103 protein-coding genes, 1 tRNA gene and 1 pseudogene (1 of these 105 running past the window's edge) are annotated in these 115,343 nt (G+C 63.0%); 57 read left to right on the forward strand and 48 right to left on the reverse strand.

The window, feature by feature from the left end:
- Positions 1–192: CoA-transferase (locus HQ354_RS14575; protein ID WP_308115203.1), on the reverse strand; the 192-nt coding region annotated here is incomplete at its 3' end.
- Positions 189–935 carry a CoA transferase subunit A gene (locus HQ354_RS14580; RefSeq protein WP_222635100.1) on the reverse strand — a complete coding sequence of 249 codons (747 nt, stop codon included), beginning with the start codon at positions 933–935 and terminating at the stop codon, positions 189–191. The genes HQ354_RS14580 and HQ354_RS14575, both read right to left, overlap by 4 nt.
- A 74-nt stretch (positions 936–1,009) precedes the next feature.
- Here HQ354_RS14580 and pcaD point away from each other — a divergent pair, with 74 nt between their 5' ends.
- Genes pcaD through HQ354_RS14595 form a run of 3 tightly spaced genes read left to right on the forward strand, consistent with a single transcriptional unit; the run spans position 1,010 to position 3,802 of the window.
- Positions 1,010–1,780, forward strand: coding sequence for a 3-oxoadipate enol-lactonase (pcaD, locus tag HQ354_RS14585; RefSeq protein WP_222635099.1), 771 nt, complete (start codon positions 1,010–1,012; stop codon positions 1,778–1,780).
- Entirely contained in the window at positions 1,777–2,598 is an 822-nt protein-coding gene (locus HQ354_RS14590; RefSeq protein ID WP_222635098.1) for an IclR family transcriptional regulator C-terminal domain-containing protein, read from the forward strand. Before pcaD ends, HQ354_RS14590 begins: the two co-directional genes overlap by 4 nt.
- Positions 2,591–3,802 carry an acetyl-CoA C-acetyltransferase gene (locus HQ354_RS14595; protein WP_222635097.1) on the forward strand — a complete coding sequence of 404 codons (1,212 nt, stop codon included), beginning with the start codon at positions 2,591–2,593 and terminating at the stop codon, positions 3,800–3,802. The genes HQ354_RS14590 and HQ354_RS14595 overlap by 8 nt, the downstream gene beginning before the upstream one ends.
- A 29-nt stretch (positions 3,803–3,831) precedes the next feature.
- Here the strand turns inward: HQ354_RS14595 and HQ354_RS14600 are convergent, their stop codons facing one another.
- The 5 genes from HQ354_RS14600 to benA form a co-directional block, all read right to left on the reverse strand.
- Complete coding sequence (locus HQ354_RS14600) at positions 3,832–5,115, reverse strand: benzoate/H(+) symporter BenE family transporter (RefSeq protein WP_222635096.1); 1,284 nt, start codon at positions 5,113–5,115, stop codon at positions 3,832–3,834.
- A 31-nt stretch (positions 5,116–5,146) separates the two neighbouring features.
- On the reverse strand, positions 5,147–7,867 hold the full coding sequence (locus HQ354_RS14605) for a LuxR family transcriptional regulator (protein WP_222635095.1): 2,721 nt from the start codon (positions 7,865–7,867) through the stop codon (positions 5,147–5,149).
- 62 nt (positions 7,868–7,929) lie between these two features.
- The gene (benC, locus tag HQ354_RS14610; protein WP_222635094.1) at positions 7,930–10,638 is read right to left on the reverse strand and encodes a benzoate 1,2-dioxygenase electron transfer component BenC; all 2,709 of its coding nucleotides are present in this window, start codon (positions 10,636–10,638) and stop codon (positions 7,930–7,932) included.
- A 45-nt stretch (positions 10,639–10,683) separates the two neighbouring features.
- The gene (gene benB / locus HQ354_RS14615; RefSeq protein WP_222635093.1) at positions 10,684–11,217 is read right to left on the reverse strand and encodes a benzoate 1,2-dioxygenase small subunit; all 534 of its coding nucleotides are present in this window, start codon (positions 11,215–11,217) and stop codon (positions 10,684–10,686) included.
- 1 nt (position 11,218) lies between these two features.
- Entirely contained in the window at positions 11,219–12,607 is a 1,389-nt protein-coding gene (benA, locus tag HQ354_RS14620; RefSeq protein WP_222635092.1) for a benzoate 1,2-dioxygenase large subunit, read from the reverse strand.
- A 229-nt stretch (positions 12,608–12,836) separates the two neighbouring features.
- Between benA and HQ354_RS14625 the strand changes: the two genes are divergently transcribed.
- The 7 genes and pseudogenes from HQ354_RS14625 to HQ354_RS25915 all read left to right on the forward strand — a co-directional run.
- Positions 12,837–13,763, forward strand: coding sequence for a LysR family transcriptional regulator (locus HQ354_RS14625; protein ID WP_222635091.1), 927 nt, complete (start codon positions 12,837–12,839; stop codon positions 13,761–13,763).
- Positions 13,760–14,863: a mandelate racemase/muconate lactonizing enzyme family protein gene (locus HQ354_RS14630; protein ID WP_222635090.1), complete on the forward strand. Its 1,104-nt coding sequence runs from the start codon at positions 13,760–13,762 to the stop codon at positions 14,861–14,863. Before HQ354_RS14625 ends, HQ354_RS14630 begins: the two co-directional genes overlap by 4 nt.
- A 51-nt stretch (positions 14,864–14,914) precedes the next feature.
- Complete coding sequence (gene catA / locus HQ354_RS14635; RefSeq protein ID WP_222635089.1) at positions 14,915–15,763, forward strand: catechol 1,2-dioxygenase; 849 nt, start codon at positions 14,915–14,917, stop codon at positions 15,761–15,763.
- An 11-nt stretch (positions 15,764–15,774) separates the two neighbouring features.
- The gene (gene catC, locus HQ354_RS14640; protein WP_222635088.1) at positions 15,775–16,059 is read left to right on the forward strand and encodes a muconolactone Delta-isomerase; all 285 of its coding nucleotides are present in this window, start codon (positions 15,775–15,777) and stop codon (positions 16,057–16,059) included.
- Positions 16,060–16,078: 19 nt separating this feature from the next.
- Positions 16,079–17,047: a helix-turn-helix domain-containing protein gene (locus HQ354_RS14645; RefSeq protein WP_222635087.1), complete on the forward strand. Its 969-nt coding sequence runs from the start codon at positions 16,079–16,081 to the stop codon at positions 17,045–17,047.
- Positions 17,048–17,175: 128 nt separating this feature from the next.
- Positions 17,176–18,639 (forward strand): benzaldehyde dehydrogenase, encoded by a 1,464-nt coding sequence (locus tag HQ354_RS14650; RefSeq protein ID WP_222635086.1) that lies wholly within the window; start codon positions 17,176–17,178, stop codon positions 18,637–18,639.
- Between the two features lie 316 nt (positions 18,640–18,955).
- Positions 18,956–19,573: pseudogene (locus HQ354_RS25915) on the forward strand (MFS transporter); the annotation flags it as partial.
- Here HQ354_RS25915 and HQ354_RS14660 read toward each other — a convergent pair.
- Both HQ354_RS14660 and HQ354_RS14665 read right to left on the reverse strand, forming a co-directional pair.
- Complete coding sequence (locus HQ354_RS14660; RefSeq protein WP_222635085.1) at positions 19,476–20,810, reverse strand: MFS transporter; 1,335 nt, start codon at positions 20,808–20,810, stop codon at positions 19,476–19,478. The pseudogene HQ354_RS25915 and the gene HQ354_RS14660 sit on opposite strands and share 98 nt — an antisense overlap.
- Positions 20,811–21,172: 362 nt before the next feature.
- On the reverse strand, positions 21,173–21,820 hold the full coding sequence (locus tag HQ354_RS14665; RefSeq protein WP_261768796.1) for a nitrilase-related carbon-nitrogen hydrolase: 648 nt from the start codon (positions 21,818–21,820) through the stop codon (positions 21,173–21,175).
- Between the two features lie 271 nt (positions 21,821–22,091).
- Between HQ354_RS14665 and HQ354_RS26025 the strand changes: the two genes are divergently transcribed.
- Positions 22,092–22,382, forward strand: a complete 291-nt coding sequence (locus HQ354_RS26025; RefSeq protein ID WP_374107374.1) for a helix-turn-helix transcriptional regulator — start codon at positions 22,092–22,094, stop codon at positions 22,380–22,382.
- On the opposite strand, the gene HQ354_RS14675 is transcribed toward HQ354_RS26025, so the two are convergent.
- A complete protein-coding gene (locus HQ354_RS14675) occupies positions 22,348–23,250 on the reverse strand; it encodes a LysR family transcriptional regulator (protein WP_222635083.1) in 903 nt (300 codons plus the stop codon). The two genes, HQ354_RS26025 and HQ354_RS14675, sit on opposite strands and share 35 nt — an antisense overlap.
- A gap of 139 nt (positions 23,251–23,389) precedes the next feature.
- Here HQ354_RS14675 and mdlC point away from each other — a divergent pair, with 139 nt between their 5' ends.
- From mdlC to HQ354_RS14690, 3 genes are read left to right on the forward strand one after another with little or no spacing between them, the layout of a single operon-like run.
- On the forward strand, positions 23,390–24,970 hold the full coding sequence (gene mdlC / locus HQ354_RS14680) for a benzoylformate decarboxylase (RefSeq protein ID WP_222635082.1): 1,581 nt from the start codon (positions 23,390–23,392) through the stop codon (positions 24,968–24,970).
- Complete coding sequence (locus tag HQ354_RS14685) at positions 24,967–26,355, forward strand: FAD-binding oxidoreductase (protein ID WP_222635081.1); 1,389 nt, start codon at positions 24,967–24,969, stop codon at positions 26,353–26,355. Before mdlC ends, HQ354_RS14685 begins: the two co-directional genes overlap by 4 nt.
- Positions 26,355–27,587, forward strand: coding sequence for an alpha-hydroxy acid oxidase (locus tag HQ354_RS14690; protein ID WP_222635080.1), 1,233 nt, complete (start codon positions 26,355–26,357; stop codon positions 27,585–27,587). The genes HQ354_RS14685 and HQ354_RS14690 overlap by 1 nt, the downstream gene beginning before the upstream one ends.
- 465 nt (positions 27,588–28,052) lie before the next feature.
- Here the strand turns inward: HQ354_RS14690 and HQ354_RS14695 are convergent, their stop codons facing one another.
- Together HQ354_RS14695 and HQ354_RS14700 are read right to left on the reverse strand one after the other, a co-directional pair.
- Complete coding sequence (locus HQ354_RS14695; RefSeq protein WP_222635079.1) at positions 28,053–28,787, reverse strand: SDR family NAD(P)-dependent oxidoreductase; 735 nt, start codon at positions 28,785–28,787, stop codon at positions 28,053–28,055.
- Positions 28,788–28,896: 109 nt separating this feature from the next.
- Positions 28,897–29,766, reverse strand: coding sequence for a helix-turn-helix domain-containing protein (locus HQ354_RS14700; RefSeq protein WP_222635078.1), 870 nt, complete (start codon positions 29,764–29,766; stop codon positions 28,897–28,899).
- A gap of 389 nt (positions 29,767–30,155) precedes the next feature.
- Here HQ354_RS14700 and HQ354_RS14705 point away from each other — a divergent pair, with 389 nt between their 5' ends.
- Together HQ354_RS14705 and HQ354_RS14710 are read left to right on the forward strand one after the other, a co-directional pair.
- A complete protein-coding gene (locus HQ354_RS14705) occupies positions 30,156–30,668 on the forward strand; it encodes a 2,4'-dihydroxyacetophenone dioxygenase family protein (protein ID WP_222635077.1) in 513 nt (170 codons plus the stop codon).
- 100 nt (positions 30,669–30,768) lie between these two features.
- Entirely contained in the window at positions 30,769–31,809 is a 1,041-nt protein-coding gene (locus HQ354_RS14710; protein WP_222635076.1) for a 2,3-butanediol dehydrogenase, read from the forward strand.
- Between the two features lie 566 nt (positions 31,810–32,375).
- Here the strand turns inward: HQ354_RS14710 and paaI are convergent.
- The 4 genes from paaI to HQ354_RS14730 form a co-directional block, all read right to left on the reverse strand.
- Complete coding sequence (gene paaI / locus HQ354_RS14715) at positions 32,376–32,762, reverse strand: hydroxyphenylacetyl-CoA thioesterase PaaI (protein ID WP_222635111.1); 387 nt, start codon at positions 32,760–32,762, stop codon at positions 32,376–32,378.
- Between the two features lie 23 nt (positions 32,763–32,785).
- Positions 32,786–33,097 (reverse strand): EthD family reductase, encoded by a 312-nt coding sequence (locus tag HQ354_RS14720; protein WP_222635075.1) that lies wholly within the window; start codon positions 33,095–33,097, stop codon positions 32,786–32,788.
- Positions 33,094–35,121 carry a phenylacetic acid degradation bifunctional protein PaaZ gene (paaZ, locus tag HQ354_RS14725; RefSeq protein ID WP_222635074.1) on the reverse strand — a complete coding sequence of 676 codons (2,028 nt, stop codon included), beginning with the start codon at positions 35,119–35,121 and terminating at the stop codon, positions 33,094–33,096. Before paaZ ends, HQ354_RS14720 begins: the two co-directional genes overlap by 4 nt.
- An 87-nt stretch (positions 35,122–35,208) precedes the next feature.
- Positions 35,209–35,820 carry a TetR/AcrR family transcriptional regulator gene (locus HQ354_RS14730; RefSeq protein ID WP_222635073.1) on the reverse strand — a complete coding sequence of 204 codons (612 nt, stop codon included), beginning with the start codon at positions 35,818–35,820 and terminating at the stop codon, positions 35,209–35,211.
- Between the two features lie 114 nt (positions 35,821–35,934).
- On the opposite strand from HQ354_RS14730, the gene HQ354_RS14735 reads away from it, so the two are divergent.
- The 13 genes from HQ354_RS14735 to HQ354_RS14795 all read left to right on the forward strand — a co-directional run bounded on the left by HQ354_RS14735 (position 35,935) and on the right by HQ354_RS14795 (position 48,159).
- A complete protein-coding gene (locus HQ354_RS14735; protein WP_222635072.1) occupies positions 35,935–37,155 on the forward strand; it encodes a thiolase family protein in 1,221 nt (406 codons plus the stop codon).
- Positions 37,152–37,874: an enoyl-CoA hydratase/isomerase family protein gene (locus HQ354_RS14740; RefSeq protein WP_222635071.1), complete on the forward strand. Its 723-nt coding sequence runs from the start codon at positions 37,152–37,154 to the stop codon at positions 37,872–37,874. Before HQ354_RS14735 ends, HQ354_RS14740 begins: the two co-directional genes overlap by 4 nt.
- Positions 37,871–38,722, forward strand: coding sequence for a 3-hydroxyacyl-CoA dehydrogenase family protein (locus tag HQ354_RS14745; RefSeq protein ID WP_222635070.1), 852 nt, complete (start codon positions 37,871–37,873; stop codon positions 38,720–38,722). The genes HQ354_RS14740 and HQ354_RS14745 overlap by 4 nt, the downstream gene beginning before the upstream one ends.
- Positions 38,719–39,498, forward strand: a complete 780-nt coding sequence (locus HQ354_RS14750) for an enoyl-CoA hydratase-related protein (protein WP_222635069.1) — start codon at positions 38,719–38,721, stop codon at positions 39,496–39,498. The genes HQ354_RS14745 and HQ354_RS14750 overlap by 4 nt, the downstream gene beginning before the upstream one ends.
- 135 nt (positions 39,499–39,633) lie before the next feature.
- Positions 39,634–40,578: a 1,2-phenylacetyl-CoA epoxidase subunit PaaA gene (gene paaA, locus HQ354_RS14755; RefSeq protein WP_222635068.1), complete on the forward strand. Its 945-nt coding sequence runs from the start codon at positions 39,634–39,636 to the stop codon at positions 40,576–40,578.
- The gene (gene paaB / locus HQ354_RS14760) at positions 40,575–40,937 is read left to right on the forward strand and encodes a 1,2-phenylacetyl-CoA epoxidase subunit PaaB (RefSeq protein ID WP_261768797.1); all 363 of its coding nucleotides are present in this window, start codon (positions 40,575–40,577) and stop codon (positions 40,935–40,937) included. Before paaA ends, paaB begins: the two co-directional genes overlap by 4 nt.
- Positions 40,938–40,967: 30 nt before the next feature.
- On the forward strand, positions 40,968–41,885 hold the full coding sequence (gene paaC, locus HQ354_RS14765) for a 1,2-phenylacetyl-CoA epoxidase subunit PaaC (protein ID WP_222635067.1): 918 nt from the start codon (positions 40,968–40,970) through the stop codon (positions 41,883–41,885).
- Positions 41,882–42,388, forward strand: coding sequence for a 1,2-phenylacetyl-CoA epoxidase subunit PaaD (paaD, locus tag HQ354_RS14770; RefSeq protein ID WP_222635066.1), 507 nt, complete (start codon positions 41,882–41,884; stop codon positions 42,386–42,388). Before paaC ends, paaD begins: the two co-directional genes overlap by 4 nt.
- The gene (paaE, locus tag HQ354_RS14775; RefSeq protein WP_222635065.1) at positions 42,388–43,482 is read left to right on the forward strand and encodes a 1,2-phenylacetyl-CoA epoxidase subunit PaaE; all 1,095 of its coding nucleotides are present in this window, start codon (positions 42,388–42,390) and stop codon (positions 43,480–43,482) included. The genes paaD and paaE overlap by 1 nt, the downstream gene beginning before the upstream one ends.
- Positions 43,483–43,497: 15 nt before the next feature.
- On the forward strand, positions 43,498–44,805 hold the full coding sequence (paaK, locus tag HQ354_RS14780; RefSeq protein WP_222635064.1) for a phenylacetate--CoA ligase PaaK: 1,308 nt from the start codon (positions 43,498–43,500) through the stop codon (positions 44,803–44,805).
- A 1-nt stretch (position 44,806) separates the two neighbouring features.
- Entirely contained in the window at positions 44,807–45,712 is a 906-nt protein-coding gene (locus tag HQ354_RS14785; protein ID WP_222635063.1) for a helix-turn-helix domain-containing protein, read from the forward strand.
- A gap of 336 nt (positions 45,713–46,048) precedes the next feature.
- Positions 46,049–47,620, forward strand: coding sequence for an amidohydrolase (locus HQ354_RS14790; RefSeq protein ID WP_222635062.1), 1,572 nt, complete (start codon positions 46,049–46,051; stop codon positions 47,618–47,620).
- A 125-nt stretch (positions 47,621–47,745) separates the two neighbouring features.
- Positions 47,746–48,159: a nuclear transport factor 2 family protein gene (locus HQ354_RS14795; protein WP_222635061.1), complete on the forward strand. Its 414-nt coding sequence runs from the start codon at positions 47,746–47,748 to the stop codon at positions 48,157–48,159.
- Positions 48,160–48,481: 322 nt separating this feature from the next.
- On the opposite strand, the gene HQ354_RS14800 is transcribed toward HQ354_RS14795, so the two are convergent.
- The 12 genes from HQ354_RS14800 to HQ354_RS14855 all read right to left on the reverse strand — a co-directional run bounded on the left by HQ354_RS14800 (position 48,482) and on the right by HQ354_RS14855 (position 64,041).
- Positions 48,482–48,973: a hypothetical protein gene (locus tag HQ354_RS14800; protein WP_222635060.1), complete on the reverse strand. Its 492-nt coding sequence runs from the start codon at positions 48,971–48,973 to the stop codon at positions 48,482–48,484.
- Between the two features lie 68 nt (positions 48,974–49,041).
- Positions 49,042–50,997: a primary-amine oxidase gene (locus HQ354_RS14805; RefSeq protein ID WP_222635059.1), complete on the reverse strand. Its 1,956-nt coding sequence runs from the start codon at positions 50,995–50,997 to the stop codon at positions 49,042–49,044.
- Positions 50,998–51,115: 118 nt separating this feature from the next.
- Positions 51,116–51,703, reverse strand: coding sequence for a TetR/AcrR family transcriptional regulator (locus tag HQ354_RS14810; RefSeq protein ID WP_222635058.1), 588 nt, complete (start codon positions 51,701–51,703; stop codon positions 51,116–51,118).
- Positions 51,704–51,745: 42 nt separating this feature from the next.
- A complete protein-coding gene (locus HQ354_RS14815) occupies positions 51,746–52,852 on the reverse strand; it encodes a class II histone deacetylase (RefSeq protein ID WP_222635057.1) in 1,107 nt (368 codons plus the stop codon).
- Between the two features lie 146 nt (positions 52,853–52,998).
- On the reverse strand, positions 52,999–54,471 hold the full coding sequence (gene styD, locus HQ354_RS14820) for a phenylacetaldehyde dehydrogenase StyD (protein WP_222635056.1): 1,473 nt from the start codon (positions 54,469–54,471) through the stop codon (positions 52,999–53,001).
- Between the two features lie 15 nt (positions 54,472–54,486).
- Positions 54,487–55,599 carry an NDMA-dependent alcohol dehydrogenase gene (locus tag HQ354_RS14825; RefSeq protein ID WP_222635055.1) on the reverse strand — a complete coding sequence of 371 codons (1,113 nt, stop codon included), beginning with the start codon at positions 55,597–55,599 and terminating at the stop codon, positions 54,487–54,489.
- A gap of 878 nt (positions 55,600–56,477) precedes the next feature.
- Positions 56,478–58,220 (reverse strand): gamma-glutamyltransferase family protein, encoded by a 1,743-nt coding sequence (locus HQ354_RS14830; RefSeq protein WP_222635054.1) that lies wholly within the window; start codon positions 58,218–58,220, stop codon positions 56,478–56,480.
- Positions 58,217–59,014 carry an ABC transporter ATP-binding protein gene (locus HQ354_RS14835; protein WP_222635053.1) on the reverse strand — a complete coding sequence of 266 codons (798 nt, stop codon included), beginning with the start codon at positions 59,012–59,014 and terminating at the stop codon, positions 58,217–58,219. Before HQ354_RS14835 ends, HQ354_RS14830 begins: the two co-directional genes overlap by 4 nt.
- A 17-nt stretch (positions 59,015–59,031) precedes the next feature.
- On the reverse strand, positions 59,032–59,886 hold the full coding sequence (locus tag HQ354_RS14840) for an ABC transporter permease (protein WP_222635052.1): 855 nt from the start codon (positions 59,884–59,886) through the stop codon (positions 59,032–59,034).
- Between the two features lie 22 nt (positions 59,887–59,908).
- Positions 59,909–60,934: an ABC transporter substrate-binding protein gene (locus HQ354_RS14845; RefSeq protein ID WP_308115298.1), complete on the reverse strand. Its 1,026-nt coding sequence runs from the start codon at positions 60,932–60,934 to the stop codon at positions 59,909–59,911.
- Positions 60,935–61,048: 114 nt separating this feature from the next.
- A complete protein-coding gene (locus tag HQ354_RS14850; RefSeq protein ID WP_222635050.1) occupies positions 61,049–62,674 on the reverse strand; it encodes an amidohydrolase in 1,626 nt (541 codons plus the stop codon).
- 641 nt (positions 62,675–63,315) lie between these two features.
- Positions 63,316–64,041 (reverse strand): YoaK family protein, encoded by a 726-nt coding sequence (locus HQ354_RS14855; protein ID WP_308115300.1) that lies wholly within the window; start codon positions 64,039–64,041, stop codon positions 63,316–63,318.
- A 470-nt stretch (positions 64,042–64,511) separates the two neighbouring features.
- Between HQ354_RS14855 and HQ354_RS14860 the strand changes: the two genes are divergently transcribed.
- A complete protein-coding gene (locus HQ354_RS14860; RefSeq protein WP_222635049.1) occupies positions 64,512–65,234 on the forward strand; it encodes a FadR/GntR family transcriptional regulator in 723 nt (240 codons plus the stop codon).
- A 968-nt stretch (positions 65,235–66,202) separates the two neighbouring features.
- Here the strand turns inward: HQ354_RS14860 and HQ354_RS25595 are convergent.
- Positions 66,203–66,526 (reverse strand): hypothetical protein, encoded by a 324-nt coding sequence (locus tag HQ354_RS25595; RefSeq protein WP_261768799.1) that lies wholly within the window; start codon positions 66,524–66,526, stop codon positions 66,203–66,205.
- Between the two features lie 546 nt (positions 66,527–67,072).
- Between HQ354_RS25595 and HQ354_RS14870 the strand changes: the two genes are divergently transcribed.
- From HQ354_RS14870 to HQ354_RS14880, 3 genes are read left to right on the forward strand one after another with little or no spacing between them, the layout of a single operon-like run.
- On the forward strand, positions 67,073–67,444 hold the full coding sequence (locus HQ354_RS14870) for a hypothetical protein (protein WP_261768816.1): 372 nt from the start codon (positions 67,073–67,075) through the stop codon (positions 67,442–67,444).
- On the forward strand, positions 67,441–68,616 hold the full coding sequence (locus HQ354_RS14875; protein ID WP_222635047.1) for an MAB_1171c family putative transporter: 1,176 nt from the start codon (positions 67,441–67,443) through the stop codon (positions 68,614–68,616). Before HQ354_RS14870 ends, HQ354_RS14875 begins: the two co-directional genes overlap by 4 nt.
- A 16-nt stretch (positions 68,617–68,632) precedes the next feature.
- Positions 68,633–70,030, forward strand: coding sequence for a cytochrome P450 (locus HQ354_RS14880; RefSeq protein WP_222635046.1), 1,398 nt, complete (start codon positions 68,633–68,635; stop codon positions 70,028–70,030).
- A 2-nt stretch (positions 70,031–70,032) separates the two neighbouring features.
- Here HQ354_RS14880 and HQ354_RS14885 read toward each other — a convergent pair whose 3' ends face one another.
- On the reverse strand, positions 70,033–70,437 hold the full coding sequence (locus tag HQ354_RS14885; protein ID WP_222635045.1) for a hypothetical protein: 405 nt from the start codon (positions 70,435–70,437) through the stop codon (positions 70,033–70,035).
- A complete protein-coding gene (locus HQ354_RS14890; protein ID WP_222635044.1) occupies positions 70,434–71,123 on the reverse strand; it encodes a helix-turn-helix domain-containing protein in 690 nt (229 codons plus the stop codon). Before HQ354_RS14890 ends, HQ354_RS14885 begins: the two co-directional genes overlap by 4 nt.
- Before the next feature lie 543 nt (positions 71,124–71,666).
- On the opposite strand from HQ354_RS14890, the gene HQ354_RS14895 reads away from it, so the two are divergent.
- The 15 genes from HQ354_RS14895 (at position 71,667) to HQ354_RS14965 (ending at position 89,399) form a co-directional block, all read left to right on the forward strand.
- Positions 71,667–72,947, forward strand: coding sequence for a hypothetical protein (locus tag HQ354_RS14895; RefSeq protein ID WP_261768800.1), 1,281 nt, complete (start codon positions 71,667–71,669; stop codon positions 72,945–72,947).
- A gap of 47 nt (positions 72,948–72,994) precedes the next feature.
- The gene (locus HQ354_RS14900; protein WP_261768801.1) at positions 72,995–73,609 is read left to right on the forward strand and encodes a hypothetical protein; all 615 of its coding nucleotides are present in this window, start codon (positions 72,995–72,997) and stop codon (positions 73,607–73,609) included.
- Between the two features lie 25 nt (positions 73,610–73,634).
- Entirely contained in the window at positions 73,635–74,309 is a 675-nt protein-coding gene (locus HQ354_RS14905) for a hypothetical protein (protein ID WP_222635043.1), read from the forward strand.
- A 4-nt stretch (positions 74,310–74,313) separates the two neighbouring features.
- Positions 74,314–75,612, forward strand: a complete 1,299-nt coding sequence (locus HQ354_RS14910; protein ID WP_222635042.1) for a ParA family protein — start codon at positions 74,314–74,316, stop codon at positions 75,610–75,612.
- Positions 75,613–75,655: 43 nt separating this feature from the next.
- Positions 75,656–77,710, forward strand: coding sequence for a cutinase family protein (locus HQ354_RS14915; RefSeq protein ID WP_222635041.1), 2,055 nt, complete (start codon positions 75,656–75,658; stop codon positions 77,708–77,710).
- Between the two features lie 137 nt (positions 77,711–77,847).
- The gene (locus HQ354_RS14920; protein WP_261768802.1) at positions 77,848–79,536 is read left to right on the forward strand and encodes a peptidoglycan DD-metalloendopeptidase family protein; all 1,689 of its coding nucleotides are present in this window, start codon (positions 77,848–77,850) and stop codon (positions 79,534–79,536) included.
- Positions 79,533–80,126, forward strand: a complete 594-nt coding sequence (locus HQ354_RS14925) for a hypothetical protein (protein ID WP_261768803.1) — start codon at positions 79,533–79,535, stop codon at positions 80,124–80,126. Before HQ354_RS14920 ends, HQ354_RS14925 begins: the two co-directional genes overlap by 4 nt.
- Positions 80,127–80,170: 44 nt before the next feature.
- Positions 80,171–80,578: a hypothetical protein gene (locus HQ354_RS14930; RefSeq protein ID WP_222635040.1), complete on the forward strand. Its 408-nt coding sequence runs from the start codon at positions 80,171–80,173 to the stop codon at positions 80,576–80,578.
- 67 nt (positions 80,579–80,645) lie between these two features.
- Entirely contained in the window at positions 80,646–81,383 is a 738-nt protein-coding gene (locus HQ354_RS14935; RefSeq protein WP_222635039.1) for a hypothetical protein, read from the forward strand.
- An 8-nt stretch (positions 81,384–81,391) separates the two neighbouring features.
- Positions 81,392–83,569 carry a hypothetical protein gene (locus tag HQ354_RS14940; RefSeq protein WP_222635038.1) on the forward strand — a complete coding sequence of 726 codons (2,178 nt, stop codon included), beginning with the start codon at positions 81,392–81,394 and terminating at the stop codon, positions 83,567–83,569.
- Between the two features lie 6 nt (positions 83,570–83,575).
- A complete protein-coding gene (locus HQ354_RS14945; RefSeq protein ID WP_222635037.1) occupies positions 83,576–85,159 on the forward strand; it encodes an SCO6880 family protein in 1,584 nt (527 codons plus the stop codon).
- A 16-nt stretch (positions 85,160–85,175) separates the two neighbouring features.
- A complete protein-coding gene (locus tag HQ354_RS14950; RefSeq protein ID WP_261768804.1) occupies positions 85,176–86,666 on the forward strand; it encodes an ATP-binding protein in 1,491 nt (496 codons plus the stop codon).
- Positions 86,663–86,935: a hypothetical protein gene (locus HQ354_RS14955; protein ID WP_222635036.1), complete on the forward strand. Its 273-nt coding sequence runs from the start codon at positions 86,663–86,665 to the stop codon at positions 86,933–86,935. Before HQ354_RS14950 ends, HQ354_RS14955 begins: the two co-directional genes overlap by 4 nt.
- Entirely contained in the window at positions 86,932–88,776 is a 1,845-nt protein-coding gene (locus HQ354_RS14960; protein WP_222635035.1) for a type IV secretory system conjugative DNA transfer family protein, read from the forward strand. Before HQ354_RS14955 ends, HQ354_RS14960 begins: the two co-directional genes overlap by 4 nt.
- Positions 88,773–89,399 (forward strand): hypothetical protein, encoded by a 627-nt coding sequence (locus tag HQ354_RS14965; protein WP_222635034.1) that lies wholly within the window; start codon positions 88,773–88,775, stop codon positions 89,397–89,399. The genes HQ354_RS14960 and HQ354_RS14965 overlap by 4 nt, the downstream gene beginning before the upstream one ends.
- A gap of 443 nt (positions 89,400–89,842) precedes the next feature.
- Here HQ354_RS14965 and HQ354_RS14970 read toward each other — a convergent pair whose 3' ends face one another.
- Both HQ354_RS14970 and mobF read right to left on the reverse strand, forming a co-directional pair.
- Positions 89,843–90,766: a hypothetical protein gene (locus HQ354_RS14970; RefSeq protein WP_222635033.1), complete on the reverse strand. Its 924-nt coding sequence runs from the start codon at positions 90,764–90,766 to the stop codon at positions 89,843–89,845.
- A 134-nt stretch (positions 90,767–90,900) separates the two neighbouring features.
- Positions 90,901–94,929 (reverse strand): MobF family relaxase, encoded by a 4,029-nt coding sequence (mobF, locus tag HQ354_RS14975; protein ID WP_222635032.1) that lies wholly within the window; start codon positions 94,927–94,929, stop codon positions 90,901–90,903.
- Between the two features lie 242 nt (positions 94,930–95,171).
- Here mobF and HQ354_RS14980 point away from each other — a divergent pair, with 242 nt between their 5' ends.
- Positions 95,172–95,675 (forward strand): hypothetical protein, encoded by a 504-nt coding sequence (locus HQ354_RS14980; protein WP_222635031.1) that lies wholly within the window; start codon positions 95,172–95,174, stop codon positions 95,673–95,675.
- A 189-nt stretch (positions 95,676–95,864) separates the two neighbouring features.
- On the forward strand, positions 95,865–96,068 hold the full coding sequence (locus tag HQ354_RS14985; RefSeq protein WP_222635030.1) for a hypothetical protein: 204 nt from the start codon (positions 95,865–95,867) through the stop codon (positions 96,066–96,068).
- Between the two features lie 539 nt (positions 96,069–96,607).
- Here HQ354_RS14985 and HQ354_RS14990 read toward each other — a convergent pair.
- Positions 96,608–96,865 (reverse strand): urea amidohydrolase, encoded by a 258-nt coding sequence (locus tag HQ354_RS14990; protein WP_222635029.1) that lies wholly within the window; start codon positions 96,863–96,865, stop codon positions 96,608–96,610.
- Positions 96,862–97,401 carry a DnaB-like helicase N-terminal domain-containing protein gene (locus HQ354_RS14995; RefSeq protein ID WP_222635104.1) on the reverse strand — a complete coding sequence of 180 codons (540 nt, stop codon included), beginning with the start codon at positions 97,399–97,401 and terminating at the stop codon, positions 96,862–96,864. Before HQ354_RS14995 ends, HQ354_RS14990 begins: the two co-directional genes overlap by 4 nt.
- A 363-nt stretch (positions 97,402–97,764) precedes the next feature.
- On the opposite strand from HQ354_RS14995, the gene HQ354_RS15000 reads away from it, so the two are divergent.
- Positions 97,765–97,932 (forward strand): hypothetical protein, encoded by a 168-nt coding sequence (locus HQ354_RS15000; protein WP_222635028.1) that lies wholly within the window; start codon positions 97,765–97,767, stop codon positions 97,930–97,932.
- 126 nt (positions 97,933–98,058) lie between these two features.
- On the opposite strand, the gene HQ354_RS15005 is transcribed toward HQ354_RS15000, so the two are convergent.
- Together HQ354_RS15005 and HQ354_RS15010 are read right to left on the reverse strand one after the other, a co-directional pair.
- A complete protein-coding gene (locus HQ354_RS15005; RefSeq protein ID WP_222635027.1) occupies positions 98,059–99,063 on the reverse strand; it encodes a DUF4192 family protein in 1,005 nt (334 codons plus the stop codon).
- Positions 99,064–99,107: 44 nt separating this feature from the next.
- Positions 99,108–99,308: a hypothetical protein gene (locus HQ354_RS15010; protein WP_222635026.1), complete on the reverse strand. Its 201-nt coding sequence runs from the start codon at positions 99,306–99,308 to the stop codon at positions 99,108–99,110.
- A 1,319-nt stretch (positions 99,309–100,627) separates the two neighbouring features.
- Between HQ354_RS15010 and HQ354_RS15015 the strand changes: the two genes are divergently transcribed.
- On the forward strand, positions 100,628–101,011 hold the full coding sequence (locus HQ354_RS15015) for an Lsr2 family protein (RefSeq protein ID WP_222635025.1): 384 nt from the start codon (positions 100,628–100,630) through the stop codon (positions 101,009–101,011).
- 435 nt (positions 101,012–101,446) lie between these two features.
- Here the strand turns inward: HQ354_RS15015 and HQ354_RS15020 are convergent, their stop codons facing one another.
- Positions 101,447–103,456 (reverse strand): TerD family protein, encoded by a 2,010-nt coding sequence (locus HQ354_RS15020; RefSeq protein WP_222635024.1) that lies wholly within the window; start codon positions 103,454–103,456, stop codon positions 101,447–101,449.
- Positions 103,457–103,630: 174 nt separating this feature from the next.
- On the opposite strand from HQ354_RS15020, the gene HQ354_RS15025 reads away from it, so the two are divergent.
- Positions 103,631–104,359: a potassium channel family protein gene (locus HQ354_RS15025; protein WP_222635023.1), complete on the forward strand. Its 729-nt coding sequence runs from the start codon at positions 103,631–103,633 to the stop codon at positions 104,357–104,359.
- A 9-nt stretch (positions 104,360–104,368) separates the two neighbouring features.
- Here the strand turns inward: HQ354_RS15025 and HQ354_RS15030 are convergent, their stop codons facing one another.
- The 4 genes from HQ354_RS15030 to HQ354_RS15045 form a co-directional block, all read right to left on the reverse strand.
- Complete coding sequence (locus tag HQ354_RS15030) at positions 104,369–105,073, reverse strand: DUF2637 domain-containing protein (protein WP_374107384.1); 705 nt, start codon at positions 105,071–105,073, stop codon at positions 104,369–104,371.
- 95 nt (positions 105,074–105,168) lie between these two features.
- Positions 105,169–105,510: a hypothetical protein gene (locus HQ354_RS15035; protein ID WP_222635021.1), complete on the reverse strand. Its 342-nt coding sequence runs from the start codon at positions 105,508–105,510 to the stop codon at positions 105,169–105,171.
- Entirely contained in the window at positions 105,510–106,298 is a 789-nt protein-coding gene (locus HQ354_RS15040) for a ParA family protein (RefSeq protein WP_222635020.1), read from the reverse strand. The genes HQ354_RS15035 and HQ354_RS15040 overlap by 1 nt, the downstream gene beginning before the upstream one ends.
- 1,152 nt (positions 106,299–107,450) lie before the next feature.
- Positions 107,451–107,648 carry an excisionase family DNA-binding protein gene (locus tag HQ354_RS15045; protein WP_222635019.1) on the reverse strand — a complete coding sequence of 66 codons (198 nt, stop codon included), beginning with the start codon at positions 107,646–107,648 and terminating at the stop codon, positions 107,451–107,453.
- Positions 107,649–107,789: 141 nt separating this feature from the next.
- On the opposite strand from HQ354_RS15045, the gene HQ354_RS15050 reads away from it, so the two are divergent.
- Both HQ354_RS15050 and HQ354_RS15055 read left to right on the forward strand, forming a co-directional pair.
- On the forward strand, positions 107,790–108,425 hold the full coding sequence (locus tag HQ354_RS15050) for a helix-turn-helix domain-containing protein (RefSeq protein WP_222635018.1): 636 nt from the start codon (positions 107,790–107,792) through the stop codon (positions 108,423–108,425).
- A 220-nt stretch (positions 108,426–108,645) separates the two neighbouring features.
- Positions 108,646–109,617: a tyrosine-type recombinase/integrase gene (locus HQ354_RS15055; RefSeq protein WP_222635017.1), complete on the forward strand. Its 972-nt coding sequence runs from the start codon at positions 108,646–108,648 to the stop codon at positions 109,615–109,617.
- 82 nt (positions 109,618–109,699) lie between these two features.
- On the opposite strand, the gene HQ354_RS15060 is transcribed toward HQ354_RS15055, so the two are convergent.
- Both HQ354_RS15060 and HQ354_RS15065 read right to left on the reverse strand, forming a co-directional pair.
- Positions 109,700–109,773: transfer RNA gene (locus HQ354_RS15060), tRNA-Lys, on the reverse strand.
- A gap of 92 nt (positions 109,774–109,865) precedes the next feature.
- Positions 109,866–110,087: a DUF3618 domain-containing protein gene (locus HQ354_RS15065; RefSeq protein WP_068421038.1), complete on the reverse strand. Its 222-nt coding sequence runs from the start codon at positions 110,085–110,087 to the stop codon at positions 109,866–109,868.
- A 77-nt stretch (positions 110,088–110,164) separates the two neighbouring features.
- On the opposite strand from HQ354_RS15065, the gene bcp reads away from it, so the two are divergent.
- Positions 110,165–110,638: a thioredoxin-dependent thiol peroxidase gene (bcp, locus tag HQ354_RS15070; RefSeq protein ID WP_068421031.1), complete on the forward strand. Its 474-nt coding sequence runs from the start codon at positions 110,165–110,167 to the stop codon at positions 110,636–110,638.
- Here the strand turns inward: bcp and HQ354_RS15075 are convergent.
- Both HQ354_RS15075 and HQ354_RS15080 read right to left on the reverse strand, forming a co-directional pair.
- Entirely contained in the window at positions 110,627–111,973 is a 1,347-nt protein-coding gene (locus tag HQ354_RS15075) for a dipeptidase (protein WP_222635016.1), read from the reverse strand. The genes bcp and HQ354_RS15075 overlap by 12 nt on opposite strands.
- 60 nt (positions 111,974–112,033) lie before the next feature.
- The gene (locus HQ354_RS15080; RefSeq protein WP_308115199.1) at positions 112,034–113,356 is read right to left on the reverse strand and encodes a hypothetical protein; all 1,323 of its coding nucleotides are present in this window, start codon (positions 113,354–113,356) and stop codon (positions 112,034–112,036) included.
- Positions 113,357–113,706: 350 nt separating this feature from the next.
- On the opposite strand from HQ354_RS15080, the gene HQ354_RS15085 reads away from it, so the two are divergent.
- On the forward strand, positions 113,707–114,336 hold the full coding sequence (locus tag HQ354_RS15085) for a TetR/AcrR family transcriptional regulator (RefSeq protein WP_084423531.1): 630 nt from the start codon (positions 113,707–113,709) through the stop codon (positions 114,334–114,336).
- A gap of 126 nt (positions 114,337–114,462) precedes the next feature.
- Here HQ354_RS15085 and HQ354_RS15090 read toward each other — a convergent pair whose 3' ends face one another.
- Positions 114,463–114,855: a holo-ACP synthase gene (locus HQ354_RS15090; RefSeq protein ID WP_068421023.1), complete on the reverse strand. Its 393-nt coding sequence runs from the start codon at positions 114,853–114,855 to the stop codon at positions 114,463–114,465.
- Positions 114,856–115,343, reverse strand: partial view of a type I polyketide synthase gene (locus HQ354_RS15095; protein ID WP_222635015.1) — the 3' portion only. It continues 8,794 nt past the right edge of the window; 488 of the gene's 9,282 nt are visible here — the last part of the coding sequence; its start codon lies beyond the right edge, outside the window; it ends in the stop codon at positions 114,856–114,858.

Consider the following 115,343-nt stretch of genomic DNA (forward strand, 5'->3'; position numbering starts at 1 on the left):
CTCGGTCGGGTACGGCCCCACACCGAGAACGCCGTTCTCCGAATGCAATACGACGGTGATGTCGGTCGGTAGATAGTTCGGCACGAGCGTCGGCATCCCGATGCCGAGGTTCACGTATTCACCGTCGAGCAATTCCTGCGCGACCCGGGCCGCCATCTGTTCACGGGTCAATTTGATGATCGTCTCGCTCATGCCCGCACCGTCCGCTGCTCGATTCCTACTGTCACCTTGCCGACGTGCACCACACGCTGCACATGGATGCCCGGGGTGTGAATATCGTCCGGGCCGATCTCACCGGGCTCGACGAGTTCCTCGACCTGCGCAATCGTGATGCGTCCCGACGCAGCTGCGGGCGGGTTGAAGTTCCGGGCGCTGGCATGAAACACCAGGTTGCCGTGCCGGTCACCTTTCCAGGCGTGGACGAGGGCGTAGTCGGCGACGATGCCGCGTTCCATCACGTAGGTGACGCCGTCGAATTCGCGGGTCTCTTTCGGAGGGCTCGCCACCGCGATGCCGCCGCTGCCGTCGTAGCGGAGCGGCAGACCGCCGTCGGCAACCTGTGTTCCGACGCCCGCCGGGGTGAAGAACGCCGGGATCCCCGCCCCGCCCGCCCGCAGTCGCTCGGTGAGTGTGCCCTGCGGCGTCAGCTCGACCTCGAGTTCACCGGCGAGATACTGGCGCGCGAACTCTTTGTTCGACCCGACGTAGGAGGAAATCGTGCGACGGATACGACGCTTCTCCAGCAGCACACCGAGCCCGAAACTATCTGTGCCGCAATTGTTGCTGACGATCTCCAGATCCGATGCGCCGTGATCGAGCACGGCACCGATCAGGATCTCGGGAACACCGACCAGCCCGAAACCACCCACGGCGATCGAGGCTCCATCCGGCAGATCCGCCACCGCGTCGGCGGCGCTCGCTACGACTTTGTCCATGGCTCGACCATACCTGACAACGTACGCTTTGTGAACACCTCGCCACTATGCGAACACTGGGCTATATTAGAATGATGACCGTCGAACTTTCGTACGACCTCGTTGCGGCTACCAGCCCGACGACCCAGACAGTGGTGTTCATCGGCTCCCTCGGGTCGACCCGGTCCATGTGGGACGCTCAAGTCGAAGCGCTGTCCGACCACCTCGATGTGATTGCGGTGGACCTACGAGGCCACGGAACCTCACCCGTTTCGATCGGCCCCTACACCGTCGCTGAACTTGCCGACGACGTCCTGGCTCTGCTCGACTCACTCGGCCGCGAACACGTTCACCTCGTGGGGTTGTCCCTCGGTGGCGCAATCGCTCAATGGATTTCGGTACACCGTCCCGAACGGGTCGCATCGCTCACACTTCTGTGCACGTCGGCGCGTTTCGGTGACCCGCAGGGTTGGATCGACCGCGCCGCGACCGTCCGTGACCACGGCACGCGGTCGATCGCCGACGCGGTGCTCGAACGCTGGTTCACAGTCGACTTCGGCGAAAGTGTCGATGCGTACCGGAACATGATCGCCTCCACCTCGGACGAGGGCTATGCAGCCTGCTGTGAAGCGCTGGCAGGGTGGGACAACCGCGCCGATCTGGGGAACATCTCGTCGCCGACGCTCGTCATCGCAGGCAAGGAAGATCCGGCGACCACGCCTGCCGATATGGCCGTCATCGCCGACGGTATTCCCAGGGCGGAGTTTCACGTCCTGTCCCCTGCCGCACACCTTGCGAATGTCGAACAGTACGAACAGGTTTCACGGCTACTGAAGGACCACATCGGAAGAGCCGAGAACGCATGATCGATCGTGAACCGGCGGGCCCGTCTTCGGACTACGTACAGTCGCTCGGTCGCGGATTGGCCGTGATCAAAGCGTTCGACGGCGTCAACCCCCGACGTACGTTGACCGACGTCGCCAAGACCACCGATCTGACCCGGGCGACCGCGCGACGCTTCCTGCTGACGCTCGTCGAACTCGGCTACGTGCGCACCGACGGCTCGCTGTTCTGGCTCACCCCGAGAGTGCTCGAACTCGGCTACAGCTACCTGTCCTCGCTCACGTTGCCCGACGTCGCCGGCCCCCACCTCGAAGCACTCTCCCAGCGGGTGCACGAATCGTCGTCGGTGTCCATCCTCGACGGCGACGACGTCGTCTACGTCGCCCGCGTCCAGGTCTCACGAATCATGACCGTCGCGATCACCATCGGCACCCGCTTCCCCGCCTACGCCACCTCGATGGGCCGAGTCCTGTTGGCAGGACTCTCATCCGACGAACTCGACGCCTACCTGTCACGACTGGACCCGACGCCGCTGACCGGTAAGACCATCACCGACATCGCATCCCTCCGCGCCGAACTCGAATCCGTTCGCGCACAGGGCTATTGCCTGGTCGACCAAGAACTCGAAGCAGGCCTACGCTCGATCGCCGCACCGATCCACGACACCACCGGCACCGTCGTCGCCGCCGCGAACGTCTCCACCCCTGCCGCCCGGCACTCCGCCGACGCCGCCCGTGAACACCTCCTCCCCGCCCTCCTGGCCGCCGCCCACGCAATCGACACCGACCTACGCCGCCTGGACACGAACTCCACCGACAAACAAGGACATCGACATGCCTGACGCCGTCATCTGCGAACCCCTCCGCACCCCAGTCGGCCGCTTCGGCGGCATGTTCTCCGGCATCGCACCCGAAACTCTCGCCGCCACCGTCATCACCGAACTGGTTGCGCGCACCGGTATATCCGGATCCGACATCGACGACGTCATCCTCGGCCAAGCATCACCGAACGGGGAAGCACCCGCACTCGGCCGCGTCGCCGCCCTCGACGCAGGCCTCGGCATCGACGTCCCAGGACAACAGATCGACCGCCGCTGCGGATCCGGCCTCCAAGCCGTCCTACAGGCCTGCATGCACGTACAGACCGGCGCCAGCGACCTCGTCCTCGCCGGCGGCGCGGAAAGCATGAGCCAGGCCGAGTTCTACACCACCGGCATGCGCTGGGGCGTCAAAGCCGACGCCGTCGCACTCTCCGACCGTCTCGCCCGCGCCCGCGTCACCGCAGGCGGCAAGAACTTCCCCGTGCCCGGCGGGATGATCGAAACCGCCGAAAACCTACGGGCGGAATTCTCCATCAGCCGCGAAGACCAGGACGCCCTCGCCGCCGCCTCCCACCACAAAGCCGTCGCCGCCCAGAAAAACGGTGTCTTCGCCGAAGAAATCGTCGGAATCTCTGTCCCGCAGCGTAAATCGGATCCGATCGTGGTCGACACCGACGAGCACCCCCGCGCCGACACCTCCATCGAATCGCTGGCCAAGCTGCGCGCCATCCGTTCGAAGATCGACCCCGACTCCACCGTCACCGCCGGCAACGCCAGCGGCCAGAACGACGGCGCCGCCCTCGCCATCGTCACCACCCCCGAAAAGGCCGCCCAACTCGGCCTGCGACCCATCGCGAAACTCGTCTCCTGGGCCGTCGCGGGAGTGCCGCCGCGGACCATGGGCATCGGCCCCGTCCCAGCCACCGAGAAAGCCCTCGGCCGAGCAGGACTGACCCTGGACGACATGGGCGTCATCGAACTCAACGAAGCCTTCGCCGCCCAGACTCTGGCCGTCCTGCGCACCTGGAACATCGAACCCGACGACCCACGACTGAACCCCCACGGCTCCGGCATCTCCCTCGGCCACCCCGTCGGCGCCACCGGCGGACGCATCCTCGCCACCCTCCTACGCGAAATGCGGCGCCGCGACACCCGCTACGGCCTCGAAACCATGTGCATCGGCGGCGGACAAGGCCTCGCAGCAATATTCGAAAACGTACGCTGACGTCAACCGAACCGGACCGCGGGGGCGTGTCACGCTCGAGCGGGCTCACGGTCGAGTAACCATGCTGCCAGGATTCCGGCGCCCAGACCCCAGACCGGCGCGCTCAAACCCGCAATCTGGATTCCGGACACAGTGACAACGAACGTCACCAACGGGCCGAATGGGGGTCTGGCCTTACCTGCGTCCTCCCTCGAAGGCGAGAAGGCCGCTGCGAATGCACCCCTCAAGGCGTCGAGCATCGCGACGCCGGCCAATGCGGCGACGAACGTGTGCGGCACCACCGACAGTCCCCACACCAAGGCGGGCGCGAACACACCCACGACGACTGCGACGACGCCGCACACGATCCCCGCCACATATTGCCGACGTCGTTCTCCGTCGGCGACCAGCAGTGCGTTCGATGGCCCCGCGAGACACGAGGACACCGCACCCACGAACGCGGCGAGCACCGACCAGAAACCACTGAACAACGTGATCATCGTCAGGGGTGGTCGATGGCCGGACGCTGTCAATACTGCCGTTCCCTGCGCGTTCTGCACCGCGATCACGGTGATCGCCAGCGGCAGCACGAGTTGTAGGCACGTTTCCGCGTTCCAGGTGGGGGATACCAGCGACGGCAGTCCCACGGGTGAGAAGCCATCCGAACCCGCAGGTGTCGACGGGCTCCACCCCGTCACCAGAGGCGCTACCAGACCCACGCACAGCGCCGCGAAGATGGGAGGGAACTGTCGACCGCCTACTCGGAATCGAGTCGCCGCCAGCCACGCGATCACCATCGAACCAGCAACTACCGCGTCCGACGACACCGAACGCACCAGTTCTGTACCGAACGACAGAAAGGCCCCGGCAACCAATGCCATGACGAGACGGTGAGGTACCGCGCTCATCACCGTCTTTACGGCACCGGTCGCGCCCAGAACTGCGATGAGTACACCGGTGACGATGTAGGCCCCGACGACGTCCGACCATCTGGACGTCGGCAGTGCCTGACCGACGATGACCGTCCCCGGGATCGTCCAGAAGAACGCCAACGGCATACGGTAAACCCAACTGGCAACACACGTCAGCAACCCGTTGAGGACGAACACTCCGAAGATCCACGACGCAATCTGCGGTCCGGTCAGCGAACCAGCCGTGCCCGCAGCCATGATGACCGCGACCGGTCCCGTCGCCGAGAACAACACGGCGGTGACCCCAGAACCAAGGTAGGCGGCACCGAAGTCCTTGGCCAGCTCGGCCCAGCGGGCTGGCCGCCGGGCTGGGATTTCGATCCCACCCCGCAGAGTGCGTGTCTGATCGTCCAGAGAAGTCATGCTGTTCCTCGGGTGTTCACGTTATCGATTCTCACTGGGCTGCATCTCCTGAGCCGCTCGCGCGGGCCGCCAATTCCGCTCTGGACCGAATTCCCAGTTTCGAGTAGACCCGCGTCAGGTGGAATTGCACGGTCTTGACGGATAAGAACAACTCGGCTGCTACCTCTCGGTTCGTCATACCGGTGGCGACCAACCCGGCCACTGCTTCTTCCTGCGGGGTCAGCGTGTCATGTGAGCGGTCCTTCAGCACCGCGTTCATGCCGCCGGCCTTCAGCTCACGATCACATCTGGCGACGTAGGTCGCCGCACCGAGAGCCGAGTAATCCTCCCGCGCAGCAGTTATCACGACGTCGGCCTCACGGCGTTTGCCTGCCCGGCGCAGCGTCAATCCGTACACGTAATTGACTCGCGCGCGGTCGTAGATCAGCGGGAGCGATGCGAGCGACGCCAGCGCCTCCTCGAAACAGATTCGCGCAGAATTCAATTCGTTCCGCGCTCCGTGCCAGCGTCCGCGTGCGCACGAGAGTCTGGCCAGAGCCGACTTGTGGCCGCGACTGACGGCTCGCTCCTCATGGTGGGACAGGAACACATCGGCCTCCGACAATCGGCCTTCGATAACCAATGCGTTGGCATAGACATCCTGCCACGGCCAGAACCCCGGCTCGGATACGTCACCCTGTGCCCAGGCTTCTGTGAGGGGCCCCAGTGCACGCAGAACACCGGCGTAATCAGCCCTGGCCTCGGCGATCGCCGCTCGTCCCAGAGCTGCCGGCACCCGCATGATTTCGTACTCGCGCGCGCCGGCGTCTCCGGCTCTCGCCGATTCGGACGCGGCATTCCAATCGCCGCGAAGAGCATGAATCTGCGTGCTGGTCCACCGCAGCAGCGGAGTCATCAACGCTGCACCGGATCGCGAGGCAAGATCGACACCGCTGTCGACGATTCTCAGCGCGGCCCCCCAGTCGCCTGTGACGAAGTAGGTTCGAGCCAGCCAGGAATGAGCCCACAGCGAAATACGAGTCGAGCCACCCAGAAAGTCCGTCGGCGTTGCCGACTCCAGTTCCACTCGGGCGATGTCGATCTGGTCGGTGGCTAAATGCAGCCAACCGGAACCGATTTGGACCCGCTGCCCGACGGCCCCGGTGTGCGCATACGACCAGAGGTTTTTGTAGCTCCTCAGGGCCTCCACGACGTGACCCGTGCCGCCCAGTCCGAGACCGCGAATGGATTGAGCCTCGATCGCGGTCGGACTCGAGGTGCCGACGAGTTCGATGGCACGATCGGCCCACTTCACGAGTTCGGTTCCATTGCAGCGGGCGAGATTGTGCAGAACCTGTCGATGACAGACGACTGCAGCAACGTCGGGTTCGTGGCGGACACGGACCATTTCCCACGCTCGATCCAGTCGTGCGCCGGCCTCCTGTGGACGGCCGCGCATGATGGCGAGGTAGCCCAGAACCGCACTGCGCATGGCAGTTTCGCGGAAACTCTCGATCTCGGCGACGTACCCCGACGCCGTCGGCACGTCGCCCGCCCCGATGAGAGCATCCACCGCCAGCACCAGGCGGTCGTCTCGCTTGTGTGTGTCGCCACTGGACCGACTGGCCAGCGAGTACAGATTCGCGGCCGCCGCCCACTCCCCCTTACCCGCGCGCTCGACAGCCAGTGCCTCCAGCTTGTCCGACAACGCCGAGTCCGGCCCAGGCGTCACCTCGACGAGATGCGCCAACACACTGGCGGGGTCCTCGACCATGCCGGCAGCTGTTCGGTGCAAGTCGGCTTGTTCGACACGCCCGAGGGCAGCGAGGATACCGGCTCTGATCATGGCATCCGGGCAGGCCAGTACTGTCGAAGTCGACAGTCTTTCGACCCTGATCAGGCCAGCCCTCTCGGCCGCATCGACCGCGGCCCACGGCTCGACCTCGATGCGTGCAACCTGCAGCGCGACGTGCACGGAAGCCGGGGCGCCGAGGACTGCGACGGCGCTGCACAGTCGCCGGGTGTCGTCGTCGAACTCGGCGAGACTTTCGCGTACAGCCGAGGAGAGAAACGATGGCGCCGGCAGATCGAACCGCGTGCGGTTCCACGCGTCTCCGTCGAGTTCGTCCAGCAACGCTGCGATGTGACGTGGCCGGCCGCCGGTATGACGCGTCAACTGCGTCGCGGCGGACTGAGTCAGAACGATTCCTCGCAGTGCCGCCATGTCGGCGACATCGACGGGTCCGAGTGGCCGAACCGGTAGCGTCACGTCCGCTGCCCTGTCCAGAATGTTGTTCGCCGACACTCGATTTGCCGTGCCGAGAGTGCGGCAGCAAATGACGGCGACAGCTCGGTCCCGGTGGAACCTGACCACCGACGCGAGCAATTCGAGGGAGTCGACATCGGCGTGCTCCGCGTCGTCCACCGCTACGACGACTGCGGACGGCTCGTGCGAAGTGGGGACCCCCGTCGATGACAACACTGCATCCAACCGAGCTTCGAACGTTTCGCACTCCGCAAGGGCCGCGTTCACCCCAGGAAACAACTGCCGAAGCACACCGCCTGCGATGGAGGATTCCCATGGAACTGCATGCAGTTGCCTGACGTCCACGTTCGCGCTCTGCCGAAAACGTTCGAGAACGGTGTCGAGGAGAGCCGTCTTGCCCGACCCCGAACGCCCCTCCAGAACGATGAACGTGGACCGCGAGCCGACTGCACGGACCAACTCCGCGACAATCGGCTCCCGGCCTGTCAGTTCAACGTGTTCACTCACCCGTTCACCGTAGTCAACGACCCGGTCAGGAGATGGTGCGAAGCATCGAGCGATCACAGCGCTCAGCCGAGATCGCCCCCGGCAACCGGAAGCACCGTGCCGGTGATGTACGACGCTTCGTCCGAAGCCAGGAAGCAGATTGCCGCTGCTTGCTCGTCGAGGGTGCCGTACCGCCCGAGAAGTGAGGATCCGACGGTCTGGTCCACGAGCTCCTGGTACCAGGACCTCTCCTGATCGCTCGACAGCCCCGGCCCACGGGCGATACGGCGTGGCGGCGCATCGGTACCGCCGGGAGCAGTTGCTGCGACACGAATGCCGTACGGCGCCACCTCTTGCGCCAAGTTAGCGGTGATCGCGTTGACACCTCCCTTGGCCGCACCGTAGGGAACGCGGTTGATCCCCCGGGTCGCCACGGACGAGACGTTGACGATCGTGCCCTGCCGCCGCTCGATCATGTGCGGCACCACGGCGCGGCAGGACCACAGCGTCGGGAAGAGAGAGCGAGAGATCTCCTTCTCGATCTGGTCCGGCGGGTATTCGGCCAGCGGCTTCGCCCAGATCGTTCCTCCCACCACGTGGATGGAGACGTCGACCCGTCCATGCCGCGCGATAGCAGCCTCGACTACGGACGACGCACCTTCCCACGTCTCGAGGTCCGCCAGAACGGCAGTGACATGAGCCTCGTCGTGGTGCAATTCTTCGGCCAACGACTCGACGAGCTCTGAACGATCGGCGAGCACGAGATCGCCGCCCTCCGCCGAGATACGTCGAGCGACCCATTCACCGATGCCCTGCGCTGCACCCGTGACGAGAACGACCTTGCCGGCGAAGCGTCCCGGATGCACGAAAGCTGGCTTCTTGCTCTTCTCGATGTCCTGCATCGCTCGGCGCATCGTGACCTTCGACCTCTCTGCGTGCTCCGCGATGAGCGTCCGCGCGCGGTCTCGATCCTGCGCATCGAAGGCGTCGACGATATCGACGTGGTCCTGCGCACACGACGGCTCACACCACGTCGCGTTACGCAGCGTCTCGGCCATTGCGGCCTTCACGCCGAGCGCCTGATACGCCTGCAACAAGTGTTCGTTGCCGGTCTGCGTGAACAGGTAGTCGTGGAACGCGGCATTGGTCTCGGTGTACGCAGCCGCATCGACGAACTGGTCTCCGTCGACGTAACGCGTCGTCGTCTCGGCTAGGAGCCTGTAGCCGGCCAATTGCTGCGACGACAGGCGACCGATCACCAGCTCCAGTGCACCCAGTTCCAGAGCACGACGAGCTTCGAACACCGCGTCCGACTCGTGCACCGAGGGATGCTCTTCACCGATTTCGTACGAATCCGACGCAGCCATGTCCTCGCGAGTGACGTGCGGTTCGATATCGCGCTCCGGCCAGATGGTCTGACCGGCGACCGATCGTGCATCGCCGGCCCGAAGGATGGCGTCGTCGTCGTCAAGCGGCGAGAGGGGACCGGTCGAGCCGGGCTTGCCGACGCGCTGGCCGGCGATCGCCCGCAACGTCACCAGCTCCTCGTCCGGGCTCACCGGTGCGACCACGTCCGGTGCCCGGTACTCCCGGGCTTCGAATACCGTTTGGCCGCACACCGTCCGGCGCGTCGCGTCACCCTCGATATTCTCGTCGGCCGAGCTCTCGGACGCCGGGCGTTCGCTACGGTCGGTCTTCTTTTCGGTCGGAGCAGGCACTGCAGCGTCCGGCTCCTCCGCGACGACTTCCGTCTCGGGAGCCGAGCTCGGCTCACCTTCCGTGGGCTTCGACGACGGCGCGAACTTCTCGTAGTAGAAGCCGGTAGGTTCGACGCCCTCGTTCGTGAAGTAGGAACGAACTGCCTCGACCATCGGGGGCGGACCACACAAGTACACCGCGACGTCACCGTCGTACAGGTGCTTCGGCTCGATCAAGCCGGTGACGTAGCCCTTGTGCTCAGCAGTACTGTTCGGATCCGCCACGCAGTAGTCCCACGTGAGGTTCTCGAGACTCTTCGCCAGTTGTTCGAGTTCATCGAGCAGAACGACGTCGTCGTCCGTACTCGCCCCGTAGACCAAATGCACCGGACGAGAGGAATTCTCGTCGTTCAGTTTCCGCAGAATGGACAGGATCGGAGCGAGCCCGGTGCCGCCTGCGAGCAGAAGGGCCGGCCGATCGGCCTCGCGCAGAAAGAAACTTCCGTGCGGCCCGGTGAAGGAGATGTCGTTCCCTACCTCCGCGCGCTCGTCGAGGAACGTCGACATCAAACCACCCGGCGTGAGCTTGACCAGGAATTCCAGTTCCTCGGCCCCCGGAGTGTTGCTGAAGGAGTACGAGCGGGTCTCCTCACCGCCGGGCACCGAGATGTTGACGTACTGGCCAGGCAGAAACGCCAGATCCACACTTTCGGGAGATCGGACCACCAAGCGGACAGTTGTCGGCGAAAGCCGGTCCACCGCAGTGATCGTCGTCAGATACGTCGATGCCTGCGTCTTCGCCACCGCCGACGTACTGGCGATCTGGAGAACAAGATCGGACTTCGGAGTCATACTGCACGGCAGGCAGTAACCCTGCTCGGACTCGCTGTCGGACAACGCATCCTCGAGATACACACCGCCGTTGTAGTCACCCGATTCGCACAACGCCTTGCACGTTCCGCACGCTCCGTCACGGCAGTCGAGCGGAATGTTGATGCGGGATCGGTACGCGGCATCGGCGACGGTCTGTCCATCCGCGCAGGTGATGAAGCGGGTCACCCCGTCCTCGAAGGACAGGGCTACGCGGTGACTCATGAGGTTCCTCTCTCGGCGGCCGAAAGGTCGTGCGGCTGAACTGGTTCAGAAGTGATAGATGTCGACGACGTGATGGATGTAGTCGTTCTTCAGCACCACCGTCTTGCGACGGATGAGCGGCGACTCGCCGGAGAAGTCGATCGTGTAGAAGGAGGTGCCGTAGTACGGGTCGACTGTCTTGTACCGGAAGTACATGGTGTGCCAGTTGAATCGCACATCGACGATGTCGCCTCGACGTTCGATGACCTCCACGTTGCTGATGTTGTGAGAAGTTCGAGGCTCGGGAATCGATGTCGCACTGGACCGTTCGGTCCGGATACGGAACACCCGATCTTCGAGCCCGCCCTTGTTCTCGTAGTAGATCAGCGAGATGTCGGTCTGGGGGTCTTCGGTCAACTGCTCGTTGTCGTCCCAGCACGGCATCCAGTACTCGACGTCGTCGGCGTAGCAGGTGAGCCATTTTTCGAACTCACGGTCATCGAGGTAGCGGGCCTCGCGGTAAAGGAATTGCTCGATGGCGTTCTGGGTGATCAGCGTCGAAGCGCTCGTGTTCGTGTTCTGTGGTGCAGCGGTGGTCATGTCACGCCTTCTTCGTCGTCGCGGAATCGGTTCCGTCACCGGCACGCTCACGCTCGATGGCGTCGAGCATTGTCTGACGCCAGTAGCCGTGCTGAACCGGGTAGAGGCCTTCGTCCTCGTTTCTGACACCCGCTGAGATGACACCCGGCATTTCCAAAGCTTCGGCGACGGGGTCCGGGCCGGTGAGCCAGTGCTCGGCTCCGCGGCTCATGTCGTTCCACGGAGCATTGGTGGCCTGGAAAGTCAGCTGGCAGGAGCGGAACTCCTCAAGATCGTCCGGTGTGGCCATACCCGACGCGTTGAAGAAGTCCTCGTACTGACGGATACGGTGCGACCGAGCCTTGGCGCTTTCACCCTTGGGGGCGATGCAGTAGATGGTGACTTCGGTCTTGTCCGGAGAAATCGGCCTGAAGTGCCGAATCTGCGTGCTGAACTGATCCATGATGTAGACGTTCGGGTACACGCAGAGATTGCGGGAACCCTTCACCATGAACTCGCCCTTCGCATCGCCGAACTTCTCCTTCAGTTCGTCCATGCGGTCCCAGAGCGGACGGTCCTCGGGGTTCGCGGCCCACGTCCACAAGCACAGGTGGCCGTTCGGGTACGACCAGTAGCCGCCTCCCGACTTGCCCCAACCGCCGGCATCGAGTGCCTTGGTCGAGTTCTTGGATTGTCCGTTGTTGCGACGCGACGTGGTCGCGGCGTAGTTCCAGTGAGTGGCCGTGACGTGGTAGCCGTCGGCGCCGTTCTCCGCCTGCACCTTCCAGTTGCCGTCGTAGGTGTACGTCGACGATCCTCGGAGCACCTCGAGCCCGTCGGGAGATTGATCGACAAGCATGTCGATCACCTTCGTCGTGTCACCGAGATGTTCGGCAAGCGTCGAGACGTCGTCGTTCAGCGAGCCGAAGAGGAAACCTCGGTAGCTTTCGAACCTGGGCACCTTCGTCAAATTGTGGGATCCGTCGACGTCGAAGCTGGCAGGATAGCCTGCTCCTTCGGGATCCTTGACCTTGAGCAGCGTGCCGTCGTTGCGGAACGTCCACCCGTGAAACGGGCAGGTGAGAGTGGTCCGATTATCGGTCTTGCGGCGGCAGAGCATTGCACCGCGGTGAGCGCAAGCGTTGATGAGGCAGTGCAACTCGCCGTTTTTGTCACGCGTGATCACAACAGGCTGCCGGCCCATGTAAACCGTGAAGTAGTCGCCGTTGTTCGGAAGCTGGCTCTCGTGGGCGAGGTAGATCCAATTGCCCTCGAAAATGTGCTTCATCTCCAGCTCGAAGACTTCTTCGTCGGTGAAGATGCTGCGGTTGGCGCGATAGACACCGGCGTCGGGATCGTCCACGACTGCGTTGGCGACTGTTCTGAGCGCCTGGTCCAGAGTCTCGGTCATTGGTCCTCCCAGGAATGTGATCGAAGCTTGTCTACGACGATGACAGGACGTGTTCGCGGTCACACCAGGCAAATGCCTAGACACCACCCGGGCATCCATTCATAAGTGCCGACGATGAATCCAATGCTGGTCCGTCTTTGTCGGTAATGAATGCGGGGATTTAGTGTGGGACCCATCACCACGAGCACTGAGTGAACCACGGGACTATGCGGAGGAGGTGACCCGTCACATGGAACTACGTCACCTGCATCATTTCGTCGCAGTGGCCGAGACCAAGCACTTCGGTCAGGCTGCCAAGCGTTTGTATCTTGCCCAGCCTGCGCTGTCGCAGTCGGTCAGACAACTGGAAACAGAGTTGGGGGTGACCCTGCTCGCCCGCACTACGCGAACGGTGAGTCTGACTCCCGCCGGCGAATTCTTCTATCGCGAGGCGACCAGAATTCTGGAGAGCCTCGCGGAATCCGTACGCGGCGTCAAACGCATCACCGATGGTCGCCTCGGGCTGGTTCGCATCGGTTTCACAGGGACCGCTGCCTTCGACCAACTCCCTGCGATATCGCGCGCCCTCAAACAACGATTGCCCGGCGTAGCACTCGAGGTACACGGCGATCTGCTGACGCCCGCCCAGGTCGAAGGACTTCGGTCCGAACATCTCGACTTGGCCGTTCTCAGACCACCAGTTGCCGGCGACGATCTGGTGGTTCGTACCATCGCCAGCGAATCCTTGCTTCTCGCCCTGCCTGCCGATCATCGACTGGCAGACCAACCCGCACTCGAAGTACTCGATGTCACCTACGAAGACTTCGTCATGTATTCCGACAGCCACTCGGCTGTGAACGAAGCAGTCGTACGAAGTTGCCGGACAGCAGGTTTCACTCCCCGTCGAGAGCACGAGGCCCCGGACACGTCGGTGCTCTTGGCTCTCGTGGCAGCCGGATTGGGAATCGCCCTGGTTCCGGAATCCGTCCGTGCGCTCAAGCTCGACGGCGTCGTCTTCCGCGACATCGCGGGGGTCGCAACCATCGACCTCGCGCTCGCGTGGCGCCAGGACAATTCGACACCTCTCGTCGAGTCGTTGGTCCGCGCGCTCGAAGAAGCAGGCATTCTTCCTTCGATGGACACTTCGCCCCCGCAGAACCTGAAAGACATATCATGAAAATTGTTGCTGTAGAAGCAATTCCATATTCCATTCCGTACGTGAAACCACTGAAATTCGCCAGTGGCGAAGTGCATGCTGCGGAGCACGTTCTCGTCAGAGTTCACACCGACGACGGCGTCGTCGGAGTTGCGGACGCACCGCCACGACCGTTCACCTACGGGGAGACGCAACGCGGCGTGGTGGCTGTCATCGAAACGATCTTCGCCCCACAGGTGATCGGCTCGGCGCTCACCGATCGCGAGATCGTGCACACGCGGCTGAACCGCACCGTGGGCAATCCAGTGGCGAAAGCTGCTGTCGACATGGCCATCTGGGACGCACTCGGACGCACATTGGACATCTCCGTCACCGACCTGCTCGGTGGCTACACCGATCGCATGCGTGTCAGCCACATGCTGGGCTTCGACACCCCTCAGGCGATGGTGGACGAAGCGACCAGGATGCGCGAGACGTACGGCATCGAGGTGTTCAAGATCAAGGTCGGACGACGACCGGTTTCGCTGGACACCGTAGTGGTCCGAGCGCTTCGCGAAGGGCTCGGCGACGACGTCGAGTTGTACGTCGACGGCAACCGCGGATGGAGTGCGTCCGAATCCGCGCGCGCCATGGCCGAGATGTCCGATCTCGGCCTGACATTGGCCGAGGAACTGTGCCCCGCAGACGATGTGCTGGGACGTCGATGGCTCGTCGGGCAACTGAATGTTCCTTTCGTTGCGGACGAATCCGCCGTGACGCAGGCGGACGTGACACGCGAGATTCTGGCGGGGTCCGCGAACGCCGTCAGCATCAAGACCGCGAGAACCGGATTCACCGGTTCACTTCGGACGCATCACCTGTGCGAGGGACTCGGCCTCGAAGTCGTCATGGGGAACCAGATCGATGGCCAGCTCGGTTCGACGTGCACCATCGCGTTCGGGGCGGCGTTCGAGCTCACCTCGAGGCGAGCCGGCGAGTTGTCGAACTTCCTGGACATGAGCGACGACCTCCTGACCGACCCACTCGATATCCGTGACGGCGCACTCTCCGTTCGACCGGGTGCAGGACTCGGCGTCGAGATCGACGCCGACAAGCTCGCCCGATACAGACAAGACACCTGACCCAAGACCAACGAACACAGCCCGCTTCACCCCGATATGCAAGGAGTAACCATGAGCGTCGATCACGCATCCGAGGTCGCCACCGCGGCGGCATCCGGAGCGAACGCAACCCAGCGATTCACCTCCGACAAGGCCATCGCCGCGTCCACCCCACCGGAGCGCGTCAGCCTCCTGGCCCGCGAGGTGCTTTCCGCGGTACACAAGACGATTCGCGACCACCAGGTCACCTACGACGAATACAACGCTCTCAAGGCGTGGCTCATCAGCGTCGGGCAGGACGGCGAATGGCCGCTGTTCCTCGACGTGTGGGTCGAGCACGTCGTCGAAGAAGTCGCCAGCGACACCCGCGAGGGCAGCAAGGGCACCATCGAGGGTCCGTACTACGTTCCCGACGCACCCGAACTCGGTTCAGAGGCAACGCTTCCCACCCGCGAACATGAGAACGGAACCCCGCTTCTGTTCCAGGGGCAGGTTCGCGACGTGGCCGGCAACGCGCTTCCCGGCGCACTCATCGAGATCTGGCACGCCGACGCCGACGGCTTCTACTCCCAATTCGCCCCCGGCATCCCCGAGTGGAACCTCCGTGGCAGCATCACCGCGGACGACGAGGGCCGCTTCAAGATCCACACCCTCAAGCCCGCTCCCTACCAGATCCCTACCGACGGCGCATGCGGCAAGCTCATCTCCGCCGCAGGCTGGCACCCCTGGCGTCCCGCACACCTGCACTTGAAGGTCGGCGTAGCCGGCCACCAGCAGATCACCACGCAGCTTTACTTCCCCGGTGATGCCCACAACGACGACGACGTCGCCGACGCCGTGAAGCCCGAACTCATTCTCGACCCGCAGGACGTCCCGGGTGGCCAGGAAGTGACGTACGACTTCGTTCTCGACAAGGCCTGAGAGGCTCATCCATGCTCTTCGCAGTGAAGATGGACGTTGCCATCCCCACCGATCTGGACCCCTCGGTTCGCTCCGACACCCTGGCTCGGGAGAAGGCGTACTCGCAGGACCTCCAACGAAGCGGGGAATGGGTGAGCATCTGGCGACTCGTCGGCCAGTACTCGAATCTCAGTATCTTCGACGTCCGGGACAACGACCGCCTGCACGAGATTCTCTGGAACCTGCCGTTGTTCCCGTACATGACCATCGATGTGACACCCTTGTCGGTGCACCCTTCAGACATCAACGCACCCTGACCGTCGTAGGAGGCCCTGCGTGTCCGCCGCCTTGTTCTCACCCCGTTCCTCCGATTCCGTGGGCGAGGAGTGGCGCACCGAACTTGGCTCGACCTTCGCGGGATTGCACCCCGAGAGGATCGATTCGTCGCTCGACCCGATGACGGGTCACATCGACAGCTCGGACATGGGCGATCTGCGGATCTTCCGGGTGACCGGAACTCCGCAGATCGTCCGCCGCAGCAAGCACAACGTTCGCACGTCCCCCACCGAGGCACTCAAGTTGTGTCGGCAGGTGCGGGGACGTGCGATCGTGCATCAGGATGACCGGGAACTCGTCATCGAGCCCGGTCAATTGGGCATCTACGACACCGGCCGCGCGTACGACCTTCGCTTGGAGGGCGACTGGGAATGCTCGGTGATGGTGTTTCCGCCTTCTGCACTACAACTTCCGCACCGTTGGTTGAACGGTGTCATGAACCGAGTTCACGATGCCTCGACCGGAGCGGGATCCGTCCTCTCGTACTTCATGACCTCCGCACTGGACCAGCCGAACGCCCAATCTCGGCGTGGCAGTGCTGAATTACGTTTTGCAGAGGCAGGCCTGCATCTACTGTCGAGTGCCGTCGCCCCGGTCGAGCCCGCCGATTCACAGTCCGATGCCGTCGCGCAACGTCTGTCGATCCTCGACCACATTCGACGAAATCTGAGCGACCCGCACTTGACACATGCCAATGTGGCGTCGGCACACGGCATTTCGCCACGGACACTCGATCGACTGTTCGAGTCCGAATCTCGTAGCGTCACGACTGCCATTCGCGAGCTGCGGTTGGACGCGGCACGCCGGGACCTACTGGACCCGAGGTCGATGCATACCAACGTCGGAGCGGTGGCGGCCCGCTGGTGTCTGAACGACGCCGCGCACTTCAGCAGACTGTACAAGCAGCGTTTCGGAGTGAGTCCATCCGCCGATCGTGAAGCCGCCGGTCGAATGTCTGGCGGAATCTGACACGAACCCGGGCGTGATTAGTCAACTGCAGCGGCGAAACCTCTCACATACTCGATGACAACGGATGTGCCCCCCATCACAAGCTGCGGGCACCCGGGCACGAATCACGACGAAAGGTATCGATCACCATGAGTACAACTCTTCTGGGCAGCGACTGGCACGGTCGCATCTACAGCGACGGTTGGCGCACCGGTGGCGGAGGAACTACAACCACCGTTGAGCCCGCCACGGGCGCAACACTCGGAGAAATCGGTCTTGCCAACGCACAGGACGTCGACGAGGCAGTGTCGCGCGCACGTGAGGCGCAGCCCGCATGGGCCGCCCTTCCGGGACCGCAGCGCGCAGCCAAGATCCGCGACATCGCCAAGCTGTTGGAGCAGCACCGAGGCGAGTTCGAAGAGTGGCTGATCCGTGAAGGCGGCGGCGTGCCGGGGAAGGCTGCGTTCGAGGTCGACCTCGTTCTCGGTGAGCTGTGGGAAGCTGCTGCGCTGCCCACTCAGCCGTACGGCCACCTTCTTCCCACCAGCGAGGCGGGACGCGAGAGCATCGGCCGACGGGTTCCCTTGGGCGTCGTCGGCGTCATCAGCCCGTGGAACTTCCCGCAAATCCTGTCCATCCGCGCGGTGGCTCCCGCTCTGGCGCTCGGAAACGCCGTCATCCTCAAGCCGGACGTACAGACGTCCGTCGCCGGCGGCGTCCTGTTCGCGCGCCTGTTCGAAGAGGCGGGACTTCCCGACGGCCTGTTCCACGTCCTCCCCGGTGATGCCGAGCCCGGCGCCGCCGTTGCTGAGCACCCCGGTATCGGCATGGTCTCGTTCACCGGCTCGACGGCGGTCGGACGCAAGGTCGGCGAGGCTGCGGGCCGCACACTCAAGCGCGTCTCGCTCGAATTGGGCGGCAACAACGCTCTCATCGTTCTCGACGACGCCGATCTCGAGACCGCCAGTTCCGCGGGTGCGTGGGGAGCGTTCCTGCACCAGGGCCAGGTGTGCATGACTGCCGGCCGACACATCGTGCTCGAGTCGGTGGCAGATCAGTACCTCGACCTGCTGGCGAATCGTGCCAAGAACCTTCCCGTCGGCGACCCCTTCACCGAGCAGGTCGCACTGGGTCCGCTCATCAACGAAAGCCAGTTGAAGAACGTCGACCGGATCGTGTCCGAGACCGTCGCAGCGGGCGCCGAGGTCCGGGCTGGCGGTAACCACCGCGGCTTGTTCTTCGAGCCCACCGTTCTCGGCGGCGTCACCACCTCGATGGCCGCGTTCCGTGAGGAGATCTTCGGCCCGGTTGCACCGGTGGTCGTCGTACGCGACGAGGAAGAGGCTGTCGCGGTCGCCAACGACACCGAATACGGCCTCGTCGCCGCCATCCAGACCGGATCCGTCGATCGTGGACGTCACATCGCGGACCGACTGCGCACCGGCATCGTGCACATCAACGACCAGACGCTCAACAACGACGCCTACGCACCGTTCGGCGGAACCGGCGCCTCGGGCAACGGATCTCGATTCGGCACTCAGAGCAGCTGGGACGAGTTCACCGAATGGCAGTGGGTCACCTCGCGTGAGCAGGCTCACCCGTTCCCGTTCTGATTCACTCCGTAACCCGAACCATCGAAACCCAGGCCACCCGACTAGGTGGTCTGGGTTTTTTGTTGTGCCGGGACAGAGATGCGTCGGACCTCGGTGCGTCATCAGGACCGGACGCTCGAGAATTTGTCACCGGGTCAAGACCTCGTGCGGGCTTGTTCGGGCTCGGAGCCCTCCCCCTCGTGCTCCTTCTACCGCTTGCGTTGGTTCGGATGCCGGGGTCACCTCGACTGGCTGGTCGCCACCGGCTGACTGGAGGAGGCCGAGGAAGTGCGCCGCAAGACCGAAATCTCCTATCCGGCTCCGGAACCCACCCAGTGCCATTGTCGGCGGGCTCATCGCGTCACGGGTCGCCGATCGTCGACACCCAAAGAAGATCATCGCGGCGACGTTCGGTCTGGCGACACTGTCTCTGACAGTTCTGACGGCCCAGTTTCCGTTTGCCATGCTGCTGCTCGCTGTGGCCGGCGCGGGAGTGGGCGCCGCCATCGGAACGCAGGTGTTGATCTGCGGATTCGTGTCCAACTACGACCCGACGAAGGCTCGCGCTGTCGGTGTTGCGTGGTGCGCCGGCTTCGGCCGACTCGGAGGAATCTTCGGCACGTTGATCGGTGGATTCCTAGAAGACGCCGGAGTTTCGCCTGCCGTCGCGTTCTACATCTCCACGGGTGTCGCTCTCGTGGGCGCCGTCGTGACGTTCGCAGTTTCCGATCGACGACAGCCGAACTCACGAACAGGTAACGAGAACCGTTCTCCAACGACAGCATTTCACACACGCATCAGCCGAGACGGACTAAGGTCCGGCTCGGCTGATGTGCGGTTCGAGGCCTGCGTGAGGATCAGTCGTGAACGAACGACCTGTCGGGCGCAGAGGGGACGCTCGGGCGAGCGGCGGACTTCTTACGCGGAACCAAGAGTGCCGCAACCGATCCGATGACAGCAATGGCTGCGAAAACGTAGAAGTTGACCTCCACTCCCGCGCCACCCGCCACGATCAGACCGACGAGGCTGGGTCCGGCGATACCGCCGACTCGGCCGATCGACGCCACCCACGCGGTTCCCGCCGCACGACTCGATGCCGGGTAGTGCGCGGCGGCGAACCCGTAGACCAGCACCTGGGCGCCGATGGTTCCTGCGCCGGCGACGAACGTCAGCACGTACAGCAACACCGACGGGACGTCGAGACTGATCAAGACGATCGAGATGGCTGCCGCGCCGAAGGCGCAGGCGGTGACGATCTGTGGTCCGATTCGGTCCGACGCCCGAGAGGCGATGAGCGGCACCACGATTGCGCCGGCATTGAGGACGAGCAGGAAGGTCAACGCCGAGTCGATTCCGAAACCGGACGACTGCATGAGTTTCGGCAACCACGTGTTCAGAGCGTAAGTGAGCAGCAGACCACACGCGCTCAGCAAACCGAGCAACAAGGAGGCAACCCAGGCGTTCCGCGTGAACAACGCCTTGGGGCCGACCTTTTCGCCGAGCGCGGGCGGCTCGGGTCGATCGATCCCCGCCTCTTCGGCGATTCGATTGGCTTCCTCGACGCGCCCCTTGGCCAGTAGCCATGCCGGCGACTCGGGGAGATAACGGATCATGAACGGCACGAAGAAGAACAGGGGAACGAGACCGATCCAGAACATCGCTCGCGCACCGAAGGGGTCGAGCAGCACCAGCGACACCAACGACGCCAACACGCCACCCGCGGGGAAGCCCGCCCAGACACCTGCGCTGTACCGGTGTTCTTTGCCCTTGGGGGCGAACTCGACGGCCAGTGCAGCCGCAAGCGGAATCACGGCGCCCACACCGACGCCGACCATGAAGCGACCGAATCCGAAAACCGTCATGTTCGGAGCAAGAGCGCAGACGCCCATCCAGCCGGAAAACCAACCGGTGGACACGATCGTCAACCACCGGCGACCGATGAGATCCGCCAGCGCACCGGTGATGAGCGAACCGACGAGCATTCCGATCAGACCGTAACTTCCGATCACGCCGGCGTGCGCAGCGTCGAGGTTCCACTGTGGATCGTCGAACATGGCAGGCAGAGCCGCACCGTAGGCGACCATGTCGTATCCCTCGAAAACTACTGTGAGCAAGCACAATACGAGAACGCCGCGGGCGGAAAGACCCGGCCCTCTCGTCTTGGTGACGGCACCGTCGATCGGTGAGTTCATGATGGTCCCATTCTCGATGTATGCGTCCGGGACGACTCGGACGCGTGGGCTGTAGGGCGGCCGATTGCCTTCGACGCACCGCCTCGACGAGCGCTGCTACATACATCGCGGTGCATCGGAGCACAACTCTCCATCATTGTGCGCACCGTCACACGGGGGGAATGCCCAGTATCGACCCCGGGCGTCGTCGATAAGGGGCACTTATCAATCCGACGTGTACGGCGTCGATGCTGGGCCGGCCACCGGGGATCAGACGGTGTCGTCCTCCGAGCTGTCGGTTCGGATGACCGACGCATCCGGTGCGATCGCGGTTGCGTCGTCACCGATGCGTGTGACCCACGGATTGGGTGCCGAGTTGAACATCAGACGGAATACGTCGGGACGGGAGTAGTGCCCGACTGGGCGTACGCGTTCTTGGCGATGTCCAGCATATCGAAATCGAGGTCTGCGTACATGATTCCTTCCTCGGTCTCGTCGAGGGGCTGCGCCAGCGTGCTGCCTTCGGGTCCGTAGATCTGCGTGAACCCTCCGCCCTTCTGCAGCAGTTGCCGCTTGTGCTCGGTGTCGCAGAACAGTTCGAGGCCTGCCTGCCCAACCAACGCGCACGGTGCGAGTACGAAGGTCTGCCCCTCCACTGCGTAGATCAGCGACGCTGCGTTGTTGACCTCGGCACTCAGGGCCTGCGCGGCACCTCGGTAGATGGAGAAGCTCGGCCAGCTCGCGACGTGAATCTGTTCGCTCATGCTGTACATCGCGTACTTGGTGAGAGGTTGTATGTGTTCGGCACAGTTGAGGGCCCCGAGGTTGCCCAGCGACGTCTTGTGCACCCGCACATCGCTCCCGTCGCCCTCGCCGAAAATGCTCCGCTCCACGTGCGTCGGCTTCAATTTGCGTCGCACGGCGATCACGTCACCGCCGTCGTCGATGATCGCCTGCGACATGAACAGGCTGCCGTTCGCCTTCTCGCTGAATTTGCACGAGACCGTGCTGCAGTTCCCACGATCGCTCATCGGCCACGGTGAAGCAGATTCGAAGCGTTTGTGTGCGCGTCTGATCCCGGATTCGACACAGTTGCGTGTCATCACCGCGATGACGAACGAACTGACCCGTGGAGCAACCGGGGACGTTTCTCCTGCGATCCAATGGTCGCTGATGGAATTGATCCGTGAGGTGTTCAGTCACGACCGCATGCCGACCGCCCCGGGACGTGACACTCGATTCGCATCGTTCGCGAAATTCGTTGCGGACAATCTGGTCGACCACCGGTTGACCCCGGAGTTCATGGCCACGACGTTCGGCGTTTCGTTGCGGTACGTGTACTCGGTATTCGCCGAGAACGGTGCCTCACCGGCGACGTACATACGGAACGCACGACTCGAGTTGGCTCGCACGAGGCTGTCGCAACCGTCCTCGGGGCAGGACACGATCGCATCGATCGCTCACCGTTGCGGCTTCCAGGACTCTGCGACGTTCACCCGCGCGTATCGCCGTCGATTCGATTGCAGCCCACGTCAAGACGTGATGAGGCTGGCTGGAGTCAGTTCGCGGGTTGTCCGAGAGAATTGCAGATGACTTCTCGGAACCACTCGGCGGACGGCGACGGGAGCAACCGGCGATGGGTGTAGAGAGAGATTTCGACGGACCGCACGTCGAACGGCAACGGGAACACCCGCACGTTTGCCAATCGGCAGAACCACCCCGAAACCGATTGCGGAACGACGGCGACGAGGTCGCTCCGTTCCACGATGCGCGGTAGAGCGGAGAAGTGAGGCACCTGCAGGGCGATGTCGCGAGGCAGGCCGAAATCCGCCAGCGCGCGATCGACCTCCACGTGACCGCTACTGTCCGTTACAGCGACATGTCGCGCAGCGGAGAACTCGACCATGCTCGGCGGATCACCGAAGCCCTCATGCTCGGCCGCGCACAAACCGACGTACTCGTCCCGCAGCAACACGTCGCGGCGCAGATCCGGAGCAGTTACACGCGGAGTGAAAATCGCAGCGTCGGCATGATTTTGACGCAGATCGGACTCGACCGTCGCGAAGTCCAAGGGGGCGACTTCCAGTCGCACGGCGGGTGCCACGTGGCGTAGGCGTTCGACGATCGCGGGGAGAAACGCGACTTCACCGAGATCCGTTGCGAGTAGACGAAATGCTCGCGTCGAGGTCGCAGGATCGAACGTCGATACAGCTCGTGACGCCGAGTCGATCACCTCGAGTGCCTGCTGAAAGTCCGGATAGAGTCGCGTCGCGACCTGTGTCGGCTCCAGCCCGGAAGGCGATCGCTCGAACAAGTCGTCTGCGAAGTGTTTTCGCAGACGTTTCAAACCGTGGCTGACCGATGGCTGGGTCACAGACAGTACTCCTGCGGCCGCAGTGACGCTCCTGGTCTGATACAGCAGCACGAACGTGCGTATGAGATTCAAGTCGATATCGGCCATACCGAATCATAGACTGTGTCTATGTGGACATAGCGATCATTCATTGGATTTACGTTGGGCGTCTCGTTAGCGTTGCGCAAACGGCATCGAGGATCACACTCGACCCCTCGACCACCCATCCGGCGACCTGAGGAGCATGATGGCTACCGTCAGCGAACTGACGTACGACCTACTTCGCGCACGCGGATTGACCACCATTTTCGGCAATCCGGGCTCGAACGAACTTCCGTTCCTGTCGGGAATGCCATCCGACTTCCGCTATGTGCTCGGCCTTCACGAAGGCGTCGTGATGGGTATGGCCGACGGCTTCGCCCTCGCCTCGGGTGGAGCCGCTCTCATCAACCTGCACGCCGCTTCAGGGTCCGGAAATGCCATGGGCGCGTTGACCAACGCGATCTATTCACACAGTCCGCTCGTCGTGACGGCCGGGCAACAAGTTCGGTCGACGATCGGACAGGAAGTGATGTTGGCGAATGTCGATGCCGGCACGCTTCCGAAGCCGTTGGTCAAATGGAGCGCCGAACCGTCGTGCCCGGAAGATGTGCCTCGTGTGATGAGCCAGGCCATACACACTGCACTCCTGCCCGCCAGAGGCCCGGTGTACGTCTCGGTCCCCTACGACGACTGGGCGCACGAGGCTCCCGAAAGTGCAGCTCACGTCGTTTCGCGCTCCGCCGAGGCAGCGAACGAAATCGGCGCGGAACAGCTCGTCCGGCTGGCCGCGCGAATCGATGCATCGAGAAACCCGGTGTTGGTGCTGGGTCCTGCGGTGGACGCAGAGCAAGCGAACACAGATACCGTGGCATTGGCCGAGAAGCTCGGCGCGCCGGTGTGGATCGCACCGTCGCCGTCCCGGTGCCCGTTCCCCACGAGACACCCTGCGTTCCGTGGTGTCCTGCCAGCGGGAATCGGTGAACTGTCGCGCACTGTGGCAGAACACGACTTGATCGTAGTCATCGGCGCTCCGGTATTCCGCTACCACCAGTACATTCCGGGCAACTATCTACCCGAGGGCGCCGAGCTGATTCATATCACCGACGACCCGGGCGAAGCCGCTCGCGCACCGATGGGAGACGCGTTCGTTGCTCCGATCCTGTCCACGGTGAAGCACCTCGCCGACCGAGTTGCGCAACGCGACCGACAATTCGAAGCGGTCACCCCCTTCCCTACACCCTCCACCGGCGTCGGCGCGATGAGTCCCGATGAGCTGTTCGCTACCATCCGCGAATCCGCGCCGAAAGATACTGTGTACGTGAACGAATCGACGTCCACCTCGGCTGCCTTCTGGTCGCAGATGGACTTGACCGAGCAGGGCAGCTACTACTTCCCAGCCTCCGGTGGACTGGGATTCGGACTGCCGGCGGCGGTCGGAGTGGCTCTTGCTCACGAGCGCCCGGTCGTTGCCCTGGTCGGTGACGGCTCCGCGAACTACGGCATTACGGCGCTCTGGAGCGCCGCGCAGTACGAGATCCCCGTCGTGTTCGTCATACTCAAGAACGGAACGTACGGCGCGCTGCGAGGTTTCGGCGCTCTCCTCCGAACCGGCGAAACCCCAGGGTTGGACGTGCCGGGGATCGATTTCGTGAAAATTGCAGAGGGATACGGCCTTCCGGCGATATCGGTCAACTCTCGCGAGCAGTTCACTGCCGCTTTCGAATCCGCTCTCTCCGATCGTGCTCCTGTCCTCATCGAGGTCACGACCTCGTTCGAGCAACCATGACCTACGTGAAAGCGGCGACCTCGGCAGACCTGGATCGACTCCGGTCAGCTCTCCCCGACGGCGTGGTGGTCACCGACCCGAGCACGATCGACGGCTACCGTGCCGACAGTGCCGATCTGATTCGGCCGGGCACGCCGTTGGCCCTGGTTCGTCCACGAACCGTCGAGGAAGTGTCTGTGGTGCTGCGGTGGGCGACGGCGCATGCGACGCCCGTCGTACCTCGAGGCGCGGGGACCGGATTGTCCGGTGGCGCCGCTGCGCTCGACGGGGCGTTGATCGTCAGCCTCGAGAAGATGACCGCCATTCGCGAGATCGACCCACTCGATCAGACGGTGGTCGTCGAGGCCGGTGTGGTGAACGCCGATGTCGGTCGGGCGGCGGCGCCCCATGGCCTGTTCTACCCACCCGACCCCGGAAGTTTCGAAGTGTCGACGATCGGTGGAAACCTCGCGACGAACGCGGGCGGAATGCGGTGCGTCAAGTATGGCGTGACTCGCAACTCGGTTCTCGGTCTCGAGGTAGTTCTGCCGGACGGCCGAATTCTGCACACCGGAAGTAGAACGGTCAAGAACGTCGCCGGTCTCGATCTGACGCACCTCTTCATCGGGTCCGAGGGCGGGCTGGGCATCATCACAGCGGCCACGCTGCGATTGCGGCCCCTGCCCGTCTCGACCGCGACGTTCGTCGCTTCGTTCGCAGACCTCGGCATCGGAGGGGAGGCGATGAACGCGGTCTTCGCAAGCGGCGCGGCGCCCAGCATGTTCGAAATCATGGACAACGCAACGATCAACGCGGTCGAGGACTATCGGCGCATGGATCTGGACCGTTCCGCCGAGTTGCTCGTGGTCGGACAGACCGACGGGGTGGACGCACTCGCGGCAGGAGAGGCGATCGTCGCCTCTCTGTCCGCGGCGGGGGCCGACGTCGCGGTCGCAACCGACGATCCGATCGAGTCGGAGATGCTCGTACAAGCTCGTCGGCTCGCCGGCTGGGCCACCATGGAACAGGGGCCCTCCATCATCGAGGACGTCGGCGTACCGCGGGCCCGACTGGCCCCATTGCTGGGCCGCATCCGAACGATCGCACAGGATACCGGAATTCGCATTGCGACTGTCGGGCACGCCGGTGATGGAAACGTGCATCCCATCCTCATGCTCACGGACCTCTCCGACGACGACGAGCGCGGACGTGCGGAAGATGCCGTCGAACGCATTTGTGCGGCGGCACTCGATCTCGGCGGGACGATCACCGGCGAGCACGGGGTCGGAGAACTCAAACTGCCCTGGCTGGAACGACAGGTCGGAAGCACCTCTCTCGATATTCAACACAAGATCAAGGAGGCCATCGATCCTATGTCGATCATGAACCCGGGACGGGGAATCTGATGGAGCGACCGTACAAGATCAAGCGTCGGGTGCCGGTCGTCTCGGAGGTGCGCGAACTGGTCAAGCTGCGCCGTCCGCACCTGCACGTGAATCAGGCGAGGCTCGACCGCGCACTGACGATCTGGGACATTCGGGAGATCGCTCGAAAACGAACCCCGGCAGTCGCTTTCGACTACACCGACGGCGCGGCCGAACAGGAAATCGGTATCAGGCGCGCGCGTTCCATGTACGAGAACGTCGAATTCGTTCCGCATGTGCTGCGCGACGTGTCCACCGTGGATCTGCGAACCGACGTCGGCGGATTCACGGCCGACCTCCCCTTCGGCATCGCACCCACCGGGCTGACGCGGCTGATGCATCATGTCGGCGAGTACGCGGGCGTCACCGTCGCGTCGCGAAGTGGCATTCCGTTCACACTATCCACCATGGGAACCGTGTCGATGGAAGAAGTTCGGGACACTGCCCCGAACGCGGAGCGTTGGTTCCAGCTGTACCTGTGGAAGGAACGCGACAAGTCCGCAGCGCTCATCGAACGCGCATGGAACGCGGGTTACCGCACCCTGGTGTTGACGGTGGACACCGCAGTCGGCGGCGCCCGTCTGCGCGATGTGCGCAACGGGATGACGTTACCGCCCGCGTTCGGCCTGAAGTCCGTCGTGAACGTCGCGAGCAGGCCTGCATGGTTGTACAACCTCCTCACGACCGATCCCCTGTCGTTCGCCTCCCTGAGCAAGTATCCAGGTGCGGTGTCCGAGCTGATCAACGACATGTTCGATCCCACAGTGTCTTTCAAGGATCTGGAATGGCTGCGCGCAGACTGGAAGGGACGCTTGGTCGTGAAAGGCATCCAATCCGTCGACGATGCAGTGCGCGCCGTGGAACTCGGCGCTGACGCAGTGCAGCTGTCGAGCCACGGTGGACGCCAGCTGGACCGGGGACCTGCACCTCTGCAGCTCGTCCCGTCTGTGAAGAAGGCCTTGGCGGGCTCGAACGCCGAGGTGTACGTAGACAGCGGCATCGTGTCCGGGAGCGACATCGTCGCCGCGCACGCTGCCGGTGCCGACTTCGCGTTCATCGGTCGCGCCTACCTCTACGGACTGATGGCGGGAGGCGAAGCCGGCGTTCAGCGCGTCGTGGACATCCTGCGTTCGGACATCACGAGAACCCTTCAACTGCTGGGGGTTCCGACGATAAGCGACCTGAGTTCGGACTACGTCCGCCTGCCCGGCTGACACCGAATCCGAGGTTTCGACACCGTCCATTTTCTCGCGTCGGCTAGACCGTTGTCCGGGCGCCATGACCCGCATGTGCGGGTCATGGCTCGCGAGGACGGCGAGTTCGCGATGGAGGGTTAGTCCGATTCGGTCGCAGAACTGCTGGGTTTTGGCTGCAGCATCAGGGCATTCGAGAATGATGCTGCCGGCGATGCCGGCGTCGAGTAGGTCACGTGAGCGCACCCCTTGTTTCGCGGCCACATCGGGAGCGCGTTCCATCGTGTACGGACGATGGCGCTCGCTCCTTCGGGGGGCAGGGGTGAGAGCCAGGCATGCTGCACAATCGGCAACACCGGAACTGCACCGCACTGCACGCCACATGAGAGAGCGATGGGTGCACTCCTTCCAGACCTCTCGACGTCGGTCACTGCAGAAGTGCATTGCCATTCTGCATAGGAACTCGCAGATACGCGACGTTCGGCGTCAAATGCCGGCCACCAAGTAACCGCCGTCGACCGGCAATACAACCCCAGTAATGAAAGACGCCGCGTCTGAGGCCAGAAATGCGGTTACCTCTGCTATTTCTCGTGGATTTCCGTACCTACCCATTGGAGTTCGAGAAAGAATGCGCTCATTCAGAGCTTCGTCCTCTTTTAGAGGCGTCAATAACGGTGTGTCGATCCACCCCGGCGCTATAGCATTGACGCGAATCTGGTCAGGAGCGTAAGCCTCGGCAAGGGAACGCGTCAGCTGTACGATGCCACCCTTCGCAGCGGAGTATGCTGCTCGAGTTCCGCCGCCGAAGAACGAAAACATCGAAGCAACCGTAATGATGGATCCGTTACTTCTCGCCAACAGCTCGTGTCCGAGCTGAATAGTCCTGTAGACGCTCGAAAGTTGGATTGAGAGAACTCGGTTGAACGACTCCCATTCGAGTTCACGACTACCGAGGGTTATTCCCGCCGCGGGCATCAAGATGTCAAGCGAATCGATTTCCGAATACAGCGACTGCAGCTGATTGTCGTCAGTGACATCCACCTCACGAGTGACCATGTCGAGATGATCCGGCACCTGCACTTCGTCAGAACCTAGCCCGACAGCGTAAACCTTTGCCCCCAACTCCGCCAAGTAGCGCGCTGTTTCAGCACCCAGTCCAGACGTTCCGCCAGTCACAACCGCCGTCTTACCTGCAAAGAGATTTGAGGAAAATGTCGACATACTATGGGGTCCTTTCCTGCAATCGGTCTATTCCTTTCGAACGTGAAGTATGCGGCACAACATCGCAACATGACTGAAACCCCGGCACGTTGTTCAATCTTCGAACGCGCTATCCGTCGATCTTGTACTGCCGAATCCTCTGATATAAGGTCCCACGCGAAATCCCGAGGACTTCTGCAGCCTTCGATTTGTTTCCTTGACACTCCCGGAGCACCGACCGGACGAGGTCCGCTTCGACGCGCCGGAGTCGGCCGCTGCCGTTTTCGCAGACTTCTCCGGGAGTAGCTGGGTCTTCGACAGCTCGGCTCAGGTCGACTGACGGATGGAGTACCAGGACGACACCGTCTGACAGTGAACGGGCGGCCACCGGATACAGATCCACCGTCAAGCCACCTTCCAAAGTTATTCGACGTGTCTGTGGTCCGGCATCCAGGACTGCAGACCACAAACGGACTCGATCCAATTGCAGGACCGCGCTCCTGTCGTCGGTCAACATCATCGTTCTGTTCAACGCGATAACAGGCTGCCTCGTGGCTCGCCGCACCCTGAGGCAAGCATCTACCAGACGGTGCTCCCGGGGACTGGCATTTTCGCGCAGAGCAGTCCCGATACCGTCCGTCAGCGACCTCAGGGCAACCGCCAGAAAATGGTTCGAATCCTCGACACGACAGGCCAAGTTCACCAGCCCCATGAATTCACCCGTGATGGGGTGCGTTACGGGTGCGGCAAAGCACGCCCACATATGCCAAGCCTGCTTGTAGTGTTCGTCGCCGATCACATGGACCGGTCGACGATCGGCGATTGCCAAACCGATACCGTTCGTGCCAGCAACGGGCTCAGCAAGCTGCGAACCCAACTCGAATTCGGAACGGTCGAGAAGCGCAGTGACAGCCGATTCGGATTCCCACCGCCAGATGATTGCGCCACACGGATCGGCTAGCGCCAAGGACGTCGACGTTCCTTCCAGCAAATCGGTCATCGACGAAAGCACCGGAACCCCGGCAGCAGCAAAACTCGACTCGAAGTCGGCGTCGGCATGTAAAACGTCGAGTCGCTCCGACTGGACACCACTGAGCTCGGATCGCCTCCACGATTCGAGTATGTCGGCGCGTACGGACGGACCTTCTGAGCCCGCGTGGCTGTATGGCAAATCGCCTCCTCGCCCAAGTTCTTCCTGAATGCTATCGGTAGAACGCACGGCTCAGTGATCGCGCCCCATTGTGTTCAAACGTTGAACACATCTCGCACGAATTGAGTGGGCGCACAGAGATGTGCGTCACCATGATTTGGGTCGACGAGGGAGATAGCCCTCACCGTCGACACAAGCCCCGTCAGCCCAGAACCGCACCCCCAACGTTAGGAACGTCCATGACATCAATTTCTACAAGCACGAGCAACCTCAGCGACCTCGATCGCGCTGAACTCGACGTGGTGGAACGCTACGCCGCGGAAGATCGGTATCTCTCAGGCGACGAGGTTCCCTGGTTCCCGTGGGTTGGTGCCCTCGAGCTCAAGATGATGCGTGCCGACAACCGGAGCGGAACTTTCGTCGTCGGCCTGCGGTCATCCGAAGATGCCCAACTCGGAAAACACCGACACCGCGGCGCCGTGACAGCAGTGACGACCAAAGGCAAGTGGCACTACTTCGAATACGACTGGTTTGCAGAGCCCGGGGACTACGTACGCGAGAATCCGGGAACCATCCACACTCTGCATCTCTACCCGAACACCGAGATTTATTTCACAATCGAAGGATCGATTGAATTTTTGAACGATGACGACACACTGAACAACACAATGGACATCTGGAGCTTTGTGCACCTTTACGAACAGTATTGCCTCAACAATGACATAGCTTTGAACACCCGAATCTTCTATTAAGCCGATGCGGGCCCGACGCCCGCAATTCCAATCCAAGGTAGCTCTGATGCCCACTGGTGAGCATCAGAGCTACCCTGGCCGAATCAGAACAGGAACTGACATGCGTGGCGCAGTGTACTACGCCCCCGGGGACATAAGGATCGAATCGATCGCCGATGTGGAACCGTCCCACGGGCAGGTCAAACTAAGGGTGGCGCACAATGGGGTGTGTGGATCGGACTTGCACGAGTATTTTTCCGGTCAGACGTTCATTCCCTCGGAACCGCATCCACTGACCGGCCAGATGGCCCCGATCGTACTTGGTCACGAGTTCTCAGGAACCGTCGTGGCGGTGGGCGACGGGGTGGACATCAACATTGGAGCAAGGGTCGCAGTTCGTCCTACCCTTACGTGTGGGCAGTGCCCAGCCTGCACGGCTGGAGTATCGAACGTTTGCCGCAAACTAGCGTTTCATGGCCTCAGTGCCGCGACGGGCGGACTCTCCGAGTACAGCGTCGTAGATGCAAACGCGATACATGTGCTACCCGAGACGGTTTCCCTGGAGATGGGCGCCTTGGTCGAGCCAATGGCTGTGTCGTACCACGCGGTTACGCGCAGCGGTGTGAAGCCAGGCGACGTTGCCGTGATATCCGGGTTGGGCCCGATCGGCATCGGATTGTGGTTCGCGCTGCGTGACCGGGGAATACACGATGTAATCGTCAGCGACCCCTCTGATGTACGTCGACGAGCACTGAAGAAGCTGGGTGCCGAACATGTGGTCAATCCGCGCCATGACAATATCGGCGACATCGCACGAGACCTCAGCTCAGGAACAGGTGCGTCGGCCGTATTCGACGCCGCCGGAGTCGGCGCCGCAATCACCTCAGGCGTCGCGGCGCTGAGGCCACACGGCAAAGTCGTCGTTGTCGGGATCCATGAACAGCCGATGTCGCTGAACCCAACCAGCTTGTTGTTGAGCGAAACCGAAATCATCGGATCCATCGTCTATTCGGACGACGACTACTCGAAAGTGATTGCTGCCATGGCGGCAGGGAGCTACACGGCTGACGGTTGGGTAGAACATGCTCCACTGGACAGCCTCGTCGATATCTATCACGAACTAAGGCAGGGAAATAAACTCAAAGTACTTATCGACGTATAGAAAGGCCGTTTTCGCTGCGGCTACCAGCAGAAATACAATATGCTGGTAGCCGCATCCATGCTTATCCAATCAGTCCCCTCACTGCTGGCCAAGACAATTGAACGAATGGTTGCTGCTTCGCGTACGGCCGTTTCTTATATTCGAGTGTTCTAAGTGGCCCTCAACTTGGAAAGACCTCGCCCCGAGAGCAGTTTCCAGATTTACGCCGCGACCAATCGTTCCGATGAGTACAGCTGCTCGAGAAGAATGAGTTCAACCCGAGAAGCTTCGACTGGCCATGCCGAGCGAGGCGCGGCGAGAGACCGAATGTCTGCCGCTCGCAGTCGAGGAGGCCATCGAAGGTGGCACAGACAATCTGGCTAAGCCGTACACACTCCCATTCGCACTTCCTGACGGAATACCGACTCGTGCCCCAGCGGGTTCGAGCGGTCTCGCATGCCGGCGGATTCTGGGACTCGACGCCGGAAGCCGTCACGAACACATTCGTCCCTACGACGCGAAGAGTCCAACTTCACCAACGCCGTTCTAGTGATTCCGACGGCTACGAGCCCAGGTGCGGAGCGAAACTATCCTTCACCGTTTTGCCATCCGGGGATCCGGCGGCTGTCGCCGCGAAACTCCGCGACGACACGGTCACCGCTCGAGACCGTGACGTCGTAGATTCCATTACGCCCGAATGCCGCTCGCTCGACGGCGTGGGCGACGAGTACATCGCCCGACCGAGTGGGGCGTAAATAGCGAATGTCGCAGCGGGCCGCAACAGCCGCGTCGTCACGACTGTTGCAGGCCATCGCGAATGTCGTATCGGCCAAGAGGAACACGTAACCGCCGTGTGTGATCCCGTGCCCGTTCACCATGTCCTCGGTGACCGCCATGGCCATCTTGGCGGTACCGGGACCCAGCTTGAGCAGTTCGATACCCAATTTGCGTGACGCGGCATCCGCCGCGAACATCTCGAGCGCGATACGGTGCGACGTCACTGCACTTCGACCTCTTCTTGGACGAACATCGTGACTCCGCCGGTGGCGAAATTGCGCACGTCCTTGCCTGCCGCTCGCATTTCGGGCGAGGCGAGCCCGGAATCGAGCGAATCCCGGTCGGCGAAATACAGATTCGCCACGGCGTAATACGGCGGCTCGGAACCGTCCAGCGAACTTACTTTGCCCCACGTGAAGCGAGTCAGTCCGGGGACTTCCTTGGCCAGCGGGATATGGACTCTCGTGTAGTAGTCATCGAAAGCCATTGCTTCGACGGGTTTTCCGTAACACACCGCGACTCGGAAGCTCATGAGTGCACCTCGGGCTTGGAGACGAGAGTGAGAACGTCGTAGGTGGCAACGGGGTCTCCGTCCTGGTTGGCGACGACTGCATCCCAACGGACCTCGCCGTAATCCGCGCTCTGGCGGGGTGTGATGAGCTTGGCGGTCAGCGTGACGGTCAACGAGTCCTCTGCCTTGACGGGAGTCAGAAATCGCAGGTTGTCGACGCCGAAGTTCGCGAGGACCGGGCCCGGAGCTGGGTCGACGAACAAGCCGGCAGCGAGGGAAACGACCAGATAACCGTGCGCGACGATGCCGCCGAACAATGGATTGGCTGCTGCCGCTTCGGGATCGGTGTGCGCGTAGAACGTGTCACCGGTGAATTCGGCAAAGTGGTCGATGTCGGCGTGCGTCACCTTGCGCGGACCACCGACAATGGTGTCGCCAAGTTCCAACTGCCCGAGGTCCTTACGGAACGGATGCACCTCGCCGACGTTTCGTGCAGATCCGGCCACCCACTTGTTGCCGACCGCCGTGAGGATGTCTGGCGTGCCTTGGATTGCCGTGCGCTGCATGTGATGTAGTACGCCTCGCATACCGCCGAGTTCTTCACCTCCGCCTGCACGTCCAGGGCCGCCGTGCACGAGAACCGGGAGCGGCGAACCATGCCCCGTCGACTCCTTGGCATTCTCGCTGTTGAGCACCAGGATTCGGCCATGGAAGGGCGCCGACCCGAGGACGATGTCGCGGGCGATGCCCGCATCCTTGGTGACGAGCGACGCGACCAACGAGCCTTTGCCGCGTGCAACGAGATCGAGGAGGTCTTCGGTGTCCTCATAGCCGATAACCGTCGAGACCGGTCCGAACGCCTCGATCTCGTGCGGTTCGGGCGCCGTCTTGTCCCCCGCCTTCAGCAGGATCGGACCCAGGAAGGCACCTACGCGAGAATCGACGCTCTCCGGGTCGCCGTAGACCACCTTGGCCGACTTGGTCAGGCCCCGGATCGATTTCAATACCTCGTCGCGCTGGTCGACACTGGCGAGCGCACCCATAGTGACGCCTTCGTCGCGCGGGTCACCGACGACGACTCTGTCGAGCCGCGTCTTCAACGCTTCGATGACGGGCTCGACCTGATTCTGCGGTACCAGAACTCGACGGATCGCGGTGCACTTCTGTCCTGCCTTCACCGTCATCTCGGCGAAGACACCCTTGACGAACAGATCGAACTCGGGGTCGTCCTGCGTCACATCGGCGGCGAGGATCGACGCATTCAGCGAGTCTGCCTCCGCGGTGAAGTGCACGCCCTCGCCGACGACGTTCGGGTGTGCCCGCAGCGCTGCCGCAGTATCGGCCGATCCGGTGAACGCCACCGAGTCCTGGCCACCGAGGTGGTCGATGATTCCGCGCGCACTACCGCACAGCAGCTGCACCGATCCTTCGGGGAGAATCCCGCTTTCGATGATGCGGCGGAACACCAACTCGGTGAGATAGGCCGTTTGACTCGCGGGTTTCACGATCGTGGGAACGCCGGCGATAAAGGCGGGTGCGAGCTTCTCGAGGAACCCCCACACAGGGAAATTGAACGCATTGATCTGCACTGCGACGCCGCGCCGGGAGGTGTAGATGTGCTGGCCGAGGAACGTGCCCTTCTTTCCCAACTGCTCGACCGCGCCGTCGAGAAAGACGGTGTCGTTGGGAAGTTCCCGCCGAGCCTTGCTTGCATAGCTGAGCATCGTGCCTATGCCGCCGTCGATGTCGACGCCCGAGTCGCGCTTCGTCGCGCCGGTCAGCGTCGACATCTCGTAGAACTCGTCTTTGCCTGCCATCAGCGTCAACCCGAGCTGCTTGAGTAGCGCGGCCCGTTCGTGGAACGTCAGCGCGCGCAGAGCAGTCCCTCCGACCGTGCGCGCGTAGTCGATCATGCCGGCGACATCGAGGCCGGTCGACGAAATTCGCGCCACTTCGATGCCGTCGATCGCGCTGAGCAACGGAGTTCCATCGTCGCTCGCGGCGAACCATCGTCCTTGGGCGTAGCTTTCCAACAATGTGCTCACAGCATCTCCGTATCACCGTACGTTCGGTCGGTAAATACCTTCGCGCTCGGCTGGACGGATGTCAAGGCTGGGCCGTTCGAGTGCTGCTCAGGCCTGCCGCAGGCCGTCGAACGTCAAGGCGACGACGGCGTCGGCGAGATCCCCGACGGATCCGCCTGTGCGCGGCCGATACCACTCGATGAGCGAGTTGACGGTTCCGAACAGCAGACGGGCAACCAGGGCAGGGTCGATGTCGGCGCGTAGATCGCCCTCCTTCGCGGCGGCGACGACCAGGCCCGAGACGAAGGAATCGAACTCGCGGCGCCGAGTCAGCGCCCGTCGTTCGACATCAGTGTTTCCTCGCACGCGCAGAAGCAACGTGACATAGGGCAACTCGGCGACGAGGATCTCGACGCTCCGTCTCACCAGGTATTCGAGACGATCGATATATCGACCTTGCGCGGCCTTGTCCTCGGTCGTCACAGCGAACAGCGCATTGAGCGCTCGCGCCAAAGCCAGTTCCAACAGCTCCGACTTACCCGATACGTGGTGATAGATCGAGGACTTCGTGATGCCGAGCCTCTTTGCCAGTACCTCCATCGACGTGCCGTCGTAACCCTTGTCGTTGAAGACCTTCACGGCCACGGCCAGAAGGGAATCGAGGTCGTACCCGGGCCGCCCAGGCAGTCCGGTTCTACGTGGGGCACGTGCGGTTGTCATGCGTTCCATCCTCCCAGGCGCGGACACAGAAGGCGGCTTCGAGGCAATCAACCCTTGCGCGACGACCGAATGTTCGGTTATTAATGAAGAATAACCCGGCAAAGGAGCAGAGCAGTGGGCGAAGTTTTTCTGGTTGCAGGCGCACGAACCCCGCAGGGGCGTTACGGCGGCGCACTTGCGACGGTCAGGCCAGACGACCTCGCCGGCATAGTGGTCGCCGAGGCGGTTCGCCGGGCCGGCGTTCCTGCCGACAAGATCGACGAGGTGATCCTCGGTGCCGCGAATCAGGCCGGGGAGGACAACCGAGACGTAGCGCGCATGGCAGTTCTGCTCGCGGGCCTGCCCGATTCGGTCCCCGGTTACACGGTCAATCGGCTGTGCGCGAGCGGACTGACCGCGGTCGCGAACGCTGCCTCGACAATTCGCAGCGGAGAAGCCGACATCATCGTCGCCGGCGGCGTGGAATCGATGACACGCGCCCCCTGGGTACTGGCCAAGCCTGGTACCGCGTGGGCCAAACCCGGTGAGATCTTCGATACTGCGCTGGGGTGGCGTTTCACCAACCCGACGTTCGCCGCGTACGACGCCGCGGTAGCCACAGGCTCCGGGCCCGACGTCCGAAAGATCACCCTGTCGATGGGCGAAACCGCAGAAGAGGTTGCCCTCAGCGAAGGCATCACCCGCGACGAGAGCGACGCCTTCGCGCTACGTAGCCAGGAACGCGCGATCGCAGCACAGGACGCCGGTCGGTTCGTCGACGAAATCGTGCCCGTCGCAACGAAAAACGGCGAAGTCGCCGAGGACGAGACCCCTCGTCGCGGGACCACCTTGGAGAAGCTGGGCAAGCTGAAGACCGTCTTCAAGAAGGACGGCATAGTCACCGCGGGGACGTCGTCACCGTTCACCGATGGCGCCGCCGCCTTGGTCGTCGCCAGCGAGGAAGCCGTGAACAAGTACGGACTCGAGGTCCGGGGCCGTATCGTGACCAGCGCGAGTGCAGGCATCGCCCCCAACGTCATGGGCCTCGGGCCCGTTCCGTCGACGCAGAAGGCGCTTGCTCGCGCCGGCTGGAGCGTCGACGATCTCGACGCCATCGAACTGAACGAAGCTTTCGCCGCCCAGTCCCTCGGCGTCATCCGGCAGCTGAAGCTGGATGATGCGAAGGTCAACGCCGACGGCGGGGCCATCGCCCTCGGCCACCCGCTGGGAGCGTCCGGCGCTCGAATTCTGTTGACGCTCCTGGGCCGCATGGAACGCGAGAAGGCATCGAGAGGGCTTGCCACACTGTGTGTCGGCGTCGGACAGGGCGTGTCGATGCTGATCGAGGCACCGTGACCACGCTCGTCATCGAAGAACTCGTCGACCGCGTTGTGGTAACCCTCGCGCGGGAGAAACAGCGCAACGCAATCGATGCGGCGATGATCTCGGAACTCCACGAGGTATGCGCGCTCGTCGAACAAGACCCTCGCGTGTTGATTCTGACTGGCCAGGGAGACCACTTCGCGGGGGGCGCCGACATCAACCAGCTTCGCGAACGAACGCGGGACGACGCACTGCGTGGCATCAACCGGAATCTTTTCGACCGCATCGCGGCACTTCCGTTGCCGACCATTGCGGCGATCCGTGGTTACGCCCTGGGCGGCGGCGCCGAATTGTCTTACGCCTGCGACATTCGAATCGCATCCGACACTGCAGTATTCGGCAACCCAGAACCCGGACTGGGGATCATGGCAGCAGCGGGCGCGAGCTACCGGCTTCCCGAGCTGGTGGGTGTGTCCGTCGCCAAGCAGGTTCTCCTGGCAGGCCGTCTGCTCGATGCCGACGCCGCCCTTAGCGCCGGCCTGGTCATGGACATCACCGACGACCCTCTCTCCGCGGCGCATGCATTGGCCGATCGGATAGTCCGGCAAGCTCCCTTGGCGTTGAGGTTGACCAAGAAGATTCTCGATGCGCCCGGTTCGCATCCCTGGGCCGACGATATCGCCCAAGCCGTGCTGTTCGAGACCGAAGACAAACAACGCCGCATGACGGCATTCTTGGAGAAGCGAAAATGACAGTTCCCCAGTCCGTAGGCGTCGTCGGCGGCGGCCGCATGGGTGCAGGTATTGCGCAGGTGTTCGCAGCACTAGGATCCAGCGTCACCATCGCAGAGTCCGCGGATCAGGACGCCGCGCTGAACCGCGTATTCTCCGGTCTCGAGCGCGCCCACGAACGCGGAAAGCTTTCCACCGATCCGGGCGAGATCCTCGCCCGCGTGTCCACGGTCGCGGGACCCGCCGACCTTCCTCCCGCTCTCGACCTCGTCGTCGAAGCCGTCCCGGAAATCCCCTCGCTCAAGGTCGACGTGCTCGCGCTGATCGACAAGACGGTCTCCGGCGACACCGTGATCGCATCGAACACCAGCTCCATCTCGATCGCTGAACTCGGCGCAGCCCTGGCTGATCCGAGCCGGTTCATCGGCATGCACTTCTTCAACCCCGTCCCGGCCTCGACGCTGGTGGAAATCGTGCGCGCTCCGGCGACATCGACAGTCGTCGTCGAACAGGTTCGCGGTTGGGTGTCGCTGCTCGGCAAGACCGAGGTACTCGTCAACGACTCCCCCGGCTTCGCAACGAGCCGCCTTGGCGTCTGCCTGGGCCTCGAGGCGATTCGCATGCTCGAAGAAGGTGTCGCCGATGCCGACTCCATCGACCGTGCGATGGAACTCGGCTACAAGCATCCGATGGGACCGCTGCGGTCGACGGACCTCGTCGGCCTCGACGTCCGGCTCGCCATCGCCGAGCACCTCGCATCGACGCTCGGCGACCGCTTCGCACCGCCGCAGCTGCTTCGCGACAAGGTCGCCCGCGGGGAACTCGGACGAAAATCAGGTAGGGGATTTCACGACTGGGAGGTCAGATGACGGTACGACTGGACGTATCCGACGGACTCGCAACGATTGCCCTTGCACGGCCCGACGCACACAACGCGCTCGACGTTGCAACAAAACGCTCCTTCCAGGAGGCAGTAGACCGGACGGCAGCGAACACCGATGTTCGGGCGGTACTCATCACCGCCGAGGGCAAGAACTTTTGCGTCGGCCAGGATCTCGGCGAGCACGTGAGCGCGCTCGAAGCCGACCCATCGACCGCGATGGACACCGTCGGCATCCATTACAACCCCCTGATCCGCGCCCTGACGAGTCTTGTCGTGCCGGTGGTCGTCGCAGTGCCGGGTGCGTGCGTCGGTGCAGGGCTCGGCATTGCGCTGGCCGGCGATATTCGGGTGGCCGGCACCAGGAGCTCCTTCGCGACGGCCTTCACCGGCATCGGGCTGGCCAGCGACTCGGGTCTGAGCTATTCGTTGGTGGAAGCCCTCGGAAGCTCTCGGGCAGGCGCGCTCATGCTGCTCGGCGACAAGATCACCGCAGAACAGGCACACATGTGGGGCCTGGTACACCGGGTCGTGCCCGATGACGAAGTTCGCGACACTGCCCTTGCGCTCGCCCGACAGCTCGCCGATGGACCGACCGAGGCGTTTCGTGAGGTCAAAAAGCTCGTCCGGGCGTCGGCGCTCGGTCTGGACGACGCTTTGGATCGCGAACTGGGCGCCCAGAAGCATCTCGGTCGGACATCCGATCACAAAGCTGCGGTCGATGCGTTCCTGGCGAAGCGGAAGCCGGTTTTCACCGGCCGCTGATCGGAAGCAGGCGAGTTACACAGAACGGGCCACACGGGCCGTTTCAGCCCTGGTGACACTAGCCCCACTTGTGCATCACATCACTTCGGTGCATACTGATTTTCGACCGATCATTCGGTAATGAAAGTAGGACTCATGACCACGTCAAACGCCCTGAATGTCGACGCACTTCAGGAAGACTTCGACGCCACCATCGACCACGAACAGCGTGTAGAGCCTCGCGATTGGATGCCGGATGGCTATCGCAAGACGCTGATCCGCCAGATCGCCCAGCATGCACACTCCGAGATCATCGGGATGCAGCCGGAGGGCAATTGGCTCACCCGCGCGCCGTCGCTGCGTCGCAAGGCGATCCTGATGGCCAAGGTGCAGGACGAGGCAGGTCACGGCCTGTACCTCTACTCGGCGGCCGAGACGCTCGGAGCCGATCGCGCCGACCTGACGGTCAAGCTCATCGAAGGCAAGCAGAAGTACTCGTCGATCTTCAACTATCCGACGTTGACCTACGCCGACGTCGGCACCATCGGGTGGCTCGTCGACGGTGCGGCGATCTGTAACCAGGTTCCGTTGTGCCGCAGTAGTTTCGGCCCGTACGCCCGCGCGATGATCCGCGTCTGCAAAGAAGAGTCCTTCCATCAGCGTCAGGGTTACGAGTTGCTCTCGACGATGATGCGCGGCACCGACGAGCAACGCGCCATGGTCCAGGAATCAGTAAATCGATGGTGGTGGCCGGCGTTGATGATGTTCGGCCCGCCAGATGACGAAAGTCCCAACACCGAGCAGTCCATGAAGTGGGGCATAAAGCGCCATACAAACGACGAACTACGCCAACGATTCGTCGACATGTCGATCCCCCAGGCCGAGGCGCTCGGAGTGACGTTCCCCGATCCCGACCTGAAGTGGAACGAGGAACGGAAGTCGCACGACTTCGGTGAACCTGACTGGAGTGAATTCATGCAGGTGATCAAGGGCAATGGCGCCTCCAACATCGAGCGGATAGCCAATCGCCGCGCGGCGCATGAGAACGGCGCATGGGTTCGCGACGCAGCGACGGCCTTCGCAGCAAGGAACGCATCATGACCGAACTGACCGCAGAAGGCGGCCACGGAGCAGTCCCCACCGAAGACGTCCCCGTCGAGCCAAAACGTGAATCGGTCAAAGCGGATTGGCCACTGTACGAGGTCTTTCTGCGCGGCAAGCGCGGTCTGAATCACGTGCACGTCGGGTCGCTCCACGCAGCCGACGACCATATGGCGTTGCGCCATGCTCGCGATGTCTACACCCGCCGCAACGAAGGCGTCAGCATCTGGGTGGTTCCGTCCAACTCGATCGTCGCATCGTCACCGTCGGAGAAGGACCCGTTCTTCTCTCCCAGTGGCGACAAGGTTTACCGGCACCCGACGTTCTACGAGATCCCCGACAACGTCCCCCACATGTAGGAACCCGACTTCTTGAGGACTGAGACCACCATGACCGATCACGACAACGCCTACGAAGGCTTGGTCGACGAAGATTCGCACGGGCAGTGGGCTTTCGGGACGAGCTTCGACGATCCGCTCGCCGGCGTCGACACCACTGTCCCCGACGACGTCGATCTCGAGGCGCTTGCCGCGTACTGCTTGATGCTCGGCGACGATGCGTTGATCAGCGCCCAGCGTCTCGCGCAGTGGAGCACTCGCGCACCGGAACTCGAAGAAGAAGTAGCGCTGGCGAACGTCGGCCTCGACCTACTCGGCCAGGCGCGATTACTTCTGGCGCGGGCGGCAGCGGCGAACCCTTCGGTGGTGCCGTTCATTTCGGACACCTCCCCCGTCCCCTCGGAAGATGCACTGGCATTCTTCCGCGACGAGGCAACATTCCGGAACGTCCGGCTGACCGAGCTGGACAACGGCGATTTCGCGAAATCCCAGGTTCGACTTCTGGTCTTCTCGACGTGGCGGCTGGCGATCTTCGCACGCCTGCGCACATCGCGCGATCCAGTTCTTGCAGCTGTCGCGGAAAAGGGAATCAAAGAGCTGACCTACCACCGCGACTACGCGGCACGCTGGGTCGTCACCCTGGGCTGCGGGACCGACGAGTCGATCAGGCGTGTGCGTGACGCCATCGCACACGTGTGGCCCTACGTCTCCGAACTCTTCATACCCACCGACGAGGAGATCGTGCTCGCACGCGTCGGCGTCGCCGTCGACCCGCGGGATGTGCGCGAGGAGTTCGATTCCGTTCTGACGCAGGTACTTCACGCTGCAGAACTGCACGCACCGGAAGGCAAGGCCGTCGGCACCATCGGTGGCCGCGGCGGCCGGCGCGGAATCCACACCGAATCGTTCGGTCCGCTGATCGCAGAAATGCAGGTCGTCGCTCGCGCCCATCCGGAGGGAGTCTGGTGACCACCTTCGCACGAACCGCACGCGAAATCGCCGCGTCCGTCATGGACCCCGAAATGCCACTGCTCACGCTCGACGACCTCGGGGTACTGCGTGAGGTAGAGGTGCGCGAGAATGGCAGCGTCCGCGTCACCATCACCCCAACTTATTCCGGTTGCCCAGCCATGGCGACCATGCGCGACGACATCACCCACAAACTGACCGACCACGGCTTCGAGAACGTCGAGATAATCACCAGCCTCACTCCGGCCTGGAGTTCGGACTGGATCTCCGACGAAGGTCGCCGCAAACTTCGTGAGACCGGCTACTCTGTGCCGGGCCCTGCCCCTGCGCGGGCGTCGGGCCCCGTTCCGCTCACCCTGACCGTCAAGCCGCGTCAACTCGCGTGCCCACAGTGCGGATCGATGAACACCCGACTGACCTCCGAGTTCGGCGCGACCCTCTGCAAAGCCCAGTACCGATGCGACGACTGCCTCGAACCCTTCGACCACGTGAAGGAAATCTGATGACCGTCACCGCCGAGCCGGTAACACCGAATGCACGGAACAAGCCCTTCCACAGCCTGACGGTCGCTGACGTCGAATCGCTCTGCGACGACGCCGTCGCAGTCACCTTCGACGTTCCCGAACACCTCAGCGACGAGTTCGACTTCCGCCCCGGCCAATCTCTGATGCTCAGCCGGACCGTCGACGGCGTCGAGCATCGCCGCTCTTACTCCATCTGTGCGCCAGCAGGCGCACGTCCACGAGTCGGAGTCCGCGAAGTCACCGACGGACTCTTTTCATCCTGGCTCGTGCACCAGGTCAAAGCCGGCGACAAGATCGACGTCCAGGGACCCACCGGTAACTTTCACGCCGACCCTGCAGCAGGGGGACGCCACGTCCTCATCGCGGCCGGATCGGGCATCACACCGATGCTGTCCATCGCCGCGTCGGTTCTCGGGAACCCCGACGCGGAGGTCGTTCTGCTGTACGGGAACAGGCGAACCAGATCGGTGATGTTCGCCGAAGAGATCGCCGACCTCAAGGACCAGTACGGCAGCCGATTCGACGTCATTCACGTGCTCTCTCGCGAACCCCGCGAAGTACAACTGTTCAGCGGCAGACTCGATGCCGAACGACTCCGGGACATTTTGGACACTGTCGTCCCAACGCCGGACATCGACCACTTCTGGCTGTGCGGCCCGTTCGGCATGGTCACCGACGCCCAGCAGGTGCTCGGCGACCTCGGTATCGACAAAGCGCGCATACATGCCGAGCTGTTCTACGTCGACGATGTTCCCCCGCCCCAGGAGAAGCACCGCGAACCAGGAGTTACCGGGCCCAGCAGCGAAGTCACCATCGTCCTCGACGGCCGCAGCGTCACCGGAACACTCCCCCGGGACGAATCGATACTCGATTCCGGAGAGCAACTGCGTTCCGACCTTCCGTTTGCCTGCAAGGGCGGCGTGTGCGGTACATGCCGCGCGAAGGTGACGTGCGGCGATGTGGACATGCGCCGCAACTACGCGCTAGAGGAGAACGAGGTCGCCGCCGGTTTCGTTCTCACCTGCCAGACATTCCCCCTCAGCGACACCGTGACCGTCGACTTCGACGCCTGACACCCGGAGACCATAATGACCAGTGTGCTGTCCGCTCCCATCGACACACCCGACATCGAATTCGCGTCACGGGACAGAATCTCGACGCTGCAACTCGAACGCCTGCAGTGGTCACTGAAACACGCGTACGACAACGTGCCCCACTACCGGAAAGCATTCGACGACGCGGGAGTTCACCCCTCCGACCTGAAAGACCTTTCGGACCTCGCCAAATTCCCGTTCACGTCCAAGAGCGACCTGCGCGAGAACTACCCGTTCGGCATGTTCGCCGTGCCGCAGGATCAGGTCTCGCGAATCCATGCATCGTCGGGCACCACCGGCCGACCCACCGTGGTCGGATATACGGCGAACGACATCAGCAACTGGGCCGACCTCATCGCCCGCAGCCTGCGGGCAGGCGGCGTGAAGCCCTCGGACAAGGTACACGTGGCCTACGGTTACGGACTGTTCACCGGCGGACTCGGTGCTCACTACGGCGCGGAACGACTGGGCTGCACCGTCATTCCGATGTCCGGCGGAATGACCGATCGTCAGATTCAACTCATCGAGGACTTCCAACCCGACGCCATCATGGTGACACCGTCGTACATGCTGACGATCGTCGACGCCATGGTGAAGAAAGGCATCGACCCCGCACGGACCTCGCTGAAAACCGGAGTCTTCGGCGCCGAGCCGTGGACCGAGGAGATGCGCAAAGAGATCGAGAAGACCCTCGACATGGACGCCGTCGACATCTACGGGCTGTCCGAGGTCATGGGGCCCGGCGTGGCCATGGAATGCGTCGAAACCAAAGACGGGCTGCACATCTGGGAAGACCATTTCTACCCGGAAGTCATCGACCCGGTCACCGGCGAAGTCCTACCCGACGGCGAAGAAGGCGAGCTGGTCTTCACGTCGCTTTCCAAGGAAGCGATGCCGATCATCCGCTACCGCACCCGCGACCTCACTCGGCTACTCCCTGGCACCGCCCGCACGATGCGACGCATGCAGAAAGTCACCGGCCGCACCGACGACATGATCATCCTGCGCGGGGTCAACCTGTTCCCCACCCAGATCGAAGAGCTCATTCTCGCAGTCCCGGCGTTGGCGCCGCAGTTCCAATGCGTTTTGGAGCGCGCGGGTCGCATGGACTCGATGACCGTTCTCGTCGAAGCCCGTCCCGACGCTGACCCCGGTAGCCACGGTGTCGCCGAAACGACCCTGAAGAAGCTGGTCAAGGACCGTATCGGCGTCAGCGTGAACGTCACAGTAGTGCCGCCGGCTTCGTTGGAGCGTTCCATCGGTAAAGCCCGCCGTCTGATCGACAACCGCCCGACCGTATGAGATGAGCCCGGTGGCGCAGGATTTCGAACAGTGGCGCGAGAACGTCTCGACGGCGTTCGTGCCGCTCGACGCTGTGTCCACCGGGCCATCGTCGTTCGAGGGAACGCTCGTGTCGTCAACGCTGGGGGCTTTACAACTAAGTGAGGTGACCGGTCGAGAGGTCGACGTCAGGCGCACTCGCGCGACAATTCGGAAGTCCGACCCCGGATCGATCAAGGTCGGTCTGCAACTGTCGGGGTGCGGCACGATCGTCCAGAACGAACGCGAGGCCGTGCTGCGTCCGGGCGATTTCGCCGTGTACGACACCAGTGCCCCATACGATCTGCACTTTGTTGGGGACTTCGAGATGTTTGTGGTGATGCTTCCGCGTAACTCGCTTCGCATCGATTCCCGTGAGTTGATGACCGCGACGGCACGGCGCTTCGCGGGTGCCCGGGGAGTGGGGGCGTTGGTTTCTCCGTTTCTGCAGACACTGCGCCGCAACGCTCTCGACGGCAGTCTGCCCACCACGCCGATGCTCGAACACGCTGTACTCGATCTTCTCGGTGCTGCTCTCGACGACGCAGTGCCGCGCGAGGCTCTAGGGTCGACTTTGCTGATCGAGGCGAAAGCTCACATCGAATCACATCTGTCCGATCCCTCGCTCTCCACGGCGTGCATCGCTGCGCACCTACATATTTCGACGCGCTATCTGCAAAAGCTGTTCGAATCGGATGGCCGGACGGTCGCAGGTTGGATCCGCTCTCGACGACTCGACTTGTGTCATCGCGATCTGCGCGATCCTCGGTACGCCATGCACAGCATTGGATCCATCTGTGCGCGTCACGGTCTGGTCGATTACTCGAATTTTTCGAGATTGTTCAAAGAGACGTACGGCATGTCACCACGCGCCTATCGCGCAGGTTGATCGCGAGATCACGCACAGTTGCTGTGGTGGTCGGGCACAGGGGTTGGCAACGCTGAGCGGCACACGAGCAACAGGTGACTCGCCGTCAGCGACATGAGCTGTAGCAGCCGTTCGCGCCAGGTGAAACGAGTCGGATCGATGTATTCAAGATGGCGTTTCTCGACAAGTTTGACTGCGCATTTCCCTATGTCCTGTTTGTCGGTACTTGACTAGGCTAGGACTGCCGCGTTGCGGAACAGAGCACGCGGACATTGTCATCGACTATTGCTAGCACTGGCCCCGTCGTGCAACGCGCGAGCTAGGTGCCGCAGGTCTTTATGCCCGGGAAAGCGAATCATGGCGACTGCATACGTCAATTGCACGATCCACACCGTCGATGTCGATCGACCTCATGCCACCGCGGTCTTGGTGGACGGAGGCACCTTCTCCGTCGTCGGAACCGATGATGACATTCGAAACGCCGCTCCGCCAGAAACCGAATTCATCGACCTCGGGGGCCTCACCGTCATACCTGGACTCCACGATGCGCATACACATCTACTGTTCAGTGGGTTGAAGTTCAACTTCGAGGCGCGACTCACCCCGAACGCGGGCGCGAAGCAAATCGCACACGACCTCGAACACTGCCAATGCGCAAGCTTGGTAGATGCGACAGAACAGCAGTGGCTTGTCGGAGGTGAGTTTCTACCGGCTGCGTTCGAGGACGGCGAGTTGGACCGTCGTTTTCTGGACGAGGTCTTTCCCGATCAGCCAGTCTTTCTGTACGACTACACCATTCACCACGCCCTGGTGAATTCGAAAGCTCTCGAGATCGCCGGTCTGGATGACTCCACACCGGATCCGGTCGGCGGGAAATTCATACGCCGACCCGGTACAACTGAGCTCACCGGTGAGCTGGTGGAACAAGCCACGTGGCCCGTCACCAACGCGATGCCCAAGTACCGACCGGAAATAGACCGTGCAGCACTTCGGTGGGCAATCGACACATGTCACCGCTTCGGCATCACGTCAGTTCAGGAGGCATCGGCGTCACCCCGCGCGCTTGCCGCTATGAAGACGCTCGAAGACGAGGACCAATTGAACCTTCACATCGCCGCCCACCTGGTCTGGCGCGAAGAATCCTTCGGTCAAGCGACAGCGGCCGAGCTCGATGAGTCGATCGCGAACCGAGATGCGTTCGCGAGTAAGCACCTCGATACCCGCTTCGTGAAGATCTGGCTCGATGGCGCGCCCCTCCCACCCCACATGACACAGGCAGATCTCGACGCCCACGGAAACGTCGACGAATCGAACATCGTTGTGGAAGCACAGGAGCTCGCGGATGTCATCGGCCGTTTCGACGCAGCAGGTCTGTCGGTCAAGATCCATTGTGCAGGTGAGGGGTCAGTACGCGCAGCATTGAACGCCTTCGAATCGGTTCGAGCTCGAAACGGCGAAGACGGGCCCCTGCACGAGGTCGCACACTGCACGTTCATCCACGATGACGACTACGCCCGGTTCGGGCGCAACAACATCGTCGCCGAAATGTCGCCGGCAATTTGGCATATCGAGGAGTTCGGCCTGCAGGAGGGCTACCAATTCCGGAAGGTTCTCGAGTCAGGCACGACGATGACGATCGGATCCGACTGGATCATCACACCCGATCCGAATCTGTTCCCGGCGCTGCAAGGGATGCTCGACAAGGGCGAAAGTTCTGTCGACCTCGAGACCGCCATCCGTCTTCTTACTATCGAAGGAGCGCGGGTGGTCGGGCGCGCAGAAACCCGCGGCTCGATCACCCCGGGAAAGTCGGCCGACATGATCGTTCTGGACCGTCCGATCTTCGACATTCCAATTACCGAAGTAGGCGATACTCGAGTGCTCCGTACCGTCTTCGAGGGAACCACCGTGTACGACAGCATGGGGTAGCCGATAAGACACGAACTGACGCTCGATGTAGCCGGCGGTACAAGATGGCCCCGGCTACATCGAGCGTCAGTTCCGTTCGGACGCGGCGCACATGCGAAACACCACACCGACAGGAGACACCGAGAATGCACAACAACGAACAGGCGGTCCGCGCGCTGTACAACGCATGGAACGTCCGAGATCTGACAGCTTGGGTCGATGCTTTCACCTCAGACGCCACGTGGACCAACGTCCCTTCCGGAGAAACATTCACGGGTCCGGAAGGAATGGAGCAGAACTACACCAACTGGAACGTTCCGTTTCCCGACGGCCAAGTGATCGACATCAGTGTGTTGAGCGGTGAGGACTTTGCCGTCGCGCAATTCACCTCGAGTGGTGTGAACAAGGGTCCGATGCCCACGGAAAACGGTCTCGTACCTGCCACGAACAAGGCGTTGGCAGTGCCGTTCTGTGACGTGCACCGGCTGATCGATGGTCGCATCAGCGAGACGCACCGGTACTGGGACCATGCAAGCGTAATCAACGCACTTGGGCTGTAATCAGCGGGGACGCTATCGACTGGGCGATACTGTCACTCGAGATGCCGTGCGTGTCCATGCGTTCGCGCCGGCACTCGATTGTTTTGGTTCTGTCCGATAGCAAGCCAATCACATCCCGAGTTCCAGGTCGATGATCAAGGCGGAGCGCCTGATCGACGTCAACCTCGGCAATCACACACTGCGCAGTCGCCGCGATATTCGCGTTCCTTGGTTCGACAACGACAGCATCGGCACCATCGCTGCGCGCCACGGCGCACCGCATGGAGTTCTTGGTACGCGGGGGATAGCTCATCAGCCCGCGAGGCGTCGACTTCACGGAGAGTCACAGCGCCATCGGAATCATTCCGACGATCATCGCCAACGCCCCGCCGGTGGCAACCTTTCCGCTCGGCCCAGCAGTTCGTTCGTGCCGCAATGTGAAAATTAGCCAGCCGACGAGAATTACCGCCGCCGCGAGCCGCGGTTCGAGACCGAGCCCATGGCCACGACCATGGTTTGAATGGGGCAATCCACTCACTTCGCGGGGTGGGGCGGGGACCATCAGGAGCAACGCCGCCATCGCGGTGAGATCCACCGCGCAGGCGATACCGCCCCACCGGTCCTGGCCCTCTCGCGTCACGCTCATTGCCGTGAGGGCCAGTACGGCAGCGGACAACACGGACCACCACACGGCCATCTCCACGATCACCATGCCGACCATGACCACCACCATCACCAGGTGCGCCGCACGGACGGGCCTCGACGCCTTGCCGCCTGCCAGCGCGAGGACCACCGCCCCTGCGACGCCGGCGATCATCGACACCGTCATCACCACGGGCTCATACCGTCGAACGTGTCCGCCGCGGCAATTCGAGCACGGAATGGGCGCTTGTCGTCGTCGCGTCAGACATCGGTTCGACCGCCGTCATGGCAGGACGCGCCGCCCGTCGCGCAATGGGAGGACGCCGTTCTCGGAACATCGAGGGTGGGGTTGCGGTCGAAGAAGCCGACCGGCTTGAGTTTGAAGCCGGTGTAGTCGACGGGCATGATCGGCCAGTCCTCCGGACGCGGAAAGTGTGTGAGGCCGAACGTGTGCCACAGCACGATGTCTTCGTCGTCGATGGAGCGGTTGCCTGCTACGAAGGCTGGTAGACCGCCTCCGCCGTGATTTTGGTTGACGAAATCGCCTGCGGCGTAACGTTCTTTCTCGTCGAAACGTGTGACCCAGAGGTGTTTGGTGGCGAACGCGGCACGTGTGGCGATGGAAGAGTCGTCTGCGGCGAGCAACAGCGGTTGTCCCTCGGGGTGTAGCGAATATCCGACGGGCTTGCCCAGCCGGTTCAGCGAATGCGGGTTGCTGACATGCCAGATTCGGCCCACCGCGTTGTCCGCGACACGCTGGCCGTCCGACTCACTCGTGAGTGGCGTTCGCTGCAACGCGAAAGCGTTGCCGTGCAGGTTGTTCGGACCCATCTGCACACGTCGCGTGTCGATCTCCTCGACCGAGTTGGTGGCGCCGTCGAGCATCATGTCCAGACGGGCGCTGAACAGATGTTGATGGCACGGCGCCCCGAGACCGGGCGCAATCTCGGACGCGTACGGGTAATCGCCGCCGGGATGACCGGAGGTGAAGACGATACCTGTTGCCTTGACCTCGAATTCGATCGTCCCGTCGAGGTACAGGTACCAGAAGAAGCCGTAGTCGTAATTTCCGATGGTGGTGAAGAACGAGATCACCAATCGGCGTTGACGCCGGGTTTCCTGCGATCCGGTCCAGATGTCGGTGTGCTTCCACAGCACCCCGAAATCTTCCTCGTGCATGCAGACCGCGTTCGTCAAGGTCTTCGGGTTACCGAGTTCGTCGGCGATGACGGCATCGAAATAGGTGATGTCGCCAACGCAGTCGCAGCCCAGTTCCAGCGAATTCGCGTACCGGCCCACGAGGTATTCTCCGGTGTCGAAGTAGTTCTGCCAGGACCGAACCGGCGACGGATCACCGTACGGAACGACCATTTCCGCAATGGATGCGCGGTGGATGATCGGCCGCACCACGCCGGCGTCGGAAAATCCGATCTGGTGCAGCACCAGACCCTCTCGGGCGTCGAAACCCACACGGAAGGACCACTTCTCCCAATCGACGAGGTTGCCGTCGACGGTGAAGCTCGGGCCGTCCGGCTGGGTGATCTCGATCGGCTTCTGTGTGGTGCGTAGTGGCCCGGTGACAGCCGGGTCGTCGAAGTTCCCCGACTCTTCCGGGATCGGCACGACACCCATGTCGACGACCTTGTCGACCGTCCTGTTCATCACGTCGACGAAGGCCACGAGCCCGTCGATGGGATGCGCCCAGGCATGATCTTTCGGGTGGTCCTGGCGAAAGGCGAGACCGCGGAGAATACGTCGGCCTTCCTCGCCCGGGTAGTCGAACACACCGGCCGAGAGGGGCGCGACACGCACGTCGGCCACGTCGAGTCCGCGGCGGGCCAGCGCCTCCAACCATTGCGGGTCGGTGGCCAGCACGGTCTCGACGAGTTCGAATTCTTCGTCCAGTACCGGCATCTGGCCGTCACGGACAGCGTCGAGCGTGACCGAGGTCAGTACCGTGCGTGTCGTGACGGACACGACGACGTCTCGGGCGTCGGGCGAGGTGGCGTTGTGAAGAAGAATGCGAAAGCGCCGATCCACAGCCGGTGCCTCGGTATAGAGATCGGCCTTGGACGGCTCCTCCAGACCCACATAGACGAAACGGGTGTCGCGGGTGAGTAGGCCTTCGTCGTCCAGAACAGAGCGGATCTCGGCGATCTCGTCGGCGGTTGCAAGTGCCAGTGGGTGGTCGACCCGAGTGGGACTGAGAGTAGGCATGAGGTCCTCGAATTCTTGATTCTACGATTGTTGAATAACGAAGATGCGATGCAGACTACACACGAGAGATTTCGTGCGCACCCGATTCGAAAGTCTTGTGAAACCGAAGATTTCGCCGTCAGCCGCGCAGGGACGCGAGAAATCCGTCCACCATCGCGAGCTGACGGTAGGACGACGTCTCGTGGGGGGTGAGCACCCCGAGTATCTGCATCCCCATCATCATGTTCAGAAGCTGCTCGACGGCGAGCGCGACATCGACGTCGCCGACCTCCCCCAGATCACGGGCTTCCTCGATGTAGCAGGCCATACGATCACGCCAGAGGCCGAGCGCGCGGCGATTGATGTCCTCCATGTGCCCGTCGTACATGGCGCGTTGCCACAACGAGGCGGCAATTCGAGCCTCGAGTAGCGTCTCCGACGTGGTGGGCATGACCTCCAGGCAGAAGATACGCAGTGCAGCAAGCCCTTTCGCCTCTCCCATGGCCGCCGCGATGCGCGTGTTGGTGGCCTCGAAGATCAACTCGAACGACGTGCGGAGAATGTCGTCCTTGCCCGAGAAGTAATGACTCAGAGCTCCGTTGGTATAGCCGGCTTCGGCCGCGATGTCGCGCATGTTCGCCGCATCGATGCCTTTCGCCGCGATCAGCCGCCACGTTGCAGCCGCTATTGCGCGTCTACGTTCGTCGTGATCGACCAGCTTGGGCATGTGACAAACCTAGCTGGCCGACTGTCGAGCCGAACAACCCGGTCAAAGGTCTCCCACGAGCGCTGCGGAGATCTCGATGGCGTCCTTCTGATGCGCCTGCAGTTCCTTGCCGCCGAAACCGCCGACGACCGGGTAGTAAGGGTCCGCCATCCGTTCGACTCCCGCGAGCGCCTCCACACATGCGAAAGCGCAGAACGGGACGTAGTGGGGACTGTAGCCACCCTCCTGAACCAGCACCACCTTGCCGCTGCATACCTCTTCCGCAACAGCCATGACGCGTTCGGTCATCGCCTTGAACCCCTTGCTCGTGACCAGCATTCGAGCGAGTGGGTCCATCGCATTGGGGTCCATGCCCGAGGCGACGACGATCAACTCGGGTTCGAACGCGCGCAACGCGGGAACCACGACTTGTTCGATGGCGTGGAGGTAACCGTCGTCGCCGGTGCCCGGCGGAAGCGGAACGTTGATGTTGTAACCGAAGCCGGCACCCTCGCCGCGTTCGGTCACGAATCCGGAGTTGGGCGGGAAGCATCGATCCTGGTGAACCGAGACCGTCAACACCGACGGGTCGTCGGCAAAAATGTCCTGAGCACCGTTGCCGTGGTGCACATCCCAGTCGATGACAGCCACTTTCTGCAGGCCCAACACTTCACGAGCATGCGCGACGGCCACCGCACCGTTGTTGAACATGCAGAAGCCCATACCTGTGCCGGCCGGGGCATGGTGCCCGCACGGGTGCACAAGGGCATAGCCGTTGTCGACCTTGCCCGTGACCACCGCTTCGACCATCTCGATGACACCGCCGGCGGCGAGCGTCGCGATCTCGTAGCCGCCCTTGCCGAACGGCGAGATGCCGTCGCCTGCGTCGCCGCCCTTGGCCTGTTCGCTCTCGCTCTTGATGCGATCCACGTGCTGCCGAGTGTGCACGCGAAGGAGCTCGTCCTCGGTTGCATGACGCGGCGTCAGGCGCTCCAGGTCGTCGATGAGGCCCGAAACCACGATGAGTTCGTGGATTCGCCGCTTGGTGTCCGGATGGGCCACGTGGTGCGAAATGGGCTGCAGACCGACGCCCGGGTCCGCCGGGAACAGTCCCCCGCTTCCGGTGTCACTCCACCCGTAGAGCTCGTGCCAGATATAGCCGGTCGTCATGAGTTTCCTCCATGTTTGGTTCTACGAACGTTGAATAAAAGGTGCCTGGATCGAGTTACGGATACAGCCGCTGCCGGTAACGGTCTTGTAAATCCGAAGGACGGTGAGTGGGATACGTTCTGCTGGTTCGTATCCCACTCACTCGGTCATAGAACTACGGTGACGACCTTTTCTTCGGTGTTGGCTTCGATGCCCGCCCAACCGAGCTCCCGACCTGTGCCACTGGTCTTCATGCCGCCCCACGGGAGCGCGGGATCGATTGCGGCCCAGCCGTTCACCCACACCGCACCGGATCGAACCTGTCCGGCCAGGGAGTGTGCATGCGTCACGTCACGAGTCCAGATCGATGCAGCCAAGCCGTAATCGGTGGCGTTGGCGATGGAAATCGCCTCCTCCGGTGTGTCGAAGGGGATGACGGTTCCCACCGGGCCGAAAATCTCCTCCTGCGCGATCTTCATGTCGTTGTGCGCGTCGGCGAAGATCGTCGGTTCCACGAAGAAGCCGTCACGGTCGGGTGCACCGCCACCGGCAGCTACTCGGGCTCCGCCCGCCTTACCGTGCTCGATGTAGCCCAGCACGGTATCGCGTTGCTTGGCGTTGACCAGTGCGCCCATCGTGGTGGCAGGGTCGAACGGGTCGCCGAGAACCTGTGCTGCAGCGGCAGCCGACAGGCCGTCGACCACCTGTGAATACAGCGAACGATGAACCAGGACACGGGTGCCGGCGGCACATACCTGCCCCTGGTTGAAGAAGAGGCCCATGGCGGTGCCGTTGATCGCGGCTTCGAGGTCGGCGTCCGCGAGGATGATCTGCGGCGACTTGCCACCGAGTTCGAGGGTCGTTCGCTTGAACGTGTCCGCAGCCTTCTTCGCAATGAGTCGACCTATTCGCGGACTTCCGGTGAAACTGATCTTGTCGACATCGGGATGCCCGACGAGGGCGTCGCCGGTCACCTCGCCCAACCCGGGAACGACATTGACGACGCCTGCGGGAACGCCCGCCTCGTCGATCAGACGCGCCAGGTGCAGAATCGACAGCGGCGCATCCTCCGGCGGCTTCACGACCAGGGTGTTCCCGGCTGCCAAGGCAGGGGCCAACTTCCACGCTGCGATCATCAGCGGGGTGTTCCACGGAATGATCGCACCGATGACGCCGACCGGCTCACGAACGGTGTAGGAGTGCGTCGGTCGGCCGAAGTAGCCTGCCGTCGGAATGGTGGTTCCCTGAATCTTGTCGGCCCAGCCGGCGAAGTAGCGGAACGTCGCTGCAGCGTTGGGAATGTCGAGCATCGCCGGCTGGCCGACGGGCTTGCCGACATCATGGGCTTCCAGCCGAGCGAGCAGATCGCCGTCGCGCTCGATGAGGTCTGCGATGCGGTTCAACAGCTTGCCGCGGACGACACCTGGCGTCGACCCCCACTCGCCACCGAGTTGAGTGCGCGCTGCCCGGACGGCTGCATCCACGTCCTCGGCGGTCGCCGACGCCACCTCGGTGAGCAGCCGGCCCGTCGTGGGATTCAGATCGGCGAAGGTACCGCCGTCGGATGCCCCGGTCCACTGCCCTGCGACGAACAGCTGTGTGGCAGTGTCGGTAGGCAGATCGTTCAGTACTGCAGTCATATCTGATCGCCTTTTCTAGTAGAGGATGAGGCCGCGGACGTTCTCGGCGTTGCGCATGGCTTCGTAGCCGTCGTTTACCTGGTCGAGTGTGTATGTGCGCGTGATCATTTCGTCGAGCTTGAGCTGACCCTCCATGTACAGGCGCAGCAGGTGCGGAATGTCGAAGCGAATGTTCGCGTTGCCGAACCACGCGCCCTTGAGAGTCTTACGCATCGCGGTCAGGTCGAACAGGCTCAGCGAGACGTCGGTCTGAGTAATGTCGCCGACCGAAACATTGACGCACACACCACCTTTAGCAACCAGACTCATGGCCGGCGCGATGATCGCGCCGCTCGCGACGTCGATGGTGATGAGTACCTTGTCGGCCAACGAGCCCCACGTGAGGTCGGAGACCAGAGGCAGCGCCTCGTCGATGCTTGCCGCAGTATGTGTGGCGCCGAAGATCTTGGCTTGTTCACGCTTGAACGGCGAAGGGTCGACGACGATGACGTGGCGCGCCCCGGCGAGGGCCGCCCCTTGCACCGCGCCGCAGCCGACGCCGCCCATGCCCAGTATAACGACGGTCTCTCCGGCGGACACTCCCGCCGCGTACACGGCGGATCCCCAGCCGGTGGTGACACCGCACCCGACCAGTGCCGCCTTGTCGAGAGGAATGTCGTCGGTGATCTTGACGCAAGAGGCCTCGTTCACGACGGTCTGTGGCGCAAAGGTGCCGAGCAGACACTGGATGCCTGCATCCTGGCCGCGCACGTGGTGGCGAGCGGTGCCGTCGGACACCTGGTACCCCTCGAGGAGGTGAGCTCCGAGGTCGCAGATGCTGGACTGCCCGTTGGCGCAAGCGCGGCACCGGCCACAGGCGGGGATGAAGCCCAGCGCGACGTGGTCGCCGACAGTCACGCTTTCGACGCCGTCGCCGATCTCGGTGACGACCCCGGCGCCTTCGTGCCCACCGATGAAGGGCAGGAGGCCGACCGGCACGCTGCCGTCGCGTACGTGCTCGTCCGAGTGGCACAGTCCCGACGCCGCCAACTCGACCTTGACTTCACCGCGCTTCGGGTCGTCGAGTACCAAGTCCTCGATCTCCCACGTCCGACCGGCTTCCCACAGAACTGCTGCTTGCAATGTCACGTCTGACCTTCCTTCGGAACGAGTCCCAGGTCATAGTTTGACTCCAAGGCGGCGTCGAAGACTTGTCATTGCACGCACACTTCTTGGCAAGATGCGCCCTCGGCAATATGTCGTCATGGCGTAAGACCCCCAGTGGTGACGGGTTAGCTTTCCGAGTCATATATCCCGACTCGTGGTCAGTCAGACGAGGTTGCAGAAAAATTGCATCTCTTTTGTCATCGGGTCACAGCGTGGCGCTAGGAGTCGTTGGACCGCGAGGTTCTATGAAGTGCACCGATGCGCTGTTACAGATGATGTCGGACCAGAGAGCGGAAGCGAGCCCCGATGCATCCACACAGCCAGAAACAGGACTTACGAACGTGTCTGCAGCCCAGGTATCGACACGTGCTGTCGGGCCTTGACGACTTGGTGCGTTCGAGACAGGTTCGAAAAGTTCCTTCTAGGCACGACGAAGACGGCGTCGCGACTTCTATCTGGCCACCAGAGGCACTTTCTCATGGTCATTGACACACCGAGACGGAGTTTGGACACCGAATGCGAGGTGGGCATTCGAAGGTGTACACGAGAGGTTGATAGAGGCCAAGCATGAACGAGGACGCGGCGTGAAATCCTCGGGACCGCTTGTACGTGAGCCGACGAGACAACTACAGCGTGTGCGAACGGTAGGGAGCAGTAGCTTCCAGCGTGAGTACCGGGCCCACGAATACGCGTTTCCCAGCACAAACGCTACGACAAAGGAAAATTCACACTACTTATAGTGTGCAACGCAGAAATTTCGCACCACCTAACCGGACGCGGACAGGTACAACTCGAAGCGAGGTCTCACGCCGCCCGCACTCTGTCATGGACTGGATGCGCGGTTGTACCGTTCCCCTGGGTCAGCGAACCATGGCGTAAGCCGGCTGCCTCGGATCAGCCCCTGCTCGAATAAACCCCGATGACTTGTCGTCGAAGACGACTTCTACTGCTGCGGCTTGACGCGTGAATGCCGGCCACTGCTCGACCTCGTGTCCAAGTTTCTCGAGACCCGTAAGCACTCCGTCGGGAAATCTCTCAGCTTCTAGAGCTACTCGATTGGGGAGGTACTCGAACGGCGCGAACGAGTTCGGGAAACTCCAGGTCGAGAAGCGAGGTGAGGTAATCGCATCCTGAATGTCCATCCCGAAATGAAACGCATTTAAGAAAACTTGGAGCATCGCCTGCACTTGCATATCGCCACCGGGACACCCGAAAGAAAAGACCGACCCGTCGTCTCGCACCGCCATCGCTGGATTTGGAGTCAGGCGAGGGCGCTTGCCAGGTGCCATACCCGCCGGGTGTGCTGCGTCCGGCCGCGACTGTATTCCGCGCACCGACACAACGACTCCAGTCCCCGGTACCACCGGTCCTGGCCATGAAGCATCGGACGGGGTAGCGGAGAAACTGTTTCCCCATCTGTCGATGACGCTGACGTAGGAGGTGTCGGGAGGCAGTGTCGTACGTGTGCCGGTCGCGCACTCAGGCACATGACCGGACACTACCTCAGGCGCGAGGCCACCGGACGAACGCGACCCGTCGATTGTAGCAATACGGGTGCGGAGATACTCATCGGACAAAAGCCACGCCGTGGGGACATCGACGAACAACGGGTCGCCATAGTATTTTTCGCGATCCGCGAAGGCCAGCTTGAGTACCTCGGTGACGACGTGCACGTACTCCACCGAATTGTGCGCCGCGTCCCCGAGACCGAGAAGTTCCAGCATACGCAAGGCCTGCCCAAGTACGGGACCCTGAGACCACGGACCACATGTGTAAATCGTGAAATCACGCCACCTAACCTGCACGGGGTCTTCGTAGCGGCTTCGATACTGTCTCAGGTCCGTTCGACTGAGGTACGACCCGTTCGCTTCGTGAAATGCGACGACCCGGTCCGCAATCTCGCCGACGTAGAATGCATTGCGCGCAGCTTCGATACCAGCGATCCGGTCTCCGCTCACGGCGTCCTCAGCGTCAACCATATGCTGGATCGTCCAGGCAAGCTCGGTCTGGACAAATCGGTCTCCGACCGCAGGCGGTACGCCTGCCGGGAGATAGATTGCAGCGCTGGATGGATACTTCGCATAGTCCTGTTGGTGCTTCGAAATCTCATCGGCCAAGAACGGAAAAACGGCGAAGCCTTCGAGTGCCAGCGAAATCGCCGATTCCGACACCTGCGCGAAGGTCATTGTGCCGAAGTCGCGCAGAGCGGTCAGCCAAGAACTCGGCGCACCAGGCACGACAGTGAGGCCGATGCCGTCGGCGTACTTGCCCTCCGCAAGGCGCGTCATCAAGTCGACGGGTGCGGACGTAGGCCAGTGTCCAAGTCCGTCGATAGTAACTACGGTGCCATCTGAGGTCCGTATCATTATAGGTGCTACTCCGGCAAAATTGACCTCGTCTGCATGGACCACGGATAATGCGATTCCCGCCGCGACTCCGGCGTCGACCGCATTTCCACCTGCCTCCAGAACCGCGAACCCCGCTGACGCGGCAAGATAATGACCAGCCGACACCGCGTGTCGGCTGCCCGTCAGGGTGGGCCGAGGGGCGAGCATGCCGTTATCGGTCGCAAAACACGGCTGTTTACCCAGCGATTTGGTCACGACGCCGCAATGCAGTCGCGAACGGACCGGATCAAACTGCGACCTTCCGACGAAGCGCTCAACTCCAATAAGTCCCTGGGGCGAGGCAACGAAACTTCGAACTCTTCGACGATCTTCGCATGAGCGAACACCAGAATGCGATCTGCGAGAATTACCGCCTCATTGAGGTCATGGGTGACAAACGCGACGCTCCGTCGGTCCTGCTGCCACATGCGGACAAACTCCGCCTGCAGAACCTCACGTGTGTCGGTATCCAGTGCCGCGAAAGGCTCGTCCATCAACAGCACCTCTGGTGACGTTGCCCAGGTGCGTGCCAGCGCAACTCGTTGTCGTTGTCCGTGGGACATCTGAGCTGGGTAATTCTGCATCCGGTCGCTCAAACCGACCATACCGAGAAAATGCCGGGAAATTTCTGTTCTCTCACCCTTTGGTGTGCCTCGAACTTCCAGAGCGAACTCAACGTTTTGAACTGCCGTACGCCAGGGCAGCAGGCCGTCGCGGGCGAACATGTACGACATACGGGAACGTGCTCTGACCGGTTCCGCATCCAGCACCTGACACTCTCCAGACGTCGGCTCAACGAGCCCGGCAAGAACATTGAGAGCCGTTGTTTTCCCCGACCCGCTACGACCAACCAGCACGAGCAGCTCTCCCTCCTTAACGGTGAAATTGACATCATCGAGAGCCTTAACGGATCCACCCGCTCCGGGACGAGGATATTCGACGGTAATGCCGCGAAGTGAAGCTGCCGAGTTCGATACCTCGGCGGCTGGAACGTGTGTTGCGTCGATCATGGGATCTCCAATGAAGTTTAGGCGCGCTGCCAGTGAAGGAGGCGATGCTCTACCGCCGACATGAGAAGGTTGAGGACAGTGGCGACGAGCGCCAGCACGATGATAATCGCGTACACGCCTTCGAGTTTGAATTGTCCGGAGTACATCGATATAAGTTGGCCAAGACCGGCCTCCGAAGCAATGAGCTCAGACGAGATTACTCCAAGGAGTGAGTAGATCAATCCTAAACGAAGTGCGGCGAAAATTGAAGGAACAGAACTAGGTAGGAGCACCGAGAAGAATAGTTTTATCGGCGAGATGTTCATCATTGTCGTGAGCGTCAAAATGTCGGGGTCAACGGTCTTTATCCCTGCTCGCGCACTGACAAGAACCACAAAAAACACCAACGTGAAAGCGAGAGCAACTTTTCCGCCTTGACCTAGTCCGAAATAGATTATAAATATTGGAGCAAGTGCAATACGCGGAAGCGCATTCAGAGCACTGACGTATGGGTCGACCAGCGCCTCCACTCGCGGCATCAAGCCCATCGCCACACCGGCGATGATGCCGCACACACTCGCCAGCACCAGCGCTATCAATGTAGCAGTAAGCGTGACTACGAGCGCGGGCAATAAGGTTCCGTCGAGCGTGATGACTTTCAAGAACCCAAGTGTTTCGGCGGGCGTCCGTGAGACGAGGGGATCGACGAAGCCGAAGTGGGTCACTATTTGCCACACAAGCAATGCGGCAGCGCCGATTGCGAGCCGGCCCAACAGGAGGGGGAGGCCAGCCAGTGTCTTGGACGCCGGGTTCCGCTTCGGTTGCCGAGGTCTATCGCTGGTCTTGTGATCGTTCGAGATCGTTGAATCAATGCGTGGAGGTGTGGTTGTCATGGCTCGTTGTCTCCGTTTTTGGTCAAGCCTGGCAGGGGGTGAAGACCACGTCGGAGAATGCCGGCCCGCGTTCGACAGTCTCCAGCGCGGCGTTCCAACCATCTTCGGTCAAGGCGTCGGTTGTAAAGGTCGAGCTGTACTCGTTCCAGACGGACGACGCTTGTTCGGGAGTGAGATTCAATGTGTCCGCTGTGAACGCAATCACTTCATCGGTGTTTTGGGGGTCTTGCGTCCACGCTACCGATGCACGTACACCGCGACAGAATGAGGCTGCCGCAGCTTCGTTGTCAGATAAGAAGCGCTGGTTGCCGGAGAAAAATGAGTAAAAATTGTTGCCCAATATTTGGACTGCATCTTTAGCGTCGACTATTTGTACAAAATTGCCCTCGCCCACTAACGCCTGCGTTGGCGGTTCCGCGAACAAGATGTCGATTTGTTTGGCACCGAACGAGGCGGCCGCGCTGGCACCACCACCTGTTGCGATAAATGTAACCTCGCTTGGGTCTATGCCGGCGTCGTTGAGCATTCTCGTGACAAAAGCTTCCGCCGCTCCACCGCGCACCGTCACACCGATGGTGAGGCCTGCGAAGTCCTTAACGAAGCCAGGGTACGGCGCGTTGGCGTTCGGCAATTCGAGACTGGGGTCGGCCAAAAGAGTGTAATCGATTCCGAACAGTGATGTCATAGCCTTCAGCTGCCCGCTATCCTGGATTGCGGGGAACCCCGTTGAAGGAATCATCAGAGCAATGTCGGCTGAGCCCGATTGCACCGCGGCAATGCCTGCAGGACTGTTCTCGATCGCTACCTGCTCGACCACAATACCTTCCTCCCGAAACAAGCCCTTCTCCTGCCCGAGTAGAACAGGTATTGACATGAGCGTTGCGGATGGTTGCGCTATGGAAACGGTAGGCAGTCCGTTTGCAGATGTGGCAGGTGAGTCTCCGCCGCATGCACTCGCAGCCATGCATAGACCGGCGACGATTGACGCCGTAACCACGCGTCGAGTTCTCTCGGAAATTTTACCGTTCCTGTGGATCAAGCTATTCATGGAACTCCCTCGGTTATTAATGTTTCGACTGAGTGTGGCCGAGCCGCGGGCGGAGCTATTCGAACGTCCGATGTGGCTGTGCGCCTAGCGTTCGACTTAAGCTTGATGAACTTTCTAAAGCGGGCCATCATGGAGTTCCGGCGCGAAGTACACGCTTTCTCCGTCGATATATGTGGCGCATACTTTTGTTGCTCCGACCTCGGAGATATCAACTTCGAAGATGTTCCGGTCTAGTACAACGAAATCTGCAGACTTACCAACTTCGAGCGAGCCGTGCGTCGCCTCGCGACCGACTTGTCGAGCCCCATTGATAGTGAGGAGCTCAATCGCTTCCGGCAGGCTGAGGGACTCGTCGCCGTGCTGCAACATTCCCTGTAAACCCGGAAAGGGATTCGGTGCCTTGGTAATTTTCCAATCGGACCCGTAGACCATGGTTACCCCCCAATTGGCGAGGCTGCGGAAGCGGTATGCCGACTGCAGCCCGAACCGCGGGTCGTGCCAGATCGCAGGAGACATCTCAGCAGTGACACGTAACTGCGCGAATCTTGCCAAATCATCTTGATGGACCGTGGTGCAGTGCGCGATCTCGTGAACTACTTCGCTTTTCGGGTGCAATGAGCGGACTTGCTCGATTGCGTCTAGTGCGACACGAACGGCTCCCGCGCCAGCGCAATGAATCTTCACCGACAAACCGTCGCTATCGAATTGCTGCAGTCCTGCAGTCAGCACTTCTGGGGTGACATGGAGTTTGTGCGTTTCAACTGTTCCGTCCCTCGAGAGACCAGCCTCGGTCATGTGGGGCGGAAGCGGAGCACCGTCCAACCAGACTTTCACTCGCTGCGTGTCGAGTTTTGGACTTTGCCATTCTGATCGTCGTGCAATGGTATCGTCCAGTTTCTCCTGACTGGTCATTCCGATGCCTTCATCCAGCCATACAAGATGCGCCGCCACATGCATGCGTAGGTCGCCCGCACGATCGATTGCCCGAAGCGCGTCTAGAGCGGCGGGTGTGGCTGATGCCTCTTGAAGAGATGTGATTCCGAATTGGTGACATACGTCGAGGGCCCACTGGACTGCCTCGACGTCACTTTCGAGCCCGTACGACGGAATCGCCCTCATCAGTGGCCACTTTGCTTTTTCGACCAACTGGCCAGTGAGAGCTCCAGTATGTCTATCTCGGACAATCGAGCCTTGCATCGGCTGCTCTGTGGTCGTGTCTAACCCTGCCAGCGCCAAAGCCTTGCTGTTGGCAACCCCACCGTGCAAGGAATAGTCGTGCACGAAGATTGGACGGTCTGGAAACAGCTCGTCCAGAATCTCGACGGTCAAACCTTCGTGGCCCATCCGGTCGGGTGTGTACTCCCCGGCGATGATCCAGTCGTTTCCGCGGTCGTCGATCAAACCTGGCGGATTTGCTTGAACCAGCTCATTCAGAAGAACGTCTCTCGACGCCCCCGGCGTCAGCCGAGTCTCCCGCCGATACTTTCGACCGCTGAAGAGCAAGTGCACGTGAGCGTCGTGGAGGCCCGGAAGTACCATCCGACCACCGAGATCAATAGTGTCAGCGGCGTCTCCAACGATTGCGCGCGCAACCGACGAACTGCCGGCGAAGGTAATCACCCCGGCCTCCACAACGATCGCATCGACCCAAGTGCGCGCCTCGTCCGTGGTGTAGATGCGGCCATTAAGGAAAGCGCGAGTTGTGGTTGCGTCGTTGGCGAGGTTGGGATACCAGGTCATTGAGGTAAGCCTTCCGATTTTGGATTCAAGTCGGCGACTGGGTCGATGCGTCGAAGACGCGGGTCCCGATCGAATGTTGTTGGTTCGGGAGCTTTTATTGTCAAGTTCACGTGTTCATCGGACTACTGGTGACGACCACGACTGCAGGGAAAAGTGCCGACCTGGTGGACTGAAAGATGTTCTCCAAGAGCGACTCTTGTCGGCAACCAGACAAGCCCAGCTCGTAAGTGAACATGTTGGAGCGGCCTTGCTTGTCGCAAACCGCCGGGGCGCTAGCGAGCGAAGCTGTAGACTTGTAAGGGAATCAGGTTGGCGTTCCGAAAGTGCTGCGTCGTCCACATTGAGACGCAACCCTCGAACCTCCGTAGGCTGCTGCCACTTTGGGGCGTGAGCACAGCTTGATTCTCGGACCTAACCGATCGGAATGGCGCCCTCATCGAGTATATGTCGCCTACCTCACAGAAGCAAGACTCTTCGGTAGATTTTTGTGCGCAGCGTTCAAGCTTCACGCCGCCGATGCAGTCTGCTGCGTGGAAACCGGCCGTGACGACGATCGCGCTGAACGAGCGAGAACGGGCACGTTGCAGTATGTGCATGGACCAAACTCCTGGCTTCAGTGACCGGTACGGCCGCAGGTGCGCTTATCCCAACTGCCTGGGCGCGCGCGACCACCGTCGCGAGCCAACAAGAACAACGACGCCGGTCATGACCGCGCTTAGCGCGATCGGAATGCTGACGTGAACCCTGAGCAATAGTGCTCCGATCACGGCCCCGCCGAAGACCATAAAAATTGCGCCCGAACGGCGGTTAAGAATCCTCGGCCCGTGCTTTCCGTGAACTGACTCCCCTGCCAGCGCTGTCAGCGTGGAGGTGACAACCACTGTCGTCATTTCCTTCACAGCTAGGTAGCGAGCGATACATGCCTGCGAGCCCATCTGCGCAGCGATTGCACAGGCCGCGAAGACCTTTTCTGGCCCCGTGGTTGATTCATCGAATATCCACAAGAGTGCTGCGGTCGAGCCCAGCAAAAGAACTCCAACAGACAATTGAACCGTAACCCATCGGTTCCACATGCCTCCGCCGGCCCGGAGCCAGAAACCCGTGACGCAGGCACCGCCCACGAACGAAACCAACGCTAGAAGCGGACCAAGAACGGGCAGTTCGTCTGCGCCCGCTGCGCCGAGGCCAAGTATCACGATATTTCCAGTCATATTCCCGGCGAAGATATGATCGAGGCCTAGGTATCCGACAGCGTCGACCAATCCGGCGACGAAGGTCAGCATCATCATCATGAGCAGCTGGCCTCGCTCGGACCGGCCGCGAATGTGTGAGGGCCTGGAATCGACCCCTACCTGATCGAATTTCACCGCGTCAGACATTGTTTCGTGGAATGGTCAATCCCCTCCGAGGCCTGAAGCGTCTTTCGAATAACCCACCAGCGAAAGCTAGATGTGTCCCACAAGCAACAGTACGGGACCGTTGCGTCCTGGTGGAAGGGGGTCCTCCTTCGTCTGAGTCGACCGCAATGTGACCGCGTAGAACCGAGGCGGAACCACGACGAAAGCTCAGCGCTCCGGGGTGGCCGCTGTGCGCAAATGGCACCCTCGGTGCGGATCGCATGATCTTCATCCGTACACCTTTCAATCGCAACGGCGGCTATGTGTGCAGCCCCCATATTGTGGAACTAAGCCGACGGCTGAAACATATAGTTGGTAGGACCAGCCTTCAGGCTGGTTCACTGATTTAGCCCTGCTTTCAGATAGATTGGTCAAGTTTATGCACGTCAACAGCGAGGCCTCTGGTCCTCTGGTAGGACCAGTTGGAGGTGAATGGATTGATGGAATGGTCAGAGTTGGAGATCAATGACGAGTCGATCCCCGACCAACTCAGCGGAAGAATTGCCGCACTGATCGATAGCGGTCGGCTCGCCCCCGGTGGAAAATTTCCTAGCGAACGCAGCTTGATGGAGCTTGTCGGCGCCTCGCGCATCTCAGTGCGCCAGGCATTGCAAGATCTGGAACTCAAGGGTTACCTCACGCGCCAACCACGTATAGGTCGGGTCGTTGCCCCGGCCGAGGCTCGATCACAGGAAGGAAGCATCTTCGGCGCGATGAGTCGCAGTCAACGCGCCATCCGGGAAGTCATGGACCTCAGGGCTGTAATCGAGCCCCCTATAGCCGAACGTGCTGCTCTCCGGCACAAAACCAGCGAGTTGGCTCGCCTACGTGGGCCCTTGGAGGCCTCAGAGCGCGCCCTTGACGAGGGCAACTACTCCGACGCCTTTCTGCAACGGTGTGATGTGGAGTTTCACTTAACGATTGCCTTGCTCGCACACAATCCGATGCTTCGGAAACTGGTGGACGAAACCAACGCGTGGATGGCGCCCAGCCGTCAGAGGGCGTTCCAGACGGAGCTTCGAATGCGCCGATCAGTTGACGCCCATAGGCTCATCTATCAAGCCATCGCGGACCGCGATCCTAGGCGGGCGAAGAACACAATGGGCCGACACATAGCCGATGTACTTCGGAGCATTGACCCCTTAACTAGGATTGATGAGTAGTTAGGAAGACGTGGACGAAGCCCGTCGGACTCGCCGGCCCGATCGTGTCGTTGTACCTCGTGTATATGGCCTCGATACCCTATACCGTGGGCGTCGTCCGGAATCTGCGAGAACCGGAGGTCTTGTTGACGGCATTTCCCGATTAGCTTTCTGGCCGTTCGCCGGAATCTCGGCGTTGGTCTAAGCAGCTTGGACGTCGCTCGTATGCACGAAATTTCGCGGCCGTTGACGGCCATGTGATGACCGGTTTTGCTGTGTTGTACTCCGAAGTGCAGATCATGTGGCCTCGTGCGTGCCATAAGACCACCGATATCAGGATCGTACTGACGCTTTGGAAACCGATGTCTGCGACACCGTGCCAACGAGGGGGTGATTGTTCGCGCCGGTACGCCTCGACGGAGTCGAGGCTGGCGTGGCCGGTTCGGCGGGCGCTAACGCAACCGTCGGCACCGTTGCGGGTGCTTTGGGTGACGAACCCGGCACGCAACGAGTGTCCGCCCAGCTTGCTCAAGGCGGCGGGGTCGTAGCCGGGGTGTTCGGCGCGGCGGCGGATAGTCTTATGGGCCGCGGCACCCGACAGCGGCGTGGAGCCGAGGTTGCCTTCTTCGCGACCGCCCGCAGCAGTGGTGTCGGGGCGCAGTGCGTGGCACTCTCCCACGGCAGACGTGTCCGGTGAACGGCTCCCGCTTGCGTAGGAGCCGGATGACCTACGGCCAGCCGCAACGTCGAAGGCGGCGACGACCTGTGCCCACCGGATGTGTGCACAGGGCGGGCACCTCTCGTGGGAGTCGGTGTCGGCAGCGCCTTCACCGCTCCCCTACCCTCTTGGTCGGTCTTCGACTTCCGCAGCCGGATGTGCAGTCCGTCGTGCCGATGCACTGTGATATCTCCGCACACCATTTTCCGACAGTTCGCTGCGGCGGTAAGCACCAACGAAACCAAGCAGCAGGATCGCCGAGTCGCGGCGCTCAAGTACTTCGTCGGCCCAGCCCTCCGCACCGGTCCCGCGCCGTCTCAACAAGGAGTTTGATGTCGTCGACCAGCAACGGGTCTCGCGAAGTCCGTGGGCGGTCGCCCGTCACCGCGTGCTCCCGTCGTATCCCGGACGTTGTTGCGGTGACGACCTCGCGCTGATGGGAAAGATATTCGGTGGTGCGGTGGTGGTGGTTGATGGCCGCAAACCAGGTTCCGAAGGTGGCGACGGCGTAGGCCCGCTTCCCTGTTTCAATGCGGGTGTCTGCCGCGTCGACGAGGTAGGCGGCGACGGTGATCGGGTGCGCCGGCAACGTCACGCGACCATTCGTCGCCCACCAGCCGGAGTCATACGGGTTCCCTCAGACCGAGAGGACTGGACAGCGCTCGCGATCCGCTTCGCGACGGCGGGCGGGATCTCCGGCGCGACTGCCGCCGGCCCGACACTCTCAGGGATGCCCACCGCGGGCGTTCGGGCCGGTCGGAGGTACATCCGGCCAGCTTAGCGCAGGGTATCGACACGTTTGTAGCTAAAGACCGTGCTGAACAGGCGCTTTGGCTGTAAAAGTGCGAAAATGCAACATTCCTGCCCAAGTCCCTTTCGGTCTGACAGCCGTCCCTGGCTGCGCGATTCGCGTGTTTATGCCGCTTCAACAAGCTGTCGGCAGCCAATATCTGCCAGCCAGTTCTCACGAGTAGACCTAGCCGCAACTGATTTGTAAGGTGTACGCCGGGAGGGGGAACCCATGGATGCTTCTGCAGCGAAAGTAATGCGGGCGAGACACGAGTTCGAACGTTTGATGCCACGGCCGTGGAGTCGTAAGTTGTTCCTACACAACTTGAGTCAGTGGCGCGGACGCCGAGTGATGTTGACTGCGGTTGAAACGTCATCGCTACGTGGCGCTCCCTGCGGGGTGTGGCTCTCGTATGCCAACCACGACGAAATCGTCTACGACAAGGGCACTTCCGACTACCACATCGATCACAACATTTTACATGAGGCGGGCCACATGGTGCTCGATCACAACCCTGGAGATCTGACGGCTGGACTTGTCACAGTTCAACGCTTACTCCCTGACTTGGATGCCTCTGCAATCGAAAAGGCGATGAGCCGAACGCAATTCGATGATGTTCAGGAAAGCGAGGCGGAGATGTTCGCCGACCTGCTCATGGCGAACTCGTACTCGCGGTACCGGCGTTCGAAGCCCATGGCGTCTCTATGGGGCATCCGAGATTGACCTCCTCCGTCTCACCCGATGTCGCCTGGCCCGTCCTCGCATTCAGTTGCCTGATAGTCCTCGTGCGCTGCATTAGGTTCAGCGGCAGCCGGGGTGAACGTCGCATCACCTCGGTGCTGGGCCTGGCGATCGTGGCGTGCATTCTTCGCGAACAAGGCGCGCAGCAAATTCTGGCCCATGCTACTGGGGACCTTTTATCCATTGGCTTTGTCCAGCAGCTCAGCACGACGTTCATTGTCCTTGCGATGGCGCCGTTCTTCTTGGTAGTCGTGTCGTGGTCATTCGCCGACGAGGAGCCCAAGCGAATGGCCACCTTTGTCTACACGACCGCCGCCGCTTTTGTTCCAGTCATGCTGCTACTCGGCTCGAACGCGCGACGCACGGGCCAGTACATCGATGTGACAGAAGGATGGGAGACGATTCTCTACTTCGCAATGTTCGCACTCTGGGTCGGTGGGATGGCCGGCGTACTGCTGTGGACGTGCTTTCGCGAGCTGTTCAGAGGCAACCTTGAACCGCGTCACCGCTACTCGTATCTCGTCGTCGGAATCATCGGGATCTGGGCTGCGGAGGAGGCGCTATCGATCATGGGCAGCGCGGTCTGTGCGTCTCTCGGCAAATTCAGTGAGTTTGTTCAACTCCGAGTCGCCATGAACGAGAACAACTTCGTGCTGATGACGGGCCTAGGTGCACTCTGCGCAGCACTTCCCGCGGCGGCTGCCGCACTCGAGAGCCTCGGCGTCGATCGAACGTCTCGCGACATCAAGGCGCTGCGCCCTCTGTGGACAGATCTGACCGGCGCTTGCCCTGAAGTTCGCTACCTCGCGACTACCGAGTTGGAGCTCTCGAGCACAGCTCGAACTCTGCATCGTATGGCCGTAGAAATCTGGGATTCCATTCTGATCCTGCGGCGCTACGGAACGGAACAGTCGGTCGCAGCCCAGCTACCAGACGACCTCGAGAGCCTCCACAACGCGGTTCAACTCAGAGAATCGATGAGAGCGAAAAGTTCCGGCGCGTCGCCGAGCTCCGCACCTCGTCAGACCATCGTTACGACGAGTCGCCACGGTGACGAGATCGGCCACCTACGAGCGATTGCCGCCGAGTGGGCCCGCGCTGGCGACCTCGTAGATGCGTCCCTGCCTCGACCCGACACCATCAGACAAGCATGAAAGGCCGTCGACAGCCATGAGCAGCACTACTCGTCTCCGCAGTGCGGACCGTGTACTCCCCCACCCACCACATCGACTACCGATACTGGGGGATGTACTCGACCTCCATATCACCGATTCCAGCCAGTGGGGCTGGCGTGACGCCCAGAGGTACGGCCCGATCTTCGAACGTCGAATACTCGGCGCTCGCGTCACCTACGTATCAGGACCCGACCTGGTCGAAGAGGTGAACGACGAGTCCACATGGGCGAAATTCCTCGGTGTACCGATTCGCAACCTGCGATCGATTGCGAAGGACGGCCTCTTCACGGCACACAATTCCGAGCCGAATTGGGCCAAGGCGCATGCCATACTCGGCCCGGCCTTCACCCAGGCTGCTATGCGTGGATACCACGACATCATGGTCGGTACGGTCCGCGAACTCGTGGACTCGTGGCAGACACGCCCTTCCGGCGCCTGGGTCGAGATCCCCAGTGACATGAACAAGCTTACCTTGGAAATCATTGGTCGTACGGGTTTCGGCTACGACTTCGGTTCGTTCACCGAGCCCGAAGCCCATCCATTCGTAGGACAAATGTCGCGAGCGTTGGCCTACGTCAACCGGTCTGCATACTCCCACCCTCTCGTCGAAAACACCTTCTACCGCCAGGAGCGCGCACAACACAGCCGCGACCTGGCTGCGGTACAGACTCTCGTCGACGACGTCATAGCCAAACGTTCCGCGAAGCCTCGACCGGAAGAAAGCGATCTACTCGATCGCATGCTGAACACACCGGATCCAGAAACCGGGCAGCGACTCGATCCGGAGAACATCCGAAACCAGATCCTTACGTTTCTCGTCGCCGGCCATGAGACCTCAGCGGGCGCACTGGCGTTCGCGCTGCACTTCATTGCCACCAACCCGGACGTCGCGGCACGTGCACGCGCCGAGGTCGACACCGTATGGCCGGTGGGCGACAACATCTCCTACGAACACATCGGAAAATTGCGCTACCTGCGACGCATCTTGGACGAAACCCTGCGACTCTGGCCTGTCGCCCCAGGGTATTTCCGGAAGGCAAAGGCTGACACGATACTGGGTGGTCAGTACCCCTTCCAGAAGGGCGAGTGGGTGTTCGTCGTCCTGCTGCAGCTACACAGAGATGCCGAATGGGGCGCCGATCCCGAGGTGTTCGATCCCGATCGCTTTTTGCCAGAACGGGTTCGAGCCCGCAGAGCTGATCTGTACAGACCGTTTGGAACTGGCATGCGTGCGTGTATCGGACGCCAATTCGCCCAGCACGAGATACTGCTGACCTTGGCTACGCTACTGCGAAATTTCGAGTTCGAGGCGGATCCGAACTACGACCTCCGAGTCAAGGAGATGATCACGCTGAAACCAGACGGGCTTCGGATGCGGTTACACGCGCGCTGAGGTCACGCAACCTGCGTGGTGTGGCTTCGCGTTCGAATTGCTTTCAAAACGCACGACATTTCGACCTGAGCGATGTCACCGCGCAGGAACACACCCTTCACGCCGGAGTCGATCAACTCGCCCAGCAAAAGAAGTTGACCGTGCAACCCCCCGCCGTCGTCCGACAGCAGGTAGCCAGGGTCCATGTGAAAATGCTGCGCCAACGCCGACAACGAATCGACGTCAACAGACTTCACGGCTCCGCTCCGGATGTCGGCGATCTCCGTAGCGGACAAGCGCCCACCTAGTGTGGACACCGACTCGGCAACCACTTCGACGGATTGCTCCATTCCTGATTCACGCCAGGCACGGAACAGGGCGTCGACGCGCTCTGCGAGCGACAGGTGCTGACTCTTGTCGTTCCTCATTCTGATACTTCTCCCTGACCTGAGTTGCTGGCCTTCAATCGCCGCGCAAACCGTTCCGACGTCGCGTGGTCTATCCCACTTGTTCTCCCAGCCAGCCACCGTCGGTACTGGCGTTCTTCGAACTCGGCTGGATCGTTCGACCGGTTCGGTTCGTCGAGTAGATGTCCGAATATCGCGAAGACCGGAGAGACGGTCTTTCCGTCCCGTCTGTTCGCTTCGAACAGCTGGGTTACGTACTTGCCGTAAATCGGATGCAGGGCGGCGCTCAAGTCGTTTGCGACACCTCGCAATTCACGATCCTCTGGTCGACCATCCGCCAACTCAGTGATTCTGGTTGAAACGGAAACCAACTGAGCTACCGCCGCAACATCCAATGCAAGGTGTCCGACATCGGGAAACTGAGCCGACGACGCTTCGTTGCCCTCGACAGTCCTGACGTTGCCACCGCTCAACAATCTGGCAGCGCTTCCGGCCACCCACCCAAGACCCACATCCAGCTTCGCCAACGTTGCAGGGGTCGGTTCCGCCAGCTCTGCGCGCTCGATCTTGGTCAAGGTCGGTTCCGACGGGCCACCACGGTCACGTACCTGGACTCGTGTGAGCCCCAGTTGGCGTCGTCGCTCCCGGACATGGTCCGAGAAACGACGGTGGTCTTGCATGGACGGATCGTAAGCAAAACCAAACATAGACACAACAGAAACACATATTTGGCCTTGAATTACGTTTTATTTGTGTTAGCTTTTGGTTCGCACGTCGCCAAGAGATGCCTTTGGGGGAAGGACGCCATGGACGAGCAGGTTGAATCACTGATAACCGGGGCGAACGGCGCTACGTCGTGAACAAGAGCGCCGCGCACCGACTCGGACAGTACCCAGCGGACAACTGGTGTAGCTCGATCAGTCAAAGCAGCTCCAGCGGCGAACTGAGGGCTTGTTCGCACGAGCTTGGCCATGCGGGACTTCATCAATTCGTTGGTGATGACGGATTAGTACTCGCCCAGTGGGCTTCACCGCAACCGGTCTGACCGAGTGAGAACTCATTCCAGTCCGGAGAGCAACTAAAGCCTCCGCTCGGCACATCGTCGGATCGATCCCCACGCCCGGCCGATCGAGCGGTCACAGAGGCCGGGTGAGGATGCGTACCCCGCGCATCCTCACCCGGCCCTCTCTATTCGTCCAAAGCCGTTGGCGCACCGGCACGAAACACATGCCTTCTAGAAGGGAAACGGTATGCACACTGATTCAAGACACGGACTTCATATCGCACGCAAGGCGCATCACAAGGTAGGAGCAGGTCTGCCCGCCATCGCAGCAGTGGCGATCGCAGGGCTGTTCGCAACCCCGGCGAATGCCGCTCCGTCTCAGCCCGGGGTGACCAGCCCGCAGGGCTCTCAGCCGGGCGTCACAACGACTCCTGCACCGGAGACCCCCTCGCCAGCCCCGGTGATCGAGCAGTCCGACTACCTGCCCGGTTACACCCCGCTCTACGACTACGACGAGACCCGTACTGTCGACGACTACAACGCCGGCCGCCAGCAGCCCTCCTATCAGAGTCAGCCCACCTACTACTACGAGACTGACCCAGCTCCCGTTCAGGGACCAGGTCTCGCAGACGAGAGTGAAAGCCCAGCTCCCGCTGCGGAACCGATACCTGCGCCGACGGTCAGGCGTAAAGCGATCGTGCCGATCGACACCCCCGAGGGCACGATCCTGGTCGGTGCGAACCCGATTCCCTACGATCCTGCACTCCTCGATCCGACGTTCGCACGCCAGTTCTCGAACACCGTGCAGGCGATCCAGGCAGACGGCGGAAATTTGCTCGTCGACAACGGATTCGCGGACGCACCCCGCGCGGACCGTATCGCCGCCGGCATCGCCGCAGGTGCGGTCACGGGCGGTGCGGCCGGTCTCGGTGCCGGTCTAATTCCTGGCACCGCGATCACAGCGGGAGGTGCGGCGATCGGTGCAGGACTCGGTGTGGCTGCGACGCCGTTGTTGACTCCAGCTGTCGTGGCGGTTGGCCCCGGTCTCTTCGTCTTTGTTCCTGGGGCCGGCGCGCTGGCCGGCGCTGGTGTCGGAGGACTGATTTCGGCGCCGATCGTCGCCACCACCACCCTCATCGGTGCCGTCACTGGTGGTCTGATCGGCGGCGCCGCAGCGGGCGGTGAAGCGACCGTGATCGAGGAACCCGCTCCGGCACCCGACTCCCCTGCGTTGGCGGCACCCCCGGCCGGTCCTAGCGCCGACCAAGTCCCGGCCATCCCCGCACCTCTCACCAGCGGCTCAGGCTCGGATCTACTCGCGCAGGCCAACACCGCTGCCGAGAACGCAGCACCTGCGATCGAGCTGGCCGTCAGCGATGCAAACACATGGATCGAACCAGCCAAGGCTGCAGTACAGGGCTTCACTTCCACCGTCCTCGAGCAGCCGTCGGTCGCCGACGCCGCGGCTGCAGCAGGCCCGGCACTCGCCCAGGCAGGCAGCCTACTCGCCGGTCTACTGCCCGCCTGAATCTGCCTCCACCCCAGGAACGCTCACGCCAGGAAGGACCCAGCCAGATGTCGCGACGCTCCATGACATCCCCGATCGCCTCCGCCGTCGGTCCGACCCGATCGGGGATGTCATCGGGCGGTTCACCCCGCCCGCCCAGCACCCGATCCCGTCGCCGCCGGCGACTGCTGTTCGCCTACCTCGCCGTTGCCGCGCTGCTCTTCGGAGCACTGATCGCCGCGTTCACCGGCGGAGACTCCGACACCGCCACCGCTCCCACACCTTCCGTCGTAGCGACTATCACCGCACCGACGACGCCGCCAGCTCCAGCGGGCCCGGACTGCTCAATGCCCGCCGGTGATCAGAACAGCGGTGAAGGCGTCATCGCCGCGTTCGAGCACGCCTACTACGCGCAGCGCTCCGGAGCGGCCGCGCACGCTCTGGTCTCCCCGGATGCCCCACCTTCGGCACCGTTCACCGTTGTGGCCAACCTCGACGCCGGTATCGCCACCGTCCCGGCGGGGACGACGTACTGCCTGGACATCGACGCGCTGCGTCCCGGGGTATTCACCCTGACCCTCACCGAAGCCGGACCAGGCGGCCCCGGCACTCAATACCGCCAGCGCATCACCACATCCGAGGTCGACGGCCGGTACGTCATCGCCTCGATCGAGCAAGCCTGACCCCGACCCGAGAGGACCCCTTCACATGACCAGCGCAGCCCACGAATGGGATCAGGCCGCGGCCGCAGTCCGAGACGCCGCCAATCACCTCCGCACCGCGAGCACCACAGACCTGCGAGCCTGGGCCAAGACGCAAGGCCTGTTCAGCCGATCGCTGTGGCCGAAGGTCAAGCGCGAGCTCTACAAGCAGCTCGACGTCGACTACGACGCCCTGTGCACCGCCGAGGGCGAGCAAGTCGCCGAGAAGGTCGCCGAAGCAGCCGCGGCCGCGTCGGCGCCGCTCGTCGAGCTCTATGCCGCGGGCGACGAACGCGGCAGCTTCGCCGTCGTCGGCGACGGTGAGGACACCGCCTGGTACGGCACCTTCCACGCCAAGGACGCCATCTTTCGTCAGGGCGATCAGGACTCGGCCGACGATTCGGCAGCCGGCAAGGCGGCATTTCTCGCTGGCAAGCTCCGCGACGAGCTCGCGGTCCCGGCGCTGCGTCTGATCTTGCACATCTCCAACCCCAACGTCGACGGCACGCGCCTCGCGGCGATCGCCGCCAAACACGGTGTGCACCTCGAACAGCTCGAGATCGCCGACGACAACCCAGCATCGGTGTGGTGCGAGGTCCCCGGCCACCGCGCCTGGCAAGCGATCCGGCTGACCGACCTGCTCGTCGACACCGGTGCCGGTCACCAGGATGCGGAGGCATGAGCCGATGAGCACCCACGACCCCGCACGTTCCGCCGACGATCACGAGGTGAACCCGGTCGCGGACTACCAAGCCGAATCGGCAGTCAACCTGCGCAGCCAGCGTCTACGCCGACCCGACCCCCAGCCGGACGAGACCGACACCGCAAGCGCGGACTCAGATTTGGCACCGGACCCGTACGGCGTCGGCCAGGACGCGCTCGCTGCGATCGATGCCCCCGAAGTCGATCCGGACGCCCTCTACCGGGCTCGGATGTTCGACCGTGTGGAAGAAGACCTCACCGCAGAACCGGCGACGTGGGGACTGCGTGGACGCGTCAACGCCGCCTTCGGTGCACACATGCGGCCCAAACCGAACACACCCGAGGTGCGCTTCCGGCAGTCCGTTCACACTGTGCAGCAACCACTTCCGGGCTGCTCGGTGGTGTCGGTGATGAACCCGAAAGGCGGCGCTGGCAAAACTCCGACCGCGCTCATGCTCGGCGCGACGTTCGGCACACACCGTGGCCAGGGCGTCGCGGTGTGGGATGCCAGTGAATCGACGGGCAGCCTCGGTGACCGCGCCGCCCGCACCACCGACCCCGAACTCACCGTGTGGGATCTCCTCGAGCATGCAGGCGAGCTCGCATCTACCTCGGCGGTGTCGGGCTCGTTGAATGCTTTCCTGCGCCGCCAGCCGACGATGGACGACATTCTCGCAGCTGATAATTCGACGACCCAGTCCCGCAGTATCGGCTGGGACGAGTGCGCCGCGGTGATGGCGGTACTGCGCCGACACCGCGATCTGATCGTCGTCGACACCGGCAACAACCCACTGGCCGACAACTGGCAGTGGGCGGTGCAGCACTCCGACGTCCTGGTCGTGCCCTTGCCGCTGCGGATGGACATCGCCAAGCAGGTGTATCTGATGCTCGACGGGATCGCCGCCCGCGGCTACGGACACCTGCTGGCTTCGACGGTCGTGGTGACCTGCATGACTCCAGACTCCTCGCCCGAGCTGTCTCAGGTGATCTTCGACGACCTCTCCGACCTGGGGATCGCACCGGGCAACTTCGTCGAAGCACCGTACGAGCCGGCGCTTGCACGCGGCGGCCGGATCGTCTACAAGGACCTCCCGGCGGCGACGATCGAGGGCTACACCAACGTCACGGCGCTGGTCGCAGACGCTCTCGGTGATGCGCGCCGTGCGGCGGCGTTCGAGTACACCGACCCGCACTCCCCGGAGTCGCTGCACCGCCATCCCCCGGAGCGCAGCCTCCCGCAGCTTTCGCATTTCGACCGCCGCCGTTCCCGCCGGGGAGCCTGACCCGTTCCACCCGCCCGTCCAACTCTTGTTTGTAGGAGATGCCATGTCACGCAGGACCGCTCGCGCACCCCGACGCCGAGCCGCTGTCACGTTCGGTGCGGTACTTGCTGCGATCGCCCTGGTGGCCACGGCGGCCCCGGCAGGTGCGGCGCCCGCACAGGCCTCCGCGGCAGCGTGCGCGAAATACGTCGCGGTCATGACACCGGGCACCTGGGAGACCAACGCAGCCGCCAACCCCACGGTTCCGGTCGGCATGCTGAAAACGGTCGGGAACGCGCTGAAAGCCAAGTACGGCAACCAGATCGACGTGCTCTACCCCGCCTACTCGGCGTCGGCGTTCGACCAGGGCCGCACCTACGCCGACAGTAAGCAGACCGGCATCGACTCGATCAACAACATCCTCACCGCAGCCTGCGCCACCTCGAAGTTCCTGCTCGCCGGCTACTCCCAAGGCGCGGATGCCGCCGGCGACGTCGCCGCCGCGATCGGCAACGGCCGCGGCGTGATTCCCGCTGCGAGGATCCTCGGTGTCGGTCTCGTCGCCGACCCGCACCAAGGCACCGCCGGCGGCACCCTCGTCGGCCCGAAGGTCGACGGCCAAGGCATCGGCGGAGTCCGCCCCGAAGGTTTCGGCTCCCTCGCCCCGCTCGTGCGCCAGCTCTGCGCCCCCACCGACCTGTACTGCTCGACGAACACCGGCACCGACGGTTTGATCACCGGACTCGGCAAAGTTCTTGCTAACCCCACCGACAGCGCGAACACGACTTCGGTGCCAACGTCGTTGACGGGCGGCGCGACCACGCAAGGCGGAGTGACCGGCGCGTCGGCGGCATCGACTACGGGACAGGCAGGCACCACAGCGACGACCGGTGCAGGCAGTGATTTCGGGTCCTCGCTGGTCTCGGATTTCTCCCGCGTCGACCTCGCCGGTGCCACAAGCACCGTGGCCGGCCTGTCCGATCGCATCGCCGCGTTGCCAGAGACCATCGGGGCTAACCGTTCTCACTCCCAGGTCGCCGGCGTCGAAGCCTCGGCGACGTCGGTGGCGAACACCCTGGCCCCGGTCGCCGACATTCAATCGGTGATCTCCGCCAACCCCGGCATCCGCTCCTCCCTCGATACCGCAGCGGACGGCACCCCGGAGCGGCAGACCGCTACCGTCCTCGACGCTCTCGACCAGATCGACGTACCCGCGACCACCCGCACCGCGACGTCGATCGCCGACTCGGCATCGTCGATCCTCGGAGGCACCGCAGCCACCACCGGACTCGCCGACTCGGCCACATCGCTGACCAGTCAGATCGCACCCTTGCAGGCGGTCGCACCCGACGCCTTGACCTCGGCGACGCGGGTGTTGTCGCTGCTCAAGCCGAAGACGGTGGTGGGTCAGATCGTCAACGTCGCGACCGGTTTCTCCTCGCTCGACTACCAGGGCATCATCGCCAATCTGATTGCGCTGCCGCAGAGGGTCGCCGCCCTCGACGTGCACGAGTCGCACCGCATCGCAGGCGAGCTGAACAATCAGTTCGCACCGATCGTGAAGATGGCTGCCGGTGTCGATCTGCACACCCTGGCGGCGTTGGTGGCGATGATTCCGGACCCGTCCGGGTCGGCGCAGATCGCCTCCCTCGTGCTCGGCCTGCTCGGCAACGTCGATGTTATCCGACTCGCGAACGACGTCGGCGCCATCCAGGAAGTCGGGTGGAAGATCCTCGAAACCGGCAACCTCGCCGCCGCCGCCGAGTTGCTTCCGATCGGACTCGACCTCGCCTCCGTCGCGGCCGGGGTGATAACCGGCAACGCCAGCGAGACGAGTGTCGATCAGCTCGGTGCCCGGACCCAGGTGTCCGGGCAGTCCGCGGCGATCGGGCAGCAGGCCTCGACCGGCGACTTCGCCGGTCTCGCAGGCTCGTTGGTCTCCCTTGCCTCCTCCCCCGGCGCGAGCGATCTGACCGAACTCGTCGATGCCGGGATCGACGCGGCGACGTTCTTCGCCTCCGGCGCGCACCAGTCCTACGCCGACTTCCAAGTCGATTCCACCGGCCGCAGCGCCCTGCATTGGCTCATCGACTTCTTCACCCAAAAGATCGGAGGCTGAACACCTTCCAGCACGCGCGCGGGACATGCTGCCAGTGGGCCGGGCGGGCACCAGGGCAGCACGACCAGCGACAACCACTCTTCCTCACGGTGTCCGGGCGGGCATCGATCACTTCACGATCGTAAGGACATGCACCGATGGCAGAACACGGCCACATCTCAGGAAAGACAGCGGGCACACTGTCTGTCCTGCTGATCGCCGTCCTTGCAGCGATCGCGATGTTCGGTGTGCTCTCCGGTGACCGCACACCGAAAGCGGACGAAGGAACCTGCCTTCCCGCCGGGCCCAGCACCGCACCGCATTCAGGCACAGTGGTGATGCCGCTGCGCGAGGGCACCTACCAGGCGACGAGCCCGTTCGGGCCCCGCATCAACCCCGTCACCGGCGAAGACGAAGGACACCAAGGCCAGGACTACTCGGCGCCGGCAGGCACCCCGATCTATGCCGCCACCGACGGCACCGTCGTCAAGGCCGGTCCCGCCAACGGGTTCGGGAACTGGATCATCATCGACAGCGTCGTCGACGGGCAGTCCGTGTCGACGGTCTACGGACACATGAACGACGACGGCATCGACGTCACCGAAGGTCAGATCTTGAGCGCCGGCGATCCGATCGGCGCGGTCGGTAACGCCGGTCAGTCCACCGGCCCGCACCTGCATTTCGAGGTCTGGCCCGGCACCCGACTGGCATCGGGATCACACGCCGTCGATCCGGTCGCCTGGCTGGCATCCGCCGGCGCAAACGCACCCGCCGCACCGGATACCGCCGCGCTCGCCGCAGAACCCGCCACGACTACGCCCTGGACGGTCTCGGCACCGAAGCGGGCATCGAGCCGCAACATAGCTCTGGCGGCCGCGGTCAAGCCCGGCTGCGGGCAGCCCGCCGGGACGACGGGGCTTCGACCGGGGTCGGTGCCAGCGGAGTTCGAGCCGTGGATCGTCAAGGCCGGCACCGTTTGCGCCGAGGTCACCGCACCGATCCTCGCCGCGCAGCTCGAGCAGGAAAGCGGCTTCAACACCCAGGCCCGCAACCCGTCGTCGGGAGCGGACGGCCCGGCACAGTTCATGCCCGCGACCTGGGCGGCGAAAGCAGTCGACGGCGACGGGGACGGCCGCAAGGACACCCGCAGCATCGCCGACGCGGTGACGACACAAGCCAGCTACGAGTGCGAGCTCGCCGGGATGGCCAAAGACGGCCTCGCATCCGGAAAGCTGCGCGGGGATCTGACCAAGCTGTACCTGTCGATGTACAACTGCGGCCCCGGCGCCACCCTCTCCCAAGGGCAGGTCTGCCAGAACGCCGAAACCCTCGACTACGTCGCGAAGATTCCGAAAACCGCGACCGAAAAGTTCGCGGTCGCCGTTCCCGACAACGGACCCGGCCTGGTGCCCGGAGGCCCGTTCGGCACCAACGTCGTCGCCGCCGCGATGGCATGGCTCGGCACCACCTACGCCTGGGGCGGAGGCGACCGAAACGGACCCACCAAAGGTGTCAGCGACGGCGGCGGGCGCGCCGACATGATCGGCGACTTCGACAAAGTCGGCTTCGACTGCTCCGGACTCGTCCTCTACGCCGTCGCGCAAGCCTCCGGCGGCTCCATCATTCTCCCGCACCAGGATTCGGCACAGATCGCCGACCCACGCGGGCGCGCCATCACCACAGCCGCGGACCTGCAGCCCGGCGACATCATCCAACCGCACTCCGGCCACATCTTCATCTGGCTCGGAGGCGGCCAAGTCGTCGAAGCCCCGCAGTCCGGCGACGTCGTCAAGATCTCGGACTGGACCCCGCCCACCAGCGGGCTGACCGCACGGAGATTCGGATGAACCACACCACCACTGCGGCGATCACAGCACTCCTTCTAGCGGTTGCCGTACTCGCGGGCTGCTCGGACCGAGGATCGCACCTACCCGAACCGCCGAGTATCCCGGCGCAGCAGTGGAACCCCGGCGACCAGCCACCCGAGGGAAGCGATCCGATCCGCTCACCCGCCACAGCCGCAAGTGCACTGCCGCCCGCCGCAGGGGACGTCGACCGCGGCGATCCGGACTCGGTCGCGGCCGCTGCACTCACGATCTGGTTCACCTGGGACACCAGTGTCGACGCCGGCCCTAACGACGCCGCCGCACGCACCGCACCACTGCTCACCGACACGTACGCCCGCGACATCACTGCCACCACAGCGCAATCGAGCCCCGGCGCGCAGTGGCTGTCCTGGGCCGCACACAGTGCCGTGCTGACTCCGTCACTCCTCGTCGACGACGAGCCGACACCGCCGCAGACCGACGAGGTCGCCTACCGCGCCTACCGCGTCACCCAAACCATCGACGGCACACCAGCACACGAGTCCATCGCCGCCGTTGTCCTACGCCGCGGCGAAGCCGGATGGGAGGTCAGCCGCATTCAAGACAAATGACCACGCCGACATCTCGAATGACACACTCTCCGAAAGGATCCCCGATGACCAGTTCCACTCAACCACCCTCCGCCCGTCCCCGCGGCATTCGTCGGCTCCTGGGCATCCTCGCCCTCACCGCACTGTTCACCGTCCTCGCCGGCGGCATTGCTTCCGCGCAGGCAGCCAATCCGTTCGACGGAGTCAGCCCCGATCTCGGTTTGCTGGGTCCGGCGCTGAACTCGACGTGGAAACGAATACTGGCCGCAGTGTGGGGCGGCTGCTTCGCAGCTGCCGGGCTCTACCTCGTGACGTCGTTTCTGAAGTTGAGAAAAGCACGTAACCGAGGCATGTCCAATGACCTGTCCGATGCGTCCGAGGATGTGAAGGCCTCCCTCTACTGCATTGCCGGTGTCGCTGGGGTGTCGCCAATTTTCGGCGCCATGCTGTTCCTTATCCAACCCGCCGCGTGACCCTATTCGACTATCCGTCGCTCGACCCCACCAGAGCGGCCGAGGCCGCGGAAAAGAGAAGCAGCTCATGGGAACCGACTACCGCAACGTCAATGCCGACAACGCTGTTCCTCCGACTCCACCGACCTCCGGGCGGGAGCAATCAGCGCACCGTCCGAGCTGGCGACGAGGCCCCGTCCTCGTTGCGATAGCCGGTGTCGCAGTGCTGGTGCTCTCACTTGTTGCTGTCGTCGTCACCGGTGGTTCTGGAGGCGGCAGCGATACAGGCACCGACGCGATCCGCGCCGTGCACGGCCCGACCACGGTCAACAACGGTGTCCCCAGCGGCTACACCCGCGACGAACAGGGTGCCTCCACCGCAGCAGTGAATGTCCTGCAAGCGTTCGATCAGGCCAGCCAGGGCCGAATCGACATGAACGATGTTCGCTCGACCATGATCGCCGCCGACCCCGGCGATGCGCTGTCCCGCGAGATCGAACTCGGCAGCAACCGTGACGAGAGCGACGACGTGATGAACACGCTGCCTGCCGCGGTGCACGTGTCGTCGTTCAGCCCCGATACAGCGCAGATCTCGGTGTGGTCGATGACCACCACACAGTCCGATCTGAACGGCACCGGGACCGTCGCCGTCAGCACCCTGTGGGCCACGACCGACATCTCGCTGGTGTGGCAGGACGGCGACTGGAAAGCGCAGGACTGGTCCTACCGTCAGGGCCCACGCCCGGAGGACGCCTCCTACCCGGCCTCCGACTCCACGCTCGGCGGCCAGCTAACGGCTGGCTACTACACCTTCTACATCGACTAGGAGAGAACATGATTCGCCGACACGTTCTCATCGTCGTCGCCGCCGCGCTCGCTGCATTGTTCAGCCCGGCCGCGGTCGCGGCAGCGCAGCCGGTCCCGACGCCGGAGCCGGGGGCCGTCACCGGCCAGCAGTCGGCGTCGCGGCTACCCGACAACTTCCCGCAAGACCTCCGCAAGTTCATCGGCGGCACAGAGGAATTCAAGAACGGTCCGTGGTTCACCGGCAAATGCCGAGACCAGGGCGGCGACCTCGGTTTGTATATCTCCGAAGCCTTGTCGAACGAGAACCGGCTGCTGTACTGGACGGCGTCGGACGAGCAGAAAGTCGACATGGTCGGCGGCGCCACCCTCACTGCAGGCAGCGAGAGCGCCGCTGTCGGGACAGTCGAGGCAGCGGAAAAGGCTGTCGCCGACGGCACCGAGCCGCCGGAGGAGGCACTGCCGACGGTCTTCCCTGCCGGTGACACCAGCTTTCATCCACCGGCCGGCACCTGCGCCGGTGACCTCGCCCGGTGGGGCACCAAGGAATGGAGCACCTGGGGCTTCGCGTGGACGGCGAGCCCGGACGCCGACTCTCTGACCGCGATCAAAGAGCTTCCCGGCGCCGACACGGTGCCCGGCAGCGCCTGGTCGGACCCGTGTGCCGAAGGATCGGGCGACCAGTACTGCATGCACGCCTTCTTCGTCGACTGTGCTCAGGCGGAGCGCGCCGACGCCAGTCGCTGCCAGGACTGGAACCTCTCGATCGGGCGGCTGTTCGCCGGCACCGCGAACTGGATCGACCAGAACACCGGCTTCCTCGACCGCGTGAAGGACACCCTCGGCCGCGTCATTCAGGCGACACCGCAGTACAAACTCGGCAAGGCATACGTGCAGGCCTTCTCCTGGGTCGCAGGCGCGGCCGGCGACGTCGTCGATTTCGTGAAAGATCCCGCCACCGTGATCGACGATTGGGCGAACTCGACCAAATCCGGTGCCCTCTCGCTCACCGATGCGGTCCTGCGTGGACTGACCTCCACCGGCGACTTCGATCCCACCCAGCCGTGGTTTCTGACCTGGTACGCGGCCTCGACCGGTCTAGGAATGATGGTGATGTCGTTCGCCGTCCTGATCGCGATCACCCGCTCGCGGCAGAAAGGATCACCGGCCGAGCTCGTCGCAAACGTCTTCGGCTACCTACCCGCCGGGATCGTGATGATGCTGTTCTCCCTCGTGGCTGCACAATTCCTGCTCGAACTCGCGAAAGCAATCACCGACGGCATCACCGCAGCCAGCGGTACGACGGTCACCGAGATGGTCGACAACATTTACAACTCGATGTCGGCGATGAACAACGAAACCGTCGTCGGCGGATCCATCGTCGGACTGATCTTCTTCGGCCTGCTGCTGCTCGGCGCACTGTCGGTCTACATCGGATTGTTACTGCATCAGATCGGGCTACCGCTGGCGGCATGCGTCGCCGGTATCGGGTACGGCATGTGGGTGCACCCGACCTGGCGGGTCAAGGCGCTACGCCCGGTTCTTACGTTCGTCGGCCTGGTGTTCAGCAAACCGCTGCTGTTCCTGTTGATCGCTATCGTGCTCACCGGCGCCAACAATTCGCTGCTTTCCGGCGGCGGTGGATCCGGTGACCTGACCTCGCTCGGCTCGCTCGCACTGGTCGCAGCGTCGATGGTTCTGGTCGGTCTCGCACCGTGGGCGCTGCTCAAGTGGGCGCCGATCCTGCCGACAAGAGCGGACTCCGAAGGCTTCGGGTCCGGTGGTGGCTCCATCGCCGGAGGTGTGATCGGCGGATTGGGCAGCTCGGCGCTGTTCCGTGGCCGCAGCGGCGGCGGAAACAGGGTCAGCGAGAAAACCAGCCGGGATAGCCGCTCGACACCATCCGGTAGCGGTCTGGCCGCCACCGGACATGCGCCCCACTCGGCCGCCTTTCACCCTCACGCGAGCGCTGCGGGCAGGTCGGGCGGCCACACACCCGGGTCCGAGGTTCACAGCTCCTCCAGGGGCAGCGCATCGAAACTCGGCATGGCAGGGCGGCTGGGAGGCAGGCTCGCCAAAGGATCAGCCGGAGGTCTGGTCACCGCAGCTGCTGTGGCGGTACCCATCGCGGCGCAGTCCGCATCCGCGGCGATGAACAAAGCCAAGGCCGGTGCCGAAACCGCAGCCACAGAATCCGAAAGCAGGTAATCGATCATGAGTACCGACACTGCATACGACGTCGTTCAACGGACCTCGATCCTCGGCGGCGAGATCGCGCGCCGCGGTATGACCGGCATTGCCCTACCGGTGTTGATCGCCTGGTCGGTGACCCTCGTCTTCGGGATCGTCGGCTACTTCGTCATCGGAGGCGGCACCTTCGCGGTCGGCGCTGTCGCGGGACTCTACGCCACGGTCTTCCTGGCGACGTTCGAGTTCAACGGTCCGTCCTATGCCGCCGGAAGACTGCACGTACTGCGTACAAAAACGCGAATGCGGCGCGGGGAGCACATCTTTCGTCACCCGGCCGACCCCGCGTACGGTGAGCCGGGGCTCGATCCCGGCTGGGAGTTCCCGGTACCGCTCGGACGAACCGAGCCGCTCGACGTAGCCGGAACCGGCCTGGACGAGATGTTCATCGTCCGCACCGCGAACCCGGGCGAACGCCCGTACTACACCGTCGTTCTCGCCGTGCAAGGCCTCGCGGGTGGTCTACGCACCGATGCGGCGTGGGCAAGCACGTCGGAGAAATTCGGAAAGTTCACTGCCTCACTGGCCAAGCAGACCTCCCTGGTCCGCGGGATACAGATCCTGCACCGTTCCATCCCGGCCGATCTGACAATGCACGAGGACTGGGTCGAGCAGCAGGTCGAAGGGCTCGGCGATATGCGTCTGGCCGCGCCGGTCGCCTCCTACGGCAATCTCCTCGACACCATCCGCCCGCACACCGAAGAGCACCGCGCCTACGTGGTGCTCAAGTTCCCGCAGACCGACCAGCTCGACGCCGCTGCGCTGCGAGCCGCAGGCGGTAAGAACGCCCGCTACGAAGGCGGCGTCGCGCAAGTGATCCGCGACGAGACGATGCGCGCGGTCAGCAGGCTCGTCTCGGCCGGATTCGGGCGTGTCGAAGTGCTCGGCGAGCAACGAACCTGCGCAGTGATCCGCGCGTTCATCGACCCCAGCTACCGCCTCGACCGCCACCAGGGCGCACGGTGGTCCAACTGCTGGCCCTCCTACATCGGCGGCGCCGACGCCGCCGTGATCTCCGGGCACTGGCACACACGGGTCGGCGTGATCCCGCCGGCGAGCATCGAACCGGTCGAGCTCGGGCCGCTCTGGCTCGCCCCGCTGCTCACCTACGTCGCACCCGACCCGGGTGATGACGAAACAGCCCCATCGCCGACCATCCGAACCATCAGCGTCCGTATGGATTTCGTCCGCGACAAGATAGCCCGCGACATCGCAGCGAAAGACTTCACCCAGGATCTTGCAGCACAGACCTCCCAGGCGAAGAAGGGCAAGACCGGCGACGGATCGACCGAGGTGATGACGACCGCGTCGGCCCGTCGCCGCGAGGATCTCAAGCCCGGATCCGGGCATCACGGCGTCATCTATTCGATGACCGTCGCCGTCACCGGCCGCGACGCGGACGACCTCGAGCGCGCCTGCATGCGCGTCACCGAGTCCGCGGACGCCTCGGCGATCAAGACCATCGACTGGCAGGACGACAACCACGACGTCGCCCTGTTCGTCACGTTGCCCCTCGGCCGCGGATTGGCCGTCACCCGTTCGACCAAGTAGCCCAGGAGTATTCGACATGGCACCGAACACCACCACCAGATCTGCCGCTCATGCGCGGCCGCCGGCACGCACCCGCAGCCGACTCTTCGCGACCGGCGCTGCGCCCACATCCCCCGAGACCCCCAACCAACCGGCTACCGCCACGCAGACGACCGTGCCGCGCCGGCGGGCACCGAAACGCAAGAAACTGCTCGACCGCTTCGGCTGGTACGAGCCCCGCCAGGAAGGGGCGTGGAGCACCACCCGACAATCCGAAGCTCTCAACCTCGCGATCAGCCGCCGCAGCGTCCGCCACCAAGGGCCGGTAACCGGCCTCAACCGCATCTCCAACGATCTGGTGATCACCGACCCGTTCGAGCTCTACGGCACCGACATCTCCAACATCAACGTCTGCGTCGTCGGTGATATCGGTAAGGGCAAGTCCTCACTCATCAAGACTGGATCATGCTGGCGACAGCTGATTTTCGGCCGTCAGGTGGTTGTCATCGACAAGAAACGCCAGGGCACCGAAGGGGAATACTCGATTTTCGCCCGCACCCTCGGTGTCGAACCGGTGCGCTTCAAGACCGGCGGCGGCGGGGCACGGCTCAACCTGCTCGACCCGGCGATCACCACCGGCGGTGAGCACGCCGGAGGCCTCGACGGTGTCACCCCGGCCGGTCAGGAAGCGCTCGTGCTCGCCGTCCTTGCCGACACGATGGAACGCCCCCTGTCCACACCGGAGAAGAGCGTAGTCGGCCGTGCCCTGGAGCTGGTCAACCAGGAAGCCGTGGCCACGGAACGAGAACCGGTCCTCGAAGATCTCGCCCGCCGGCTCGTCGAACCGCACGACGGCGACGGTGAGTACTTCGGTGATCGCTGGGCGCAGCGCTCCCTGGAGTGGGGCAACGAACCCGGCCTGGCGCTGCTGCGCTTGGTCGACCGCGACCTCAAAGGCCTCGTCGACGCCCCCACCTCCCCGGAAGTCCGGGCTGCTCTCGAGCATCCGTTCGCACACTTCGACGTCTCGGCCCTGCCCACCGAGGGGCCGGCGTTGCGGGTGGTGATGACCGTCATCAACACCTGGCTGTCGAACCTGCTCGCCGCCCGGTCATCGCTCTCGCGCCAGACCATCCTCATCGTCGAGGAAGGCTGGCACGTCGCCGAGGGGCGCACCGGCAGCGTGTTCCGATCGAACATGAAACTCTCACGCGGCCTGGGTTTGTCGACCGTATCGGCGTTCCATCACCCCTCGGACATGTCCAAGGATTCCCCCGCGAGGGCGTTGATGCAGGAAGCCGGCATCGTGTTCCTCTTCGCACAGGAACGCTATGACGACGCCCGCGAAACCGCCGAAATGTACCACCTGCCACCAGGATCGGTGGACATCATCATGGGCCTCGGACAAGGCGAATGCCTGGTCAAGATCGGCTCCGCCGACCCGATCCTCATGGAACACGTCCGCTCCCCGGAAGAAATCGCACTGACCGACACCGACACTGCCGTGAAAGGAACAAGATCCGCATGAGCACCGATCCCACTGCACCGCAACACCTCAGCTCCGACGGCTGGCGCGACCTCGGATTCACCGCCGTGCCCCCGACCGCGGTAATGCGCGAGGCGAGGGGCTGGCTGACAGACTGCGGTTTCGACGAAGACGTCATCGACGATCTTCACGACTGGCAGGTTGCCGGCCTAGTGATGCGCCTATTTGACGGCGGTTGGGCGGCATTCACCCTGGGGACCGACGAATCGGCTACGAACATCGGCTCGCCATCCACAGGGCCGGTCCGATGAGCCAGCGACAAGCGCCCCCGCGGCCCCATGACCCGATCATCCCGGCCGAGGCGTTCACCATCGCAGCACTGGTAGGCGGCGCGCTGTTCGCCGTCGTCGGCGGCGGCATGGTGTCCTCGATCGTCTCGAGCAAGGTCGTCGCCATGCCCGGTGGCGGTGCCGAGATCGCGCGCATCTTCCTCGGCCTGGTCACCCACCCGGGCGATCCGGCCGCCGGATGGCCCGACGGTGCCCAGCCGGGTCCTGCCTGGGTGACGTGGACGTGCATCCTCGTTCTCGCCGCCGCGTATGCGGCAGTCGCGTTGTGGTTCAGCTCCGAGATCGACGACTGGCACTACCGCCGCCGACAAGCCGAGCGTGGCTTCGCCACCCGAAAGGATCTCGCCCGCGCCGGCATCGACGAGAAGAGTGTCCAGAAGGCGGCGGTCGCGACCCGCGCATCCCTGAAAGACGTCAGGCCTTCGTCTCTCGACGCGGCCGCGGTGGCGATTGCGCTGGGCGCCAATGTCGTCGCCCCCGACCGCACCGTCTATCTCAAGCAGAACGACTGCATGCTCGTCGAAGGTGTCACCGGCTCCGGTAAGACCTGGCGTCTGGCCTACCAACGCTGCATGGACGCCCCCGGGCCTCTGCTCGTGACGACGACGAAAGTCGACCTCGTCTCCGCGACCTACAGCCGCCGATCCGACATGGGCACCATTGCCATCTTCGACCCGGAGAACATCACCGGCTGGCCCGAGCCGATCCGCTGGTCGATCCTCTCCGGTTGCCAGGATCCCGACGTCGCGATCCGCCGGGCCCAGGGCCTGGTCTCGGCGATGCCGATGGGCGACACAAAGAACGGCGGCTACTGGGAAGACAAGGCCGTGGTGCTGTTGCGCTGCTACCTGCACGCTGCCGCCGTCAGCGGAGCCGGACTGGGCACCCTGCGGGTTTGGGTGAACTCCCGCAAAGGCCGCGAGCCACGCGAGATCCTCGCCCGTACGATGCCGGCCTGGGAAAGCGAGCTGGCGCAGATCCTCGATTCCGGCTCGGACTCCTCCGACGACATGATCGGTGCCGCCAGCCGTCTGCTGGCACCGTTGGCCTCACCTGCACTGCTCGAGTCCGTCGACGTGCCGATCAGTCAGTCATTCGACATCGCCGAGTTCATCCGCTCCGGCGCCGACACCCTCTACCTGGTGTCGAAAGGCAAAGACAACTCCGCTGCCCCGTTCGTCGCTGCCCTGGCCACCGAAGTGCACTATCTCGCCGACCGGCATTCGCAGACCCTGCCCGGTGGCCGGTTCGACCCGCCGATCCGCTTCGAGCTCGACGAGGTCAACAACGTCGCACCCATTCCCGGCCTGCCGGATCTGATGTCGGATTCGGGTGGCCGCGGCATCACCATCCACGCCTACGCCCACAACGAAGAGCAGAACAAACTCCGCTGGGGGCAGGTGGCCGGCAAGATGTTCGCCGACAACTCCCCCGCCCGGTTGATCCTCCCTGGCCTCAAAGGCGAGGAATTGCAGTCAATTTCACGACTACTCGGTGACCGGTTCGAGTGGCAGCCCTCCGGTAGCCGCCACTCGGGTCCGACGCTGCGGGAGGTTCCGATCATGTCACCGGCCGAGATCCGGACGATGGAACCCGATCACGGACTGTTGATCTACCGGGGAGCTCCCCCGATCCTGGTGCACCTACCATCGGTGTGGGACGACAAGCACACCCGCACAGCAGTCCTGAAGTCGCAGAAGGCCTTCGATTCGATCGCCACCGACGGGTATCTGCCGCGCCGCGACAGTAGCTTTGGCACAGTCGAACTCGACAAGGTCAGCGACGGAGTGCAGCTGTCGTGACGACCGCTGGCGATGATGAGCAGGAACTGCGGCCGTCCAGGTTCGCGTGGCGCTACCTCGACCGCGCGCAGGCACGGCAGTTGTGGGACGAGCTGACCGACTGGACCACATGGATACGCCAACGCTACGAGCTCGACACCAAGATCCCACCCTGCTGGTATCGGCACGGGCCGGTCGTCGAGGAACTGTCGGCGCTGATGGTTGCATGGACTGATGCCTACTACCGGGGCGACGAGTACCGCGACGATCTGACCGCCTGGCACACACAGTGGTTCTGGCCCGTGGTCGGACGGATCCGCACGATCACCGATTTCGAGACCTGCACCCACGAACGCTGCACCGCTTCCCCACGCACACCGACCACGCTCGCCGGACTCGGCGAGTTCACCGCCGCCGACATCGACAATCGACCCGAACCCGAGACACCGCAACAGGTAGCTCCGGCGGCCGCCATCAGTGCCGTGCAGGAGGTGCGGTCGATCCCGGAGGCGGATATGGAGACCGCCATCGAGGCCGGCCTCGCCGAACCGGTCGACCCCGCCGACCCCGACAGCGCAGTCACGTTCGACGACATCGAATGGACCTACAGCACGCGTTTGGGGGCGTGGGTGCCGGCCGTATAGACGCGGCATCTCTGAGCCACGGCCCAGTCTGCAACGACGGCGATCTGTCGGTCGTCGTATTTCCCGCCCGGATACGACATGCACCGGTAGATGTCGCTGCAGCTCGGGCCGTAGGGGCCGTCGAACTATGGTGCATGCGTGTCCACCCGCCCGGACCCGTGTGAACACCGACGGTCGAAGGAACAGATGCTCCGCACTCGATTGGCGTCGAGTACGGAGCATCTGTCTGATGCGGGGGCGACACCTAATTAGATCGAAGGACGCCGGTATTCCAAGGCGTGCGGTCGGGCGGGGTCGACCCTGCGCGGCTGCGGTTGACGCTCAGCGACCGGCGCCACCTGTGGTGGTGGCGGTGTGGGTTCGCGGCGGATGCCGCGGTCGATGTTGTGCTGCTCGGCGCGTCGGCGTAAGTCGCGTTCGGTCAGTTCCATGGCAGGGAGCGGTTAATGCGGGGTCAGGGTCCTGCTTTTCGCGGCGTCGGCCCAATCCTGCACCCGTGCTTTGGACATGTCGGTCGAGAAGTGCAGTGACCGGTAGAACTGGTCGTCATGCAGGTCGTATTCGGAACGGTCGGGCGCGATCGTCCACGGCTTGTCGAGAATAAGTTGCCACGCTGCCACGGCTTGGTCGAGCTCGCCGATGACTTTCTGGGTGGCTTCACCTCCTGGCCACGTCCGTAATTCCTGGATGCGTGCTTGCTCGGTCCAGTCGCTGGTTTGTCCTCCGATGAGTTGATCCGGTGCCGAGCGCCGGGTCCAGGAATCGAGACGGCGCTCGTGGAGGTCTCGACCCAGCGCGCTGGCATAGTGACCGAGTGCCGCGCGCTGTTCGGCCGGCACCCCTGTGCTGGGGTTGTAATCGAGGTATGCGCAGTCTCGCCGCAGTGCTTCCATCTGAAACACAGGGCCGATGTGGTCGACGTGGAGGTCGCTGTACCAGGCGAGCGTGGAATCGGCCTGCAGGTCGGCGAGAACGGATGGAGGAACTGTTATTCCCACATCGAGCTGGATGTTGTCGGCCAGATCGCCGGGGCTGCCCATGTGGACCCATTGCTCTCCTGGCACTATCTCGCCGTCCGCTGGGGACCGGTAGGACGAGCCTTCGACGTACGCGTGGAACGTCGGCATCGACAACGCCCCCGCGGACGGAAAGTGCTTGTGGGTGCGCTGCAGCCGGACCACCTCTTCGACGTGCGCATAGAGCGTGTCTGTCAATTGTGGCCGACTACTCCACAGGAGGAGCTCGGTCCCGTCCGGTGCGGTGACTTCCCGGAATGCGGCATCCATTTGGTGGATCGGGCGGTCGGATCCGTCGGAGGTGAGCTGCTCCAGTCGGTACGGGTCCTGTTCGGGTATGTAGTGCGCCATGGTCGATTGCTCCTCACGTCAGATGTGAGCGCAAACCGGTTGGGGCCCGGTCCACGCTGCGGCATCGTGCTTCTGGCTGGGGTTGCTGCTGGCGTGGTCGGGCTGCTGGCGTCGGTGAGAGGGCTTCGGATGGTCTAGATGCGCGGTCGCGGGCCGGGTCCTAATCGCCGTGCGTGGTCGCGGCGGAGTTGTTCACGTCGTTCGGCTTTGCGTTGTTCGGTGAGGCGGTGTTGCTCGTGTGCGCGTTGTTCGGCGGCGTCTCGGCGTGCGCGATCGGAGATCACGGCCGGGTCGACGGCCGGCATGGGGCTGGTCTGTGCACCATGTCCTGCGGGGACGGTGTCGCGGACCGTGAGTGCGTTGATGCGGGCGTTGACCTGAATCCATGCGGCAGCGGCGTCACCGTGTTCGGGGCGATCGCCGATGAGGGTGCGGCCGGTGTCGATGCCGAACTGTTCGCGGTAGGCGCCCACCTGCCCGGCGGTGAGTTGCCAGGCCAACTTGTCAGCCGGGCTCTCGGGGATCGGGCCGAGGTGCCGAGTCCAGTCGGGTTGGTCGTCGACTGCGTGTTGTCCGAGTTCGCGGGTGCGGTCGGCTATTTCGGTATAGCGGCGCCGGCTCCATGCGGTCAGTTCCGGATCGACACCGTCGCGGCCCTGCATCGGCGGGAGGATCCAACTCGGGGCGCTCGGGTTGCGGGCGTCACGACCAAGCGGCCAGCGTCGTTCGGCATCGGCGAGCAGATCGCCGGCGGTCGGTTCGGGTTCGCTGACACTGCGCCGTAGTTGCGCGATCGCCGCCCGCGGATCCTTGCCGGAGCGTTCGACACCCCGCAAGTGGACGGCGAGGCGCTCCCAGCTGCGCTCGTCGGCGAGGATCGTCTGGGCGTGCACGCCGAACCGCTCCTGCATCGTCGATTCCAAACGTTGCCGCCACGCAGCCATCTCCTCGGCACCGGCGTCGATACGCCGCTGCAGACGCCAATGCATCACCGACGACAACGAATCTGCCGAGCCGAGTTCCCGTTCGGAGCGGGCCGCGGCGAGGGTCGGTACGGCGTCGAGGCCGAGTTGTTCGGTGCGCCGGAACTGGCGCACGAACGAATCCCATTCCGCCTCCCCGATCATCTGCGTTGCCCGCTCCGGACCCATCTGCTCGCGCACGATCGCTTCGATGCGGTGGGAGTCGATCAGGTCTTCGGCGTAGCCGTAGCCGGCGACGTTGTAGTCGAGCTTGCGGTGTGCGACCGCCGCTTCTTGCTGTTGTTCGGTGGCGGAGGTGTCGGATCCGTCGCGGGCGATGACGGTGCGGACGACTTCGTCGGCGATCTTCTTGTCCGGGTGCACGTGGATCAGGTGCGGGTCGACGATGCGGTCGACCGGAACATAGATGTTGTTGCTACCGCGGCCGCGGGTCAAGCCGACATAGAGGGCTTGCCGGTTCATCCCGTCGTCGACGAGGACGTGAGCGGTATCGACGGTCATGCCTTGGGAGCGGTGAATCGTCGTCGCGTATCCGAGCTCGCAGTGCGTTCTGACGTAGTCGGCGGGTAGCCGGATGCGGCCGTCGTGGTCGACATGCCGCACCGACATCGAGCCGTCGCGGTGCACGGTTTCCACCGTCCACAGGTCTCCGTTGCGGACCCGCTCCCCCTGTGTTCCGGTTACTCTGAGGTCGCTGTCGTTGCGGCGCGTGACGATGCGATCCCCCGCGCTGGCGCGGAGACCGTCGGACAGTTCATGGCCGCCCCTACTGACAAGACCTTTCGCGATGCGGTCGGTGCGGGCACGGTCGTTCAAGCCGCGGACCGTGTCGTTGCTGCTGGCGATCATCAGCGACGTTGTGTTGGCGTCCGCATCGCCGCACCATGCGGCGAAGACTTTTTCCGCGAGGTCATCAGCCATGCCGAACCGGACGCGATCTTTGGCCGCATACCAAGCGGCTACGGAGGAGTCGCCGTCACGCAGTCGCAGGGAGATCTCGGCTTCTTCGGTGTCCCGGAATCGGTGGACTTCGACGAGTTCCGGTGCGCCGCTTTCGCGTGCGATGAGTCGTAGCGCGCCGCCGGTGTCGACGGCCGCGAGTTGTTGTGGATCACCGAGCAGCCGGACGACGGCGCCGCCCTCGGCGGCCGCGGCAGTGAGGTGGTCCAGGTCGTGTGTGGAGGCCATGCCGGCTTCGTCGACGAGAATTAGTGCGCCTGACGTGATGCCGGTGTCGAGACCGTTGGTGTGGCGGGTGAGGACGTCGGCGATGGTGCGGCCTTCCACGCCGAGTTCGTCGCCGAGAACGCCGGCTGCTTTTGCGGACGGTCCGAGGGCGATCACGTCGTAGCCGGTGCCGCGCCAGGCGTCGACGACGACGCGCATCGCAGTCGTCTTGCCCGTTCCTGCCGGCCCGACCCCAGCAGCGAGGAGCGTGCCGGAGAACAGAAAATGTTCGACGAGTGCTTGTTTGTCGGCGCCGAGATCCCAGCCCGTGCGGTGCACGTGCGCGGCGAGTGCGGCGTGCATCGACTCATGCGTTGCCATGACTGCTGTGGGTGTTCGGGCGGCGCCGACGAGGCGGTGTTCGGCGTCGAGCATTGCCTGGCTGGTGTAGGTCTCGTTGCCGTGCACGGTCATGATGGAGGCGCCGTCGCTGCGTTGCAACGCCACCGGCGCGGCATCGACCTGACGCGTCAACCGGATGGAGTGCGCGCCGAGCGCTGCTTCAATGACCCGTTCGGTCACAGCGTCTCGGTCGTGCGGAGATGGGAAGACGTGTCCGCGCAGGTGTCGTTGCACTTGGGCCTCTACGTGCCAGCGGGTCCACGTTGCACGCTCGCGGCTGACCCGGTGCACGACCGCGTGCGCCGCCTCGTGCACGTTGATGTCGGTGCCGTCGATGGGTTGCGCATCGCGTCCGACGGCCGCGCACAGGGCCGCGTTCAGTCTGCGTTCCCCGATCAGCGCGACAGCTCGCTGGCGCCACTCGGTGCGTTGCGCCGCCAGTGATTTCGGTGGAGGTTTGCCTGCGCGGGTTTCCAGTGTTGCTTGGTCGGCGAGGCGCATCTGTACCGCCCGGGAGGGGTCCTTGCCGTGTGCCTTGCGGTATTCGGCGGCGAGTGTTTCCAAGCGTCGTTCGATCACGGTGCGGCGGGAGAATTCGCGCAGCAATTCCGTCGGGATGCCGTCGATCTCGCGTACCGGACGCTTGTCTGCGCGGGAGTCGGGACGGTTCGAGAAGACGACGCCGAGAGCCCGGGTGACGTTTTCTTCGACGGCGGTGTTGTAGCGCTCGGATGCAGCGACGGCGAGTTTGTGCAGGATGCGGCCGTCGAGGCTGCGCCATTTGCCGTCCACGCCTTGGACTTTGGTGGACACGGTGACGTGAGTGTGCAGGTTCGGGTCGCCATTGCGGTTGTCGCGGTGATCGAACCGCGCCCACGACAGACCCTTCGCTTCGATCTGCCCCACGCCGGCTTTGCCGACGCGCGTATACGAGGCGTTGTCCTGCACCCACCCCATCGCGTCCGATACCGCGTCGTGGTGGGCCTGTTCGATAGCGCGGCGGACGTCGTGGTCGCCGAGTCCCCACAGCACGGACACTGATTTCTGCGGGGTGAAGACGCAGTCGTAGCCGGCGACGGGTTGGCGTTCACGTCGTTTCTGCGAGGCGAGGTAGCGGACGAGTTCTGCCTCCGTCGCTGGGGATCGGCCGACCTCGCGGTGGAACTCGGTGGCCGCCAGCCGGTACTGGATCTGCAGGCACTGCGAGGCCGTCAGAGTGGTGCCGGTTGCCTTTCGGTCATGCTCGACTTCGGCGCGGATGCGTTTCATCAGCGCTACGTCGTTGCGATACATCGCGAATCGGCGTCCCAGCCGGACGCTATCAATAGCCGCGTCGGCGGTGGCGCCGTCCCGGATGAGCTGTTGGGTCAGCTTGACGGCGTCGGGGTGCAGTCCTTCACCGAACAGTGCTTTCATCTGGTCCTCGCGGACCTGCCCGCTGACGCCGAGTTCGGTGGCCATGCTGCCGCCCCACATCCCGGGTGGTGTGCCCTCGGCGGTGTAGTAGTCGGTGAGGTTCTGGCCGCGTTCGACTTTTGCGTCGCCGGCGGCGACTTCGCGTGTGAGGTAGGTGTATCCGTCGCCCGCGTGCAGTGGGTGGACGGTCATCATGACGCCACCATAAACGCTGCCGCGCCCATAGTCACTATTAGTGCAAGAGGTGTGTGACGGTTGATGGAGATTTTCGGTGGAAATAGAAACGAATCTGGATTCGATGATATCTGATTTTCGAACGACTACGAACTGAGATGGACCGACGAGGACGAAACAGGCTACGAAGCAACGGTTTCGAGAAACTGCGTGGTGCGCCGAAGTCTTTCGCCGGCGCGCGTGTCGGCGGTAGCCTGCGGTGTATGACTTCCTCGAACAATGCTCCGGTGAGTGCTCGGGAACGCGCGCGACAGGCCAATGCCCGGCGCCTCGCGGACGCGCAATCGCGACTCAAGAATCAGGAGCAGGACCTGATTTCGTATTTCGACGCCACCCGCGACCAGGACAAGGTCGCCGACGATCTCGCGAAGCGTATCGAGCGGCTGCAGCGGGAGGCGCAGACAAAGCTCGAGTCCACGCGCCGGCGGCGGGCGCAGGCGCTGGCGTCGTTGAAGTCGCGGGGTGAAACATATTCGAGCATCGCGGCTTTGGTCGGTCTGCCGGTTCCGGAGACGACGAAACTCGTCAAGTCCGCGGCGGCATCCGGTTCGCGCGACGATGCCGGCGCGGGCGAAACACCGTCACCGGATGAGCGCACGGACTCGTCCGCGGTCGAGGTCGAAGCAGCGTCGACATCCGAGTCTCCGGAACCCGCAGTGGCCGGCGAGTCGCAGCGGGGCGACGCGGACGAGCGGGACATCGCATGAACGGAGCACGTTCGATGACCCAGCTTTGGTTCCGCACGCATCGGCTTCTGTTGCGTCAATGCAACACACACTGGCAGTGCAAGATTCACACGGCGCTGCAGCCGAGAATGTCTGCGGCGCCAGACCGAGCAGAACGTGTCGGTGCTCGGGTGTTCAATGGCACGCATCGACGGAAGGGGGTGAAAACACATGATCGGGATTGCTGTGATCAGTGTCGTCGTCGCGGTGGCGTTGCTGCGTGCCGGCGAGACTGAAACTGGTTGGCGATTCGCTCCGTTGCGCGCGACCGGACTCGTCGTTGGATTTGCGTTTCGAATCGTGTTGATCGTTGCGACGCTGGTGCTTGCATTCGTTGTCGCAGCGGTCGGCGGGGCGTTGCGTAGCAACTTCTGACGCGCTGGGCGCTGTCGCTGGATGCGTCGCACCTCGTTGGACGATGGGGCGACGCAGTCGGTCGTCTTTGCTTCGCGTTAAATTGCGTCCATAACTGCCTTGCACCGCACACCGATCAGCAATTGTGCAGTTTGCAGTACTCGTACCCCGAGTGTGCGTATTACATGAGCAGGCGTTGCGCCCATTCGTACACCCAGTGCGGTAGTGCCGGTGCGTCGAACGAAGCCGCCGCGTATCCGGATTCGCTAGACAGAGCATCGCCCGGAATTGCGTCGCCTGTCTGTGTGCCGAATATTCTTGCTGCGGCGATCCATTGGCCTCGGTGCTGCACACGCACCGACGTCGACAGTGCCTGCTTGCCGTCCAGGTAGCCGGCCGCTAGCTGGTGGCAGTCCCATTCGGCCGCTGGTTCTTCCCGAAGAAGTGAGCCAGCGTGCCGCTGAAGGTCAGGCCGTAGATTGCACCTCGGTCGGTGTCGATGCAGACGTTCGTCATGAGTGGGCCCTTCGCGTCGAGTGTGGCGGATCGTGAAATTTGTTTCAGAACAACGGGATTTGCTCCCGAGCCGCGCACTCGTCGCGGAACGTGCGGTAGCGGTGCTGCAGATCGAGCAGAACTGTTTCCGTGTAGCCGGTCTGCTCAGCGATGTCGCGGGTCGACGACCCGGCGTCGAGGGCAGTGTCGACGTCGCGGCCGACTGCGAGTTCATCGATCGCGTCGATGTCGTGATCTCGAACGTCTGCTGCGTCGAAGCCGGCGCGTGCGATCGCGTCGCGACGCTGCGCTTTGTCGTTCATGCACTCTCCCCCGCGCGGAAAGCGTTGAGGCGATTCATCGCTGACCGTTGACGTCGCCCGATATCGACGAGCTGGTCGAACAAGAATTCTTCCGGTGCCTCTTCGGCGAGTTGCTGGATCTTTACTCCCGCCTCGTAGAAACTGCGGCGGTAGCTTTCGGACAGGACCGTGCCGGCGTAGACGGTCGCCGACGCACCGCAGGCGCCCGCGGTCGTCACGTCCGTGAGTGCGCGGCGCAGGAGCGCACCGCGGTGTCCGGCCGCCCCCGAGCGAATGAGGACTGCAAGCACGCTCGCGGGATCGTGCGGCACATTCTTGGCGATCAACTTCTGCACAATGCTGTACAGCTCGCGGTACACCGGATCTGCGAAATCCTCGGCCTGCAAGGCGTTGGCGATGCGCTCGGCTTCGACAGTGTCTCTCGACCACATCAGTGCGCAGATCACCAGCGCTTCGGGAGCGGTCTCGACGTGATCGGTCAGGTCGGCATACTCGTCGGCAACCTCGACCGGTTGCACTGCCCGCAAAGCTGACATGAGTTCGCCTCTTCCTGTTGAAGCTTCTGTGGTGTTATCGATCCGATTCGAGGAAAAGTCCGCGCTGCGATTTTGTGTGTTCAAGTTTCCTCGAGTCTATCAATTTTGCTGCCTTACCGTCCGACTAAGGCCTCTTCTGTTCACAACAATTCTTGTCAAAGTTATTTCTTCGCAACGGTTGTCGTAGGTCCATCCGTACACTCTGCTCGTAAAAAATCGATTGACCACAATCAAGCACCGATACGGAATTACACCCCATTCACGCAATAAGCGCTTTTTAATGGGATGATTTACTTCCCTTCCCGATCTTGCGAACGGAAGCGGGAGTCTGCGGCGAACGGGTGCACAGCTAGAGTCGCCATCATGAGCACCTCCGATGCCGAACGTGGACTGTCCGAGAAACTTGGGCCGGCACGAGCGCTGTCCGCTGCCGAGATCGAGCGAGTGGTCGACGGCGAACTGGCCGACGATATGGCCGCCGGAGCCCCGACAGTCGATGTCGCGTTCGTCGATCACCCACTGCCGGACTGAACACGCCCTCTCGGGCAGGCAGCCCTGCTGATTCGCGGTGTCGGTGTGAGGGCTCGATGCCCGATGCACCGCCCCCCCGCGCTGGGCCGCCGGACGCCCCTGTCGAGGTGCGTCCGGCGGACATGGTCACCCTGGCAAATTTGCTCCGGTGCGCTCGCGGACGAAGTCGGCGTTCGGAATCAATGCGCGGAGCTGTTCGGGTTCCATGCCGACGCGTAGCGCGCGGTCGATCAGAACGGCAAACGACGGCGTTTCGACGTCCGCGCTTGCCGCTGCGGCGCGGGCTGCGTCGATCGCGATTCCGGCGGCGGGGCCGTGATTGGCGAGGTAGGCGAAGAACGCTGCGATTGTCAGCGCCTGTGCTCGGGCCGTGCCGCGCAGTGCACCAGCGATGTGGGTCATTGCCTCGACGGCGTGATCCTCGCCGTAGACCGCGAGTCGCAGATACGAATCGCGGACGTCGAGACCTCGGCCGGACAACGTGAGCCCCACCCTGGCTGCGAGCTCGTCGCTCGGAACTTCGCGGGCATAGATCACTGCGGCCAGCTCTTCGAACGTTTGTGGCAGGAACAACTCGCCCAGCCTCGCGGCGACCTCGAGACCGACCGATTCGGGCACCTCTGCGCGCTCGGCGAATCGTTGCTCGATGACCGATCGGCTCGATTCGATGCGGCGGCCCTCGAACACCGTCAATGCGGAGAGCTCCGTCGTGGCTGGGTCCGGGAACCCGCCGACGGCGCCGGTGTCGAGGTCGATGAAGGCGGCGCCGGTGCTCAAACCATAGGTGTGGAGCGACCTTTCGGCGCTGACACCTGCATCGGCGAGTGCGGCACGCAACGCCGCCAGAGCGGTGAGCGCCTCGCCTGACTGGCCGGGGTCGGCAACGGCGATCACGATTGCTGCGGCGACGTCGTTGACGCGGGCGGCGTCGGCGACATCAGTAGCGGGCCCTACGCCGTCGGCGACGTTGGATCGCACGATTGCGCGGACCGACGTCGTCGACGCGTCGGCGTCGCCGAGGAAGATCGTGACGATCGAGTTCTCGGGGGTGAATCCGAGCATCGCGGGGATGGCTGCAAGAACCGCGGCGGTCGAGGTGAGGCGGGTGGCGGGGCCGTTGTGGTTGGTCATGGCGTGCCTTTCGTCAGGTGGGATGGCGTGAGAGTTGCTTGAAGTCAGGAGATTCCGGCGGCTTGCGCTGCGTCGATCTGTTCGTCGGTCGCGCCGAGTTCGCGGGCGTGGTCGTGCCAGGCGTTCAGTGCGCGGCAGACGTCGGTGACGTCGACGGTGACGCCGCTGCACATAGCGGCATCCAGGCGTGCGGTGGCGCGGGTGATCTGCTCGAGTGCGCGGTGTCGTCGTGCATCGGTGCTCATGGTGACCTTTCCGTCGGACGGTGACCGGGTCCTTCGCCCTGCCAATTTCTTTCGCCTCATCTGGCGTAGGGAGAGAAGGCGGTCGACGGGGCCGACGGTGCAACTGCTGGACCGGAAAGTCTCAGCCGAAGGCGCTTTGAGAGTTTTCGGGGCCTTGTGCCGGCGTCAGCCGCCAGCGGTTGCGGCGGCGGACACGGCGGACGCAAGCTCGCCTGTAGCCAGATGCGCCGAAAGAAATTTGATGCTCTTCAACGGGCGGAGCGAAGCGGAGCTCGATCAGGTGGACACCCGAAGGGTGGCCCGCACCGCCGCAGGCGGGATCACCGACAGATATTGCGAGCGCTGCTACCTCGAACGCGGGTACTGCTCGACGTGACTGTGCGGGAGCGACGGATCTGTACCACGTCCGGTGTCGCGGTAGCACTTGTTGCTATTCCCCCGCGTCCATCCAGGCCATGGGCCAGTACGCACCCCACGGGCAGCGCCGCCCATCGCACCGTTTTCCAGCTTGCTCCAGGAAGGAGCCGATCACGGCCTGTTCTGACGTTTCAACACCCATTCCGGGACCCAGTGCGTCACGGGTGCACTGTCGCCTGCGAACTTGATCCGATAGGTCACGTAGGCCAGCCGATGCCTTCGGCGGTCACACCGATCATGCTCAGTTTGCCGTCCACAAGCCCTGACGCTTTCATCCCTCTAGCGGTATAGACGACCGGGTGGTGGGGCTTTCGCGGGAAGAGATAGGACAAGTCGATCAAGACGCCAACCGGAGGATCGACGATCCTGAGCGGGTTCGCACGTCGAGTTCTGACCATCCATTCAGAGTAGAACATGCGTTCGAAAGCTGATAGCGTGGCCGTCGGCGGGTCGATGATGTAGCCATCCCCCGGCTGCTGGGAAGCATCGGCCCGCCACCACCGCAACGAGTGCAAGTCACCGAGCCGCGATCATCTCCCCGAGCGCCTCGAGAAACCCGCAGCGCGACGGGTTACGCCTACCCCGCGGCTAATTCACGGTTCACGGTCTCCTTACAGACACTCCCCCAATTCGCAACGATCGACCAAATAGGTCGAATCTATTTCCAGACCGCGCAGTACCAATCCACGCAAATTGCCAATGAAGTCACCGTCCCCTTCGCCCTCTGGCGGTGGCGGAACAATTCACCACGACAACGAGCCGGAGATGGTGAAATACGCTCCCCGTGTGACAGATGGCCGATTCGGTGCCGTTGTTCGCCACATCAATGCCGGAGTTCTCCTATATTTCAGCTACTCTCGTACTCATCACACACGACGAATATCGGAAGGTGCACACGAGCTGTGGCCAGACAACTCATTACCTCACTGATCGACGATATCGACGGCTCGGCAATCGATGACGGTTCAGGCGAATCCATCGAATTCGCGGTCAACGGAGTCGAATACGTTATCGACCTGAAGACCAAGAACGCCAACGAGTTTCACCGAAAGCTGGATTACTACATCGAGTACGCAACCCGGGTCGGCGGTCGTCGCCGCAAGCCGTCTGCAGCGGGTACAGCGCCAGCTTCCAAGACCTCCAACAAAGCGCCCGCGACGTCCACGAAACGCGATCCGGCACAGACTCGGGCCATCCGGCAGTGGGCCGCCGACGAGGGATACGAGATCAGCGAGCGTGGCCGTATTCCCGCTGACATCGAAGAGGCGTACAACGCCGCTCATTGACGCGGCAAAGGTGAGCACTATGTAGCAGAAGCCCGCAGCAGTGCAGAGGGCTTCCTAGGAGCCGGCTGCGGGGAGCCCGAGGGGCGGAGCCTCTCGCCGACCGCAGCGCGTCAGCTCCGCCACTCGAAACCGCCAGTGATTGGGCGTGGGCGATCGACGAGCACCGCTTCATTTCGCCACCGGATGCCGAAGGGCGAGGCGCCCGGGCAGAGTGCAGGTGCCCGGGCGCCGCGCCTCGCGGTGCCAGCCTATCCCTCGTTCGTCTCCCATACTTCTGCCAATCTCGGTGTGATCGTGGCAATCTCCCATGCGAAGATCGTCTTAACCGAAGCTGACTGCGGTCGACGATCACGGAGCCAATCAGCCACTCAATGCGCTGGCTTTGCGGACGCGAGGCCGCCGGTGCCCAGTCGCAATCCGAGTCACGCGCCGACGTCAGCTACCCGCCGTTTCACTTTTGCCGTCTTCGGAGGCGCCCTCAGGCGCCGACGGTACCCATGGCTTCAACGGTTGTAGTACGTCGCGGTAGAAGCTGTCGAGGCCGTCGGTGACACTGGCGATGAAGCCTGCGGCCGACCCTGACCGTTTGCTGCCCATTTTCGTGGACGACGTCAGAGTGAATCGCTCCAACGTGCTGACGCGGCCGGCGGTCAACGATTTCGCATCCGCACGTACCGTCGCCAAGTTTTCGCACGACACTTCGCTGGCGTCGCTGAAGACCGCTTCGACAAGGATGTCCGCCGGGGCATTCTTGAGTTGACGGAGCAGCCAGTTCGTTCGACGCAACGCCGTCCCTTCGTTCGGCGCCTCGACATTGGTCGTGCAGTGAATCTTGTTCGTGCGCAGATCTGCATCGATAGTCAGATCCCCTGCTGCGTCGGGGATGCGCAGCGTCGCCGACAGACAACCACCGGTGACGAGTCGGTCGACGAGGTAGTCGTTGCGTGCCTGCGGGTCGTTCGCCACCCTTCTCGGAAGGTGGTGTTTGACGGTTGCACCCAGCTCGGCGGTCATCCGCAACGCCAAGTGCCGGGACAGTGACGCCCACGTGTTGGCCACCGCCAACGCCTTGGCATCGCTGTTGCGCACCGTGCCCGCAGTGACCGCATCGCGCACCGCGACCCAGTGCCGGCCCATGTCGACGAACTCGGAAGCACCGGACTTCGGATGCGTCAGATACCTGATGAACTCACTCAGAATCCACACTTGCAGTGGATCTGCAAGCTCACCGTGCGACAGCACCATGCGTGCTTCGTGAATGACCTCGGACCACGAGATATGGCGCAGCCCAACCTTCGTCAGCTTGGTCTTGGTTACCTGGACCGGCAGTTCTCCAGCCGACGCCGGAATATCGTTAGACAGGCTGAGCACGACCTCGTATTTGTGCCGGCGCGCAACGTCGAGATAGTTCTCGAGCTGCTCCTTCTGCAACTTGCCCGTACCGGTCTTGACCTCGAGCAAAGCCGTCCAGATGTGTCCAGCTCGCGAAACACGGAATACGCCGTCGGGGATAACCTTGCCCTCCCCCTTGACGAATGGAACCTCCAGATAGCCCTCGAACGGGCCCGCCGGAGCACCGGCGCGAGAACAAATAGCGCGGGCGAACGGCCGCACCGCTTGCATCGTCGCGATCAGCGCCGACGTCGCACGCTTTTCTTGCTCCTCACCGGACCCGACCCCGGACACCGAGAACAGCCGCGCCGTGTTCCACCCCTCACCGCCCGCCAACGTGAACTGCGGCAACGCTACCTTCTTCACCACTGGCTTCTTCGTCCGCACACCACGTTTCGGGCGATCGACGTCGACAATCGCGACATCGACGACTTCGCCGTCCGGTGCGACGGCCTGCGCCGTCGCGTCGACGACCTCGACGACCTCGACGACCACCACGTCGTCAGCAGCATCCGATTCACTGTCGTCGACATCGACCCCGAAATCCTGTGCAAGTCCGGCCAGGCCGGTTTCCCATCCCTGCCCGACGGCCCGCAGCTTCCAGGCTCCGTCCCTGCGGTAGACCTCCCCGAACACCAACGCCCGCTCCGACGATGCGTCGGCCGTCGCAAATTCACCCAGCACCGAGCCGGATTGATCGCGAACCTGGAACGCCAGTTTGCCGAACTCCCCCAATGGCTGCTCGCCGGAGCTGCCGGCGACAACGATCTTGACGACATCCGCGGGCACCGACGCGAGGTGGATCGAGATCCGTTCCTGCTTGCCCTCATCGGTACTGCTGCTGCCCAGGTATCGGACCGAAGCTTCGGCGGACTCGGGCTGGTTGTAGAACACGAAGTCCGCATCCGAACGCACCCGGCCGGTATTGTCGACCAACAGAGCCGATGCATCGAGATCGCGTTCCGGGTCGACCCAGGACACGATCACATCCAGTTCGGTGGTCTCAGTCGGCAACGGGACATTCTGGCCTTTGGTCAGAATCGGTGAACTCACGAACGCACGCTCCTGGTCGGACTGCCATGAACAGCTCAGACTAACGGCGGCCTCGTATCCTCCGAGGCTTCGCAGAGCAGATTCATTCGAACGACCGACGTGTGCAAGACGTCATCCTTGGATCGCTCGGATCACCACGGGCTGTAACAGTTTTCGCCAGTACATTGTCCACTCTTGACGTACGAACGGTGGGAGCGGTTTACCGAATGGCCTTTCGCCGGCGCCGCGTTGACCTTTCTGGCGATCTACTCCTGGACGGTCCTCTCACAACCCGTCGGTGCCGGTGCACAGGTCGCCGAGTATGCGGTGCTGGCAATCTGGGCCGTGTTCGGCCTCGACTACCTTGTGCGCTTGGCGCTCGCGCAACGACGAACGCGGTGGTTCGCGTTGCATCTGCACGAACTCGCCATCGTCGTGCTGCCGGTGTTGCGCCCCTTGCGGCTACTGAGACCCCTCACCTTGGTGAGCTTCTTGCAACGCTCTGTCGGCGGTGCGCTTCGCGGCCGCGTCGTCACCTATGCTGTCACCGGAACCCTCCTGCTCGTTTGGGTTGCAGCACTGGCGATGCTGGACGCAGAACGCAGCTCACCGACTGCGGACATTCGCACTTCCCCCGACGATCTGTGGTGGGCTGTCGCGACGGTGACGACGGTCGGCTACGGCGACTATGCACCCACTACTGGAACAGGCCGATGCATCACGGTCGGACTGATGGTCGCAGGGATCGCGTTGCTCGGTGTCCTCACTGCGACGCTGGCATCGTGGCTCGTGCAGAAGGTCGCCGAGCAGGACGAGGCCAATCAGACTGTGACGCAACACCAAGTCGCCGAACTGACTGAACAGATCACGGCACTGCGAGCGGAGCTCGCCGCGCGCCCGACAGCCTCGCACAGCGAGCTGTAGTTCGCGCGCTCAGTGCGCGGTGTGCGTCGCAGACTCGAAAACACTGTCCTCCCATTTGCGGAACCGGCGCATCGCGGTCGAGGCCACTACCCCGTCGGTCTCCTGCCCGATCCGCGCCCAGGACCATTCCGGGTGCTCCTGCCGCAGCCGAACGGTCTCCGCCACCACACCGGACAGGACGTCGACGTCCTCATCCTCATCGATCCCACCGAGGGGCAAAGTCGGCATTGCGGTCACCGCCGCTTCCGAGTCGGAGATCGCCGGCCGCGACGTCGAGTCACCCATCGCCGTGGGCGATTCGCCCGCTGCACTGCCGTCGGTAGGCGCCGGTTGATCCTGCGTCAATCGGGGCGCGCGGAGGATCACGGCCAGGACGTCGGTCATCAACAGGAGCGAAATGGGCGCAATGGAGGCAATACCCGCCGACACCACCGCTGGCAGCAGCGTTGCACTCAGCACTGCGTGATAGGAGTTTCCGGCAATCGACGCCACCGCCGCCACCCTGAGCAGCAACGTCACGAAACGCCGGCCTCGCACCGTGCGCCGGTCAACATGGTTCGACAACGCAATCGCTGTAACGGTCAGCGACACGATCGCCCCATCGAGAACTACCGGGATCACCCAGGCCTGTGCGGCTTTGGTGCCGCCCATGATCGCGAGCTCGCGCAACGCGGCAAAGCTGAGCCAGAACGATGCGCCCGCAATACCGATCACCAACAACACCGCTGTTGCGAGGGCCCACTGCAGAACTCGCGGGTGGATCGGCGTTGCGTCGTCGACGCCGGTCGCCCTGGTGTGTGCGTGGCTGGTCATCGGATCCTCGGTCCTCTCGCGAGTGGGCCGGTGCGTTGTGGGAAGGGTTCACCTTCGTTAAACCTGTTGCGCAACGTCTCGAGATACTCCTCGACTGCTGCGTTGACTAGATCGGATGGGCCGCGCGGCGCTCCCGGTGTTGCTGCCAAGGCTTCGGCTGCGTTCAGGAGTTCGTCGACGGTCGAGCGATACAGGTAGAACGAGCGCTTCGATTTCGTCCGGTCCGGCTCGTCCGCGCTCGCGGTGGGCTCCTGTTGCGCAACGGTGCCCGTCTGTTGCGGCGGGTCGACGGGACTCCATCCCACTAGTGCGCTCTTCATGCGTTCGGGCCTGGGCATCACTGTGCTCCGTTCGTGAGGATCGCGACGGTGTCGCGGTAGATCGTCGACAGGCTCCGCGATTGCCTGGTGCCCCAGTCCGGAAGGCTGGTTCGAGATTCCATGGAGTCCTTGATGACGACGCGCTTCGGGACCGCGTCTCCAAGGATGTTGATGTTCGCTGCGATTTCGATGAGCTGTTCGCGGCCGGCGATCGTGTTGATCTCGTGCAGGTTGATCATCGCCCCGAGCAGTTCGAGGTCCGGGTTGTAGCTGCGCTTGACCGCCTCGATCGTCCGACGCAGCCGCGCGAGGCCGTTTGCCGAGAACAAGGCGGATTGACTCACTATCACCACTTTTCGTGCCGCGACAAGGGCGTTGATGGTCAACAAGTCCAAGCTCGGTGGGCAATCGACGAGGACGACGTCGTATCGATCGCCTACCGCGTCCACTGCGTCTCGTAATCGTCGCTCTCGTCCCGCGCCTGCGATGACCAACTGATCGCGCACGTAGGCGAGTGATTCGTTCTCCGGCACTGTCGGCACCAGATCGACACCGGGCCAGATGGTCGGCACGACCGCGTCAGAAATCGATGCGGGCGAAGATTCCGACAGCACATCTGCAACGCCAACGTCGTCGCGTGCCAGTTCGTATTGCGCGAGAACGGTGCTGAGATTGCCCTGAGGGTCGATATCGACGACCAGCACCCGCATGCCAGCGCGGGATGCGGCGTAGGCGAGGTGGAAGACCGACGTCGTCTTGCCCACTCCCCCTTTTTGATTGCAGAACGCGAGCACATCAGCGGACATAGCGGGCCTCACTTCCATGGGATGCAATACGGGTGACGGGTGAAAGGGACGTTGTGCTGGTAAGGGGTGAGTAGTGCGCAGTACTTGCCAGGGATCCGTTGCACGCTTCGGGTCCATCACCCGCATGCCGGACTACACGCCCATCACACCTTTGGGATGCATTGGATGCATTGACTGACAACACATCCGATGCGTCCAACACGTCCGTGAGATGCATTAGGTGTGTGACGTGCAGTGGGTGTGTGACGTGCAGTGGGTGTAGTACGTCCACGGCGTCCGATACGGGTATTTTACGCATGGATCGCTGCCGCACAGATCTGCACGATCCCTGGAGGGGGCTGTACGACAGCAGCTTTAATGCTTTGTAGGCCAGTCTGACCTGGTTGCCGTCTGGGCGACCGAACTTCCACTGCACGAACGCCTGGCCGTCGGAGCTGGCATGAGGGCAGCACACTTCAGTCACTGACCTGGATACCACCCGAGATAGGGGATTTCCCCTGTGGCCAACTTCCGAACTCACTGCTAACAAGTCTGTTTCACCAAATTGATTGAGGTCGTACATGACTACCTTTCCGACGGGTTACGTATCGAAGAGACGGGACTTCGTTCTGCTTCTCTCGGACCCCCCATGGGAAACCCCACTTGTCCGCACCCACGTTGTCCGCTCCACGCCCAATGGCCCCGCGTCGCAGTGGACGCGTGGCTCATCGGTATCGCCACTTGCTCGATGATCAGTCAAACCAGTGGTGCCTCGGGGCCGGTCTCCGAGGGGTTACAAGGGTGCACAGGCCGGCGGCAGGCTGGTTGTACGTCGGGCTCTGCCAGAAAACGACGCTGCGGGAGCTGACGGAGGCACGACACATCTACGTCGACTGTCGGTACCATAGAAGCTCACACACAGGTGGATTCACCGTCACTACGGGAGATTCAGTAGCAGCGCTCCGCCTTCAGCCGTCGACGTAAAACGCCGACCGGAGTACGGGTGGAGGCTGCAAAGCGCCTTGAAAGGCGTATCGGGACCGATTAGTATCCAAAGAAGAAACTCCTCCCAGCAAGGTAGTGGTTTCGACAACGCCCCCGGCCTCGGTGCTCGTAACACCGAAAATCGCCGGGGGCGTTCCGATTTCGTAGGGGTCCTTAGTCAAGGCCATGTCAGGCAACGACGGAGGTCGTGCGCGCTGCCTCCTCGAGTCCTTCGATGTACTCGTCGATTGCAGTGTCCGGGATCAAGCGACGCTTGCCGGCTTTGACACTTCGGATCTCGCCCGATGCCAACTTGTTGAACAGATTCGAACGTCCGAGTCCAGTGCGTTCCATCGCTTCCGGAACCGAGTACAGCCGTCGTGACATGAGATTTCCTTCCTTCGAATGTTGCGTTACTGAACCACATTTTCGGCACTCAGAACGAGATATCCAAGTAGCACCACCACAAGCTAACAACTGCGGTCCGATCCCACAACCCTGTCCGCAAATGATCTAGACTGCGTACCCATGACACAGTCTTGGGCAGAGGATGTGGTCGCACGCATCGCGGGCGAGGTCCGTCGCCTACGAGGTAAGGAGCACTCGGCGCTCTCAGCCGCGAAGCTCGCCGATCGCACCCACGACATCGGTTACGGAATCTCGCGATCCGTTGTTGCTGACCTGGAAAACGGTCGCAAGAAGAGCCTGGATATCTCCGAACTGCTTGTCCTGGCAGCCGCGCTGGGCGTCTCACCCGCACAACTGGTCTATCCGGACCTCCCCAAGGGCAACGTTGAGGTACTCCCTGGGCTGGACCAGGAATCGCACGACGCGCTGCGTTGGTTCAGCGGCGAGGCGGGCCTGATGAAGCCCACTGACGACTGGATCGATGGCCAGAATGGCGAGCCAATCGAAGTGTGGGTGCGCGAACAGTTCGACCCTAAAAACGACCGCATAGCGATTGTCCGTGATTGGCTCCAAGCTCTCCAAGCCATGCGGAAGGCCCGCGTGCAACTACGCAACGGACTCTCGAAGAAGGAGTCCGCCGAACACATCGAGGCAATGCAGTTCATGTACGAGGAAGCGCGCAAGCGCTCTGAAGAGCTCTTCCGCCAGATGACCGAGCTGAACATGGACATTGGAGACGACGGAACGAATGGCTAGGGAACGACTCCGGCTGGGCGAGTGGGGAAAGATCACAACGACGAAGTCGGGCGGCCGGGTTGTCGCGCGGGTTCGAATACGCGACACCGACGGTGTAAAGCGAGCCGTCGAAGCCAGTGGCCGTTCTGCAGCTGATGCTCGCAAAAATCTGCAAGACAAATTGGCGGACCGCGTAGTTCCGTCGACGGATCGGTTGCGGGAGCTCACCAATAGCTCAACAATGTCGGAGCTGTACGATTACTGGATTCTCCAGAAATCCAAAACTGTTGCGCCGCAGACTATTACTGGATACAACCAGGCTTGGCGGGCGCATTGCAGCCGCCCGATGGGCGAGATTCTGATCCGCGAGGTAACGACGGGCAAGATCGACTCCCTCATCTCGGACATCACCGAACGGACCCCCAGCGGGGCACGAGTCGCACGCATCATTCTGTCTGGAATGTTGGGCACTGCAGTCCGCTTCGACTTCATGGACCACAACCCGGTTCGGGAGGTCCCTCGACCCACTATCAAGAAGAGTGCCGTTCGAGCCCTGACTCCGGCAGAGCTGGACGAACTTCGATCACGCATACGACGCTACTGCCGGCACGAGACAATTGGGGACGATGGAACTGTCCGTCCCAAGCTAGGGCCACGGCCCGGCGCCGATCTCGAAGACATCTTGATGCTGCTGCTGGCAACGGGAGCGAGGATCAGCGAGGTGCTCGCCCTGACGTGGTCTCAGCTCGACCTCGAGTCCGCAGTCCCGCGAATTACCATCGACGCCACTCTCGTGGTCCCACGTGCGGCGGGTGAACGACTGATCCGCCAGGATTACAGGAAAGGTGAATCGCCGCCGCTGACTTTGGTACTACCTGAGTTTGCCGCGGCCGGGCTCCGAGTGCGTCAAGCAAACCAGGTCCAGATCAACCCGTCGAATGCCGTGTTTGTGACCGCGACCGGAAACTGGGTTTCGCCCGCGAATATCCGACGCTCGTGGCGAGCCGCCCGAGGAGCGGACTTCGATTGGGTGAAACCGCACACGTTGCGGAAGACCGTCGCGACTCTTGTCAAGGAAACCTATGGAGTCGAGGCCGCCCAGATGCAACTCGGTCACGCCAATACCCGGGTGACGGAAGCGCACTACATCCAGCGAGTGACGGTCGCCCCCGACCTGACCAGGGCACTCGACTCTTTGGCGCCAAAAGGTTGAGTAAAAGTCGGATTTCCGATGAATCGCCGAAAACCAAAACACCCCGCCTCCAGCTTTACGCTGGTGACGGGGTGTTTCTGGGTGCGCCATCAGGGACTCGAACCCCGGACCCGCTGATTAAGAGTCAGCTGCTCTAACCAACTGAGCTAATGGCGCCGATCCGCACCGCGTGTTCTCTGCGGTGCGGAAGAAACATTAACAGCACAAACCGCCAGATGTGAAATCGCCTGGTCAGACCGGCTGTCGCGTCAGCTGAAGATCTTCCGGACGACCAGAACGGCCACCACCGCGCCGACGCCCACGAGGGTGTACTTGACCGGAGGCTCGTTCAGCTTCGAGACCAGCGACTGCTTCGTGCTCTCCACGATCCGCTTCGGGCTGGCACGAACGCTCAGCTCGTCGAGGGTGCTGGCGAGCTGATTACGAGCGGCCTCGATCTCGCGCTCGATCTTGTCGGTGTCCCTGGCCACTTGTCCTCCAACGTGTCGCAAACCATGTCTGTCGGAGTCGAGCCTAGAGCACGGGCCCATTTCGATACTCTCGTCACGTGACCGACAACAAGAAGCTCGAGCCCGGCGACACCGCCCCGGCGTTCTCATTGCCCGACGCAGACGGCAACACCGTCTCGCTGTCGGATTACGCGGGCAAGAAGGTGATCGTGTACTTCTACCCAGCCGCCAGCACACCCGGCTGCACGAAGCAGGCTTGCGACTTCCGTGACAGCCTGGCCGAGTTGAACGGCGAAGGCCTCGAGGTCGTCGGCATCTCTCCCGACAAGGAAGCAAAGCTCGCGAAGTTCCGGGACAACGAGGGCTTGAACTTCCCGCTGCTGTCCGACGTCGAGAAGACGACGCTGAAGGCGTGGGGCGCGTTCGGCGAGAAGAAGAACTACGGCAAGGTGTACGAGGGCGTCATCCGATCCACGTTCCTCGTCGACGAAGAGGGCAAGATCGAGGTGGCCCAGTACAACGTCCGCGCCACCGGCCACGTCGCCAAGCTTCGTCGCGACCTATCGGTCTGACGCGGCCAGCGTCCGCAGGAACAGAGCCTCGGCCACGGCGAGATTCTCGATCTCGCTGGGGTCGACGCTCTCGTTCGGGGCGTGAATGCGGCACTGAGGCTCCTCGACGCCCATCAATACGATCTCTGCTGTTGGAAACGCCTCGGCGAGTGCGTTGCACAACGGGATCGAGCCACCCTGCCCCGCGGTTGCGACGGGCGCACCGAATGCCTCGCTCAACGCGTCCGACAACGCGGCGTAACCAGGACCGTCGGTTCGGGCACGAAACGGCGACCCGATGGCCTCACGCTCGATCGTGATGCGCGCGCCCCACGGCACGTGAGATTCCAGATGAGCCACCAACGCGTCCTGCGCCTCCTGCGCGTCGATTCCGGGCGGCACACGCAGATTCAGGCGGGCAGACGCCGTCGGCGATATCGCTGCTGCCGAACCGACGACCGGTGGGCAATCGATACCCAGAATCGTCAACGCCGGGCGAGCCCAGACCGCGTCGGCAACCGACGACGATCCGGCCAGCCCGACACCCTCCAGAACGCCTGCATCCGAACGGAATCGATCCGCAGGATAATCGATGCCGTCCCACGTTTGCGTCGATTCCAGGCCGTCGACGACGGTGTCGCCGTTCTCGTGTCGCAACGTCGCCAACAGCTGCACGAGAGCCGCGAGTGCGTCCGGCGCCGGCCCTCCGTACATTCCTGAATGCACCTCGCCTTCCAGCGTGTCGACGCGAACGACGACGTTGGCGATGCCGCGCAGAGTCGTCGTCACCGCGGGTTGGCCGACGGCTGCGTTGCCGGTGTCGGCGATCACGATGACGTCGGCGTCGAACAACTCGGGGCGCTGTTCGACGAGTGCCTCCAGTCCCCCGGTCCCCACCTCCTCCGACCCCTCGGCCACGACGGTGATGCCAACTCCCGGGTTGCCGCCGAGCGCCCGTAACGCGAGCAGGTGCATGATCAGATTGCCTTTGCAATCCGCAGCACCGCGGCCGTACCAGCGGCCGTCGCGTTCGGTCAGTTCGAATGGATCACTGCCCCACAGTGCGTGCTCACCGGGCGGTTGGACGTCGTAGTGCGAGTACAGCAGAACCGTCGGAGCACCTACGGGTGCAGGCGTGCGGCCCACGACAGCGAGCGAACCATCGGTCGTCTCGATCAGGTCGACGGAGTCGATGCCTGCATCGAGGAACGCCGCCCGAACCCATTCGGCCGCCGCGACGCACTCCTCGCGCGGGAACTGACGTTCGTCGTGCACCGACCGGAAGGCCACCAATTCTGCGAGTTCACGCCGCGCTCGCGGCATGTCGGCAGCAACAATCGATCGAACATCCGACATCGGTTCTCCTGACGAGCAATCGGCGACGCTTTCTCGCCCATTCTGTCACCGGGCACCGCTTCAGTTACCGACGATCTCCTGCTCCAACCACTCTGCGGTGTGCTGCCAGTGACGATCCCATGCTTCCTGCTCCAGCTGCTCCTGAGACTTGCCCGGCTCGGGAATGACCGGCGGGATGGTGAACTGAGGCGGATCGACCGTGGTGGGAACTGCTGCTGCATTCGGCGGAATGGCTTGCGCCGGAATAGGAGTGATGGTCTCGACCGTCCCGGTCCACGGAACCGGAACGGTCGGGTCGACGGACTCCCACGTGACGGGTACCGGTTCGACGTACACCGGTTGCTCGTCGACCGTCTCCGGCGCGGCGGGAGCGGGAGTCGTCGTCTCCGGCGGCGCCGCGATCACGACCGACGACGTGGCCCCCGCAAGACTGGTATCGATCTCGGTTGCATCGTGGGACGGGGCCGTCGTCGGCGCAGCGGCCTGTTCGGGCTCACCGGGAAGTGTCGACGCGAGCGCGACGCCTCCCGAGAACACCGCGGCCAGAAGCGCGGCGGCGAGAACGATCTTCCTGCGCGATGGTGGAGTTCGTCTCAAGGAAGAAGAAATGGTTGTCGCAGCCTGCGATGCGGCAGGCTCGGCCTCGGCTTCCGCCCTTGTTTTTTTCTCGGGCTCGGCCTCGACGGCGGCCGGAGTCGGCGCAGCTTTGCGGAGATCGACCGGCTTCACCGGCTTCGACGCGGCTGCAAGCAACGCGGCACCCCGCGCGGCCACCTGGTCCGGATCGGACACTCGGATGACAGGCAACTCGAGGCCCAGCGACAGAATGTCGACGAGATCGCGACTTTCGGACCGATCTCCGAACAACGCGACCGAATCGGCCTCGACGCCGGCCTCGTCGAGCACCTCCCACGCCAGCGGAACCGTGCTGCCGATCTTCTCGGGTTCGATCGATGCCAGGGTTGCCGTCTTGGCGGGCGTGAGCGTCGCACCGGGAATGTCCGCCAACGAGATCGACACCCCCGCGTCACCCACGTAATAGAGAAGGACGCGGTGCGCGTCGGCAAAATCCGACGAGCGGCCCAGCCAGCCGAGGAAGGACGACGACGCGGAAACCATCGACACGTCGAGCGTCGTGCAGTCGTCGAAAACTTTCTGCAGTGCGGTGCGTTCCGCGTCGGAGGAGTACACGACGCCTACCGCATCGACGGTCAGCTTTCGCCGCCTGGCGGCGGCGTGCATGCCGTCGAGTGCGGCAGGCACAGTGTCAGCGACGCCACCGTCGAGCGGCGTCATTCTGTTGGCGACGACGGCATCCGCCCGTGGGTCGAACAGGACGGCATACATCGAGCCGGACTCCAAGGACAGTCCAATGGTTGCCACGCGCTTCTCCTGTGCCTGAGGGGTGAGGCTCCCGACATGAACGTCTCCGACGCGCGATCGACGACGCTCACCCTGCACGAATACGTAACCTGGTGTTGTGAACCATACCGAAAGACCGTTTCTTTGACCAGAAAACAACCTATGACTTGTCACCAGCTCTTACTCCGGCGCCGCAGGTCGACGGCCGGCTTCGCTACAGACTGCCTGTTCTGTCGAAGAGAGACTTTCGCGCGTTGTGGAACGAAAGCGCCCTAGGCCGCTAGCCTGAGCAGGTGGATTCCTCTGCTAGCGCCCAGTCTGCGAGACGTCTCGACGCTGCGCTCGAATCGACGGCCGAGACTCAGGAGCTCATGCCGCGTCGGCGTCCCACCCAAGAACGCAGCAAGCGCAAGTTCGACGCCCTGCTCACCGCATCTCGGGAGCTGCTCAGCGACGTCGGCTTCGAGTCGTTCACGTGCGAAGAGGTCGCGGCCCGCGCCGAGCTACCCATCGGGACCCTCTACCAGTTCTTCGCGAACAAGTACGTCATCGTCTGCGAGCTGAACCGGCAGGATCTCGTCGGTGTGCAGCAGGAGCTCGCCGAATTCAACGGCGAGGTTCCGTCACTCGACTGGTTGCGGTTCCTCAACAAGTTCGTCGACCACATGGCCGGACTCTGGATGTCCGACCCATCACGCCGCGAAGTCTGGCTCGCGATGCAGTCCACGCCGTCGACGCGTGCCACCGGCGTCATCCACGAACGCGAATTCGCCGACCAGGTCGCGAAGATGCTCGGGCCTCTGACGCCGCGCACACCTCGTGCGCGACGCAACCTCATGGCGCAGGTGCTCGTGCACGTCGTCTACTCGATGCTCAACTTCTCCGTCCAGGACGGGCAGAGCCACGAGGACGCCGTCGCCGAACTCAAGCGCATCATGGCGGCATACCTGCTCGTCGCCGAGAAGGAGTCCCGGCGGTCGGGTCTGCCCACCACGAACTGACCCCAGGTGACCGAAGGACGCCCTCGGTCACTTCGAGTGACCGGATGTCACCTTCGGTCCGGCGGCAGGGGGTAAACGCAGAACGCCGGCCCACCCTCGGGTGGACCGGCGTTCTGCGTTACTGCGTCACTCCTCCAGAATCGCGACGGCTGCGGCGATGTCACCGTCGTGCGTCAGCGACAGGTGGATTTTCACCGTAGGCAGGAATTCGAGTGCCATGCCGTGCAGCTTGATCGACGGGCGACCCCATGCGTCGTTGACGACCTCGATCAGCGGGTACGGGTTGTCGCCGATCTGAGGCGGCCTCGCGAACCTGGACGTCGCCCAGGCCTTGAGGACCGCCTCCTTCGCGGCCCACCGTGCTGCATAGTGGCGGGCCGGATCGGAGGACTTCGTCGCCGCATGTCGACGCTCACCTGCGGTGAAGCTGTCGCGGATCATCGTCGTTCCGACTTTTTCCATCTGCTCGGCGAAGTCGGACACCGTCACCAGGTCGAAGCCGACCCCCAGGATCGCCATCTACTTGCACCCCGGCAGGCCGGAACGGTAGACGTTGTCGTCGCCGAGGCGTGCGGCCTCGGTCAGCAGTACGTCCGCTTCGAGCTGGCGCGACGCCGTGGCAGGCGTCCCGTCGTGCCCGAGCCTGCGGTCGTCGGGACGCTCGTAGAGGGCGTCGCCGCCGACCATCGCCGAAATCAGCCTGCGCTGACCGGCGACGCGTCGCTCGTTGGCCTTGGCCACATAGGCATCACGCCGATCGGCAGGAACCGATTCGAGGAACGCCTGCGGGTGGACCACGGCGATCAGTCCGGAGACGTGACCGAAGCCGAGCGAGGTGAGCAGACCCGCCTTCAGCGGCACCGAATCGCCGAACTTCAGCGGTTCGCGCGCCCAGACGAGATGTTCGAACTCGGTCATCTTGTCGTCGACGCAGTCGAGGCTGCGGTTCGGCGGGATGACGCCGTTCGCGAGCACCTGGCAGAGGCCGATCAGCTGGAAGGCTGCGG

The organism is Rhodococcus sp. BP-261, from assembly GCF_019835205.1.
Classification (GTDB): Bacteria; Actinomycetota; Actinomycetes; order Mycobacteriales; family Mycobacteriaceae; genus Rhodococcoides; species Rhodococcoides kyotonensis_B.

Excerpts from the sequence above, each read along its gene's own strand:
- HQ354_RS14580 (WP_222635100.1), bottom strand. The coding sequence starts at position 935 with ATGGACAAAGTCGTAGCGAGCGCCGCCGACGCGGTGGCGGATCTGCCG.
- pcaD (WP_222635099.1), top strand. The coding sequence starts at position 1,010 with ATGACCGTCGAACTTTCGTACGACCTCGTTGCGGCTACCAGCCCGACG.
- HQ354_RS14590 (WP_222635098.1), top strand. The coding sequence starts at position 1,777 with ATGATCGATCGTGAACCGGCGGGCCCGTCTTCGGACTACGTACAGTCG.
- HQ354_RS14595 (WP_222635097.1), top strand. The coding sequence starts at position 2,591 with ATGCCTGACGCCGTCATCTGCGAACCCCTCCGCACCCCAGTCGGCCGC.
- HQ354_RS14600 (WP_222635096.1), bottom strand. The coding sequence starts at position 5,115 with ATGACTTCTCTGGACGATCAGACACGCACTCTGCGGGGTGGGATCGAA.
- benC (WP_222635094.1), bottom strand. The coding sequence starts at position 10,638 with ATGAGTCACCGCGTAGCCCTGTCCTTCGAGGACGGGGTGACCCGCTTC.
- benB (WP_222635093.1), bottom strand. The coding sequence starts at position 11,217 with ATGACCACCGCTGCACCACAGAACACGAACACGAGCGCTTCGACGCTG.
- benA (WP_222635092.1), bottom strand. The coding sequence starts at position 12,607 with ATGACCGAGACTCTGGACCAGGCGCTCAGAACAGTCGCCAACGCAGTC.
- HQ354_RS14625 (WP_222635091.1), top strand. The coding sequence starts at position 12,837 with ATGGAACTACGTCACCTGCATCATTTCGTCGCAGTGGCCGAGACCAAG.
- HQ354_RS14630 (WP_222635090.1), top strand. The coding sequence starts at position 13,760 with ATGAAAATTGTTGCTGTAGAAGCAATTCCATATTCCATTCCGTACGTG.
- catA (WP_222635089.1), top strand. The coding sequence starts at position 14,915 with ATGAGCGTCGATCACGCATCCGAGGTCGCCACCGCGGCGGCATCCGGA.
- catC (WP_222635088.1), top strand. The coding sequence starts at position 15,775 with ATGCTCTTCGCAGTGAAGATGGACGTTGCCATCCCCACCGATCTGGAC.
- HQ354_RS14650 (WP_222635086.1), top strand. The coding sequence starts at position 17,176 with ATGAGTACAACTCTTCTGGGCAGCGACTGGCACGGTCGCATCTACAGC.
- HQ354_RS14660 (WP_222635085.1), bottom strand. The coding sequence starts at position 20,810 with ATGAACTCACCGATCGACGGTGCCGTCACCAAGACGAGAGGGCCGGGT.
- HQ354_RS14665 (WP_261768796.1), bottom strand. The coding sequence starts at position 21,820 with ATGAGCGATCGTGGGAACTGCAGCACGGTCTCGTGCAAATTCAGCGAG.
- HQ354_RS26025 (WP_374107374.1), top strand. The coding sequence starts at position 22,092 with ATGGCCACGACGTTCGGCGTTTCGTTGCGGTACGTGTACTCGGTATTC.
- HQ354_RS14675 (WP_222635083.1), bottom strand. The coding sequence starts at position 23,250 with ATGGCCGATATCGACTTGAATCTCATACGCACGTTCGTGCTGCTGTAT.
- mdlC (WP_222635082.1), top strand. The coding sequence starts at position 23,390 with ATGGCTACCGTCAGCGAACTGACGTACGACCTACTTCGCGCACGCGGA.
- HQ354_RS14685 (WP_222635081.1), top strand. The coding sequence starts at position 24,967 with ATGACCTACGTGAAAGCGGCGACCTCGGCAGACCTGGATCGACTCCGG.
- HQ354_RS14690 (WP_222635080.1), top strand. The coding sequence starts at position 26,355 with ATGGAGCGACCGTACAAGATCAAGCGTCGGGTGCCGGTCGTCTCGGAG.
- HQ354_RS14695 (WP_222635079.1), bottom strand. The coding sequence starts at position 28,787 with ATGTCGACATTTTCCTCAAATCTCTTTGCAGGTAAGACGGCGGTTGTG.
- HQ354_RS14700 (WP_222635078.1), bottom strand. The coding sequence starts at position 29,766 with ATGACCGATTTGCTGGAAGGAACGTCGACGTCCTTGGCGCTAGCCGAT.
- HQ354_RS14705 (WP_222635077.1), top strand. The coding sequence starts at position 30,156 with ATGACATCAATTTCTACAAGCACGAGCAACCTCAGCGACCTCGATCGC.
- HQ354_RS14710 (WP_222635076.1), top strand. The coding sequence starts at position 30,769 with ATGCGTGGCGCAGTGTACTACGCCCCCGGGGACATAAGGATCGAATCG.
- paaI (WP_222635111.1), bottom strand. The coding sequence starts at position 32,762 with ATGTTCGCGGCGGATGCCGCGTCACGCAAATTGGGTATCGAACTGCTC.
- HQ354_RS14720 (WP_222635075.1), bottom strand. The coding sequence starts at position 33,097 with ATGAGCTTCCGAGTCGCGGTGTGTTACGGAAAACCCGTCGAAGCAATG.
- HQ354_RS14730 (WP_222635073.1), bottom strand. The coding sequence starts at position 35,820 with ATGACAACCGCACGTGCCCCACGTAGAACCGGACTGCCTGGGCGGCCC.
- HQ354_RS14745 (WP_222635070.1), top strand. The coding sequence starts at position 37,871 with ATGACAGTTCCCCAGTCCGTAGGCGTCGTCGGCGGCGGCCGCATGGGT.
- HQ354_RS14750 (WP_222635069.1), top strand. The coding sequence starts at position 38,719 with ATGACGGTACGACTGGACGTATCCGACGGACTCGCAACGATTGCCCTT.
- paaA (WP_222635068.1), top strand. The coding sequence starts at position 39,634 with ATGACCACGTCAAACGCCCTGAATGTCGACGCACTTCAGGAAGACTTC.
- paaB (WP_261768797.1), top strand. The coding sequence starts at position 40,575 with ATGACCGAACTGACCGCAGAAGGCGGCCACGGAGCAGTCCCCACCGAA.
- paaC (WP_222635067.1), top strand. The coding sequence starts at position 40,968 with ATGACCGATCACGACAACGCCTACGAAGGCTTGGTCGACGAAGATTCG.
- paaE (WP_222635065.1), top strand. The coding sequence starts at position 42,388 with ATGACCGTCACCGCCGAGCCGGTAACACCGAATGCACGGAACAAGCCC.
- paaK (WP_222635064.1), top strand. The coding sequence starts at position 43,498 with ATGACCAGTGTGCTGTCCGCTCCCATCGACACACCCGACATCGAATTC.
- HQ354_RS14785 (WP_222635063.1), top strand. The coding sequence starts at position 44,807 with ATGAGCCCGGTGGCGCAGGATTTCGAACAGTGGCGCGAGAACGTCTCG.
- HQ354_RS14790 (WP_222635062.1), top strand. The coding sequence starts at position 46,049 with ATGGCGACTGCATACGTCAATTGCACGATCCACACCGTCGATGTCGAT.
- HQ354_RS14795 (WP_222635061.1), top strand. The coding sequence starts at position 47,746 with ATGCACAACAACGAACAGGCGGTCCGCGCGCTGTACAACGCATGGAAC.
- HQ354_RS14805 (WP_222635059.1), bottom strand. The coding sequence starts at position 50,997 with ATGCCTACTCTCAGTCCCACTCGGGTCGACCACCCACTGGCACTTGCA.
- HQ354_RS14810 (WP_222635058.1), bottom strand. The coding sequence starts at position 51,703 with ATGCCCAAGCTGGTCGATCACGACGAACGTAGACGCGCAATAGCGGCT.
- HQ354_RS14815 (WP_222635057.1), bottom strand. The coding sequence starts at position 52,852 with ATGACGACCGGCTATATCTGGCACGAGCTCTACGGGTGGAGTGACACC.
- styD (WP_222635056.1), bottom strand. The coding sequence starts at position 54,471 with ATGACTGCAGTACTGAACGATCTGCCTACCGACACTGCCACACAGCTG.
- HQ354_RS14835 (WP_222635053.1), bottom strand. The coding sequence starts at position 59,014 with ATGATCGACGCAACACACGTTCCAGCCGCCGAGGTATCGAACTCGGCA.
- HQ354_RS14840 (WP_222635052.1), bottom strand. The coding sequence starts at position 59,886 with ATGACAACCACACCTCCACGCATTGATTCAACGATCTCGAACGATCAC.
- HQ354_RS14845 (WP_308115298.1), bottom strand. The coding sequence starts at position 60,934 with ATGAATAGCTTGATCCACAGGAACGGTAAAATTTCCGAGAGAACTCGA.
- HQ354_RS14850 (WP_222635050.1), bottom strand. The coding sequence starts at position 62,674 with ATGACCTGGTATCCCAACCTCGCCAACGACGCAACCACAACTCGCGCT.
- HQ354_RS14860 (WP_222635049.1), top strand. The coding sequence starts at position 64,512 with ATGGAATGGTCAGAGTTGGAGATCAATGACGAGTCGATCCCCGACCAA.
- HQ354_RS14870 (WP_261768816.1), top strand. The coding sequence starts at position 67,073 with ATGTTGACTGCGGTTGAAACGTCATCGCTACGTGGCGCTCCCTGCGGG.
- HQ354_RS14880 (WP_222635046.1), top strand. The coding sequence starts at position 68,633 with ATGAGCAGCACTACTCGTCTCCGCAGTGCGGACCGTGTACTCCCCCAC.
- HQ354_RS14885 (WP_222635045.1), bottom strand. The coding sequence starts at position 70,437 with ATGAGGAACGACAAGAGTCAGCACCTGTCGCTCGCAGAGCGCGTCGAC.
- HQ354_RS14890 (WP_222635044.1), bottom strand. The coding sequence starts at position 71,123 with ATGTTTGGTTTTGCTTACGATCCGTCCATGCAAGACCACCGTCGTTTC.
- HQ354_RS14895 (WP_261768800.1), top strand. The coding sequence starts at position 71,667 with ATGCACACTGATTCAAGACACGGACTTCATATCGCACGCAAGGCGCAT.
- HQ354_RS14900 (WP_261768801.1), top strand. The coding sequence starts at position 72,995 with ATGTCGCGACGCTCCATGACATCCCCGATCGCCTCCGCCGTCGGTCCG.
- HQ354_RS14905 (WP_222635043.1), top strand. The coding sequence starts at position 73,635 with ATGACCAGCGCAGCCCACGAATGGGATCAGGCCGCGGCCGCAGTCCGA.
- HQ354_RS14910 (WP_222635042.1), top strand. The coding sequence starts at position 74,314 with ATGAGCACCCACGACCCCGCACGTTCCGCCGACGATCACGAGGTGAAC.
- HQ354_RS14915 (WP_222635041.1), top strand. The coding sequence starts at position 75,656 with ATGTCACGCAGGACCGCTCGCGCACCCCGACGCCGAGCCGCTGTCACG.
- HQ354_RS14920 (WP_261768802.1), top strand. The coding sequence starts at position 77,848 with ATGGCAGAACACGGCCACATCTCAGGAAAGACAGCGGGCACACTGTCT.
- HQ354_RS14925 (WP_261768803.1), top strand. The coding sequence starts at position 79,533 with ATGAACCACACCACCACTGCGGCGATCACAGCACTCCTTCTAGCGGTT.
- HQ354_RS14930 (WP_222635040.1), top strand. The coding sequence starts at position 80,171 with ATGACCAGTTCCACTCAACCACCCTCCGCCCGTCCCCGCGGCATTCGT.
- HQ354_RS14935 (WP_222635039.1), top strand. The coding sequence starts at position 80,646 with ATGGGAACCGACTACCGCAACGTCAATGCCGACAACGCTGTTCCTCCG.
- HQ354_RS14940 (WP_222635038.1), top strand. The coding sequence starts at position 81,392 with ATGATTCGCCGACACGTTCTCATCGTCGTCGCCGCCGCGCTCGCTGCA.
- HQ354_RS14945 (WP_222635037.1), top strand. The coding sequence starts at position 83,576 with ATGAGTACCGACACTGCATACGACGTCGTTCAACGGACCTCGATCCTC.
- HQ354_RS14950 (WP_261768804.1), top strand. The coding sequence starts at position 85,176 with ATGGCACCGAACACCACCACCAGATCTGCCGCTCATGCGCGGCCGCCG.
- HQ354_RS14955 (WP_222635036.1), top strand. The coding sequence starts at position 86,663 with ATGAGCACCGATCCCACTGCACCGCAACACCTCAGCTCCGACGGCTGG.
- HQ354_RS14960 (WP_222635035.1), top strand. The coding sequence starts at position 86,932 with ATGAGCCAGCGACAAGCGCCCCCGCGGCCCCATGACCCGATCATCCCG.
- HQ354_RS14970 (WP_222635033.1), bottom strand. The coding sequence starts at position 90,766 with ATGGCGCACTACATACCCGAACAGGACCCGTACCGACTGGAGCAGCTC.
- mobF (WP_222635032.1), bottom strand. The coding sequence starts at position 94,929 with ATGATGACCGTCCACCCACTGCACGCGGGCGACGGATACACCTACCTC.
- HQ354_RS14980 (WP_222635031.1), top strand. The coding sequence starts at position 95,172 with ATGACTTCCTCGAACAATGCTCCGGTGAGTGCTCGGGAACGCGCGCGA.
- HQ354_RS14985 (WP_222635030.1), top strand. The coding sequence starts at position 95,865 with ATGATCGGGATTGCTGTGATCAGTGTCGTCGTCGCGGTGGCGTTGCTG.
- HQ354_RS14990 (WP_222635029.1), bottom strand. The coding sequence starts at position 96,865 with ATGAACGACAAAGCGCAGCGTCGCGACGCGATCGCACGCGCCGGCTTC.
- HQ354_RS14995 (WP_222635104.1), bottom strand. The coding sequence starts at position 97,401 with ATGTCAGCTTTGCGGGCAGTGCAACCGGTCGAGGTTGCCGACGAGTAT.
- HQ354_RS15000 (WP_222635028.1), top strand. The coding sequence starts at position 97,765 with ATGAGCACCTCCGATGCCGAACGTGGACTGTCCGAGAAACTTGGGCCG.
- HQ354_RS15005 (WP_222635027.1), bottom strand. The coding sequence starts at position 99,063 with ATGACCAACCACAACGGCCCCGCCACCCGCCTCACCTCGACCGCCGCG.
- HQ354_RS15010 (WP_222635026.1), bottom strand. The coding sequence starts at position 99,308 with ATGAGCACCGATGCACGACGACACCGCGCACTCGAGCAGATCACCCGC.
- HQ354_RS15035 (WP_222635021.1), bottom strand. The coding sequence starts at position 105,510 with ATGCCCAGGCCCGAACGCATGAAGAGCGCACTAGTGGGATGGAGTCCC.
- HQ354_RS15040 (WP_222635020.1), bottom strand. The coding sequence starts at position 106,298 with ATGTCCGCTGATGTGCTCGCGTTCTGCAATCAAAAAGGGGGAGTGGGC.
- HQ354_RS15045 (WP_222635019.1), bottom strand. The coding sequence starts at position 107,648 with ATGTCACGACGGCTGTACTCGGTTCCGGAAGCGATGGAACGCACTGGA.
- HQ354_RS15050 (WP_222635018.1), top strand. The coding sequence starts at position 107,790 with ATGACACAGTCTTGGGCAGAGGATGTGGTCGCACGCATCGCGGGCGAG.
- HQ354_RS15055 (WP_222635017.1), top strand. The coding sequence starts at position 108,646 with ATGTCGGAGCTGTACGATTACTGGATTCTCCAGAAATCCAAAACTGTT.
- HQ354_RS15075 (WP_222635016.1), bottom strand. The coding sequence starts at position 111,973 with ATGTCGGATGTTCGATCGATTGTTGCTGCCGACATGCCGCGAGCGCGG.
- HQ354_RS15085 (WP_084423531.1), top strand. The coding sequence starts at position 113,707 with ATGCCGCGTCGGCGTCCCACCCAAGAACGCAGCAAGCGCAAGTTCGAC.
- HQ354_RS15090 (WP_068421023.1), bottom strand. The coding sequence starts at position 114,855 with ATGGCGATCCTGGGGGTCGGCTTCGACCTGGTGACGGTGTCCGACTTC.